A 103124-nucleotide genomic window follows, 5' to 3' on the forward strand; every position below is an offset into this window, starting at 1 on the left:
CTTATTCATTAAATTTCCTCTCACATCCCCTTTACTTCCCATCAAACTTTAAATGACTCAACATATTAATCACGAATCGGTTCATTCGTTTGTGCTAATCGTTGCGCCCCCGTATTTGCCGGACAGGCAATATCATCTGTTGCATCGTATACAAGCTTCTTACCATTCAATTTTGTAATCAATTCTTGAGGGACATACACCTGAACTTTAGTAACCGCATAACCACTTGGATAATAACGAACATAATAACCATCAGGATGAAGCGTCCAGATACCACTTGGCACGTCCGTACGAGGCTCAGCCATACCAGCTAAGATCGCATATTGTTCAAAATCAGCGTACGAATAGTTTCCTGAGGAAACGAGCTGCCGAATATTATTTTCTGCTTCAAAGATTGTCTGTACTGCCGGTGGCATCTGGTCTTTTGCCTTTTGGACAACGTCAAATGGCAAAACGCCGAGTGCACCACCTTCCAAATGTAAAATTTGTTCAGGCGTAAGCAATTTTAAGGCTGTTTCTTTCACCGGACCCGAATAATCAATAAATTTTGTCTTCGCAATGATCGTCCACAATAGCATCTGTATGTCTGATTGTGCAACTTCAGGGTGCTTCTCAGCGCTTTTCAAAATTGCAATGACCACGTCTCTCTTCTTGCCCAATGTAGGTGCATACATATATCCATCACCTTTCGAAGGCGCATAAGTACCCGCTTTCAAGCAATAGCTCTTATTGGTCATTTCAAAATGTCCAGCCTCCAATAAGTAACCATCATTGCCATTCTTTTGCAAATTTTCTAAAGGTTTATAAACAGCCGTATTTTGAAAATCGGGCATTTGCTCCCCCTTCCGATTGACATCTTCAAAACTTGTACTAATCGCTTCGGGCTCTTTTAAAAGTCTATCCAGTCCAAGTACCTTGCTTCCCTTGGAAGCAACGGCTTTGCTTGCCTTATCCAATAGCCCACCAAATTGAGCCGAGGCTCCTTGGATATTAAATAAAAAAGCAACTGCAAGTATAACGACACCCGTTATTCTATTTCTTTTCATAATTGATTTCATTTCAGCTCTTGTCTACAAAAAAGAAGCCAATTTAAATCACCAGCACAATATTTATAATTTATTAATTCATTATTTGCACACATTGCTGGATTTCAGGCTTCATTTCAAAGATCCTCTCCATCCATTGAAATTTCAGAGCATACAGGTTTGCCAAAGAAGCTAAAAAACAGTTGATTTCCCCAACATTACTCCTATCAATTTCTCCTGAAACTGATCACCGTAAATAGTTAAAAATACAATATTAAAACGTATCTTTGCAGCATGATTAATGTGTCAAATCTCTCCCTTCGTTTTGGTAAACGTGTACTATTCGAAGATGTCAATCTAAAATTCACACCTGGAAACTGTTACGGTATTATTGGCGCTAATGGAGCAGGTAAATCTACTTTCTTAAAAATTATCTCAGGGGAAGTTGATCCTTCGACAGGTTCAGTGGCATTCACGCCAGGCGAACGCATGTCTGTTTTAAGTCAGGATCACTATGCTTTCGATGAGTTTACTGTTCTTGAAACTGTCATGATGGGTAACCAAGAGCTTTACAAAATCATGAAAGAGAAAGATGCCATTTACATGAAAGAGGATTTCTCTGATGCCGACGGCGAACGCGCCGGCGAATTAGAAAGTCTTTTTGCTGAAATGGATGGATGGAATGCCGAATCTAATGCCGCAACTTTATTGAGCAGTTTGGGCATTAAAGAAGAACTACATTATAAGTTAGTTTCTGAAATTGACGGTAACCAAAAAGTCCGCGTACTCTTAGCGCAAGCATTATTTGGCAAACCAGATATTTTGATTCTCGATGAGCCTACCAATGACCTGGATATAAACACCATCGCATGGTTAGAAGATTTTTTAGCAAGCTATGAAGCAATCGTCTTAGTTGTATCCCACGACCGTCACTTCTTGGATGCTGTATGTACGCATACGGTGGATATTGATTTTGGTAAGATGACAATCTATACGGGTAACTACTCTTTCTGGTACGAATCTTCTCAATTAGCGTTAAAGCAACGTTCTGATCAAAACAAGAAAATGGAAGATAAAGTGAAAGAGCTCCAGGAATTTATCCGTCGCTTCTCTGCCAACGCTTCCAAATCCAAACAAGCTACTTCTCGTAAGAAAGCATTGGATAAGATTAATATTGACGAGATTAAACCATCCAACCGTAAATATCCTGCCATCATGTTCAATACCATGAATCGTGAACCAGGAGATCAAACACTGCAAGTCGAAGGATTAAGCAAAACGGTCAATGGCGAGGTATTCTTCAAGGATATTACCTTTATGATTAATAAAGGCGATAAAATCGCTGTTCTCGGTCCAAATTCATTAGTTACCACAGCATTTTATGATATTATAACTGGTAGAGACACCAATTTCGGTGGCGAATTCAAATGGGGAGTGACCATCACTCCTGCTGATATGCCAATTGAAAATGCTGCGTTTTTTGAAGGTAAAAATGAAAATCTAGTCGATTGGTTAAGAGATTATACAACAAACCCTGAAGCCGATGAACAATTCTTACGTGGCTTTTTAGGAAAAATGTTATTCTCTGGCGAAGAAGTTATGAAAAAAGTATCTGTACTTTCTGGGGGTGAAAAAATGCGCTGTATGTTTTCTCGCATGATGCTTCAAGGCGCCAACTTTCTCATCTTCGATGAACCGACCAATCACTTGGATCTGGAATCCATCACAGCGTTAAATAATGGCATGTCAGATTTTAAAGGGTCAATGCTGTTCACTTCACGTGACCACGAGCTGACGGAAACTGTTGCGAATAGAATTATCGAATTGACACCGAAAGGTATCATCGACAAATTGATGACTTACGATGAATACATTAATAGCGATGTGGTCAAAGCACAACGCGAAGAAATGTACAAATAAGATAATTTATCCCAATTTTATAAAGGCTCCATAATCTTTTTTATGGGGCTTTTTATTTGCTCTTCAAAACAAACCAAGTACGCCAGGTGCTCAGGAGATGTCCCATAGGCAAAAAAGCACTGAGGGGTTCAGTGCTAATCGCGATTGATATGAAAGAATTGAGAAAGTTCTTTTTTACTGAACCGTAGATTTGACAACACGCCAGCCCAACTTTAAGGAGACCGCGCAATGATCTGATAGATCCTGTCCCTGCTCGTTTTGAAAAAGTGTTTTCTGGACCTGATAATCCTTTGCTTCAAATAGTAAATGATGATCGTTGCGATAGTAAATTTTGTCAATACCCTCGCAATCCGCTGTCAGCTCCAGTGCGGTTTTCGCTTCAAAATTTGTTTGAAGCCCAGGAATTTTGCCCCTATTTCGCAAACTTACCCAGGCATCTACCAGACCCAAGTCCTGCTGAAAAGATCCGATGTTATCCAGTTCATAAGCATAATGTGCATTAAAATCACCCATGATTAAAAGAGGTTTACCCGCCGAATATTTTTTGATATAGGTTTTCAGCTGATTTATATTCTTCTGCCGGGCAACAGTTGCATTCCGATCATCATGAGCTGTTGCATGTACATTATAAACATCAATAAAAACCTCCTTAGCTAATTGGATACGAGCATATGAAAAACCTTTAGGAGTCAGGCAATCTGTACCGTTGCAATCCGCCCAGCTTATTCGCTCAAATTCAACAATAGGATATTTTGAAAGTGTACTCAGACCATCACCAAAAGGCACTCCCCCCATATTGGCAGTTCGATAGCTATGCTTATTGTTACGATAAAGAAATTTGTTGTAATTAAAGTCTTCCTGTACATTGACGATATCAAATCCATTGATCCGCTCGCCGATCGAGGTAATGCTAGAAGACCGCTCAGTCACCGCACTGGAAATCAGCTCGGGCAAACCAGCAATATTATATGTCAATAAATTAAGCTGCCCGTAATTCGCGTCCGGCAAAGCGGAATAGCTTAAGCTGCCAAGTTTAGGCTGCTGTTTGGGCTTGAGCTTAAACGCCAACATAACGCCTGCCGATGCACAAACAAATAAGAGGAGAATTTTTCGAAAACCCTTAGGTCTAATCTTTTTTTCGAACAATAGATCTATTAACATGGACTGAATATTTTGTTCAATCCAAAGCTACCGCTCCAACATTAGCTCCGTTATCATATTCAATTAATTCTACTTTTAATAATTATGCACAAATTATTAAAAACTCATAATTTATAAACACTATAATGACAAAAGGTTAATACCCGCATAGCATAAGAGTTACAACTTTCAGATATTTTTATCCAACCCCTAATAAGAATAACATGAGAAAGGTAGCATTCTTTACAGAGATACTCGTCGAGGATTTCGACGGTGCATCGCGTACAATGTTTCAGCTGATAAACCGCATTGATCAGCAAAAATTCGATTATTTTTTTATCTATGGCGGCGGCCCCACGCAATTTCGAAATTTTCATTCTTACAAGGTCCCGACATTCAAAATACCCGTCAATGATGATTATTGCCTTGCTATTCCACAGCTTATTAAAAAGAAACTCGAACTTGCCCTGGATGAATTTGCCCCGGACATGATCCACATTGCGACCCCCTCCCTTTTGGGTTTCTTTGCCTTGAATTATGCCAAACGGAGAGGAATACCTGTCCTTACGATCTATCACACACATTTCATTTCATACATTGCTTATTATTTCAAAAATATCCTACCCTTGGTTAAACCAACCGAACAATGGATGAAAAAGGCAATGAATAATTTCTATAACAAATGTGATATTGTCTACGTGCCAACCAGATCCATTCTAAGTGAACTGCGAGAGATCGGTTTACAACAGGAAGGATTAAAACTATGGCAGAGAGGAATCGACACGACCTTGTTTAACCCCTATAAAAAGGATATTTCTCACATACAGACCATCACAAAGAATGACAAACCAACAATCCTTTTTGTCAGTCGTATCGTCTGGGAAAAAAACATTAAAACGCTTATTGAAATCTATCAACAGATACAGGCACAAAACCTTGACTATAATTTCATTGTTGTTGGTGAAGGAACAGCCAAAGTAATTGCGATGCAAGAGATGCCAAAAGCCATATTTTTAGGAAAGAAAAACCATGAAGAGCTTGCGGCCCTATATGCTTCGGCAGATGCGTTTGTCTTTCCATCAGTTTCAGAAACTTATGGAAATGTCGTTGTGGAAGCATTGGCATCTGGACTTCCCTGTGTTATCGCCGATGGTGGGGGTTCCGCATCCCTGATTCAGCATGGGAAAAATGGCTTTAAATGTCAGCCTGAGAATGCCGCTGGATATGTTTACTACCTCAAAAAAATCCTTTCTGACGCGAACTTAAAGAAGAATCTTGTTGCTGCAGGACTTTCTTATGTTGCCCAATTGGACTGGAACAGGCTATCACAATCCTATTTTGATGATATTAACCGACTGATAGATAAAACACAGGAAACAGATTTGGCATGGGCAAACTAACATCCCCAAGCAAGCTCATCAAAGGCACATTTTTACTTTTGATCCTCGTATCCATTGCTATCTTTTTGGCTAAAAGCGACTTCAATGCGTTAAAAAAAGAACTCTCAGCAGTTGGTTATCGCTTTATCGTTATTTTGCTGACAACTTGTGCAGCATATTTTCTAGGTACCCTAGCCTGGTGGATATGTTTGGGTTCCGATAAAAAGAAAGTTAATCTGATTGAACTCTTTGCTATCCGTCAAATCGGTGAAACCGTTGGACTATTCAATCCCACTAGCATTATCGGCGGCGACCTGTCAAAGGCAGAATTGATCACTCGTTACAACATTCCGTTAAAAGAAGGATTAAATTCTGTTGCGATATCCCGTATTACTGCGGTCCTGTCCCAATTGACGCTCTTTTTGATCGCTATGCTGTGGATGATGTTCTCTCCTTTAAAAAGTGAAGTTATACGTTATACGGGCTCTACAATCTATTTCGTCTGTACTCTTTTGCTGGTCTTGGTTCTCTTGATGCTCTACTGGCTAATAGCCGCAAAAAGTCCTTCGCAAAATACGGCTTCGACAACAAGTTTTTGGGGAAAAGCAAAAGCTTATATGCAGACGCTACTTTGGAATGTAAAAGACTTTTACCGACATCAAAATAAGATTTTTTGGTATTCCTATTTATTGTTTGCCCTCCATTGGATTATCGGAAGTCTGGAATTTTATTATATTCTAAAATTTCTGGGTACCCCTGCCCAACCGATTCATGGATTGATACTGGATATGAGTGTCATTGTACTGAAAAGTATGGGTGCTTTCATTCCCGGCCAACTTGGTGTCGAAGAAATCGCCAACAAGCTCCTGCTCAATATGATCGGCATTACAGGGGGAACAATTTGGCTCAGTGCTTCGCTATTGCGCCGCAGCCGGCAGCTCTTCTGGGCAGGTTTAGGATTTATATTTTATCTATGCATCAAAAAGAAACCAGTTCATGTCCCTGTCTGAAATAGAAATATTATTTGTCAGCCACAAATACCCTCCACGTGTTGGAGGCATGGAAAAGCAGAGTTTTGAACTGATCAACACAGCAGCTCTTTACCTGAAAGCGCACACCTTAGTTTACGATAATAAGGAGTCGGTTTTTACGTTCTTTCTTCAGCTAAATCGTCGCATCCTGGAAAAGGTGAAAGAAAACCCAGGAATCAAGCTTATTCACTTTAACGATGGATTAATCGCATCGTTGGCCTCCTTCCACAAAGGATACCGCCATTTAAAGCGTGTGGTTACCATTCATGGCCTGGATATCGTATTTCCCTTCAGTTATTTTCAAAAAAAGGTCATACCAAGGTTTAACGCATTTGACCAGATTATTGCTGTTAGCCAAGCCACCGCAGAAGCTGCTCAGCTACGTGGCATTGATCCCTCCAAAATTATTATTATACCCAACGGTGTCGATCCGATACAGGCCTCCGCCCAAGTCACTGAAACAAACAGCGAGAGCAAGCCTTATTTTATTACATTAGGACGAGCAGTTAAACGGAAGGGGTTTTCCTGGCTTATGAAAGATGTCATACCGGCAATCCAAGGTGATTTCAAATTACTGATGGTCGGCCCCTTCGATCAAGAGCCCACATGGAAAGAACGTTTCTTGCACCTTATGCCAGCAAAGCTATATCATTTAATGACGCTATTCCTGGGTTACCCCACGGATCAACAGGCGATCCGAAAACTACTGAAAGCATATCCCGAAAAAATTCAACATCTTGGAAAAGTTCCATTTGAACAGCTCAAAAGCCTATTGACCAACGCTCAAGCCTTCTTGATGCCCAATATCGAAGTGGCGGGTGATATGGAAGGCTTTGGACTCGTCTGTTTGGAAGCCTCGACAGCAGGCACAATTGTTGTCGCGTCCGAACTGGAAGGCATCACAAGTGCAGTGACGCATAATGGCAATGGTCTGCTCCTGGCAAGCAAGAACCATAATGCCTGGGTCGAACAACTTCAAGCTATTTTAGACGATCCAGCACATTATAAAAAATTAAGTCTGCAATTTAAACAGAACACCCTAAAGCAATATAGCTGGGATATTATGGCCAGGTCCTACTGTCAGTCCTTTGTCGACCTATGCCACTAGATCTTTTACATACCTCATAAATTCGAATATAATCAGCACAGGTAAGCATTCATTCAGATAAATTTAGCTTCGTTCAAGATGAAGCACTTTCATGTAGCGAGCGGCTAAACTTTTATAAAAAATCAATTGCATTAAAACAAACGATCCCAATAAAACAAGGCTTAAAGGCGAGTAAAACGTTAGGCTGATATACAGCAGCAACAAAAACAACCGAAACATCTCAAGCGGAAAAACCCAACTTTCATGTTCCAGAAGACCACCGATACAAATGACGCTGCAGAGAATAAATACTCCGCCAACAACGAGCTGGATGAGTTGCTGATAATTACCATAAAGCAAAAAGAAAAAAAGAAGGATCATTGTCAGCATGGACTGAAAAAAGATATAACGGCTTAACCGCTGTCCATGAACCTGTGGTTTGATACCTGAAAACATCTTCTGTTCCAATTCTGTCCTGATTTCAGGCTGTATATCGTCGGGCCGACCAAATATAGTACGCATTTTGTTTTTAAATCCCTGCGCGCGTTTAAATGACAGGCCAATTTCAAATAAATAATGAAAATGCTGCCATAGGAAAGTATAGCGATGAATAGGTTTGGTAAGCCCATAGACACAAGGCTCTTCTTTCTGCTCTGGGATAAATGTTCCAAACAGTCTATCCCAAATAATTAGGATGTCACCGTAGTTCTTATCTAAATAGATTTCATTGCTACTATGATGTACGCGATGATGTGAGGGAGTTACAAATATCCGCTCAAGAACACCCAAATTACCTACGGTTTGTGTGTGTGAGAAGAATGGATATACCCCATGCACCAATAAAATTGCCGTCATCATAAAAGGAGGAAAACCCAAAAGGGGAATAAAAGCCCAAAACAGCGAACGAAATACGGCCTGAAATATGGTAATACGCGCTGCTACCGTGAAGTTGTAGTCTTCGCTCTGATGATGGACAACGTGTGCGGCCCACAATAGATTGATTTCATGACTGTAACGATGATACCAATACCAAAGAAAATCTGTAAATAGGAAAAGTATAATCCAGGTCCAAAGATTAGCTTCAATGTGAAATATAGCAAAATTTTGATACACCCAAACGAAAAAAAAGTAAAACAAGCTCACGGAAAACATATCACACATGCGCTCGACGATACCGACATTGAGATTTGAGATGGATTCATCAAAAGAATAAAAACGCTTCTGTTTTTTTAAACTATACCAGTATTCCAACAGCATCAAAACTAAAAACAAGGGAATGATAAATGCCAAAAGATTAAGCTTTTCGGTATACATACAGTCGCTATTTTTAAAAACAAAAAAATCTATCTAAGTCACAATTCTAAAAGAACCACCTTTTTCCATTCAAAAGATTGATTCCTTCAAATTCTTTATTATTAAACAATCAATTTTAAATCAGGTTTTTCAATTATTATTTTCGGTTTGCAAAACTGACATACTTTTCGATGTACAAACAGTAACCAGCGTCAAACGAACCTACCATTCAACAATAAAAAACTTCATGACTTCGCGACCACAGACCGCTAAGAAAGCAAAGGGAGATTTTTGCGGAATCAATAACAGGCAATTCAGAAAAAAAAGGAAATAAAAAAGCCCTCAAAAAGCTCAGCGCGTTTTGAGGGCTCCTGGTTAAAGGATTAACTGTCCTTTTTGAATAATTTACCTTTAGGATATGAAATCAGTCTATCGTGCTCTAGTGTACACTGGACATATCTATCTGGGTTTTTCCTTGTTTGATCATCAATACAAAAGGAACACAAATCAGAAAGACAACGCCGAGATACAGGAACACATCCATGTAGGATAGGACTGTTGCTTGTTTCATCACACTCAAGTCCAATATTTGATGCGCTTTGGCCAAAGCCTCATTAGGTGAAAAACCTTTCGCCTGAAAACTCATTTGCAATTGCTGCACCCGTTGTTGCACATCAAACTTACTTGGATCTAAATTAGCTACCAGATCAACACGGTGTTTTTGGCTATCACGGGCGATAAATGTCGTAATCAAAGCAATTCCAAATGAACCACCCAATTGACGCATCATCCCTGTAAAGGCAGCTCCCTCACCGATTGACTTCCCATGTAATGTTGATAAAGACAGCGTCATAACAGGTACAAATAGCAATCCTAGACCAACTCCACGGAGAATCAATGGCCAAAACATATGTTCCGAACCTGTATCGTTTGTCATGAGGCTATACATCCAAAAACAAAAGCCAAAAAAGATACATAGCCCTATAGCAACCATATACTTCTGAGGAACACCATTCTGGATCATCTTACCGATAAAAGGCATCATGATACCTGTCATAATCGAACTTGGTAACAAGAGCAAACCCGCATCTGTTGCCGTCCATCCCAATATCGACTGCGTATAGATTGGAATAATAAACGTCGATCCGAACAAGCCAAAACCAAGAATAAAGCTCATCACCACACCGACCTGCAAATTCTTATCTTTCAATACACGCAGGTTGACAATAGGTTTGTCATATACCAGCTCACGCCATATAAAAAACAGTAACCCAAAAACAGACAAGATCGATAAGCCTAAAATCAAGGGATCGTCAAACCAGTCATCCTGTTGCCCGTGTTCCAATACAAACTGGAGCGAACCAATGAACATGATCAAAAATATCATACCGAACCAATCCACTTCCCTAGGAGACTGCTTTTGACTGTATTTAGGACTACGTACAAAAGATAATGTCAACAAGGTCGCAATAATTCCAAGCGGCACATTGATATAAAAGATATAAGGCCATGAGAAGTTATCGATAATATATCCTCCCAACGGCGGGCCCAAGGTAGGACCGACAATGACCCCCATACCGTAAATAGCCTGGGCCATACTACGTTTTTCTTTGGGATAACTTTCCGTAATGATGGTTTGGGCTGTCACCAATAAGGCTCCCCCACCCATCCCTTGTATAAAGCGGAATGCAACAAGTTCCCACATATTGGTTGCATTACCACACAAAAATGAAGATACTGTGAATATGATAATGGAAGCCGCAAAGTAGTTTCTACGTCCAAACTGCTGCGACAGCCAGCTGGTCATCGGGATTACAATTACATTGGCAATTGCATAAGCCGTAATAACCCAGGCCACATCCGTCAATGTAGCACCCAATGAACCTTTCATATCGTTTAGGGCCACATTGACAATCGTTGTGTCCACAATTTCCAACAGTGCGCAAAGCACTGCGGTAATCGTGATAACAACACGCCGAAAACCATATTCAACCAGACTATCCTGTTGATTTAAATTTTCCATAGTTATTGAACATGCACATCTACGTCAGCATTCATGCCCGGTCTGAGCAAAGCCACATTTTCTGCTTTATTGTCTTTTGTCAATTTGATTTTTACGGGTAAACGCTGTACAGTTTTTACAAAGTTACCGGTCGCATTATCCGGAGGTAGTAAAGAGAAACGTGAACCCGTAGCTGGTGAAAAAGAATTGACTTCACCTTCAAATTCGATCGTTGGATAAGCATCCACCTTGATACCAACCTTCTGTCCCGGTTTCATTTTTTCCAATTGCGTCTCCTTAAAGTTAGCAACCACCCAAGTTTCAATATTGTCGACAATGTAGAACAAAGACTGGCCTGGATTGACCATTTGTCCGGGTTGCACTTTAATATTGGATACCTGACCATCGACAGAAGCAAGAACAGCAGTATAAGAAAGATTCAATTTAGCTGCTTCAAGCTGTGCATTCGCTCTTTTAATATTGGCTTCAGCAACAGAAGTCTGCTTAGAAGCTACTGTCGTCTTGCTGACGATTGCATTACGCTGTGATGCACTTGCATTACGTTGTTGCTGCAAAATTTCTACCTGCTTGTCCGCCTCCAGTTTAGCCGTCAAAGCTTGCTCGTACTGTTGCTTGGTGATCGATTGGTTGTTGTATAAATTTTGGTAGCGAATATAGTCATTATTTGCTTGTTTGGCACGGATACGTGCTGCGTCGATACTTCCTAAGTTGGATTGGATCGTTGCATCAGAGATCGCTACATTTGCCGAAGATGCAGATACATCAGCCTTTGAAACATCAAAGCTACTTTGTGCAGCAGCTAGTGCCGCTAATGCTTCATCCACACGGACCTGATAATCTTGGCTCTCAATAGTGAACAACGTGTCCCCTTTTTTAACCAAATCATTATCTTTTACGTAAACTTTCGAGATAAATCCACCAACACGTGGAATGATCGGACTCATGTTTTTCTCTACCTGCGCATCGTCTGTTGTTTCATGTGCCTGACCATGCATATATTTATAAGCACCGTAAGCTCCTCCGAAGATGACCAATGCTGCCAAAACAATTGTAAATTTTTTATTTGTACCTTTCTTTTCAGGTGCGTTTTCTACTGTATTTTCCATGTCTAGATTAATTGCTATTTAATGTTTAAAGACCCATTTGCTAACAGCAGGTCGTAATATTTTTCAATGGTATTTGCTTTGCTGATCGCAAGATTGATCTTGCTTTGAAGCTGCTGTACATCGGCAGTTAACAAATCGTCTGTATCGGCGATTCCATTATCGTACTTATCTTTTGTAATACGATAGTTTTCAACTGCTTGATCTACTGCCTGATGGTAGACAACATCCTGCTTTTGTGCCAGCATATAGTTTTCATTGGCCTGTTGAACCTGAACCTTCACTTTATCATTCAAGAGTTCCAGATGCTCATCGATCTCTTTGATGTGATTCTTCACCACATTGACCTCTCTCTTGTTTTTATAAAGTGAACCGATATCATAGGAAACGCCAACCCCCACCATAGCGGCATTGGTTACAGTAACCACTTTTTGCAAACCAAAAGCATTATAACCTGCAGTTGCAGAAACCTGTGGTAATGTGGATGCTTTTGTTACCTTCAACTGGTCCTCTGCAACCAACCGTTGTGACTCTAAAGACTTCACGTCTGAGCGTACAGTCTTAGCGGTTTCATACGATCCCTTCAGACCTAAATCTACCCCTGCTACTTCCCCCAAATTGATCTGATCCAATTGAGTATCCTCGTCAATCTTTAAGAAATTGGCCAATTGATAATTCAGCACCTTGATATTTTTCTGTGCTTCCTGAAGCGAAACCTGATAGTTTGATAGCTGCAGTTCTGCTTTTAATAGGTCATTACGTGCAATCAAACCATTATCCAACATCGCTTTAAAATCCGAAACACGTTGCTCGGACTGCTTGATATTCTCAGCTATCAATAAATTGGTTTGCTGCGCCTTATAAAGACTTAAATAAAGATTGACTGCACGTAGAGCCAACTGTTCTTTGCTTGCTACGGCATTATATTCCTCGGCTTTTAATACATCCTTTGCAATATCAATACCTCCTTTAATTCTGCCACCTGTATAGATTGGCATGCTCACTGAAGCCTGTCCCAACCACAATTGGTTTGCAGCGATATCTGGAGCTGAGCCCCCTTCGCCCAAAGCCAACTTTAAATTCACATTTGGTGTGGTCATAGCCATGTATTGTCCACTCAATTTTGCATCCGGAAGCTGTTTCGATTTGGCAGTTTCAACTTCGAGCTGTCTACCCAATATCTTGGTATCGGCAGACTTCGCTTCCACGCTTTGATTTGCAGCCAAGTGAATTATTTCTTCCAAAGTCATGTGCTTGTTGTCCTGTGCCAACAAACCCATGGGACTCAAAAGCAATAAAGCACTCAAATTGGCCAACTTATTTTTCATATGTCAATAAAGCTTTAATTGTTTTCTGTATAAATTCTGTTAAAGTTGTTTCTATATAATTTGCATATTCCTCATCGTTATCAATATGCAACTGATCCTGTAAAAAACAATGGTTCATCTGAAAATTCATAAAAGTGCCCATCATCATCGAATGGATTAAAATCGGGTCATAACCGGCTTTAAACACCCCTTGCTTTACCCCCTCATTAATCACAGAAGAGATCACCTCCAAATTATGCAGCTTAAGTTTTCTAAAAGCTTCAGAAATCAGCATACGCTGCTTTAAGGAACTCTCAATCGTGATGATATGATACAGTTTACGATGTGAATTCATCGATTTGATCGATCGGTCCACCATGGCGTCAATTTTGTCCAACGCATTATCAATAAGCGCCAATTCATCCACATTGATCATAAAATCAGGAACACGCCATTCAAAAAAAGTATCCAGTAGCTTGTCTTTAGAACCAAAATAATAATTGATCATCGCGACGTTTACATTCGCCTCATTGGCGATATCCCGAACGGAAGTTCCATCAAACCCTTTCGTTGCAAAAAGACGTTCAGCTGCAAGAAGGATATCAATCTGTTTCTCGTTAAATTCCATTTAAAACCCCTATCTTTTATCGATACAATCGCATATTTATAGCAAAGAAAAGATACGTTCTCGCTAAATGCGCGACAAAGTTAAACAAACGTTTAATTTAAACAAACGTTTAATTATGAATTTTATGTAAAAAAAAAACACCATTTCTGGTGTCTTTATATTTTTATGGAAATTAATTTAGTATTCGATAGACCATTTCTTTTAATATCTCCTCACTGTTAAAGTTGCTCGGCACATGGACACCCTTGGATTTTAAATCGGTCTCCTTCAGCACGTTGATCACATCAAAAGTTTTCCGTCTGTTATAGTTCCTCGCGGCAATTTCGTACTCCTTCAAAAAGAAAGGATGTACCCCAAGCTCCTTTGCCGCCACCGACTTGTCGATCAGATAATGGTATTTGAGAATTTTGGTAAAATAAGTGGCTATCTGTCCTATTACCATCACCAAGGGATTGTTTTTGGGATTGGCGACAAAATAATCGACGATCTGATAAGCTTTCAAGGCGTTACGTTTGGCTAATGCGGTATTTAATTCAAAAACATTGTAATCTTTGGATATTCCGATATTTCGCTCAACGTCTTCCATACTTATCTCTTGACTTTTGGTAACATTCAGCATCAGCTTGTCAAGTTCATTGGATACTTTGGACAGGTCATTGCCAAGATAGTCGGCAATCATCACCGTCGCTTGCGGATGAATGCGCCAGCCGGCGTCTTTCACATAGGCTCCAATCCAGGGCGCTACCTTATCGTCATATAGCTTGGCCGCGTCTACAACAAGGCCTGTTTTTTCAAAAACTTTATAGACCTTTTTGCGTTTGTCAAATTTTCCATGTTTAAAACAAAATACAAGTATGGTCGTCGGTGTGAGATGCTCCAGGTATTTGGTCAGCAGTTCTTCTGTATCCGATTTCCATTTTAGTTCCTGCGCTTCCTTTATGATAATGACCTGATAGTCGCTCAGCATGGGATATCGCTTTGCTGCATTGACAATTGTAGGCATATCAATATCTTTTCCGTAAAAAATAGATTGGTCAAACCCTTTCTGCGCATCATTCAATACAGTTGCTTCCAGCGCGTCGGCAATGGTATCGATAAAATAACTTTCCTCCCCCTGCAATAAATACACTGGTTTAAAAGACCTGTTCTTAATGTCGGATAGGATCGGATTTATATTCATACGTATTTATATTTTATTCCTTCTTCGTTTATGAGTTTGCCCTTTACTTTGTTCAGGCTTTCAGCCTGCCATCGCCCCCGCTGCTGATGCACGCTTACTGATACCTTGTTTAACCGATTTTGCATTCCTCCGCCATCCTATATAAGTAAGAAGCGAAAATACGATTTAAACGGTAAACAAGAGTGCCAGATGCTACAAAGTTACGTTTTTAAACTTGATCCAACGGTTACTATTATGCAAAGCTATTGATTTCAAACGATGAGCATCTGACCATAAAATAGTTATGATTTTACAAGCAATAAGCGCTCCGAAAGCAGCCTGAAGCTTTATTTACAGAAAATAAATACAGGCATTCTCAGAAAAAAACACCAGTTTGCATGTTTGGATGATTCGTTTTGTTTGCTAAAATTTTAGTATATTTGTGTATGTTTTCACCGACTCCACTGAACTTACCGCCATTTAAAGCTAAAATATCCAAAAAGAACAATGCGATTTATATCTTTGATGAGCTCAGAAAAAAGGACTTGGTATTAACACCGGAAGAATGGGTTAGACAGCATTGGATCAACTATTTGTCACTCAAGAAAAATTACCCTAAATCACTGATGCATATTGAAGGCGGATTGAAATTAAACAACCTTCAGAAACGGAGTGATTTATTGATTTACAACAGCAGCGGACATAAGGTTCTTTTAGCCGAGTTTAAAGCGCCACATATAAAGATCACGCAGCAAGTATTTGAGCAGATTGCGAATTACAACAGCGTTCACCGCATCCCTTACTTGTTAGTCAGCAATGGGATAAATCATTATTATTGTAAAGTTGACTTTAATACAGAGTCTTATGAATTTTTAGAAGATCTCCCCGGCTATAACGAAATTGGTTGAGGAAGATGCCCAGTCTCATTGCTGGTGGCTATCGTTAAAAAATGTAAAGTAGATGTAAAACATCTTTTCAATTTATTTGATTTTTAAAATATAGTTTTATATTAGTCCTACAGAATAGAAAAAACAAAAAGATGAATATTGATAAAAACGAATTCAGAAAATATGCAGTAAAGCATCACCGTATTGGAAGTCAACATGTTGATAGCTTCATTGCTCGTACAGAGACTAGCATTCCGACAAACCTTACGCCTTACATCGTTGAAGAACGTCAATTGAACGTTGCTCAGATGGATGTTTTTTCGCGTTTGATGATGGACCGTATCATATTTTTAGGCAGCGGTATTGATGATCAGGTAGCCAACATTATTCAGGCACAACTCTTGTTCTTACAGTCTACCGATGCACAGCGTGATATCCAGATCTACATCAATTCACCAGGTGGAAGCGTGTACGCGGGTCTAGGTATTTATGACACCATGCAATACATCACGCCAGATGTAGCAACCATTTGTACAGGTATTGCAGCATCTATGGGAGCTGTTTTATTGGTTGCTGGTGCAAAAGGCAAACGTGCAGCCTTACGTCACTCACGCGTAATGATTCACCAACCTTCTGGAGGCGCTCAAGGAGTAGCAGCCGATATGGAAATCAACTTACGTGAAATGATGAAATTGAAAGAAGAATTATACACCATTATTTCAGATCACTCTGGACAAACTTACGAATGGGTAGAAAAGTCTTCCGATCGCGATTACTGGATGCGGGCCAATGAGGCCAAAGAATTCGGTATGATTGACGAGATTTTACTTCCTAAGAAGGAGATTATTAAATAACAATGGCAAAGAATAACGATAGAGACATTCATTGTTCTTTTTGTGGGATAAGCAAAAATGAAGCCCAGATGCTGATTGCAGGCAACGGAGCGCACATCTGCGACAGATGTATCCAGCAGGCAGGCGAAATCTTAGCAGAAGAATTAAAACAACGAAAAAGTAAAACCTTACAGACTGCGCTAAAGCTGATCCGTCCCTTGGAAATTAAAACCCACTTGGATCAATATGTCATCGGTCAAGATGATGCAAAAAAAGTAATTTCTGTAGCCGTTTATAATCACTATAAGCGTTTAAATCAGAAAGTGGATAAAGACGAAATCGAAATCGAAAAATCCAATTTGATTATCGTCGGTGAAACAGGTACAGGTAAAACCTTGTTGGCAAAAACTGTTGCCAAGATATTAAATGTGCCATTCTGTATTGTAGATGCTACTGTATTGACAGAAGCAGGTTATGTAGGGGAAGACGTAGAAAGTATCTTGACGCGCTTGCTGCAGGCTGCGGATTATGATGTGGCATCCGCTGAGCGTGGTATTATCTACATCGATGAGATCGATAAAATCGCACGTAAAAGCGATAACCCTTCTATCACGAGAGATGTATCGGGTGAAGGTGTACAGCAGGCTTTATTGAAAATCCTCGAAGGTACAGTTGTCAATGTTCCACCTCAAGGTGGCCGTAAGCACCCTGATCAAAAAATGATCGCAGTCAATACAAGCAACATCCTGTTTATCTGTGGTGGGGCATTCGATGGTATTCAAAAGAAAATTGCAAACCGTTTGCGTACCCAGACAGTAGGTTATAAAATGAATGAAGACGACGAGGAAATCGACTTGAACAATCTTTACAAGTACATTACACCGCAAGATCTAAAGAACTTTGGATTGATTCCAGAGCTGATTGGCCGTCTTCCCGTTTTGACTTACTTAAATCCATTGGATAAGGAAACCTTATTGAGCATTTTGACTGAGCCAAAGAATGCTTTGGTAAAACAATATAAGAAGCTGTTTGAATACGAAGGTATTGAACTAAAGTTTGATCCTGACGTTTATACGTTTATTGTTGATAAAGCTGACGAATTTAAACTCGGAGCCAGAGGCTTGCGCAGTATCTGTGAAGCCATTATGCTGGATGCCATGTTTGAAATTCCGTCAACAAAGGAGCAAACGGGACAGAAAGCATTAGAAATCACCCTGGACTATGCGAAGAAAAAATTCGAAAAGTCCGATCTGAAAAAGCTTAAAGTCGCTTAAAAAAAATCCCGTTCGCTGAACGGGATTTTTTTTTAAAGAATTAAAAATCTTATATTACAATAATAAAATAGCCATAACGGAATGTTGACAGGAAGATAAGAGATTCGAGAAATTAAATTTAATGACTATGACAACAAAGAAAAGTGCAAAGAATACCGTAAATAGTCCGATCACCCCAGGTTTAAAAACCAAAGAAGAAATCGTGAACAACTGGCTTCCTCGTTATACAGGAAGACCTTTGGAAGAGTTTGGAGAATATATCCTTTTAACGAACTTTTCAAAATATATCCATCTGTTTTCTGAAATGCATGATAATGCTCCTATTTATGGGGAAGACAAACCGATGCAATCTGTCACTGCCGGAGGCATCACGATTATCAATTTCGGTATGGGAAGCCCTATGGCTGCAACCATTATGGATCTTCTAGCAGCAATTGCCCCAAAAGCAGTCCTATTTTTAGGTAAGACTGGTGGTATCAAGAAAAAGATTCCTGTAGGAGAATTGATCCTACCAATTGCGGCCATCCGCGGCGAGGGAACATCCAACGACTACTTTCCACCAGAAGTACCTTCATTGCCAGCCTTCGCTATGCAAAAGGCTATTTCCACCACCATTCGTGACCACCAACGTGACTACTGGACAGGAACGGTATACACAACCAACAGACGGGTTTGGGAGCATGACAAAGCTTTCAAGAAGTATTTAAAATCAATCCGCGCCATGTGTGTTGATATGGAAACAGCGACAATATTCAGCGTCGGCTTTGCCAATAAGATTCCAACAGGCGCTTTATTGCTGGTTTCAGATCAACCTATGATTCCAGAAGGCGTCAAAACTTCGGTCAGTGACGTCACTGTGACTGCAAAATATGTAGAAGCACATATCAGCATTGGTATCGATGCTTTAAAACAGCTTATCAATAATGGATTGACCGTTAAACACCTTAAATTTTAAGATATTTAAGCTACCACATCATATTTTCCTCCTAACGGAAAATATGATGTATTCCTCTCCATAAAACAATAACTATCAAACATTTAAAAATATTAAACATTATTATTGATTAATAATTGAACAACTATTAACTAATGTTTGAGATGTTAACAAATGTTAATCTTCACAATAATTAAACTATTTGACGTTTATATTGTAATATTCATATTACACAACACATATATCGTAAAAATTAATCAAGCATTGTGAAGAAAAAAACATTATCTATTTTTAAAGTATCCGTATTGATTTGTTCAGCCTTAGCCACTCAGGTAAGTTGTTCTTCAAGTTCTTCAAAAGAAAATAAAACCAATGAGAAAACCGTAGCCTTACCAGTTTATACCGTCACTAAATCCGATGCGACCACCATCAAAGACTATTTAGGGACCATAGAAGGTAAAGTGAATGTCGAAGTTCGCCCACAAGTCGAAGGATTACTGCAGGAAATTTATGTTGATGAAGGTTCTTTTGTACAAAAAGGTCAAAAGTTATTCAAAGTAGACCCCTCTACTTATCAGGAAAATCTCAATAACATGGTGGCTACCGAACAGGTTGCGAGAGCCAAACTTAAAAATGCACAGCTCGAAGTCGACCGATTGAAACCACTGGTTCAAAACGACGTTATTTCAGATGTCAGATTAGCTTCGGCCAAATCAGACTATCAGGTAGCCAAAGCAACGCTAGATCAGTCCATCGCCGCTGTACGTTCGGCTCAAATCAGTAAGGATTTTACAGTGATCACGGCACCCGTAAGCGGTTATATCGGCCGGATTCCAAAACGCATCGGAAATCTGGTCTCAAAAGGTGATAAAGAACCCCTCACCTATCTTTCGGATATTCAGGAAGTATATGTTTACTTTTCCATGAATGAATCGGATTTCCTCTATTTTTCTAAAGCACAGGCGAAAAAAGACAGTTTAGAAGGGAAAAAATACAACCAGAATCAGAAACTTGTGTTTCCCGAAGTTACGCTAGTCCTGGCAGATGGCGAAGAATATGCTAAGAAAGGGATTGTCGATGCCGTAAACGGTCAGATCAACCGTACCACCGGAGCAATCTCCTTGCGCGCAACATTTCAAAACCACGATAATATACTTCGATCCGGAAGCAGTGGTACCCTCAAAATTGCCGAAGTAAAAAAAGATGTTCTCCAAATCCCTCAAATCGCTGTTAATGAGCTGCAGGATAAAACCTTTGTCTATATACTGGATAAAAACAATAAGGCACAGAAACGAAATATCCAGCTTACGGGCAAAAGTAAAAACAACTATATCGTTTACTCAGGACTACAGGAAAACGATCGTGTTATTACCAGTGGATTTGACAAACTGACGGATGGTTCAGCAGTAACCCCGATTTTACAAAAATAATTATCGATCATTTTTTCAGGCTGCACAGCGCATGGTATACTATGCGCTGAAAGCAGTATGTTTAGAATTCTATCTCTATGCTAAAAACATTTATAAATAGGCCCGTTTTAGCCACTGTGGTGTCCATTATACTGGTTATCCTGGGTTTGGTCGGGCTAAAACTCCTTCCTGTATCACGCTTTCCAGAAATTGCACCGCCCAGTGTACTTGTTTCACTAAGTTATCCGGGAGCGAATGCCGAGACCGTAGCAAAAAGTGTTCTGCTCCCGATTGAAGAGGCTATCAATGGCGTGGAAGATATGACTTACATTAAGTCATCTGCTTCCAATTCAGGATCCGGAAGCGTATCCGTTTATTTCAAAACAGGTACCAACCCGGATATTGCCTCCGTCAATGTGCAGACACGAATTTCCAAAGCGATCAGTTCCATTCCTGCGGAAGTAAACGAAGCCGGCATCACGGTTATGCCACGGCAAACCGGCGTCATTATGACCATCAATCTCTATTCCGATCACCGGGATAGCGCCTATGATGAAACCTTTCTGCAGGCCTATGCGCAGATCAATCTGATGCGGCCTTTACTACGTGTAGATGGAGTTGCGCAGGTTTCGCGTTTAGGCGCACGGGATTATGCCATGCGGCTCTGGCTGAACCCAGAGAAACTGGCCCTTTACAACCTTGTTCCGCAAGATGTGACCAATGCCATAAAAGACCAAAATTTTGAAATTGCTCCCGGTAAATTTGGGGAAACTTCAGATGAAGCTTTCGAAACCGTGATACGTCACAAAGGGCGTTTTACTACACCTGAGGAATTCCAAGGAATTGTGATCAAAACCAATACCGACGGTTCGGTACTTTATTTAAAGGATGTGGCACGGGTAGAGTTTGGTGCGACAAACCTAAGCAGCGACAACAAGGTAAATGGACATCCGGGACTTACACTCAATCTGACACAGACCAGTGGCTCAAACGCCCATGATATTGATATTGCTGTCAGAAAAGTTCTTGAAGAACAATCAAAAACATTCCCAAAAGGTATACACTATGAGGTGACATACTCTGTACGTGATCAGATCGATGAATCGATCAATCAGGTTGAACACACGCTTTTTGAGGCTTTTATTCTGGTATTTGTTATTGTCTTTATCTTCCTTCAGGATTTTAGATCCACTTTGATTCCAGCAATTGCAATTCCGGTTTCACTGGTGGGAACCTTCTTTTTTCTGCAGCTCTTTGGATTTTCCCTCAATGTCCTGACGATGTTTGCCTTGGTGCTGGCCATCGGTATCGTAGTGGATGATGCAATCGTCGTCGTCGAGGCCATTCACGAAAAAATGCACAGTACCGGATTGAAACCCAGAGCGGCGACATTGTCGACGATGTCGGAAATTACTGGGGCGATCCTTTCCATTACCATGGTCATGGCGGCAGTATTTTTGCCTGTCGGATTTATGGAGGGACCAGCAGGTATCTTTTACCGACAGTTTGCATACACCTTGGCTACAGCGATTCTGATTTCAGCACTCAATGCCCTGACGTTGAGTCCAGCCTTATGTGCACTCCTGCTTAAAGCACCAAACCATCATGCAAATCAGAAGACCGGTAAAATAAACCAATTTAAAGATCGTTTCTTTAAAGCATTCAATACCTCTTTCGATCGGCTAACTGCCCGCTATGTCTTTATTGTAGAAATACTCATAAAAAATAAAAGAATAGCCTGGACAGGCTTACTCTTAATTACGGCACTTGGCGTTCTGTTTATGATTAAAACACCCAAAAGTTTTATTCCGACAGAAGATGATGGGTTTATCACCTACAACATAGCACTCCCTCCAGGTGCTTCACTGAGTCGGACAACTGAAGTTCTTCGCCGTGCGGACAGCATTTTAAAGAAAAGACAAGATATAAATGGGATGACCACCGTTTCCGGTTTCAATGCACTGGATGGAAGTTCAAGTCCTGCTTTTGCCGCAGGGTACATTACCCTAAAACCGCATGCGAAACGTGAACACATCAAAAATATCAATGCCTTCATGGATACCATCAGGAATGATCTATCCCAGATTAATGAAGCGACCTTTACTGTATTCCCTCGACCTACCGTGCAGGGTTTTGGAGACTTTGCTGGAATAGAAATGGTTCTTCAAGATCGGATGGGTGGTGACATTAGGGATTTTAACACCATTGCAGATACATTTATCAACCAGCTCAATACCCTGCCCGAAATACGCAGTGCCTACACGAGTTTCAAATCAAACTTCCCACAATATGAAGTAAATATCGACGCCGTCAAAGCTAAATCACTGGGCGTTGAGATCAAAGATCTCATGTCCACAATCCGATCGTACTTTGCACGTGTTCAGGCGAGTGATTTCAATAGGTTTGGTCGCCAGTATCGCGTTTATGTGCAATCAGATTTTGATTTCCGCAAAGATCCTGAATCCTTCAATTCTATTTTTGTTCGCAACAACAAGGGCGAAATGGTTCCGATCAATACGATATTAACCTTGGAAAAGACGGTAGGTCCAGAAACTATTACACGCTATAATCTGTATAATGCAATTGCTGTAAATATTACACCTGCAGAAGGCTATAGTACAGATGATGCTATGCAGGCCATCCAAAAATTGGCCGACAATAAACTTCCGGGCAATTACGGTTTTGAATGGACAGGCATGAGTTATGAAGAAAGTCAATCGGGTTCACAGACCATTTTGATTTTTGTGCTGAGCATTCTGTTCGTCTACTTTCTGCTTTCGGCCCAATACGAAAGCTATATCCTTCCCTGGGCAGTGCTATTGTCTATACCGGTTGGGCTGATCGGCGTTTTCTCCGTGATCAACCTTGTTGGACTTCAAAACAACATTTATGTTCAGGTTGGACTCATTATGCTTATTGGGCTCCTGGCCAAAAACGCGATTCTAATTGTAGAATTTGCTGTTCAGGAACGTAAAAATGGCAAGAGTATTGTCGAGGCAGCCATTAGCGGCTCCAAATTGCGGTTAAGACCAATCTTGATGACCAGCCTGGCATTTGTCGCCGGTCTCGTTCCTCTGATGTGGACGGTAGGACCATCGGCCATCGGAAACCATTCGATTAGTTTCAGCGCCGCCGGAGGCATGCTCTTTGGTGTGGCATTCGGCATCTTTATCATCCCTGTACTCTTTGTCGTATTTAAAGGTCTGGATGAAAAACTACATGATAAACTAGCTAAAGAAGAGGAAGAATAATGAAAAACATAAAAAGACACCTTTCAGGAATATGTATCATCTTAAGTCTATTGGGTATGATGAATGCGTGTAAAGTCGGCAAAGATTATGTACAGCCCAAACTCAAACTTCCAGAAAACTTTCGTGGCGATACCTTGGATTACTTCGGAGACACTGCAAGTATGGGACTAATTCATTGGAAATCTTTCTTTCATGATCCCACGTTAAAATTATTGATTGATTCTGCCCTGGCAAACAATTTTGAAATGAAAACAGCATTACTCAACTTGCAGATTTCAAACCGGGTTTTAGCACAGAATAAGGCTAATTATTTGCCTAGTATAAATGCAACGATTGCCAATGGAAACCGTACCTGGCGATCGAAGGATTTCGGTAGCGGTCCCCTGACCAAATATTATGATCACAAAGGTGAAAAAGCTCCCGAAAATATGTTTGTCTATCAGTCAATGTTTGGTTCAGATATTAACTTTAGCTGGGAAATAGATATCTGGAAGAAAATCGGAAGCAAACAAGAACAGCTTCTAGCCGAGTACCTGGATACACAGGAAGCAAAAAATGCGATACAGACCTCCATCATAACTTCGGTAGCAAAAGGTTATTTCAATCTTCTGATGCTGGATGCTAAAATAGAAGTCGCCAAACGTAACGTTCAGTTAAACGACAGTACCTTGCGCATGATCAAGCTGCAATATGAAGCCGGAGAGATTACCGCCCTGGCGATCCAGCAAACACAATCGCAGCGTCTGCTCGCGGCTTCCCTGGTGCCTGAACTTGAAAAAGAAATTGTCATCCAGGAAAATGCACTTCAGACACTCACGGGAAAATTGCCCGACAGCATCAAAAGAGGTACTTCTTACGAACATCTCTTCGCGGAGAGCAAAGACATCTCGTTAGGTTCTCCGATCGAGATCGTCCGCAATAGACCTGATATCCGCTCATCTGAATTTCAATTGATGGCGGCCAATGCCAATGCCAACATCCAGCAAGCCATGCGGTATCCATCGTTAACTGTCGGCGGTGTTTTGGGTGTCAACAGCATGCTGCCCAAAAATTGGTTCAATATCCCTGGTGCATTGCTCGGTGGTATAACTGGCAATTTAACCACGCCTATTTTTAAAAACAAAACGTTGAAAACACAGTATGAGGTAGCGAAACTGGAACGTGATAAAGCCGAAATCCAGCTACAGCAGAAAGTCGTCGAGGCTGTTGCCGAGGTCTCTAATGCAGTGGTCACAGTCGACAAACAACGGGAACAGTTATCTTTGGCAAAAGAAAGAGTCGATAATGCACATTTGGCGGTCAAGAATGCAGGCCTGCTCTTTAAAAGTGGATATGCAACTTATTTAGAGGTCATTACAGCACAAAGCAACGCCCTCAACAGTGACCTGGATCTCGTCGAGTTAAGACAGCAGCATTTAGATGCATTTGTGGATCTATACCGAGCACTCGGCGGAGGTTGGAGATAAGGATTTAAAACTTTATTTTTGCAGTATGACGCCAGAAGAATTACAACAGTATTTTCAATCCAAAGATTTGCCTGAAACGCTAGAAATACAGCAAGACATGCAAGTATTCGACGTGCAGCGTTTTTTGCGCACAAGTTTTATACACGTTGGATTATGGAAAAAAGATTTAAGCAAATGTCCATCCTGGATTAGACTTTTGAAATTCAAGGATGCTTTAGAAAATAAAGAAGAAGCCTAACTGTGTTAGGCTTCTTCTTTATTTTTATTTCTCTATGCCTTTGGAGCAAGCTGTTTCATTAATAAAGGCATCTGTTCCTTTGAAAAAATTTCCTCAGCTCCCGCATCTCGCAATTCCATCCGTTCATTTTCATCACTGCTTGATGTCAACCCAAATATTCTAATGGATGGAAATCTTTCTTTCACAATTTTTGCCGTTTCTATTCCATTTAATACAGGCATGTGCAGATCTAATATACATATTTCAGGAAGTTCATGCTCGTTTTCATGGAGGTAGTCGATTAAATCCCTGCCGTTAGAAGCACAATAAACCAAATCCAATAAATGCGATTGAGCCATAGCTCGCATCAACACATGATGAATCATCGCATCATCTGCGTAGACAACCGTACATTTATTTTTGGTATCCATTTGAAAAAGCTGTCATTTACTAATTATAAAAACAATATTATATAAATATGTAATAAAATAAAAAATACAGAAAAAAGTTAGCAATAATTATGTTATTATACAAATTTTATTTCAAAATGTTCCCTATTAACAATCCAACAAGCTTTTAGTTTGATTTACACAATAAGAACATCATAGGTAGCAAACCTTTCCGCGTCAACACCGCTAAAAAAGATTCGGTAAAGAGAAATGATGACCGATAGGATATCGCCTAAAAATCATCTTCAATAATTTCAGCCACTCTTCCTACTTGGCCGTCCGTCAACCGCACTTTAATCCCCCTCGAATGATAGGAGGATGATGTCAGCAGGTCCTTCACAATGCCTTCTGTTAGATTTCCCGTACGCTGGTCCTTTTTTAAGATTATATTCACCAACATACCTGGCTTTACATCTGCTCTATTTCTTCCATCCATGGTCAAACTTAGATAAATTGTTTTTTAAATGCAATATAAAAAACAATTTATTGTTGGAAAACCCTTCGTCTTATATTTTGGAATAGGCACAATGAAAGCAAATGAAAGTCTGTAGCGTCGATGAATGCTACAAATCGAACTTCAAGCTATTCTACACAACAGCTACATACCATAAAAAATGGTCGGAATTTCTTCCGACCATGACTGGCTTTAAGCCCTTGTTTTATGGTATGTAAGTCATCAGCATCGCGGCAGACAGACCAATTGAATTTATTTAAATAGCTTAAAAATATCGTTTCCAAAGATAAAGACCATTAAAGCCAAAAGGATGAAGAAACCGACCATTTGTGCTTTTTCCAGGAATTTCTCGCTCAATGGTTTACCTTGAATCATCTCAACCAATAAGAACAATACGTGACCGCCATCCAAAGCCGGAATAGGCAAGAGATTCATAAATGCCAATGCCATGGACAGCATCCCTACCAAAGACCAAAAACGGATCCAGTCCACTTCCGTACCAAATAAGGTAGCGATACCAATAGGGCCTGATAATGCCTTATCTGCACGCACTTCTCCTTTGAAGATTTTGCCAAATCCTTTTGCGTTATCGGTAATCACCGTAAATGCTTTCTTTGCACCGATTGGAAATGCCTCCATCAAGGTATATTTCGTTGTGAAAGATTTGATGGAATAATCACGATTAATGCCTATCCCGAGCATGGCATCTGCAGGCACATTCCCTTGCAATGAAACCTCAGCTCCTTTACGCCACACCTTAATTGCAACCGTTTTATTGATATTCGCTTTTATCTGTGCTCTAAATTGATCGAAGAAAGGCACTTGTACGTTGTTTACGGCAATAATGCTATCTCCTTTCGTAAAACCCATCTTACTTGCCACAGATCCAGGCGCTACTTCGGCAACACTTGTCGTTTTCACCCGTGGTTCGATAAACTTCTCACCTTTTTTGTCTGAGAGCGTATTCAATAAATCCGCAGGAACTTTGATATCTGTTGTAGCGCCTTCCCGTTCAACGGCAAGGGTCACTCCCCCCATCAATACTTTAGAACTAATTAGCTCCGAATAATTTTCAACACGGTGACCATCAATTGAAATTACTTTATCTCCAGCTTTCAAGCCAATGGACTCCCCAATGGATCCCGGAACAATACCATTAATCATTTGATCCATTCTGATGTCGGTATTACCCATTTTAAAGGTTAGCATCCAAAAGACAACTACACCAACAACAATATTGACGATAATACCACCCAGCATCACAATCAAACGCTGCCACGCTGGTTTTGATCTAAATTCCCATGGCTGTGGCTCCCCTTTCAGCTGTTCGGTATCCATCGATTCATCGATCATACCTGCAATCTTCACATAACCGCCCAAAGGCAACCAGCCAATACCATATTCACATCCTTTATAATTGAATTTAAATAATTTCACTCCCCATGCATCAAAGAACAGATAAAACTTTTCCACCTTGATACCAAATGCACGTGCTGCTAAGAAATGTCCTAACTCATGTAGAACAATTAAAATTGACAAGCCTAAAATCACTTGTCCGACCATAATTAAAACACCCATGTATGCTTTTTAAAATTTAATCTTTGATTATTTCCTTCGTTATTATTCTTGCGATACGATCCGTCTCCAGATAATCATCCAACGTCGGTGCCGCAATAAATTCTACTTGATCTAATGTCTGTTCAATAATATCACTCATTTCCAAAAAACCAACTTGATCTTTCAGAAAGGCCTCTACAACAACTTCATTTGCAGCATTCAGCACACAGCCTCTATTTCCCCCGGCACGTAGGCTCTCATAAGCAAGGGCCAAATTCCGGAACGTTTCCATGTCTGCTTTCTCAAAGCTAAGTGTTGGATAGTCCATGAAATTAAAACGCTCAAAACTATTTTCAAAACGTGCTGGATACGTCAATGCGTACTGGATCGGCAATTTCATATCAGGTACCCCCATTTGTGCCTTGATGGAACCATCCTGAAACTGAACCAAAGAATGGACGATAGATTGCGGATGGACAATAACATCAACCTGATTTACAGATAGATTGAAAAGCCATTTTGCTTCAATAACTTCGAGTCCTTTGTTCATCAAGGATGCCGAATCAATTGTTATTTTGGCACCCATCGACCAATTTGGATGTTTTAAAGCTTCAGCTTTGGTCACCTGCAGCAGATCAGCCCTCTTTTTACCACGAAAAGGTCCTCCTGAAGCCGTGACGTAAATTTTCTCGATCGGATTATGCTCCTCTCCAGCCAGACACTGAAAAATCGCCGAATGCTCCGAATCCACAGGAAGCATACGCACATTATATTCCTTCACCAAGGCCATAATCAATTCACCAGCCACAACCAGTGTTTCTTTATTCGCCAGGGCAATATCTTTTTTGGATTGAATGGCTTTAACCGTAGGTTTCAGTCCAGCCGATCCAACAATTGCATTCAACACCACATCAACTTCCTCGTACTGTACCACTTCGATCAGTCCGGCTTCACCAAAAAGAACGGTGATTTCCTGCCCTTGCAAAGCATCCTGTACATGGCTGTATTGAAGAGGATCTGTAACGACCACCGCCTTAGGCTTAAACTCCAAGGCCTGTTTAATCAATAATGCTGCATTGCTGCCACAGGTCAGAACGATTGCCTCAAATTTATTAGGAAAGGCTCTTATCACATCCAAGGCTTGTGTACCTATACTTCCCGTTGCCCCTAAAATGGCAATTCCTTTTTTACTCAAAACCTCTGCTATTAATTAAAATATATTATTTAAAATCTTAGGATCCTCTCCCCCGTGGTAATCCGCCATCATGGATCGGTAAGCGACCGAAACAACGATACAAGCCAGAGGTACCACCAAAAAAGAGCTCACGAGGTTCAAAATAATAAAAATTATGTAATATTCTAAATAATTAAAATACATCTGCAGTAACTGAAAAAAAGCAAATACAGCTAAAATCAATAACAGTTTAAATACATTTCCTTTTGTCAGTGCAAAACTGAAACGTAAAGATTTAAACGTTCCAGCGTGTTTATCGATAATGAAAAAGGGATAAAATGCCACTCGAATAATCAAGATGAACGTCAATATTGCCGCGACAAACACGACAAACATTGTAAAGTTGCTCATCAGCTCCACACGATTATCACCATTCTCAAATAGATAAAGGAAGGGTAAAGAAACAGCTCCTAAAATCATCAGAAGTGCTATAGAAAGCACCATAATACTTAACATAGCGCCAAAAAAGCATACAAGTTCTTTTGAACTGGGAATACATTGGATGAGTTTCTTATCATGATTCCCGTCAATCAGACTTAAAATATACTTAAATAAAGTCATGTTCAATCCGAAATACATCACCATGAAAAAAAACGCCATAAAACTACTCAATACTACGTTGAAATCACTAATCGTGGTTGCGAGATAATTAGAAAGACCAGAGGTCACGAACAGCAAAAAACAAAGTCCGGCCACGGAAAAATAATGCCTTTTCAGCAACTCCAATGACTTATTAAAAACTTCATTAACGGCAAAAGTACTTTCCTTTAGGAATTGAATCATTTTTTCTTTGAATAAACTTCTACAAAGATGCCATATTTTTTAATTTTCAACAATTTACACGCCCATAAAAATCACTTTTTTTGTCATATTTAACATAAAAAAGCAGGTCTGGGAAAATCTTTTACCAGGAATAAATGAAAACAGGCCGAAAAATAAAAATCCCCTATCCAAGTGGATAAGGGATTCTTTATTTTGACCTTAATTACGCTTATTTAAATTCTTTAGGAAGTGGTTTCTCCAATAAGTATTGGTAGTAGAAACGTGCGCGTTCATTGGAATCGTATTTACTTTTCGAACGCTCAAATCCATGTCGGCTGCCAGGATAGATCATCAGTTCAAAAGGAACACTTTTATCCGTCAATTTATCAACTAGCTGGATTGTATTCTGTAAATGTACGTTATCATCCATATCGCCATGCATAATGCGCAATACACCCTTGTAATTATTTGCATAGGTCAACACAGAGCCGGCTTTATAACCATCTGGATTATCTTGTGGTGTATCCATCCATCTTTCGGTATAATGACTGTCGTACAGGTCCCAGGAAGTTACCGGAGCACCGGCAATACCAAAATCGAATACATCAGCGGCCTTTGTCATCGCCAAACAAGTCATATAGCCACCATAGCTATGCCCTGTAATAAGTACTTTGTTTTTAGCGACCCAAGGCTGCGATTTTAACCACTTGACAATGGTTGAATAATCAATAATCTCCCAGTGACCAAGATTGCGGTGCATATAGGCAACGCCCTGTTTACCGAAATGTCCCGAAGCACGGTGGTCAGCGGATACCTGAATAATCCCCTCGCTCGCCCAATATTGGTTTCCTGTTCCTTTCCAGGTATCTTTTACCGTTCCAGCGTCAGGCCCGCCATAGATGCTAAAGATCACAGGGTACACTTTTGATTTATCGAAATTTGTAGGATAAGTAATTGTCAATGGAAGATCGAACAGCCCGTCATCAGATTTGATATGTAAGTATTCCGTCTTGCCATACGTATAGGAAGCAAAATCAGCCGCTTTACTGTCGGCTAACTGGCGCACAACTTTACCCTGATTATCCAGCAATGCATATCGATCCGGTGTACTCACATTGGAGTATTTGGTAATAAAATATTTGCCATCAGGCGATACATTGACATCGTGCGAGTATTCACCGAAAGTCAGACGTTTCATGTTTTTACCGGAATAATCGACACGGTATAGATCAAAACGTGCCGAGTTCTCTTTACGTGCAGTAAAATAGATCACCTTATTTTTTTCGTCGATCCGTTTTAATTCGGTCACCTGCCATTCACCGGAAGTGATGGGGTTCACTAAGGTTCCGTCCAATTTATAAAGGTAATAATGGGCCCAACCAGTTTTATCCGATTTTAAGATATAATATTTATTGTCCGCAAGATAGGTGATACGCTCATCGTGATCTAAATTGATCCATGAAGACTGACGCTCGTCGTAGATTTCCTTTTTCGAACCAGAATTTGGGTCCACTTGATAGAACTTCAGATTATTCTGATCCCTGTTCATCCATTGCACCATCACATTTTTACTATCAAAAGCCCAATAAGGTTGACCAAAATACTGATCGTCTTTTTCATTAAAATCAGCCCAGGTAACTTTTCCGCCATCAAGATGAACTATGCCAACTTTAACTTCCGGATTTGGGTCACCCGCTTTGGGGTATCTGGTTTCTTCCAGATAACCATGCTGACCTTTGGAAGAATAAATCGGAAACATGGGAACTTTGGTATCATCGAAACGCATGAAGGCGATTTTACGACTGTCCGGAGACCACCAAAAAGCTTTGTATTTTGTCGGACGTCCAAGAATCTCCTCATAATATACCCAAGATGACCAGCCGTTGTAAATCACATCAGTGCCATCATTTGTATACTGCTTTTCCATTCCCGAAGTCACATCGACACTGTACAGGTTACTTTTACGTGTAAAAGCAACATATTTACCGTCGGGAGATAAGGTCGGATTCTGTTCGGCGACATCAGGCGAATTGGTAAGCTTTTTCGCTACACCATCACTACTTTTTAGGAAGATATCGTTATTCTCAACATAGACAACTGTTCCTTTTTTGGCAGGAACAGTATAAACACTTCTGTTGCCCGATTTAATATTGACCTGATACAAACGACCATCGTTCACATCATTCTCCAGGTAAGCTGTCCCATCTGCCCATCCAGGATACTGATTAGTACGAACCGTCAAAGATTGCTTTTGCCCCCATGACTGCGCAAAATCCAACTTTTTCTGTGCGAAAGCAACGTCATGCACAAAAAAAACGATAGACGCACCTAAGAGTACTCTTGATACCGTATTCATTAATTTTTGGATATGTTTATTAATTATTTTGGCTAAGATAAAGAATTGTGGCAAATAACGACGATTTTGCCTGTAACAAGCTTAATTCAGATTGCGCGTTTCATACGGCTTAGCAAAGACTTAATTAAACTGGATGATTCCTGGCTAAAGTCGATCCTCGAAAAGTGCAAGCTGTATACCTTCCTTTGGAAAATCGCCTTCTTCCACAAAATTTGATATCGAAACCCCCAGCAACCTCACTTTGTTCAGCAGCTCAACCTTGCTCAACAAACTATGGGCAGTGGCGTAAATTTTGTCTTCCGAATCAAAACTATTTTCTAGGGTTATACTCCGTGTCAATTGAACAAAATCGGCATATTTAATTTTTAAGGTTAAGGTTCGCCCAGAGATTTCCTTTTTCCCGATGCGTGTCCACAACTGTTTGCAGAGCCGTTGCAAAATGGTATTTAATTCTTCAAATGCTTCTACATCCTCGCCAAAAGTATCCTCAATACCGACCGATTTACTGCTGCGATTAGGAACAACAGGACGGTCGTCGATCCCGCGTACGATACGGTAAAAAAAATGCCCGGTCTTTCCAAACCAACGTACGAGGTCCTCTTCACGCTGTTTTTTTAAATCAAGCCCAGTAAACAGTCCCAGTTCATGCATTTTTTTTGCCGTCACCTTACCTACCCCAAAAAACTTATCCACGGGCAATGACTCCATAAACTTGACAATTTTAGAAGGGCCTATAAATGTTAAGCCGTTGGGTTTGTCCATATCCGAAGCAATCTTTGCGACAAATTTATTGACGGAAACGCCAGCGGAGACGGTCAGATTCAGTTCCTCTTTAATAGCTTCTTTAATAGCTTTGGCAATAGCAATAGCCGAACCAATACCCTGTTTATCTACGGTTACATCCAGATAGGCTTCATCGAGCGAAAGCGGTTCAATCAAGTCGGTATAACGGAGAAAAATCTCCCGAATTTGATAGGAAACCTGCCGATAAACATCGAAACGCGGATAGGTAAAAATAATATGGGGACACAACTGAAGAGCCTTTCTCGAACTCATGGCAGACTTAACGCCAAATTTTCGTGCTTCGTAACTGGCTGTTGCAACCACTCCCCTTCCATCCGGTGAACCACCTACGGCAATTGCCTTCCCCCGATATTCGGGAAAATCACGCTGATCTACAGATGCATAAAATGCATCCATATCCAAATGAATAATCTTGCGATGTACCTGTTCGGGATCCATGATCCAAATTTACAAAAATTAGCATTATAGACTAAGAAAACCGAAAAATAACTAATAGAATTAGCAACAGACCATCACGTGGCAAACCGCATGCTAGCCAACCCGCTATCGACGTATAATCCATTCGTTATTATGCTGTTAATTTTTTATCTTTAGGTGAAACTATAGACGGAACAAACAATCATGTCGCCCTCTGTTAGTCTCATCAACAATAATACAAAGACTTAATATTTATGCATTATGGAAAATTTGCCAGAACAAAAAAAGAAAAGATCGGGGTTTAAAAAGTTTTTACTCTTCCTGATACTTTTTCTGCTTGTCGGAGGTGGCTCCTATGGCTACTGGAAGTATTATTATGTATTCGGTGAAGGTGTAAAGTCCGGTTATCTTAATTATGCAGTAAAAAAGGGCAATATTTTTAAAACCTACGAAGGCAAACTTATTCAGGAAGGATTTGGAAGCATCAAAACAGGCGGAATAGCCAGCAATCAATTTGAATTTTCTATTGAAGATGATTCCATATTCCGACAATTGGAGCTCAACAGCGGAAAATATTTCGATCTCCGTTACAAAGAATATCATGGAGTGCTTCCATGGCGCGGAAATACAGTCTATATTGTAGACAAAATTGTCAATATGAAATAGAAAACTCCGCTGTGCCTATCAGCGGAGTTTCAAAGATCAGTCTGAGTACCTTACTGTAGATATTTGTCTAAGTGACTAGTTCCATTCATCGATACATAGCTTTCATGAAGCATTGTTTTCGAGATAGTCTAGTTGATATGTTTATTCGGAAAGCACGTCGCGAACGATCAATTTCTCCTTAAAATAACTTTTCAAAATAGTTCCGTCACCATGCAGCGTCCAAACCTCTTTGGGATTTACCATTTTGATATATTGAAGGATATCATTCCAGTCCACATGATCTGAAATATACAATTCGATATCATTCTGTGCCTGCAGACGTTTCCAGCCGGAGGCAAATGCACGCAATACTTTAGTTGCCCTGAAATAGCTGTTAAAGGTCATTGGTGGCACCAAATAAACTTTATTCTGTTCGCCTTGTTTCATTTCTTTTCTGTTGTAGGGCTCATAGCATAATTTCTTTAGTCCGTGCTGATCGTAAAGGCGATGGTACGGCAGTATACCACTGTGCACGAGCACTTTTCTATCCGGACAATACCTGTTGATCAAATCGGTGATCCGCTGTGCCTTCCCTAGCACATATGTACCCAAGAGGATATTGCTCGCATGTCCATCAAGTTTTTTTATCTCCTCGGCAGGATCAGGGTGAATAATTTCAGGATTTGCAAATGTGCTTTCTGTAATGAGCACATCGGCTTGCTGTACTTCGATCGGCTCACAGGTATCATCAGTTTGTAATTTGTAATCACCTGTGTATAAGTACCGTACCTCCTGATATTCCATTAAAATCTGCGCTGAACCAAGAATATGGCCTGCCGGCAAAAATGTAATTTCGACAGCGCCTATTTTAAAAGGGCTATTGAACAGCTTTACTTGATACGAATCTTTGCGATTTTGTTTATAACGATACGTCATAAACAGTGAAGTTGCCTGCGTGGCGTACACATAGTCGTGTCCTGAACTGGCATGGTCGCCATGGGCATGTGATACAACATTATGTGCCACTGGGTTACTGGCATCAATAAAAAAATCACCATAACGGCAATAATAACCCGCTGGTTTTCTGACCAGGAAGTCAGCTAATATGATCGACATAGTTTTATTTTAGAAATTTTTGGTGTAAAGTCCACACCTGCGGCAATAACGGAGTGGTTCCATCATTGATGATGATGAAATCGGCCATTTTTATTTTTTCTTCATCCGTTAGCTGCTTACTGATACGCTCCATGACCTGTTCTTCGGTTACCCCATCCCGTTCCATCACCCGTTCAACACGTACGGATAAAGGGGCGGTGACCAATATGGTATAATCAAGATCTTTATAGGAACCACTTTCAAAAAGGAGAGCCGCTTCTTTGAGCGAATAACGTGCCTTTTGTTGTTCCGCCCAATCTTTGGCCGCCTGAATGACAATGGGGTGTACAATACCATTCACAAGCTCGAGTTTTTCTTTATCGGAAAATATCTGCTGCGCCAAAAAAGCGCGATCCAGCATACCATCCTTATAGGTTGCTTTACCGAAAGCAGCTATCAAATTTTCCCTGATCCGCAAATCCGTATTCATCAGTTTCTTGGCTTCATCATCGGCATTGTAAACAGGTACGGCCAAAGCTTTAAAAAGCTGACAGATAAATGTTTTACCGGATCCTATTCCACCTGTTATTCCAATCTTCATTAAAAAATCGTTATTTACGTACAAAAAAGTCCACGTTCTGCGGCACAACGCTGATTACCTTACAATAGTCGGGCACTTTAGTTAGCAAAATGGGTAGGTATTGCACCTCATTTTTCTCCCAATCGGACAAATCCACCACAGCTTCAAAATCCCGCGAGGTATAACTATTGTAATCTTTTACGGACATTAACACCGTCACGACAACTTTACTCGGACTGAGCCTCACAGAACTATAATGCTGGCCATTTTCAACCTTTACTGGTAATTCAATCACTTTTTCCGTTAGTTCGCCTACCGGCATCAATACTTCGACCGATGTGGGATAGACATTAATATTTGCTTTTTGGTTGCGGGCAAGATTTGCTACGGTCCGGACGTCGGTTTCCACTTCTTTTCCCCTAACGGTATCAGTCTCCCAGTATTCAATCGCCGAAACATCCTCATAGGGACCGGTAATCGTCACATAAGCAGGTGTAACTTTGGTATCCGCGATAACACCATAACCACGCTTAAAACCAATGTTTGCCAGAGGTTTGACAGGTACCTTGCGCTGGGTCTGTTTGGAAAAGTCAAAAAACAAGGTATCTGGACTGACAGCGACTACGCGCTGTTCATGCGGAAACTGCCGGTTGATAAAGCCCAATTGATTGGAAAAAACAATCCAGTCCTTGGTTTTTAAAGAACTCAGGTCCACCTGTACTTTCGGCGTTTCCAGAGCAGCTTTTGAAAACAAAAATTGCCACCCCGTCATTTCGAGCTTCACTTTTACTGTATCAGACTGCTGCGGGTGAAATGCCCGCTTCTCAGGAAGATTGACATATTCAATTGCTGCCTTGACGGACACAGTATATTGGTTGGAGATCGAAAACAATAACCAAGCTAACAACGAAATTCCAACACAACGCACGAAGACATTCATCTTCCGTCGTTGAGTCTTATTTATCCGAACTGCATTCGCCATGATACAAACTTAATCAATTTGAGTAAAAATCAGCGTTCTTATCTGCATTTCATCTTAAAGAAGCTAATATTTCCATTGCATTTTTCTCTTTTGTAGCCAAGGTTTTAAATATTTCCGATGCTAGCTGGACATCATCTAAATTAGCGTTTTGGCTTATACTATTAAACAATTTCGACAGAGATGTCCATAATGATGCAATCTGTACAAACTCTTGGTAAGCGAGACCTAGTTGTTCTATTCCGAGCAGATGATGGCTTTCCAGTAAAAAATCTCGATACAGGTTTCGAAACAACGCAGCTCCAGTACCTGCTTTTTCCATCAAATTTGCGGCCATTTTAAATTCACTTTCTATGTATTTACTCGTGTTGTACCATTTGATCACTTCTTCGCTCGCTCGCAGAATTCCTTTATAAGCAATATTTCGAATAGCCGGGTTTAGATATTCTTGCGCATTATTTGTAATTGTTTTAAGCCGGCTTTCTTCAGGTCAATGTCTGTCTCACAACGGCCTATTGTGTAATACAGATTTTTTGGAGGATATGGGGCCCTTTTCCGCTCTGGCTAAGGCTAAACTCTCAAGAGATGTACGTACCCTTCCACCTTGCTGTCTCGTATCCACCAAGTAGGCGTAATAATCATCATACCCATAAATGGCTACATAATGACCTGCAAAATGAAATGGATTGGTAAAATATTCCAGGTGATAGGCATCGAGTTTCAGTCCAACGGGCCGCCCAGCATCCAAGAGCTGTTTCACATTTTGCCAGGCTTTGGCTTTGGAAGGGGGTTCATGAACGCTGAGCTGAAGACCGAACTTTGAGCAAATATGCCGCGTCAGTAAATCCGTTTTGATCCTTCCGCCCAAAAATGGAAAATCCATGGTTCTCATATTCCAATAAATAAAACTAAGGCCTTCCCCCAATCCAAAAACCATCGGTTCCGAAAGCTCAATACCGATATGCGCCAATAAGGTGCCTGTTGCTGTTGTTTCGCAATGCTGTCCAACAAAGGGTTTAAAATTGTTCATAGAATTCTTTTTTCCAAAGTTAAAAGCTTAATTGACAGCTCGGTGTCAGCAGGAAAAGAGAGGCTAATCGATATTTCTTGCTATTCTGCCTTTTGTTACAAAGATATAGCTCCTTCCCTTTTTCTCTTTTTATTTTTTGGAGCGGCAAGCGAGGATCAGGTGGTAATCAAATTCGATCTTTTTACAGTGCTTGTTCAGTGCTTGTTCAGTGATCATTCAGTGCTTGCTCAGTGGAGACTGAATAAATAATGACTAACCACTGTCTAAATATAGATTAAAGATTGTGGTTAGGTATAACTTGGTATTAGGATGTTTGCATTTTAATGCTTATCTTAATTATCTGTAACATAATCAATAAATTATGGCAATCATCAAAAATGGCGTTAATGGAACCGTTTCCGGGAAAGCAGGTTCTGTTGTGTTTGTGTCTACTAAAACAGGAAATTATGTACGTTCTCTCCCTCGCGTTAAAAAACGGGAGCCCAGTCCAGAACAGCTGCTCAGTAGAACGCGTTTCAAAACTGTGAGGTCACATATCACCTTTTTAAATCCGATCATCAAGCTAGGCTATAAGGCATACAGTTATCCTAAACGGGCCTATGATGTTGCAATGTCTTATAATCTAAACCACGCAATTATGCAGGAAGGGGACAGTTTTGTGGTGGACTGGCAGAAATTTATGATTGCCAAAGGAAGTCCCAATCCCATCACTTCCTACACGATGGATTTCGATCAGGAAAACCAAATGCTTCAGGTTACCTGGGAATACGATGCTTATTTGGAAAAGAAGTTTGACACGGGGACTTATGATTCATTCTTAATCCTGTATAGTGCAGCGGATTATGGAGCTGAATATCCAATTTTTACGAACGACTCGAAAAATAACTTAATAGCTGGCAGACAAAATATTGAAATACCGAAACATAAAAAGGAAGTGACCTATGAGGTATATATCTTTTTCGTAGAGAGCTACGGTGGAGGTAATACAGACAGTTTGCACCTAGGTACGGTAAAGATTTAAAAAGTACATAAAAAAAGCCAGTTTTCTACAAAAACTGGCTTTCATTTCTTTCAAGAAAAAGCTTATGAGGCACTTTTCTCAGTAGCATTCGCAGCTTTTGAAGCATCTAAAGCGATTGCTGATTTGTCGAAACGGATTCTGACGCCTGAACCTACATCCACTAAGAAAGTCGTGTCTGATACTTCTACAATGCGTCCGTGAATACCAGCTGTTGTAACAACTTTAGAGTTTACGCCAAGTTCTTCAATATATTTTTTGTGATCTTTTTGCTTCTTCATCTGCGGTCTGATCATGAAGAAATAAAATACCACGATAATCAAAACCATTGGTAAAAAACTCATCATATTGCCACCCGCTGCTTGTAATAATACTGTGTTCATCTTCTATTGTATCGTTTAATAATTTGTTATTTTGCTAATACTTCGCCTTTCAACTGCACTGTTGTCAAACCATTGGCAGCATTCGATTGGATCGTTATGATCTTCTGCTGTTTGCCGACTTGTCCTTCGCTGTTAAAGGTAACATGGATCTCCGATTTCCCTCCCGGCAAAATAGGGCTTTTCGAAAATTCAGGTTGTGTACAACCACATGAAGCAGTCACTTTCGAGATAATGACAGGTGCATCTCCCGAATTTTTCAGCACAAAAGTGTGTTTTACCTGCGCGCCTTCCTTTACCTGACCGAAATTAAATGCAGACTCCTCAAATTCTACTTTTCCCAATTGTGCTGCCGCCTTAGAAAGACTGTCTGCAGCTGCTGTTTCAGTCGCTGTCTTCGCTCCCTCTTCTTTTCCCTTCTGTGCATTTCCACAAGAAAAGAACAATACTGCCGACAAAGCTAAAACCGAATATTTGCCAAAGTTTTTCATTCGTATAAATTATTTATCAGAGTTGATGTTAATCTCTTAAACCACGACCCGCCTTCTGGATTCTTCCCTGTTGATTCAAGTCGTTTAATATTTTATCCAAGATACCATTAATAAATGTATTACTTTTCAATGTGCTGAATACCTTAGAAATTTCAATATACTCATTTATTGTCACTTTCACAGGGATAGATGGAAAATTAACCAATTCACATATGGCCATACGCATCAATAAAGTATCCATTAATGCAATACGGTCTGACTCCCAGTTCTTCGTTTTCTCTGAGATAAGCTTCTGATATTCATTTGTATTGCGAATTGTTTTACCCAACAATGCAATGATATATTCGCTATCGTCATTCCAGTTTTGCGTAATTTCCGCAAGTTTATTTTTTCGCGGATCTTCGGAACTAAAATTCTTAAAGGTCTTCGCAATCAACGCTTGTAATACTTCTTTATCAACTGGCCAATTGATGAATTTCTCTTCGAACACCTGCTCAATAACCGGCGATTTCAAGATGATCTTTTTAAAGATATGCTTGATGATATCTTTTTCCTTACCGATCGAACGGTCTTCTTGCTGCAAATATTCCAAATAAGCCTCAGAATCCTTTAGCTGTAAAAATACGGTACGTACGATCTCCGGATCAAAGCTCCAGGAAATCTTATACTTTTTGACACCTTCTCCATATTGTGGATTTTGTCTCAATGACTCAATAAAAGTGTTTGTACTTAACTTGGTCGTTAAAGACAAGTCTTTTTCAGTAGGCAAGAACTTATTGGCTCTACCTTCTGCATCTATTAAGACATAATCGGATACCTCATCTAATAGATTCAGTGTCCACATATACATCTCATAGACTTCATCCACATTTTTTAATAGTGCTTTTTCAAATGTTTTGATGTCTTTGTCTTCCGAAAGACTGTACGCATAAAGCGTTTGCACTACTTTTACCCTCAGGTGTCTCCTGTTTAACATAGTAATTTTAAAGAACGATTTTTTATAAAATAATAAATAAGAACGATTTCGGGATGAAGACTATCTCTTGATTTTTTTAATATCCTGGATACGTTTCTCCGCGATGCGATTAGCCGCTTCAAAAGTAGATATATTCTCTTCTTTTGATTTTTTCAATACGTCTCTAGTCGCATTATAAATATTTTTGATCACAAATTCAGTGTGATCTACACCATAATTCTGAATCTCTGAGTAACAGCTGATCAATGCACCGGCGTTGATCAAGTAATCAGGCGCGTATAATATTCCTCTTTCATGAAGAATTGAACTTGTGACAAGTTCATCTTTCAATTGATTATTGGCCGAACCAGCAATAATTTTGCATTGCATTTTCTGTGCTGATTCTGGATTGACCGTACCGCCCAATGCACAGGGAGAATATACATCAAATTCGTGATCAAATACTTCACCGTAAGGGATTGGCTCCGCTTTGTATTTGGCTGCTACTTTCAACATTTTTTCTTCGGTAATGTCACTGACATAAACACGTGCATTCTCTTCGCGCAACATAGCGATCAAACGCTCACCTACGCCGCCTACACCATGTACAATAACTTTTTTACCAGCAACACTTTCCGATCCGTACAACTCCTTTAAGCAAGCTTTTATACCAAAATATACACCTTGAGCTGCGAAGATTGAAGGATCGCCAACACCGCTTCCATGAATTGCTTTTGGTAAACCCGCAACATGGTCGGTCTCTGTATAAATATGTTCTAAATCACGCTGTGTGGTACCCACGTCCAATGAAGCGATGAAATTACCATTCAACCCTTCAATAAACTGACCCAAACGGCGCAATAAAACCTCCGATTTGTCTAAACGGCTATTACCGATGATAACAGCACTTCCACCGCCTAAATTCAATCCAGTAATGGCAGATTTATAAGTAATTGCCTTGGATAAACGTAAAGCATCCTCAATAGCTTCTTCTGTCGTTTCGTATGGTAACATACGAACCCCGCCTATTGCAGGACCCAAGGTTGTATCATGGATCGCAACAATAGCTTTCAAGCCCACTAATTCATCGTTACAGAAAAATAAGTTTTGATGGCCAGACTGGCTCATCAATTCAAAAATAGAATTTTGAGATGTTGACATAAAATGTACTACTCTAATTTGTTTTAATTTTTTAAGGTACTTGATGCAAAAGTAGGAAAATTATTCGTTGTGCATAACAACTTTTTTTATCCAAGACTTAACATTTGATTTCCGAATGACAGTAAAATCACGCAAATCCTAGCGCATTTTGATGAATTAGTCCTACTTTTGTATTCGTAATATGAAGGATCTCGCCTACTTAAATAAGTACTTTTATAAATACCGCTGGAAACTGGTTCCGGGGGTTATATTTGTTATCATCTCAAACTATTTCGGAGTATTGCCGGCAAAGGTGATCCGCGAAGCATTTGACCTGGTACAGGAAAACATCTATCTATACCGTCTGTTTGATGGGTTCGACAGACAGGAACTCATCTATCAGGTATTCGGAACGAGCCTATTATTTTTCGGTTTCGTCGTGCTCCTGCTTTCGTTGCTCCGGGGTATTTTCTTATTCTTTATGCGTCAGACGATCATTTTAACTTCGCGCTATATTGAGTATGACCTCAAGAATGAGATCTACAACCACTATCAGGAATTAAATTTCGGTTTCTTCCGAAAAAATAATACTGGAGATCTCATGAGCCGTGCCACTGAGGATGTCAATCAGGTACGTAATTACCTGGGGCCAGCCATCATGTACGCCATCAATACTGTTGTCTTATCCATTATGGTCATCTACGCCATGTATAGCGTCAATGGCAGATTGGCAACTTATGCTTTAGCGCCTATCCCAGTCCTGTCGATTATTATTTTATTTGTCAATAAAATCATTAATAAACGTAGTTTAAAAATACAGAAACAACTGGCCAACCTCTCTTCTTTCGTGCAGGAAACTTTTGCTGGTATCCGTGTCATCAAGACCTATACCAGAGAACATAATAAAATGCAGGAATTCGAAAAGGAAAGTACAATTTACCGCAATACTGCCCTTGACCTCGTTAAAGTACAGGCTGTTTTCTTTCCGCTTATTCTATTGCTTATTGGTCTCAGTACAGTAATTACCATCTATATTGGTGGAATTGAAGTTGCTAAAGGAACGGTGACTGCTGGAAATATCGCTGAATTTATTATCTACGTCAACCAGTTGACCTTCCCTGCCATGTCCCTGGCTTGGGTAACTTCGTTAGTACAACGTGCTGCAGCCTCTCAAAAGCGCATCAACGAATTTCTCCAAACGGAATCGCCGATTGTTAATGGAAAGGCAACGAAAGAACTCGCTGGTGAGATCAGGGTCGATGGAATCTCATTTACTTATCCGGAAACAGGTATTCAAGCGATTAAAAATATATCTTTCCAGATTCCCGTGGGAAAAACGCTGGCTATTATCGGAAAAACAGGATCCGGAAAATCGACCTTGGCCAACCTACTTCTTCGGATGTATGATATCGATAAAGGAAGTATATATTATGATAATTTAGAAATCAAGGATCTTGATTTCAAGAGCTTACGCCAGCAAATCGGATTTGTTCCACAAGATGTTTTCTTATTTTCGGATACCATTGCCAATAATATAGGCTTTGGCTTAGATCATTTTACACAGGAACAAGTGGAACAGGCTGCTAAGGACGCTGCTGTATACGACAATATTATTGCCTTTGAAGATGGTTTTGAGACTGCCGTTGGAGAACGTGGTATTACCCTCTCTGGTGGACAAAAACAACGGGTGTCTATCGCTCGCGCCTTGATTAAGGAACCCAAAGTATTGATTTTTGACGACTGTCTTTCAGCCGTGGATACAAAAACGGAAGAAACAATTCTCCGTTCGCTAAGCCGCATCATGAAAGGCAAGACCTGTATCTTTATTGCCCACCGTATTTCGACAATCAAAAATGCAGACCATATCCTTGTGATGGATCAAGGAGAAATTGTGGAGCAGGGTACTCATAGTGAACTGATGGAGAAAAGAGGTGAATACTTTGAGCTTCATGAAAAGCAATTGCTGGAAAGTGTCGAGGGATAATTTAAATATCCCTGAATTCAGCTAAAGGATCTAAGGGATATCTCTTCTAAATTTGTCTTAAATATTTAAGTCAAACATTTTACATTAAAGGATCATGGAGAGAAGCCCTATTCAGAAGGTAACGTCAAATGACGGAAAAACAATTGCTATTATTTCTTACTTAACCATCATTGGCCTTATTGCAGCCATTGTGATGAACAACAAGGAAAAAACCGCTCTAGGGCAATTCCATATCAGACAAAGTATAGGTATTTCGGTAACGGGGCTAATCCTGGGTCTATTACGTTTTGTTCCGGGTATTGGTGGAATTGCCATTAGCATCGTCGGATTACTCCTACTGATTGCATTAGTTCTAGGATTGATGGCAGCATTTTCAGGAGAACAAAAACCACTCCCTTTTATCGGCGAAAAATACCAGGAATGGTTCAATATGATATAATAAGTATCTCCTATCATGGAGCATCTGCCCATCAAAGATGCTCCATGCTTTAGTTTATTCGGAACTGGTCACCGTAATTAACTGAACGAACCTGGTTGAATTACTGTCCTGAATGTGCCACTTTCTCTTCTTTAAAAAATACAGCAAATAACAGAAGGCAAAAACAGGAAATACCTGCAGGGATAAACCAAAGATATTCCCAAAACTGCGCAGCATAAGCTGTTTTTAGATAGTCTGAAACAACGCCAGCAACCCAAAATCCGATCAGCATCCCGACGCCATACATCGCAATGGTAATAAGCCCCTGTGCAGAAGCTTTGTATTTTTCACCAGCAATCCTATCTGTATAGATCTGGCCGACAACAAACATAAAATCATAGCAGATACCATGCAATAAAATACCGAATACAAGTAGAAAAGCTCTTTCCTGACCGTCGCCATAAGCGAAAAACAAATAGCGGAGTGCCCAGGCTGCAATCCCCAATAAAATCATCTTTTTATACCCCAAACGTCTAAAGAAAAAGGGAATCAACAACAGGCAGATGGCTTCGGAAAATTGCCCCAATGCCATTTTTGCTGTAGGATTCGGTATTCCGGCGTTGACCAAAAATGGATTGGCATTTTGATAATAGAACGAAATGGGAATACAGATCACAATTGCTGTTACAAAAAAAATCAGAAAACTCCGCTGTTTTAAAAGCTTCAATGCATCCAAACCGATTGCCTTTCCAAAATCAAACTTTTCATCTCTAAGCTTCACCTGTGGTGGTGTTTTTGGTAGGGCCAAACTAAAGAATGCTAGTAACAACGAACAAACCGCGCCCATAATAAAGCTATTATGCAGGGCACCTGCCTGTATCGATTCGGGCGCATCCCAACGGAACAAATAACTAATCACTAGTCCCGAACAGATCCAACCGATCGTTCCCCACACGCGTACCCCCGGAAAATACTTCTTCGCGTCTTCAATATGCCGGAATGCGATCCCATTAGATAAGGATAGCGAAGACATGTAAGCCATGAAATAGACAAATACATAGGGATAAAAATGTGTCGCATCCGGTGCCTGCGACATCCCGTAAAGTAGTCCAGCTCCAATGAGATGTAATGCTGAAAGTACCCGCTCAGCATTAAAATACCTGTCGGCGACAAAACCCACAAAAAAAGGAGCAAATACAGCACCAAGGGATTGTGTCGCAAAAATATTTGCGACCTCCATACCCGAGGCATTGAGCGATTTCATGAGGTATGTTCCCAAAGTTACAAACCAAGCCCCTTTGATAAAATACTCTAAAAACATCATCAAGGACAATTGCACGCGTAATACTGGTTTCATCTCTTCATTCGTGTTGGAGGTGTTTGTTTTGATTCGTTTAATCGGCTTCGCTATTGTAAGTGACTGCTCTCAAGACATGCTATCATCTTGGTAGGTTATTGACCTATTTGTGCTCAAGTATGTCTCCATTTCTTTTCTTAAGATAGATTATCCTTTCTTAAGATTCGGGCAATGCATTTCGCATAAAATTAAGCCAGTTCTTGCTGGCAATCTTTTCAAGACCCGTGTTATCATACCCTCTTTTTGACAGGATACCAAATACTTTTTGGATATCAGCAATAGTTTCCAGATCATAAGGGCATTGCTCACGGCCAAATGCTCCATCTAAATCGCTTCCCACGCCGACATGATCGACATTTCCTGCCAATTGACAAATATGATCAATATTGTTGGCCATGATTTCCATGGAGCAATTGCTTGTTTTAGGGTCGGATACCCCGCGGACCCAATTAGGTACCATCATCCAAGCATCGAGCGCTACACCGATCACCGCTTTTTTCTCCACAAGTGTCTTAATCATTTCATCGCTGAACTGCCTATTATGGTCCACAAACTTGCGGCAATTATTATGACTGGCCCAAATCGCCCCGTTATAACGTTGTACAGCATCCCAAAAAGCATCATCATTGAGGTGTGTCGCATCCAATATCATCCCCAATCGTTCCATTTCCCGTAATAAACTTATTCCCTGCTCATTAAGCTTGCCGGATGAGTCTGTTCCATTAGCATATCTACCTGGCCCGTAATGTGCTGGCCCAATAGCTCTTAAACCATAGTTATAGGCTGTTTCGAGATAGCTAATATCTACAATGGAATCGGCACCTTCCAGACTCAGCAGATATCCAATTGGCTTATCGGCATGATCGCTGCCATCCGACCAAAGAGCCAAGTGCTGGTCCAGATCAGTTTTTGAACAGATCATTTTCATTTGTCCATCGGCTTCCATTGCTTTATACCATGCAAGCTGTCCCTGTGTTTGCGCCCATGCCTGTTCAGGTGAGTACCAGCCTGGTAAAGAACTTTCGGGTTTTACGAATCGAGCGATTTGTGTAGCAACAACCAAACCAATATGACCACGACGCAATTCGTCAAAAGTGACTGTTGCCTTAGCCCGATCGGGTTTGTCATCCATGCCCTTTTCCCTACGGTTCAGTTCAGTAATCGGCAAGCGAAGATCCCGATTCCATTCCATAGCATTCATACTCAAATCCAAATGTGCATCGACCAAAAATGGCATTTCAAATTCGTACATATCAATAATGTATTTTTTTATTTCGTGCATAAACAGTCCAAATTTGATCTGCCTGCCGTTCATGGACAACTTGAAGTTCGCCATAACAGGCTACTGTCGGGCAGATATGTCGTGGTACAGCATACAGCGCATCCCCTAAGTTAAACTGTTTACTATCTGTCACCTCAACAACCAGATGTTCTTCACTCTGCATTTTTATTTCGCCAATACGCGGATCGAAAAACTTGACACGAGGCTGTGGCGATTCACATGCAACTGATTTATACCCCAGGTCCAAACAAAGGTGCTTGTGATCAACAATAGAAACGACACGCGTCAGAAGTACCGCTGCAAGCATAAAATCCTGTTCTACATAATTTTCGGCATAGCCAAAATCCCAAAATACAAAGGTTCCGGGACTGCATTCTACATCGTTACGTTCGGCATGAAAAGGGAAACTTGGCGAACCGCCAATAACTTTAGTCAAAGGTTTAGAAGTGGACACCTGCGCCATAAGGTAGGCGGTTTCGAGTATACCATATGAATGTTGGGATTGCTTTTCGCGAAGTTTATAATCTTTGTCATGAATATGACCGTCATAACCATGCACACCTACCAACTGAATACCTTCCAAAAGATGGATATCCATAACGAGACGCTCAATCCCTTCTAAAGCCACTCCTGTACGTCCCATGCCAATATTAACATCCAGATAAACAGCACTGCGTAAGCCTTTCGACAGACTCCGCTTTGAAATCTCCTGTGCTGCATCGACATGATCCACAAGACAGGAAAAATGTGTCTCCGGAAAGGCGGCTATGAGATTCAAAAAACGATCTATCTTTGGCCCTACGGGCTGGTATGCCAGCAAAACATCCTTCGCACCGATAACAGCCAATAGCTCAGCTTCCGCAATCGTTGCACACTTAAACTTTGTAATCCCCTTATCCATCATTAGCTGGCATACTTCCCGACACTTGTTCGTTTTGATATGCGGCCGCAATCGATCAGCCCGCCCATGCACAATATGTAAAGCGCGGTCTATGTTCTTGACAATGCGATCAGGGTAGACCAACAGGGCTGGCGAATCGACCTGATCGACATCATGTATATGGCACCAAGTTTCCATACAATTCCGATTAGTATAACTCAAATAATGCTTCGATTTCTACGGGAATATTATCTGGCAGCGAACCGAACCCAACAGCGCTCCGTGTTCCGATACCATTTTCTTCGCCCCAGACCGCAGCAAATAGCTCACTACATCCGTTGATTACACCCGGATGATAAAGAAAATCCGAGGTACAGTTGACCATACCCAATACTTTGATTACACGTTTGATTTTGTTCAATGACCCCAAATTGGTTTTAATGGTCGACAACATGGTTAGGCCAACTTGTCTCGCTGCAAGTTTGCCTTCCTCAGGACTGATATCACTTCCAATGCGACCGATAATTAATGCAGCATCATCTTGTACGGGACCATGACCAGAAAGATACAGGTACTTACCATCAATAACGTATGGTTTATAAACACCTTTTGGCGCCGGTGCCGGAGGTAGTGTCAAACCTAATTTTTCGAATTGTTCATCTGCGTTGTACATCTTTAACGATTTTAAAGTTTAAAATAATAGCTAATATAAAATTAATTGCAATAGCAAAACAGCAAGCAGTCCAACGATGGAAACAATCGCCTCCATGATCGACCAGGAAAAGAGCGTAGCTTTCACGCTAAGGCCAAAGTATTCCTTAAACAACCAGAATCCAGTATCATTCACATGTGAAAACATCAGACTGCCAGCACCTATTGCCAATACCATGAGATTGGGATCTACTTTTCCGCCAGTAACAATAGGCAGCAGAACACCGGCGGCTGTCAGGGCCGCTACTGTGGCCGAACCGACACAGCCCCTGATCACGGCTGTAATCAGCCAGGCTAACAATAAAGGTGAAATGGGAAGCTGCTGCAGCGTATTGGCCAGCATCAGGCTGACACCACTGTCCTCCATCACTTGTTTAAAAATTCCCGAACCGGCAATAATCAATAGAATCATGGCAATATCTTTCACTGCAGACTCATAAACTGACATCACATTGGCCATCGTGCGCCCCAATTTCAGTCCTAATAAATAGGTAGCGACGCTAATAGCGATGACCATGACAACGGTAGGATTACCGACAAACTTGATTCCCTGTTGCAGGGCTGTATTAGCGGTATTGGCGACATAAGGAAGCACTGTAAACAGAATAATGAGCAATACCGGCAATAAAGCGACAATCAAACTCACGCACACTGTCGGACGTCTGAATTCTTCTATATCTGAGCGATCTTGTTCGCGGAAAATAGATTCTTGACTTGGCTGTATATTTTTCAGGCTTCTCGCAAATATAGGTCCGCCTAAAACGATAGCAGGTATAGCAATTAAGAGTCCATAAATAAGTGTCAGTCCCATATCGGCATGAAACAAAGCGACAAGCGCAACGGGGGAAGGATGTGGCGGAATAAATCCATGCGTTACAGACAAGGCTGCCAGCATCGGTAATCCAATATAGACTGCAGGAAGTTTATACCGATAGGAAATAGAAAATATTAAAGGGACTAATAAGACAAATCCAACACCATAAAAAAGCGGTATACCAACAACAAAGCCCGTCAACATAAGACCCCATTGAAGATATTTCTCTCCCATTAAGCGGACCATTTGTTCTGCAATAATCTCAGCCGCTCCACTTTCGGCCACAATTTTCCCCAACATAGCTCCCAATACAATAATCAATGTCAGACTCCCCATAACGCCTGCCACTCCCTTTTCAACGGTACCCACGAGCGCTGAGGGAGGAATTCCTAAACAAAGTCCACTGAGCAGGGAAACTACCAAAAAAGAGAGAAAGGCATTGATCTTAAAATAAGTTATGCAAAGGATGAGCAAACAAATGCTGATTACAATGAGGATTATGGTCATTATATCACTATTAGGTTTCTCTCAATTTGAGAGCTTGTGTAAAATTTGGTCTAGTAAATCATTTTTTCATCCTGAAAGTAAGGATATTTTTCATTTTTCGCAAGGAAAACGAAAAATTAATGAAAGCAAAAAAGGTATGACTTACGCCATACCTTTTTGGTTTTCACAACCTACTACCGTGTACACACGAGATTATGCTGGTTTTTAAACTTATTTTTTAGGGATCTCTTTGAGAATTTCGAGCACAAAACTCCAAAACTTCTGCACAGAAGAAATGGAAACACGCTCGGCCGGCGAATGCGCACCTAAGATTGTCGGTCCAAAAGAAATCATATCCATTCCTGGATAGTTTGTCCCTAAGATCCCGCACTCAAGTCCGGCATGACAAGCCACTACTTCTGGGGCTTCTCCATGCTGTCTATTGTAAATCGATTTGAGAACTTCTAAAATTTCAGAATTCGGATTAGGTGCCCAACCTGGATAATTACCTGAAAAGCTGACCGTAAAACCACCCAGCTCGAATGCCGCCTGTAAAGATTGCGCTAAATCAAACTTCGAAGTTTCAACAGAAGACCTCGTTAGACATTTAATGGAGATCTTTTCACCCCCTACTTCTACTTTCGCAATATTATTGGAGGTTTCTACCAGATCTTCAAAGTCGGCACTTACACGATACACACCATTTAAAGCCGCATAAACACTGTTAATCAAATTCTCTTGCACCTGCACAGGAACTACTGTCGCGTAAGCAGCATCTGTCTGCTTCACGACTATTTCCATCGCCGGTTCTGTCGTCGCAAATTCGAGTTTAATATCCTGAGCCAATTGTGTCAGATGCGCCACAAAGCTAGTGGCTTTATCCTTAAGAATAACCACCTTTGCAACACTTTCCCTAGGGATCGCATTACGTAGACTTCCACCCAACAACGACGCAATACGCAAGCCATAGTGCTCATTGGCTCGATAAAGCAAGCGATTCATCACCTTATTGGCGTTTGCAAAGCCTTTATGAATGTCCATACCGGAGTGGCCGCCGTGCAAACCTTTCACGGTAATTTCAAAAGATAACGTATCAAAAGGACAAGGTTCCGCGGTATAAGACTGTGTAGCCGTCACGTCAATTCCCCCAGCACAACCGATATCAATTTCAGTATCATTCTCGGTATCCAGATTCAATAAGATTTCACCCGAAAGTACGCCTCCCTTTAAACCTAAAGCTCCGGTCATCCCTGTCTCTTCATCAATGGTAAACAAGGCTTCGATAGCTGGATGCACAATAACCGATGATTCCAGGATTGCCATAATCGTCGCAACCCCGAGACCATTATCTGCGCCCAAAGTGGTTCCTTCTGCTTTCACCCAGTCGCCATCTACATACATCTTAATACCTTCAGTATCGAAGTCAAATACAGTATCGTTGTTTTTTTGATGTACCATATCCAAATGTGACTGCAATACAATCGTCTTACGATCTTCCATTCCCGGAGTAGCAGATTTCTTGATGAGCACATTCCCGATCTCATCGACACTTGTTTCTAACCCGAGGGATTTTCCAAACTCTACCATAAAAGCAATCACGCGCTCCTCTTTTTTAGAAGCTCTTGGCACCGCATTTAATGCGGAGAAATTTTTCCAAATTGCTTTTGGTTCTAAGTTATCTAAACTATTTTCAATCATATCTAAAATTTTTCCTTGGCCAAAGTTACTCGATTTTTATTAGATATCCGTTGATTATTAACCTGCAATAAAACAAAAGACAAGCGCTATTCGTTCTTATGAGGGTGTAAACATGAACATAAAACTATGCATAGACCAGTACACGTTGAACGAAAAGATATTTACTTTAAACCGGATAAAAAAAGAGTTTTAGCACGTTTTTTTTCGCTAGGAGATGACCGCACTGTAAAGGTTATCAAACGTATTTTATCCCTGAACGAATCGGAGCGAAAAGAAGTATTTGGGCAGGTCCTGCGAAGCTATACGAAAAGACATCGCAGCATTGTCCATATTTTTGAACGTAATTTTGACCGGATAAGCCACTTATTGGAAAAGATTCCATTTCCAAAAGAGAAGTTGACTCAAATTGACAAGTTACTGATAGGTTCCTACTTTACCATGGAATATTCGATTGAATCGGCCGCCTTATTTAATCCCTCCATTATTGAACACCCCGATCAGACAGAATTATTTAAAGGTGAAAAACGAATTATTCTAAGTTTCAGGGCAACAGGAGAAGGCCATGTCTCGTCTATCGTTTTTCGATCGGGGACACTTGATATGGAAAACAATATACAGATCGACTATGTGGGTAATTTATTGGATAAACCCATGCAAGTCAAAAATCACCGCTATCACAAGGAGTCTTTCTTAAAGAAAATGAATGAGCTGCATGCCCAACCCACGGAAGTCAAAACAAAACTGGAAGAAAAGCTAACGGAGACATTTACTTACGAAGAACTCAAACGGTATATCGATGAAGTACGGCGGGAAAGTGAGGACAATCTTGAAAATGTGACGTTTTTACAACAGGCACTTTGGCTCGCATCATCACATTATGAAATGACTTTCTCCCTTGATACTTCCATTTCGGAACGCGTCATATTTCCTATTGCCGATACCGAAAAAAGAGGGATTGAAGATGCCCGCTTCGTCCAGTTCAAAACGGAAAAAGGTGAGAGCATCTACTATGCGACCTACACCGCTTATGACGGGTTCAGCATCCTTCCTAAATTGCTCACAACAAAGGATTTTTACCATTTCAAAGTGAAACCCATCTATGGTGAAATCGCTAATAAAGGTGCTGCATTATTTCCACGGAAAATTAACGGTCGCTATGCCATGCTCTGCCGTATTGATGGTGAGAACAACTACATCGCCTATTCCAACAACATCAATATCTGGCAGGAAACAGCCATTCGGATCCAGCAACCGGAATATCCATACGAATTCGTCCAGATTGGCAACTGTGGCTCGCCTATTGAAACACAATACGGCTGGTTGATCCTGACCCACGCCGTCGGACCAATGCGTGAATATGTTTTGGGGGCCGCTCTTTTGGATCTGGACAACCCCCATGTTGAAATCGGACGGTTGCATAGTCCATTGATGACACCCAATGATGAAGAACGGGAAGGCTATGTGCCAAACGTTATTTATTCATGCGGGGCTTTAGTCCACAATGAGCATCTCATTTTACCCTATGCGATGTCCGATTATGCATCGACCTATGCAACCATTAAGCTCGAAGATTTATTGCTGGCTATCTTGAATCCCGATCGCTATCAATAAAAGCACCATATACCACAATATAAGCTAAATAGAAACAAAGGGTGCTCTCGGCCCCTTGGTTTCTATTGATGCCATAGGATTCGAGACCATCGCAGCAGCCTTTGGTCTCTTCATCAAACAGTCCCAGCTTAAGGTCATTCTCGCCGAGAAACCAGCGGAAGGAGGCAATCATACGGGCAAAATAAACCTTCTTATTGGTCAGCCGAAAAGCCTCGCGATACATAAATACCATCGCTGTGACATCGAGTGGCTGCTGTCCAAACTTACTGATATGCTTCCCTTGTTTGGCCCATTCCTGATTTCCTACCAATGAAAGAGCCCCATTTTGCACTGTAATGCTTTCGAGAAACTTTAAGGTGGATAGCCCCAACTGTTTTACTGTCTCATCATTCAAGAAAGGGTATGCTATCAATAGCGCATAAGGCAATATCGCATTATCATAGGCCAATACCGACTCAAACCATTGCCAGTGTTCATCTGAACTAGCCTCATATTCCCTTACCAGCTTACTGATAAGTGTACGCATCAATTCTATTATGACTTCATCATTGGATTGATGATGCAAATATTCGGCAATTCCCAATACGGTGTAAGCGATTGCCCGATTGGACCGTAACTGGCTAAAATTAGGTACAGCTCTAAAAAATAGCTCATGCCCCAATTGATAGTAACTTGTCAATTTGGTCTCCCGAAGAAGCACTCCCAAAGCCCAGATCGTTCGCCCAAAAGAATCTTCGGAACCCACCTCATCCAGAAAATTATGTTGAAAATCCATAAAATTGTGAAAAAGGCCATCCTCACGCTGGTGATAATAAATATAACTCAGATAGGTCGAAATACGCCGGTCTAATCTTTTATCGGCGAAATCACGCTGAGCCAGCAAAGCCACTAAAAGGGCTCTCGCATTATCATCAAGACAATAGCCTTCTTTATAGTTAGGCAAAGAATAGGTTGCATGCTGTAAAATGCCAACTTGGTTGGTCAGCCGATCGATGTGCTTCCAGCTGAATTTGGGCATCTCATCTTTACTGAATCCTACATTTTCTTTAAGGCTGTCGTACGTGGGGATGATTTTATCTAAAATTCTCGTATACCGAAGACCGATATTTTTCCAGGTCATCTCTTTTCCGAATGCATTAGCATTGTCCCGCAATGTGGTGCGGTAATCCAAATTCGAAAAGAGGTTTTTGAGTACCTCGGCCATCTTGGCGGTATTTTTAAAGTCGACCAACACTCCCCTTCCATCAGCGAGCAATTCCCTGGCATGCCAATACGGTGTAGACACCACCGCCGCTCCGGCACCGATGGCGTAAGACAAGGTTCCACTTGTAATCTGTGCTTCATTAACATATGGCGTAACGTAAACATCGCAAGCACTTAGATACTCCACGAGATCGGCTTGACTGACAAAGGAATTAACAAATTGTACGTGGTCCTGCAACTCATAGGCTTCCACGAGACTACCTAGATATTCCCTGTATTCCTCTCCGGAATGTGCTAGAACATTGGGATGTGTTTTGCCCACCACGAGGTACAATAGGTCAGGTTCATCTTTGACGACTTCAGTCAAGGATTCGATCACCATTTCAATTCCTTTGTTACGTCCCAAAAAGCCAAATGTCAATAAGACTTTCTTTCCGGAAAGCCCTTTTTTAAGTTTTGCAAGCTCATGATCCAAATTAAATTCGGGCACTCCGTGGTGTATTAGCCTAACTTTAGTCGTATTGACCCTATAAATCGATTTGAGTAATGTAATTGCATAATTGCTCATGACAATTACAATAGAGGCGCGTTTTACAATTTCAATAAGAATAGCCTTTTCATCAACATTGGGTTTTTCAAGAATGGTGTGAAAATTGACCAGCAGAGGAATGTGCAACGCATTAATCAATGATAATATATAAATGCCGCTATTACCGCCGAAGATGCCATATTCGTGCTCCAATATGACACAGTCATAACCGTTTTCATTAATGTAATTTGCTGCTTCAATATAGGATAATTGATGATGTTGATCTATTTTAAAGACAACTTCACTGGGATAGGCATATTCCCGATCGGCAACTGCAAACACATGTTGAGTCAGTTCCTGATTATGCAAGGCTACAGCATGCAGCAAATCAGATGTAAAAGTGGCGATGCCACATTCTTTAGGCAGGTAAGTACTTATATAAGCGATCTTCATTGAAATAATAATTTTGAATATAGCCCCGAAAAGGCAGTAGCATCTATGTGCTCCATTATCTAAATGCTTTTCAAACCTAAATTGTTTGTCACAACTGTATGAATTAAATTGAATAACAACATAAACTTACTGATCGTATCAAAACATATCCCTAGAACTCCAGCGGAGGAGAAATACATTAATATTGTATATAAAGATCAATTTATCTAAGTTTGCTGCAGACAAAATAGGGACTGAATGAAATCACCAAAAGAGAAAATGATTGCCGGCCTTCCATACATTGATTCGGATGGGCAATTATTTAAGGAAAGACAATACGCCAAAGAAGAACTCAAGCGATTTAACGATTCGGAACCCAAACAAATCAAATTCAGAAAACAGATTATTCAAAAACTCTTTAAAACCACAGGCAGCCGTTTCTTTCTTGAACCTCCTTTTCGTTGCGATTACGGTTATAATATTACTATAGGTGAAAACTTTTACAGCAATTATAATTGTACGATTTTAGACTGCGCACCGGTTACTATAGGCGAGAATGTATTATTTGGCCCCAATGTAAGTCTCTTCACTGCCGGTCATCCGCTCCATTTTGAAGCAAGAAATCAAGGTTGGGAATTTGCGCAGCCGATCGTTATCGAAGATAACGTCTGGATAGGTGGGCATGTCGTTGTTAACCCCGGCGTTCGCATTGGAAAAAATGCGGTCATTGGCTCTGGATCGGTGGTAACAAAAGATATTCCTGCGGATGTGATCGCAGCTGGCAATCCTTGTCGGATCATTCGTCCTATAACAGAGACGGATCGGATCACTTACAGTGAAAATTCGTGAAATCATACACTACGCACTGACAGGTTATGATCCCCTATTTTGTACTCGACCTTAGGGAATGAGGTCATTGGCTAAAGACAAGGAATAGCTGCGCATATCTCCATTTTGTTTTCCAGCGACAAAACCATTCTTTTCCCAAAAATACTGCTGTTCGTGAGGCGCGTCCACCAGAAGATATCTGCCCTTAAATGTACGCACAAATAGCCGCGCATAGTGTAATAATGCAGTCCCTATACCCCTCAACCTGGCATGTGGAGCTACAGCAAAGAAATGGATTGCATAGCTATCGGCTGAACAAATCAGGCTAAGTACGCCGACGACGTCATTTCCATCATAAGCGGCAAAATGTGTAGCGTCAAAATCTCCATCCAACATAACTTCGCCCAATTTCCCTTCGGAGGAGAAAATCTCTTTTCTAAGCTTCCAGGTCCGCGTTGCAAACACCTGCTCAATATACCATTCCGTCATAATCCTGTGCTAATGTCATCCATACTAAAACTTTCATCCCCGGGCTATTAAAGACCTGTTCAATGTACCGAGCTATCATAATCCTGTTCTAATGCGATCAATGCGTCGGCAAGATAATTGATGGTATCGGAAGGCAGCAATGAATAGACTCCAAAGGTTTTTACCGCTATATCTGCAGCTCGCCCATGCAGAAACACCCCCATAATCAAGGCTTCCTTTGAAGAATAACCCTGTCCCAATAGGGAGCTGATAATCCCCGTCAGAATATCGCCACTACCGCCTGTTGCCATTCCTACATTGCCCGTGCTGTTGAAATACAGCTGCCCGTCCGGCATAACCATCGCACTATTAGCCCCTTTTATCAGCACGTAGAATTGATGTTCACGCGCAAAGACTTTTACCTTTTCAATCTTTTCGAAATCATTCCCCCAGCTACCTACAATACGGCTGAGCTCTTTTGGATGTGGGGTCAATATACTGTGGGCTGGAACAAATGCCCAAAGATCGGGTTCTCGGGCAAGAATATTCAAGGCATCGGCATCTAATACCAAAGGAGTATCATCGACAGCAATTATAAATACCTTTAACGCATCAATTGTATATTGATCGGTTCCCATACCGATGCCAATACCGATAGACTGGTAGCTTTTAATAAAGGGGAATTGACTAATAACGTCTTGTCCAGGATCTGTCATTATCATCGCCTCAGGAACCGCGGTCTGTAAAATGACATTGCCACCGGCAGGTACATAAGCGGAAGCTAAACCGCATCCGGCACGAAGAGCTGCTTTAAGTGCAAGCTGTACGGCGCCCATTTTCCCTTTACTTCCTCCAATAATCAAAGTATGACCAAAAGTTCCCTTGTGATCAAACTTTCTTCTTTTTCGATAGAAAGATCTAACAAGAGACTGATCGACATAAAAAATATTCGTTTCGGTTTCCGCCATTGCACGTTGACTAAGACCGATCTCCAGCACCTTAAATGCTTGCGCATAAAACTGGTTTTCAGGCAACATCAAGGCCAATTTGGGTGACTGAAAAGTATAGACCATGTCTGCCTGAACAATGGGAACTCCCTGAGGAGTCTTTTCATCCGCAAGGAGACCCGAAGGCATATCGACGGAATAAATGCTTGCACCAGATCCATTTATAGAGGAAATAATGCCTTCCCATTCCGCTGCCAGTACACGCTTTAGCCCATACCCGAACAGGCAATCCACCACAATGGCTGCCGAAGGGATATCCAGCTGATCTTCGCAGGTAATCTTCCGGATAATATGTGACGCCAATCGTTTCTGATTGGCGAGATTGTCAGCAGTGTAAGTATCTGCCTCTATCAAATAAACACTTACATGTGCCTGCTGCTGATCCAGAAGCCGGGCAAGTACCAGCCCGTCACCGCCATTGTTTCCTTTACCACAAAAAATGTAAAAGGATTCCTCCTCCAATTTTGGATACCGTTTTCTAAGTTCTTCAAAAACAGCTGTTGCTGCCCGTTCCATAAGATCCAGGCTACTGATTTTTTGATCCTTAAGGGTTTCTTGATCGATCTGATTCATCTGCTGTGCGGAAAGTACCTTCATTGCTACTATTTTTATTGAAAGTAACCATTCCCGAGGTCAAATAAAAATCTACGGAAACTTTTTGGCACGCGATAGCGATCCTTGTGGAGTATCCCATCTCCTCTCTTATGTAAGTACATGCTTTTTTTTCTGAAAATGTCTGATCTTATTGGCCAGAAAGAACCTTCAGTTTGCTTTCATTGCTATTGGTACCTGCGAAGTCATGAAGGTTTAATCACTTGTCGTTACTTCCTTCACTCCACCAGTACGTTTTAATGTCCCCCAGGTATTTAATTCACCTTTAATAGCCTTTCTCACCGACTTAAATAAAACGAAATACATCAGCTGACGCCAGAAAAAACGCTGCGGAAACAGATAAATTAAATTTTTAAGTTTTTCGCCCTCCATCTTGAAAGCAATACCTGCGAAGAAAATATCCACAAACACAAAAAGAATGTAATAGAACATCACCTGACCAAAACCATTATGCAACGAAAACAATCCTGCTATTCCCGTCCAGCTGATCCCATTCACTTCGCTTAGGGAGAAAAGACCACTTATCAGCGAGAACAGCATAAATATATCAGCCAATGGCGCAAATAAAGGAAGGATGATCTGAAAGATCAGGATATTAGGCATCCCCACCATACCAAAATAGCCATATTTAGGATTCAATAGGGTCTTCTTATTCTTCCAAAAACTCTGCAAGACACCAAAGCTCCAACGGAAACGTTGCTTGAAAAGCATTTTGACCGTATCTGGTGCTTCCGTATACGCGATTGCTTCGGATGAATTTCGTATGATATAGCCAGCTTTTAGAATGCGCATCGTCAAATCACAATCTTCGGCCAATGTATCCGTTGTAAATCCGCCAACCTCTAAAATAACGGATCGACGAAAAGCACCAATGGCCCCCGGGACTACCGATATCATATTGAGCAGATCAAAAGCTCTCCGATCCATATTCTGTGAAGTTACATACTCGATCGATTGCCAATGCGTCAATATATTGTGCACATTGCCCACTTTAACGCTTCCGGCAACAGCAGCGACAGACGATTTATTGAAATATTTCATCAATTGTTTTAGCGCATCAGCCTTGAGCTGTGTATCGGCATCAATACAGAGCACAAACTGTGCATCGGATTGCTGAATACCATAATTGAGCGCAGATGCTTTTCCGCCATTAGGTTTTGTAAAAAGCCTCACTTTGGGGTGATCACCATACATCTTACTGACCATCTCAAAAGTCTTATCGTTGGACCCATCATCTACAAAAATCAATTCATAATTCGGGTAGTCCAAATTCAATAGGCTTTTTATCGTTGCCAAAACTGTTATTTCCTCATTATAGGCAGGAATGATCACACTGACCTTATCCCGAGGGTCCAAAACCAATTGAGATTGCTCTTTTTTACTCCTTTGTTTTTGTCTGATCGCCAAATAAGCAATCATTGCAGTTCTAAAAATTGCCAATACTATCGCAACGGAGAAAACTAGATTAAGGAAAATATTACCGTAAAACAAGGTACCTAAGAACAAGCGATTGGAAGATCCACTAAATCCCGAATCGGAAGCATTTTGTACAGGCGGCATCAGCTCATCACGCTTCTTGCCCATTAAATCACCAATTGTCGCGAATTTATAACCATGGGATTTAAAGTAATGAATAATACGAGGCAGCGCTTCTATCGTAGCTTCCCGATTTCCACCAGCATCATGTAATAGGATAATATTCCCATTATCGCGCTGTTTAATGACTTCATTGTAAATTTCATCTGCAGTACGGCCCGGCAACCAGTCGTTGGGATCAATATATTCACCTATATTAATGTAATTTTCCTTTCGGCTCTGAGCAACGGGCAGAATTTCGGCCACAGTCTGGGGTTCAGCATCTGCGTTAAAAGGCGCCCGGAAAAGGATCGTACTATGGCCGGTTATACACTCAATAATCTTTCGGGTCGCATTCAACTCAAACTTAACACGGTTGGGCCCTATGGTAGACATATCGGGGTGAAAAAAAGTATGATTACCGAGTTCGTGTCCTTCTTGATATTCTCTGCGGACCAGGTCCATATTTTTTTCAGCCATCACGCCAACAAGGAAGAAAGCTCCGGGCACACGTTCTTTTTTTAAGATGTCCAATACCTGCGGTGTATAGGTAGGGTCAGGACCGTCATCAAAGGTGAGAACCACAGTATTGTCTCTTTCTCCAAAACGCTTAATGACATAATTACTCGGTGTCTTCACATATTCCTGTCCCTGTATCATCGCTGTTGATGGATCAAAAGCAAATTTAACTTCTCCTGGAGCTGGACTATTTACCAAGTCCAAAATTTCGCCGTCACCAATATATTGTATACCACCGACATTGATCTGGGTTATTTTTCCGAAGTCAACGGGATCTTTTTTCAAGTCTTCCCGATCCAATGATCTTGAAATAAATGACCATAAACGGGCGTCCTCACTTCCTAAGCGCCAGAGTGCAATACCCGCTAATCCCCAGTCATCTGCTTTGCGGATAAGATTAAAATAAGTTGCTGCGTCAGTAAAATAAACATCATGAGACATCCCTGACCCATCTTTATAGCTAAAGTTGAGATTTGCAGATTCGGGATCAAAAGTAATTTTGGCGTTGTAATTATGAGCCAAAATTACGGCGTTATCATAAGTCAAGGTCTTGCCGACACTGCCTTTTGGCCAGTCATATCCATAACATGCCAGAGCCAAAATCACCTTATCTGCATCGATCTTATTGCAAAGCTCATCGAGATTCTTTTCGACCCAAGCTTGATGTGAAATGGCACCGGCATTACTTTCAATGGAATGCTGATCATAAGCCATCAAAATAATGTAATCGTTGTACTTTTGTAGTGCAATAGGATCATAATCATCATTTTCAGGTGAAATATCCTGTGTAACGAGAAGGCCTTCTGTATGAAATATAGTATAGATATGTGCCATAAAATCGTTCAGCGGCTTGTGGTCGTCCAACTGTAAATTCTCAAAGTCAATATTTATTCCAGCAAAACCATTTCGCTTTACTTTGAGAAGAATGTCGTCTATAAAACGTTGTTGTTTATCCCGATTAAGCAAGATGGCTTTTACAGTCTGCCCGTCAAAATCGTTACCACTGAAATTGGAAATCTGCGCGATTGCTTTGCGTTTATATTGATGAATCACTTTAAGCGCAGCAGTATCGGCTTTATCGACTACTGTATCCTGATTGGGCACAGTAAAAAAGGACTCCATAGCAACCATATCCAAATGACCGATATTGCGACGTAAATCAGATAAAGACTGCTCACGCACTTCATTGGACCAAGAACTCACATAAAATCCCATATTGATTCTATTTTTGGTACCAATATGTTTTAAATGCTTTAGTTCTCGATCACGTCTAATCTTTTCCAGTTCGGATTTTACAACTGTAAACTCCTTGAATTGTTTGGATTTCTTTAATTTTGCGGTGGACTTTTCCGTTAGTGGCGTGCTGGTATTAATTATGGGAAAAGGAGGAATCTGAATCTTTCCCAATGTATACACCACACATATAACACCGATGATCAAACCGATCACTAATGCGCTGCTCATCCATGAAAAAGCGTACCAGCGCTTTTTGCTTGACGTCTGAAAAATCTGTTTTCCTGACATAATCGTATCCTGATTTACTTCGGCTAAGCTACATCAGAAAATGGTCCAAAAAGTTGGTGAATAGCTTAAAAATTTCTTAATTTTTTCAAGTGATTCATTCTTCAAATTGCATCTAAATTTAATTATATTCGTTAAAACGTAATACACTGAATTAAAATCTTTTATATGAAATCAATATACGTGCTCTTGCCCCTCTTTTCCTGTCAGGTCTTCATGGGCTGTGGGCAACCCAATGCTATCGAATCGAAAACCCAATATACAGATTCAGCCGCCACACAGCCCGTACGAACTGACGGAAGTCAATTTATTGACCCTAAAGGATTGACTGTCAAAGCACGTATTTTATTACCACAAGGCTTTAAAAGACTAAGCTACAAGGCTTGGGAATTCGGTAATTTTCTGGAAAATCTTCCATTATACCCTATCGGGCAGGAAGTACATTATTATGACGGAAAAATTAAACCACGAAATAACGTCTACAATAGTGTTGTGAAACTTGACATAGGAAAGCGCGATTTACACCAATGCGCCGATGCTGTCATGCGACTCAGGGCAGATTACTTATACCAACAAAAGCGGTATAAGGATATCAAATTTAACTTTCTTTCCGACGGTAAACCCCGCGCATATATAAGCTATGCAAAAGGAGATTATTCGTACCCAACCTATTGGAAATACCTCGAGTATATTTTTGCTTATGCAAATACTTCTTCGCTGCACGATGAACTTCCCAACGTAAAAACAACACAAGAAGTTAAAATTGGGGACACTTTTATTCAAAAAGGATCACCTATTGGTCATGCGATCATCGTAGTTGATCTCGCAAAGAATAGTGCGGGAAAAACAATTGTATTGCTCGCGCAAAGTTATATGCCTGCTCAAGAGATACAAATTTTGAATAATTGGAATAACAGCAAACTTAGCCCCTGGTACGACGTAGATCAAGATATTATTAAAACCCCGGAATGGATATTTTATCCTAAAAATCTCAAAACCTGGAAATAGTCCGCAAGGAAGAACGATACTGCTAAAATCTAACAGGCGTCGACCGGCGCAATCCGTAAAAAATAATAAAAGATATTTTTGTCTTTTATTATAAATTTCTATTTTTGTACACGATAGTCATTTGCAAATGTATGCTATCGAGACATAAAGCAGCTTATCAGCTGGAGACAAAATTTTTAGTTCCTTTATTTTGGCAAAATAAAAGACAAAAAGGTATTTAAATATTTTATTATGATTACTGAAGCACAAAAAGAGTTAATTAAGGGCACTGTACCGGTATTACAAGAACATGGAGTTGCACTAACCAGTCATTTTTACAAACGTATGTTTACGCATAACCCTGAGCTTAAACATATTTTCAATATGGGAAACCAACAAAATGCGAGACAGCAAACGGCTTTAGCTACAGCCGTTTTAGCCTATGCGGAGCATATTGAGAACCCTTCCGTTTTGTTGGCTGCAGTCAAACACATTGGACAGAAACACAGCAGTCTCCATATCCGCCCTGAGCATTACCAGATTGTAGGAAAGCACTTATTAGCTTCCATCCAGGAAGTATTAGGCAATGCCGCGACGGATGAGCTTATTGAAGCCTGGAGAGTTGCCTATTTCCAACTGGCCGACCTTATGATCGGCGTCGAAAAAGATATGTATGATCGAATGATCCAAACAGAAGGAGGCTGGACCGGCTGGAAACCATTTACGATTGTAAAAGTAGAATCAGAAACAGCCGAGATACAATCTATCTACCTCAAACCCACAGACAATGGACGACTCCCAAAACACGAGGCCGGTCAATATGTAAGTGTCCGGGTATTTCTTCCTGAATTACACCTGTATCAGCCAAGACAATATAGTCTGTCCGATGCGAGCAATGGTGAATACCTTCGCATTTCGGTGAAAAAAGAAGCTCCCGAGGGAAAACCTGCGGGCATGGTAAGCAACTATCTGCATCAATACTTTGAGGTTGGCAAACAGCTCGAACTCACAGCACCGACAGGTTCTTTTCAATTGATTGAGAGTGAAAAACCATATGTATTCGTTAGCGGTGGAGTTGGTCAGACCCCTTTAATCGCGATGTTAGAGCATTTGGTTGACAGGAATGAAGATAAAGCAATCACTTGGATCCATGGCTGTCGCAACCGTGATCTCCACGCATTTAAAGAAAGGATAAAAACACTGGAAAACCAAAATCCAAACATCACCAGCTTTTCTTTCTATGATGAAGCGCAGGATACGAATTCGGAAGTGCTATCAGGGTGGGTTGACCTGTCTAAAATCGATGCCATCCACCTTCCGCTGGAGGCCAACTACTACCTATGTGGACCATCAGGATTTATCAAAAAGCACTTTCAGTACCTAACTGATCAGGGCGTTCATACCGAGAATATTCACTTCGAAGAATTTGGCCCTGCATCTCTGCAGCTGAATTAATCAATTAGTCCACTTATCAAATAGTCATCCCTAATTTTCAATCATTGGCGGATGGCTATTTTCGATTTTGTACATTTGCAAAAAGCAAAAAGATTATGGGCATTTTTTCTAAAACATGTGAATATGGACTACGGGCAGTTTTTTTTATTGCACAAAGTTCGCAAGAAAATAAACGCGTAGGCATAAAAGAAATAGCTGAGAGCATCCATTCTCCAGAAGCTTTTCTAGGAAAGATACTGCAAAATCTCAGCCGGGCAGGTATCATTCGTTCCATGAAGGGACCCGGCGGTGGATTCTACCTCGATAGCGGAGATATGTCCACACCGCTATCGGAAGTCGTCAAAGCAATCGACGGCGAGAGCCTTTTTGTCGGATGCGGTATGGGGCTTGAATTCTGCTCTGAACAGTACCCTTGCCCGCTGCATCACGAGTTCAAAAGCATACGCAACAACCTTTTTGAAATGCTCCAAAAAACAACAGTAGGCCAGTTCAACGATGATCTAATTAAAGGCAAAATCCTATTAACTAAAAGCCATATCAACCCTCATAAAACCGGCGAGACCCCATCAAAATAAGGGGTTAAATCGACAGCTTTTTACTTTATTCCATCCTGCTTTCTTCCATTATCGATTCATCAGAAACGAGATATTACACCTTTTCCATACAAAAACAAAAACTTCATATAATAAACATAATAACACTGAAGATCATAACAATAAATAGAAATAGAATACTTAAAAATATTATTTTAAAGCATTCCGTTGCTATTTGTTCAAATGATTCAAAACACCTCTATATTCCAGTAAGTAATGCAAAGGGAACAGCTTAAGACATCATTTCGGATGCAATCTGTCAGCGGTGTATAACCCCTTGAAAATAATGTTCCTCTTTTGCATGACAGCCCCATTTTGATATCGAAACAGATATTTTCTCATCGAATTTCAGCCCGTTTTTTGGTTGGTTTCAGCGCTTTCCTTAGGGTTAAACCACCGTCAATAGGGTCATTTTAATGACCAAACTCCAACTTTATCTGTTTTAAACAACACCGAAAACAAACGGCTCTAAATAAAATTATTAATCTTTATTTTACAAATACTTACAGTTCTTATATAAACAAAAAAAACAACCTTAAAGAAGTGGTAAATAAGCCATATCCATCATAAAATTGGTATGGATATAATTTTATCCACACCAATTTTTGCGATTAGCAAACATTTTAAACAGGTTGAATTATCTGTTTATACAATGCCCCATTTGCACACTTCCGCCGTCAATCACAATTTCAGATTAGACCTTTCAAAACCCAAATCCGCCACCTCTCACCTTAAGCATCAAAAATTGGTTATGCAGACATCCGGCGTTCAAAGCCGGTCGCTTTTTTCCAGGGTTTCAAGAAAGACTTGATGCATCCAGTACGTATGAGCAGAGCATTGCGGTTCTACTGGTCCGAACGAAAACTGACAGGACAATCACTGATTTTTTTGAACTATTTTGAACACTAAAGAACAGCACAACAAGCTCCCGTTCCCAATTATTTAATTTGAGACCTTTTTAAAGCGAGATAAGACAACTTATATCGAAAGAACCTCACTTACCTTCCCCGACCTCATTAAGCCCTTATAGACGAACTAATCGAGTCGTAGATGGTAGAAGAAAAGACACTACAGGCCGCCACTTTTCATTTAACATCAATTTTAAGCGATTTAAGACAACATCTCTCAATTCCTTAAGGAATCCACACTCCTGCCGAAATAACGCTTAGACGAGCCTAAAACAGCGGTAACGAACTTTTCCTCTCACACCTCTCCCAAGCAGCCACGGCACTATAAGTGATTTAAAGCAGCGAAAATACAGTCCACAGGTACAATAAAGCCTTTAAATACAGAATTATCAGCTAGAGATGCTAAAGAAAAAGAATAGTTAAATCAAAAAAACACAAAATGAAGGATCCAAAAAGAAAACAAACTCTTTTATTATATTTAGACTTTTCCAGAAAACTATGAGCAGTACTACATCAACACTAGGATCATTTCTAACAACAGAATTAGGCAAGACAAGAAAAACCCGCAATATTATAATGGCCTTTTTCTTTGTTATATTCGCTTTTTTTTACGGATTCTTCCTTTTCACATTTTTCCAGAAATGGTCAGATAGCGACGACAGACTCACTTTTTTCTACAAGTCACTCCCTACCCTATCCTTTCTTTTTGTTTATTTAGGTTTTATATTTGGCCTTCTTATCTGGATAGTCTATATTAAATATCAAAAATTCATTCGCGCATTACAACGGTTAAACGATGCTGACCTGGAAATTTATCAACAATACACCAAGTGCTTGATCCGTATAAATGCTACTATTGCCCCTTATCTTTTCTGCGAAAATGAAATTCTGTTCTTTCCTTTCATCGGAGACAAAAACATCAGGGTGGATCAAATTCACCGTATTGAAACGAAAATCATTCGGCATTCCCGCGGGCCAAACAGCTATCGCATTTTTTTCTACAACGAATTTAACAAAATCTATCAGGTGACAACCCATCAGAAAGGTGCCTTTGATTTCCTACAGGAACAGCTTCGAAAGAAAAATAGCGATTTGATCATTGTAGCCAGAAATCGATAGACACATCAGTTCACCCAATCTCCGCTACACGACTGCCCCTGTTATTTCCCGAAGCATTAACAACAAACATACTCTGCATAATTGCCCGATTCGGCAACATCCTTAATCACACGGTTACGCTCTTCAAGGAACCGGAGCATATATCTTTTGAGAAAGAGCCATTCTGCCAATCGTCCCAATAGACCAAGCGGAGCCCTGAAATTGAACACATCACGCATGAGTACACTACCTTCTTCGAGCTCCTCGAAGATATGCTGATGATCCATGGAATGAAACACCCCCTGAATCATCCGATCTTCGAAAAAACAAGGCTTTTCCATCGCAGTTATCCGAATGGTCAATGTTTGCTTTACACCAAGATGTTTCGCCTGCCAGCGGACCTGTTGTCCTGCTTCAATCAGCCCCGCCGTAACCCCTCCAATCGCTTTTTCTCCTGTTTTCTTTGTCGAATACATATGCAAATCAATACTGCGCGCCAAGTCAAAAACAACAGACAGGGGAGCTTCTATCACAGTATCTAAAATAAGTTGCGGCATAACACTTTTATAATAAATTTGACGCTAATTTCGTAAAATTCAGGAATTTCTTTAGGATCGAGTACGAGAATTCTCTAAATTGGCTACCATATCCGAAAGACGGCTAGACAATAATCATGATAACATTACTTCGATTCGAACAATCAGATTTAACTCCAAAAATCTGAAACAACGAAAAGCTGAAGTACAAATCTCTTTAAATTCAACAGCGGGATCTCGCGACGAAACATACCCGCATCAGCGCAGCCCACAATAAGGAGACCGGTTGCTCCTCGCGCCGTTCAACAAAATGTTTATAGGATTCGGCAATCCTACGAATCCAGCTACAGATTTCAACAAAATTTTCAAAAATAAATCTATAATTATCTATCAACAATGACCTTATATTGCTATCGGAGCGCTAAAAAACAGGCCAAAGAATGCAAAAAAAAACCTTTGTTTGATTCCAACCATGATGACATCAAACAAAGGATCTTATATTAACAGCACTTCAAAGACTAAATGCTTTCTTTCCTATTAGTATTCAATCAATACTTCAGTGACCTGTGCTCCTTGTTTAGCACTTTTGAATTTAAACTTCACTTTTTGATTGAGGTTTAGTTTCTGTCCGACAAGACGATCATTGAAATAAATTGATTGCTGCGTATCATTGTCCCGAATGAATCCATAATTGGACTCTGTATTGTAGTGAACAACCTTTCCAAAAGAATAGTCATCCTGATGATTTGAGGACATGCTGGGACTTTCTCCTTCTTTCAATTTTATTGCAGGTCTATCAGAGATATTCCCATGTTCGTCAACATAAGCAAACAATTCTTCTAACGACTTCCCTTTGTCATTATTTGTTTTGTTGAATTCTTTTTTCTCAATTTTCTGTTGTTTTTTGAGTAGTTTCTTTTTTTCTCGTTCTTTTTTGTTAAATGTAATTTGGCTTTTGCTCATTCAATATGGATTAAAATAAAATGTTCCCGAAGAGGTTACGGACCTTTAGAGCTTCGTTGAAAAGATAAAAATGCGAGGTATACTAAGGAGATAATTACAAAGATAAGAAAAATTCTTCAAAAATGGAATATCTAAAGATCTTGTGCCCATAGATTTTAGGCTAGAACCAATCCGTTTCTTCGATTTTAAACAGTAAGGCAAATACTATCATCTTATTGGCTGAAAGTACTCTAGTTCGGCTTTTGGGCGCAACAAGCATTTTCGACCTTGGTCGATCTATACCCTACCCGGAAAACCAGATCGATTTCGAACACAAAAATTGAAAACTTTCATAAAACAAAAAGATCATTTGGACGTTATTTTGAGAAAAAACTATGGAAATAAGAAACATCGAAAGGGAAGACAGAGGCAATTTTATTGCAGAAGTTGAAGATAATGAAGCTGGAATTTTAGAGTATACTTGGCAAAACGATCACGAGTTTTCTATTGATCATACGGAAGTCTACGACGAATATAAGGGAATGAGCGTGGGTAAGAAGCTGGTATTGGAAGCTGTCGATTATGCACGAAGGAACGATGCCAAAATTATCCCAAATTGTCCTTATGCAAAAGGGATTTTCGACAAAACAATAGCCTTTCAAGATGTATTAGCATAAAAAAGCCGTTTTATCGAACTGATAAAACGGCTTTTTTCATAGTCTATTAGCAGGTTAAACTACAATATTGATTATTTTCCCTTTGACAAAAATAATCTTTTTGATTGCTTTCCCATCTAAATGCCGTTGTACATCAGCATGTGCTTTGATGGTATCTTCTACTGCTTTTTGATCTAAATCAAGTGCTAATGATAGATTGAATTTCATTTTACCATTGAAAGATACCGGATACGCGAATTCCGACTCAACTAAATATTCTGGTTTAAAGACAGGATATGAAGCGTACGAAAGCGTGCCCGCTTCATTTCCCAGCAGTGCCCACAGCTCTTCTGTGATATGTGGCGCATAAGGCTGGAGAATGACCACCAATTGTTCCAATATTTGTCGTTTATTGCACTTCAGATCCGTCAATTCATTGACACAGATCATAAAGGCTGATACGGAAGTATTGAAAGAAAAACGCTCAATATCTTCTTCTACCTTTTTGATAATTTTATGTAAAGCTTTAAATTCTGCTTTAGATGGATCGCCATCAGAAACATTGAAATTACCTTCAGCGTCGTGGAAAAGACGCCATACTTTACGCAAGAACTTATAAACCCCTTCAATACCATTGGTATTCCAAGGCTTAGCTTGCTCCAGAGGCCCCAAAAACATTTCATATAGACGCAATGTATCTGCCCCATAAGATTCAATAATATCATCCGGATTGACCACATTGAATTTGGATTTTGACATTTTCTCGACCTCACTGCCGCAGATATATTTACCATTTTCCAATACAAATTCAGCATTGGCAAAGTCCGGCCTGAAGTTTTTGAATTTTTCTAAATCCAACATGTCATTGGAGACGATATTAACGTCTACATGCAAGGGAATTGTTTGATAATCGTTTCTCAAACCATAGGAGACGAATTGGCTGGTACCTCTGCCCTCTTCATCAAGCACGCGGTATACAAAATTTGAACGTCCTTGAATCATTCCTTGATTAATCAACTTACGGAATGGTTCTTCCTCATTCTGGTAACCTAAATCTTTTAAAAACTTGTTCCAAAAACGCGAATATAATAGGTGCCCTGTAGCATGTTCAGAGCCTCCAATATATAAATCCACTGCTTTCCAATAATCTACAGCTTCTTTGGACGCAAAATCACCTTCATTCTTCGGATCCATATACCTAAACCAATACCACGAAGAACCTGCCCATCCTGGCATGGTGCTCAACTCATATTCGTATTGATCTTCATATTTCCAATCTTTGGCTCTACCTAAAGGAGGTTCTCCGGATTCTGTTGGCAAATATTTATCCACCTCTGGTAACAATAGCGGTAGTTCTTCCTCCTTAATTAAATAAGGTAATCCATTTTTAAAGTAAACGGGCACCGGCTCCCCCCAATAGCGCTGACGACCAAAAATAGCATCGCGCATGCGGAAGTTTATTTTCGCCTTACCCAATTTAAGCTCCTCTAATTTTGCAATTAAAGCTGGTACAGCCTCTTGATAAGTCATACCATTGATAAAATCGGAATTGATATATTTCCCATCCTTATTAGGGTCGGCTTCTTCTTCAATATTTTGTGAATCAGAAATAGGAATAATTTCTAGGTCGAAATGTTTGGCAAAAACATAGTCACGTTGATCGCCACTAGGAACAGCCATAACGGCACCTGTACCGTATCCTGCAAGGACATAATCCGCAATCCAAATTTGTACATTTTGTCCTGAAATCGGATGCTTGGCGTAGGAACCTGTAAAAGCTCCTGAAACTGTTTTTGTATCGGCCATACGATCCAATTCAGATTTTTTTGCCGTCTTCTCGATATAGGCATCAACTTCAGCTTGCTGTTCAGGAGTTGTCAATGCGGCGACCAATTCATGTTCGGGTGCCAAAACAACAAATGAAACACCAAATATAGTATCTACACGCGTTGTGAAAACTTCGATGGCCGTATCTAATTGCGGTAACGGGAATTTCACAGAGGCACCGACCGATTTTCCGATCCAGTTTCTTTGCATTTCAACTAATGGTTCTGGCCAATCAACCGTATCCAATCCGCTTAACAAGCGATCAGCATAGGCTGTAATACGCATAGACCATTGCATCATCTTCTTTTGCTCAACCGGATAACCTCCACGCTCAGAAACACCATTGATTACCTCGTCGTTTGCCAATACTGTACCTAAAGCGGCACACCAGTTTACAGTACTTTCTCGTAAATAAGCAATCCGATATTTCAGCAACTCACGTTGTTGTTTTTCTTCATCAAAAGATTTCCATTCTTCGGCGCTGAATTCTAAAACATCTTCATCAGAAACCGCTGTAATGGAAGCAGAGCCACTCGCAGCAAACCTTGCTATCAATGTTTCGATCGGTTCAGCTTTATCTGATTCTTTATTATACCAAGAATCAAACAATCTCATAAAAATCCACTGCGTCCATTTGTAATATGCGGGATCGGAAGTACGTACTTCGCGGCTCCAATCATAAGAGAATCCAATGTTATCCATTTGTTCCCGATAACGATTAATATTCACCTCGGTCGTAACAGCAGGATGCTGCCCAGTCTGAATGGCGTATTGCTCTGCAGGAAGACCAAAAGAATCATAGCCCATCGGATGCAATACATTGAAACCTTTCAAACGTTTATATCTTGAAAAGATGTCCGAAGCAATATATCCCAGGGGGTGACCAACGTGCAATCCAGCTCCGGAAGGATAAGGAAACATATCCAATACATAGTATTTTGGCTTTTGATGCGAATCAGATGTTTTATACGTTTGGTGATCCGCCCAAAACTTTTGCCACTTTTTCTCTAATGATTTGTGATTATACTCCATTTTTATTCGTAAGGAATTTTTATGACTTGCGAAATTACGATTTTAATACCGAAATGTGATAAAAGTTTTGTAGTTTGAACAATAAATTATAGTATTGAAAAGTTATTTAAACATAGATAGAAAACGAAGTTCGAATTGATTTTATCAAAGTAATTACAAGATTAATTCGAAATCTTCCAACTCAAATAGTTACTTTCGCAAATAAATTTTTGCTTATTATGTCAGAATACGAATTAAGCACACAAAAAAGAAAAACAAAATCTGTATATGTATCTACGGTTATCAGTATTGCACTTGTGCTATTGGTAACAGGTATGTTGGGATTACTCTTGGTGCACGCTAAAAATCTTTCGAAATACGTTAAAGAAAATATTGTCTTAAATGTCATCGTCAATGATGGCACTAGTGAAGGTGATGTACTGTCCTTGCAAAAAGACCTTGAGAAGGATCCGTACGTACTACGTACTGAATATATCAGCAAAGAATTAGCTGCAAAAAATTTAAAAGAAGATCTTGGTGAAGATTTCGTACAATATCTGGGGCATAACCCACTACTACCCTCTTTGGATGTTTACATGAAGGAGAATTATGCGAATACAGATAGTATCAAAACTTTTATTGAGAAGATCTCCAAAAACAATAAGATCAAAGAGGTCGTATATCAGGAATCACTGATTGACATGGTCAACAAAAACGTGCGTATTATCGGTATGATTGTTTTGGCTTTTGCTGTGATCCTACTCATCATCGCCGTAGCTTTAATCAACAATACCATCCGTCTTGCAATTTACTCACAGCGTTTTCTGATCAAAAGTATGCAACTTATTGGAGCGACTAAGAACTTTATCCGCAGACCATTTATAACTTATGGCATCATTCATGGTTTACTGGGATCTTTGATCGCGATTTTACTTCTCATTTTAACGCTTAAGTTTGGGCAGCAGCAGATACCTGAACTGGTCTTTTTACGCAACTGGTTTGAATTTGCAGTGATCTTTTTAGGCGTAATCCTAATTGGGATTCTCATTTCGGGACTCAGCACCTACTTCGCGGTGACAAAATACTTAAAGGCACAATCTAACGATTTATACAGATAAAAAATGGCTCAAATAAAGAAATCTACTGAATCAGTCAATAAAGGTTCATTTGTATTCTCCAAAGTAAATTACCAACTTTTTATAGCTAGTTTAGCTGTTGTCATTATTGGCTTTGCATTGATGTCGGGTGAAACTGATATTTATAGTTTTACCAAGATTACCTTAGCCCCTATTGTTGTTGTTCTCGGGTTTGCGATAGGATTCGCAGCAATTCTGTACCGCCCAAAAAACAAATCCAACTAAAGCATAATCTTATTTTAAACTGATGTCTATTATTGAAGCTATCATCCTTGCTATTATTGAAGGATTAACGGAGTTTTTGCCTGTTTCTTCGACAGGTCACATGATCATTGCTACTGCCTTAATGGGTATTCAACCATCAGCATTTGTCAAATTATTTACGATTGTCATCCAGCTGGGAACGATATTATCGGTTCTCGTACTATACTACAAACGTTTTTTTAAAACGCTTTCTTTTTATTACAAATTGATCATCGCAGCTATTCCAGCTTCGATCCTAGGTTTGTTGTTCAACGATTATATTGATGCACTATTAGAGAGCCCTTTAATGGTTGCAGTGATGTTAGTGGTCGGTGGTCTGGTGTTGCTTTTTGTAGACAAGTGGTTCAACAAACCAACTGTAGAAGATTCAGACAAGGTTTCCTACAAACAGGCTTTTATGATCGGTATATATCAATGTCTGGCATTGATCCCGGGCACATCAAGATCTGCAAGTACGATTATTGGCGGTATGGCCGAAAAATTAACGCGTAAAGCAGCGGCGGAATTCTCCTTTTTCCTCGCTTTGCCGATGATGTTTGGTGCTTCAGCAGTAAAACTTTTGAAGTTTTTCAAGGAGGGGAACACCTTTACTGGCGAAGAGCTTAATTTACTCATCATAGGAAATCTAATTGGTTTTGTTGTTGCGATTGTTGCCATTAAGTCCTTTATTGGCTTTTTGACCAAATATGGTTTTAAAGCATTTGGTTGGTACCGAATCATCATTGGTGTTATTATTCTCGCCCTTCTGCTTTCGGGTCATAGTTTACAAATTATCTAAAATCTTCGATGGAAAATATAGAGGTTAGTGAAAATTCCGCGAAGTTCAACTTTGCCGAAGGAGAAATGCTGTTGATTGATAAACCTTTAACATGGACAAGTTTTGACGTTGTTGGTAAAGTTAGAAACTCCATCAAACCGTTAAAATTAAAAGTCGGTCACGCGGGAACTTTAGATCCGCTTGCGACCGGCTTACTTATTGTTTGCACAGGCAAACTCACAAAAAAAATTGACAGCTACCAAGCTGAGGACAAAGAATACACTGGTTCGATCACACTGGGAGCTACAACGCCTTCTTATGATCTGGAAACAGAAATTGATGAAACCTTTGCAATCGATCATATTACGAAGGAAATGATCCTTGAAGCTGCGAAATCCTTTGAAGGAGATATTCAGCAATTTCCACCAGCCCACTCGGCTATTAAAATAAATGGCGAACGCGTGTATGAAAAAGCCCGACGAGGCGAAGAAGTTGAAATAAAATCCCGTCAAGTACGTATTAATAGCTTTCTGATTGAAAAAATCGAACTTCCCAACGTGTATTTTCGTATCTCCTGTTCAAAAGGAACCTACATCAGATCACTGGCTTATGACTTTGGAAAAGTCTTACAGAGCGGCTCTCATCTGAGTTCTTTAAGACGCACCAAAAGCGGGGATTATAAAGTCGAAAATGCATGGAATCTAGAACAACTTATCGCTGAAATAAAACGTCATAAAGAAATCATTAAATAACTTTACCACCCCATTTTATTGATTCTTTATCTTATTTTTGCAAAAACTCCTATAAATGAAAATCTACAGAAGTTTAGATGATTTCTCACCAGTTGAAAATGCAGTTGTAACCATCGGTACTTTCGATGGTGTCCATATTGGCCATCAAAAAATATTGGCGCATTTAAAAGAAGCAGCTCAAAAAATTAATGGTGAGACAATTCTGCTTACTTTTTTCCCACATCCACGGTTGATTATCAATCCGGATGATGATAGCTTACGCTTAATCAACGATATCGAAGAGAAGGTCAGTCAATTGAGTAAAGTAGGAATTGACCACTTAATTATCATTCCTTTTTCCCGTGATTTCTCCAATCAGACCCCGGAAGAATACATTAGTAATGTTCTTGTAGGCAAATTGGGTACCAAAAAGATTGTGATAGGTTATGATCACCATTTTGGAAAAGATCGTAAAGGTACTATGGGAGATTTAGAGCAGTTTGCCTCTATATTTGACTACAGCGTTGACGAAATCCCCGAACAGGATATCAACGATATTGCCGTATCTTCCACGCGAGTACGTGAAGCTCTCATCAAAGGTGATATCAGAACGGCTAATCTTTATTTGGGTTATCCGTTTGAATTGACAGGAACCGTAATCAGAGGTGACCAAATAGGGCGGACAATCGGATTTCCAACAGCGAACCTGCAGGTCCACGAACCGCATAAGCTCATACCAGCCTATGGAATATATGCTGTGGAAGTATATATCTATAATCATATCCAAAATATCACCACAGGAGAGTACAGAGAGGAAAGCCCTGTTTCTATTGCCAAAGGTATGGGTTATATCGGGACTAGGCCTACTGTAGATGGTATGAATCGTGCTATTGAAATCAGCCTATTTGATTTCGATCAGGATATTTATGGCAAGACACTACGTGTAAAATTCCTCCATTTTATCCGTCATGATGAACGGTTCGATTCACTTGAAGAGATGAAAGCTCAGATCAAAGCAGACGAAGTCGAAATCAGGAGCCTAATTGGATAACAGCATATTATTTACAACATAAAAAAGCGGGAATTCCCGCTTTTTTATGTTGTAAATAAGTAGTTTCTCTACTTGTAAAGGAAGTGTATTTACTTAAGAAGCGCTTCTATCCCCAGTCTGTAGCTATCTAGACCGAAACCACAGATCACCCCTTTACAATTCTTTGCCAGGAACGAATGATGGCGGAATTCCTCTCTTTGATGAACATTACTGATATGAACTTCAATAACAGGCGTAGTGACAGCTGCAATTGCATCGCCCAGGGCAATAGAGGTATGTGTATAAGCCCCCGCATTCAATACAATTCCGTCAAATTCAAAACCAACTTCGTGGATCTTATCGATTAATCCCCCTTCTGAATTGCTTTGAAGATAATGCAATTCCGCCGTTTCAAACAGTTCTTTCAGCTCTTCAAAATAGCTCAGGAAATCCTGGCTGCCATAAATTGATTTTTCCCTTACACCCAATAAATTCAAGTTTGGGCCATTCAGTATGAGGATTTTTTTCATTGGAATATAATTATTTTTTGTGCTGGTCCATTAACAATTCGACTACGCGCAATTATTCTGTTTAAATCTATAGTTTTTAAGTCATCCTAAGATAGCAGAGCTGCAGGAGTCGGAGATTTATACTGAGATAAAGCAAGCAATCACTCCCCTATCCTATCATTCTGCCCTAACACATGCTCGTGAAGACAAACTATATAGATGACTGCTCTAACACAGAACAGAAACCTTATAGTTTGTCTCATTTCAAGTCTAGATCAGTTTATAAAAAATTCTACAAATCGTTATAAATTGCACGGAAGCTTGAGCGAAGTCCAAATGAAACCACTCCTGACTTATTGACAACAGGCGTTTCATATTGCGCTTTTGCATATCGCTGAGTATAGCCGAGTTCTAAACGAAGATTATACTTCGGATTGAGCACATAGGCAGCCTTAGCATCTGCATAGTAGATATTATTCTTTATTCCCTGTGCAATATGGTTTCCATATAAATTTGGTATAGTTCGATAAGACTGAAATATATCCCCTCCCATATTACTTCCATCTGGCAGATCAAGTCCATTTTGGGTAAACATACCCTGCAATGAAAAATCCCATCGATCCCAAGCATAATTCACGAGGCCAACAAACTCTCTGAAGTTCGCTCCTTTCGGATGTGCCAATGGCTCTGCGTTGTTGCTATAGTTGGAATACGATTTAAAGTGTGCATATGTATAAGGTCGAGCCGTATTATATTCGGCTAAAAAGTTCAGGTTCTTGACCCCAAACATGTCATACCCTCTTACACCAAGTTGTGCCCCCCATTTATTATGCGCATATCCGTTCCCCGCAAAAAACTCTTTCGCTGTAAATTCCCCTAATAAAAACTGTCCATATGCAGTCAAATTATAAGGAAGTTTATATTTTGAAGTTAACCCCAAAAACATTTTATCTGGTGAGGTCGAATTATTACTTTCGACAGGCCGGATAAAGATAATTGGGCTCAGATAACTAAAATCGAAACCTCTTTTCCCTGCTTCATCCTGCGCAGCCCAAACAACAGATTGGAAAAAGCCTAACGACAACTTATTGGTTACATTCCAATCCAAATATTGAAAGGCGCCCCATTTCTTTCCATCTCCTAAACGTGTGTTATTTTGCCCCTCCATCGGATATGTGCCTGTTAAATCCTGTCTTGGATGCGTTGGATCATTCATGTAGGCCCAGATCGAAGTATATTGAACATTTCCAATCGTCCCCGTCAATTTCAGATGCGCATAATTTGAGGAGAAATCTGATAAAAGCATGGATCTATACCCATCCCCTATAAAGTTTTTGTCGTAAGCCAAAGTTGCCTGAATATACTTATGGGCATCATAGGTCATGCTCGCTGTCGCATACATCCAGTCCATTTTATTTTTAGACTGAAATTTCGTATTTCCCTGGCCAGGAACAACTTTATGCGCAACAATATAATCATCTAGGTATTTTGGAAATACCGCCTGACTTTCAAATGCGGAAGTATTGAATGTAAATTTATTTCCGACGTTCAATCCCACCTGAAATCCTCTGCTATTCATCCAAGTACGTCGTTTATCGCCCTGCATATCCTTTCCAATATAAAGATCAGGTAAAAAATCAGCGTAGAATGTATAATCGTCCTTTTCAACCTGTACAAGATGTTCATTAAAAATCTTGCGCATAAACCAATTGGATGAAGAAACGGGTTTATTGGATTGTATGGAATCAAACTTGGCTAACAATAAAGAGTCTTTAATGACGAATGGTTTAGCCGAAGTATGCATTCTTGTCTCCGTAGAATAAACAACATCGTTCATTTTTTGATAAAAATGATACGAGTAAGGTTGGCTCTTAATCTGGGCAAAACCTGCGAAGGAAATTCCTACTCCCATACCCACCAGTACAATTCGGAGTAAATTATTATTTTTTATTATATTAAGCCTCATAAAATTATTTCAAAAATTATTTTTTCTAGCAAAATGCATTCCTAAACGCAAATTAACCGAATAAAATTGACTTTATTCATATGTTCAGTCAATTATATCATGCTAAATCGTATTTGCTGTTCCTTTTATTCAAAAATATTTATATCTTGCATCTCACTAAATAACCTTATATAATATAAAACAGCCCTAATAAGCATGAAACGCAGAACATTTATCCAAAACGCAAGCCTGTTGACTGCAGGTGCACTTACAAGCAAATTTTCATTTGCTCAGGAACATTCTTTTCCCACTGTACGTACTGTTAAGGAGAAAAGACTTTTTTCCAGCAAGGTAATCGAAGATGCAATTGTAGAATTTCAGAAAAATGTTAAAAATAAGGAACTGGCTTGGTTATTTAACAACTGTTTCCCGAATACCTTGGATACGACTGTATTTCCCTATGTTCAAAATGGCCGTAATTACACCTATGTGATCACGGGAGATATTGATGCGATGTGGTTACGCGACAGCAGTGCTCAGGTATGGCCGTACCTCCCTTTTATGAAAAAGGATAAAAAATTGCAGGATCTTATTGTTGGTTTAATCCAAAAACAAAGCAAATGTATCAATATTGATCCCTACGCTAATGCATTTTATAATGACCCGACAAAAAAAGGCGAATGGTTCAGCGATCACACCAATATGAAACCAGGAATCCACGAACGAAAATGGGAAATCGATTCATTGTGTTATCCAATTCGGCTGGCCTATCATTACTGGAAGGAAACGAACGACAGCAGTCCATTTAATGAAGAATGGTTAGCGGCTCAACACAAGATCTATCAGACTTTCGTTGAACAGCAGCGTAAAGATAGTTTAGGCCCTTATAAATTTGAACGGACAACCTCCAGAGGATCTGACACTTTACAGGTAGATGGCTATGGGTATCCTGTAAATCCGATTGGTTTGATCTGCTCTAGTTTTCGACCTTCAGACGATTCCACTATTTTCTCATTCCTGATCCCCTCCAATTTATTTGCAATCGTTAGCCTTAGACAGTCTGCCGAAATTTTGAAGAAGGTCAAAAATGAACAGGCACTCGCAGCTCAAATGGAAGCACTGGCCAATGAAGTGGAGGCAGCGGTCAATACATATGGAATCATAGACCACCCTACATTGGGAAAAATATATGCCTTTGAAGTAGATGGATTTTCGAGTCATCTGATGATGGATGATGCAAATATTCCTAGCTTGTTGGCCCTACCTTATTTAGGAGCTGTAGATATAAATAATGAAGTTTACCAACGCACACGGAATTTTGTTCTTTCCGACAAAAACCCATTCTTTTTTAAAGGAACAGCAGCAGAAGGCATTGGTGGCCCGCACATAGGCAGGGATATGATCTGGCCGATGTCCATTATCATGCGGGCGCAGACCTCAACAAATGATGATGAGATTCGTAATTGTATTAAAACCCTGGTCAATACACATGGTGGAACCGGATTTATGCATGAATCTTTTCATAAAAACGATCCTAAAAAATTCACAAGACATTGGTTTGCTTGGACAAATACATTATTTGGCGAATTAATTTGGAAAATATATAAAGAGAAACCATCTTTGCTTCAATAAATCTGAAACTTATAACACAATGTTATAAGTGAAAGAGCTTATAACATTGTGTTATGGATAATTTATCAAAATCTGGACCAATTGGCATTTTTGACTCTGGTTATGGAGGGCTCTCCGTATTTAAGGAAATTCAACATCTTTTACCTCAATACGATTATATCTATTTAGGCGATAACGCCCGTGTTCCATACGGGACAAGATCCTTTGAGACCGTTTATAATTACACCAAACAATGTGTTTTTAAATTATTTGACCTGGGCTGTAATCTCGTTATTCTCGCATGTAATACAGCTTCAGCAAAAGCATTAAGAACCATTCAACAAAACGACCTTCCTCCGGGGAAAAAAGTTCTTGGCGTCATTAGGCCCACGACGGAAATCCTACACAATTTTACGAAAACCAACAAGATAGGTATTTTAGCTACTACCGGAACTGTAAAATCTGAATCGTATAAAATAGAAATAAACAAGTTCAATCCAGAAATTGAAGTTTTTCAGCACGATTGTCCTTTTTGGGTTCCTCTGGTAGAAAATAATGAAATCAATACAGAAGGTGCTCATTACTTTGTAGAAAAGGATTTGCGCGAGCTTCTACTACAATCAGATCAGATCGATACCATTGTGCTAGCCTGTACCCACTACCCTTTATTACTGCCCGTAATCGAAAAATATACGCCAGGTAATATAAAGATAATATCTCAGGGGCCTATTGTTGCAAATAGCTTAAAAGAATATCTCAGTAGACATCAGGAAATTGAAACAATTTGTTCCCAAAATGGTCAATTGGCCTTTTATACTACGGATGATCCGAGAGACTTTGAAAGCAAAGCAAAAATATTTTTTGGACAGCCAATAGCGGCAAGCCATATTAGTGTTTAAAAATAAAAAGCTACGATTTTTAAAACTTTTACTTCCCAATTCTCGTTATTCTGATAAAAGGGAGGTAGAATGAAAAAGAACTTTATAACCATAACATTTAATCAAGACACACAGCATTGCGAATCCAAAGAATTTTCAAGCATCCAGGAAAGTGCAGACTATTTTAAAACTTTCGAAACTTCCGCACAGCCCAATTATGTGCCGGTATGCATCTACAATTTAAACACAAACACAATTCTTGATATAAGTGATTATTATATCAACAAGGATACGGAACTCCAACAGATAGTAAAAAATTGTTTAGCAGAAAAGTAACTCTTTTGATCGTTATAAAAAATTAGCGAACCAGGCATTTCTCCTTTTTATTTCTTGGGTAATGTATATATATTATTACATGCTGGAAAATAATATTTCATTAATTTTTAATATCTTCAAGCAGATAATCAGACAACAAACAAGTCACAGATAATGAAAACCAAACTGACACTAAGCCTTTTAACTGTATCTTTAGGATTAATGGCATGTAATTCCAATCATGCGAATTCAAATTCGAGCACGGATAGCAGTGCAAATTCGGCAACTGACACCACAAGTTACCCTCCAGTAGAGACACAAAAGGCAAACACAGATTATAAACCGGCATTTGCTGGACAAACGAGAATTAATGGTGCGAAAACATCTACTCCTTTCGAAGGGAAAGTAATCGCAGAAGGATTAAAATCACCTTGGGGAATTACCGCACTGCCCGACGGTCGATTACTAATTTCTGAAAAAGAGGGTGATTTTCGTATTGCAACCGCAGACGGTAAATTAGGAGAACCGATCAAAGGTTTACCTGCAGTCAATAGTAGCGGGCAAGGGGGTCTTTTAGGATTACGTCTTGACCCAAACTTCGAATCAAATCGGATGATATATTGGGTTTTCTCGGACAATACGGCTGCGGGAACGTTGACTGCAGTTGCAAAAGGAAAGCTTTCAGCTGATGAGAAATCAATAGAAGGTGCTAAAGTGATCTATCAGGCAACTCCGGCACATAAGGGGAATCTGCATTATGGCGGACGCATCATCTTCGATAAAGAAGGAAATATTATTCTGAGTACTGGTGAAAGATCAGATCTGGTTACAAGACCATTGGCACAAGACCTGAATGCAGCATTGGGCAAGATTCTGCGCATCACTACAGAGGGGCAACCTGCGCCTGGCAATCCATTTATAGGTAAGCCAAATGTCCGTCCCGAAATTTACAGTTATGGACATCGCAATCCACAAGGACTTGTTTTACATCCAGAGACAGGTGATCTTTGGGAAACTGAATTTGGTCCGCGGGGCGGCGATGAGCTGAATAGAATACAAGCAGGCAAAAACTATGGTTGGCCAACAATTACATATGGTATAGAATATAAAGGAGATAAAGTTGGTGAAGGTATACAGCAAAAAGACGGTTTAGAACAGCCTGTTTATTATTGGGACCCTGTCCTCTCCCCTAGCGGAATTACTTTCTATACTGGACAAAATATTCCCGAATGGAAAAATAATCTTTTTATCTGTGGCCTGAGCAGCATGCACATTGCCAGAATTATACTGAAGGATAACAAAGTGGTTGGAGAAGAACGTCTATTAGGCAGTGAAGGACAACGATTTAGAGATATCACGCAAGGTAAAGATGGCGCACTATACGCTATAACGGATATTGGCAAACTCTATAAAATTGATAAAAAATAAATACCTCGATCTGAAAGCAGCCCTTCTCTAATGGGCTGCTTTTTTATTAATATTAAAATATCCTCCTATATGAACTTTTCGCTGGCCGACCACTATTTACTCAAAATATGACAAATACGGAAACTTGGCTCGATTATTGATCCTTAATAGTAAATCAATAAATTATTATATGGTAAAAAAAGAAAAAATGAAAAAATTATTAGAGATTAACCCCTTGTCATTCTATATGACCAATTGGGGATTTGTAAACAACACCACCCCGAAAAGAACGCGCAAAACCTGCCAACCTTCTCCAAAAAATTAAGCGTTCTTGCTTAACAATTCAATTTAAATTTTATAAAAATCATCTGCTGATATCCTCCATACGGATATTAAGTAAGAGATTTATTTCTTTTACTTCATCCGTATGGAAGGACTTGAAGCTATGCGAAAAAAAATGCCAATACAATTACAATAATAATACAAGCAATCATAATGTATTTATTCAATTGGCTATTTTTCTCTCCTTCGTCACTTTTATAGTGATAATCTCGTTTGTTGGGCAAATTCATAAGCTTGTTTTTATTCATGATGAAGTTACGGACTTTTTTCCATATTATTCGTGATGATAAGGCTCGCCTTTCATAATGGAAAATGCTCGATAGAGTTGCTCAGTAAAAAACAACCGAATCATTTGATGTGAAAAAGTCATCTTTGATAAAGAGATTTTTGAATCTGCTCTATCATAAATTTTTTGATCAAAACCATATGGTCCACCAATAATAAACACCATATGTTGAACACTTTGTACCATCATTTTTTCCAAATAAGCAGAAAATTCCAATGAACGATATTCTTTCCCATGTTCATCCAACAGCACCACCAAATCCTGCGGCTGTAATTGTTTCAAGATCAAAAGGGCTTCCTTATCCTTCTGTTGTTCAACAGAAAGATTTTTAACATTCTTGATGTCTGGGATCACCACAATATTAAAGTTCACATAAAACTTTAATCGCTTAATATACTTTTCAATACCTTCGATAAGATATTTGTCATCTGTTTTACCTATGCAAAGTAACGTTATTTTCATTTAAACATTTTATAAGTTATTGTTGTGAATAGCACTAGAGAAGCCAGTTTTCTAGATCCAAAAGAATGGCTCTCTTCCTATTTCCGGACATTATCAAAAGCTGTTCACAAACTTTTATCCAAGAGCTGTTACGCTAATAAATAGCGCATACATACGATTGAGCAAAGTTCTGATTTTATTTAAAATAAACACAATCAAAACGACAAAAAACATTCTCCCCATTTATTCGTTTAGTTATAAAACATTTTTTTTCCCGTACATGCTTATTAAAACATCACGTTGAAAATAGATAATAAGCTAGCTTTCATAAGCATCGCGAAGACCAATGTAGCATAGGACAATAAGTAGTTCAGTAAATCCAATAACTAGGAATAATCGACTACATTTAGCCCCATAAAAGGACGTAAAATTGTACCTGCTCATGGAAATTATAATAACATGGAAATGCAAACAAAATAAGTATACACATGAAAATAATAAAATCAATTATCCTTATCGCTTTAAGTTTAATAGCACATGAAACCTACGCTCAAACAACTGCAGCAGACAGCACCAAAACATGGGTTATCAAAGGAGAAAACACTTTTTTGATCAACCAAAGTTCATTTTCCAACTGGGCTGCAGGTGGGGTAAATTCATTTTCTGGCAACCTAACGCTCAATTACGACTTCAATTACAAGAAAGGCAAATGGTCATGGGACAACAAAGTTCTGGCAGCTTATGGGCTAACCTTTCAAAAAGAATCGGACTGGCGCAAAAATGATGACCGATTCGTATTAAACAGCTTGTTGGGCCATCAAGCCTCCCAATACTGGCTATATACATTCTTTTTAAATTTCAACACACAATTTGCTGATGGTTATGATTACACAGCTTCACCCAAAAAACGGATATCCAGATTTTTAGCCCCGGCATACCTGAGCTTCGGACCTGGTTTTGCATACAAAAGATCTGATAACCTCAGATTTAATCTTTCACCTGCTGCTGTGCGGTTTGTATTCGTAAGTGATACACTCCTTTCCACACGATATGGACTAGATCGGAATAGCAAGTCCCGCACAGAATTTGGTGCATCATTTGACGCTTATTATAAAGTAAATTTAATGGAGAATATTTCATTTGAAAATATACTAAAACTCTATTCAAACTATTTAGATAAACCTCAAAATGTAGATATTGATTACACAGCAAATCTTTTTATGAAAGTAAACAAGTTTATCACCGTAAACGCAGGTGTACAGATGATCTATGATGACAATACTGCTATCCCGATTATTAAAGACGGCGTTGAAGTTGGGAAGAGAAATTCTGCCCTACAAATCAGGCAAATTGTTGGTGCAGGTGTGACCTATAAATTTTAAAAATCACAAAAGGGAACATCAAAAAATCAACACAAAAAGCAAAGATCAAACACTGGTTGTATACAGAACCTTCATGACCTGGCAGAGACCAACAGTAATGAAAGCGAACTGGAGGTTCTTTCTAGCGAATAACATCTAAACACTTCCAAAAAAAAACCGAATTTAAATCATTCGGTTTTTTCTATTATTAGGAATACTTACGTAAAATTAATTACTAAAATGGTGCATCATCAGGCATATCGTTCATTCGGGATGGCATCGTGATACCACCACTGAAGCCACCACCACTAAAATCATCAGCAAAGTTTGGCGACGGATTCAAGGCCGAAGCAGAAAAAGTAGCCGGCGCATCACCAAATCCATCTCCTCCGCCCATACCCGAAAACTCATCTTCTAAATCCACAAACTTCACAAACTTACCCACAAAGCGAAGCGGAACAATTCCGGTCTCCCCATTACGGTGTTTTGCAATAATAACTTCACCGACTCCCGCAGTAGGACGCCCCTCTTCATCTTCTGTCAAACCATAATATTCGGGTCTATATAAGAAAAGAACCATATCCGCGTCCTGCTCAATAGAGCCAGACTCCCTCAAATCAGACAACATTGGACGCTTACTATTTCCTGGTCTTGATTCCACCGCGCGACTCAACTGCGATAATGCCAAAACAGGAATATTTAATTCCTTAGCAACAGATTTCAAAGCCCGCGAGATGCTACCGATTTCCTGCTCACGATTACCCCCACCTTTACCTTCGGCTTTTCCATGCATTAGCTGCAAGTAATCGACAATAACCATCTGAATATCGTATTGCGCCTTTAAACGTCTGCATTTCGCTCTAAATTCGAATACGTTCAAAGCTGGCGTATCGTCAATAATAATGGGCGCATCTGTTAACCGACCAATCCGCGAATGCAATTGCTGCCATTCATGATCTGCAAGATTTCCTTTTTTCAATTTTTCTTGCTCAATTTCAGTTTCACCAGCTATCAGACGATTGACAAGCTGAACGGATGACATCTCTAGAGAGAATACAGCCACTGCTTTACCATGTTCCACGGCAGCATTACGTGCAACAGAAAGTACAAATGCCGTCTTTCCCATTGCTGGACGAGCTGCAATAATAACAAGATCGGAGGGCTGCCAACCTGAGGTCATGCGGTCGAGGGCAGTTAAGCCCGACGGTACACCTGTCAAACCATCGGTACGATCACGCAGCATTTCAAGATTAGAAATCGCCTCACGCATGATATCATCCATCTTTCTGGAGTCTCTCCGCAAATTATTCTGCGCGATATCAAATAGGCTTTTTTCCGCATGATCTAAAAGATCAAAGATATCTGAAGTTTCATCATATGAACTGTTAATAATTTCCGTAGAAACTTTGATAAGCTCGCGCTGAATATATTTTTGAGAAATAATACGTGCATGATACTCAATATTCGCCGCCGAAACAACCCGATCGGTCAGCTGCGTAATGTAATAGGCACCGCCGACCATTTCTAAGGCTCCCATCCTTCTAAGTTCAGAAGTAACGGTTAAGATATCAATAGGTGAAGTTTTTTGAAAAAGACCAAAAATTGCTTCGAAGATCTTTTGATGAGATTCTTTATAAAACGATTCTGGTTTTAAAATATCAATGATTTCACTTAGTGCATTTTTTTCAAGCATCAATGCCCCGAGGACAGCTTCTTCAAGATCTACTGCCTGAGGAGGAAGTTTGCCCAAGCCGCTCACCAAATTATTTAATTTGGTACGCCGCTCACCATAATTGCCTCGTTTGTTATCCGTATTACCCGCTTCAAAATTACTGTCGTTCATCATGATATTATATCAGAAATATAGCTTTGCTATCCTTAAAATCTAGATAGGATAACAAATGTATAAAAAATAAAACTCACCTCCATAAGGAATTACAAACAGACAAATTTTACGATCAGGCCGTATCCCTCAAAAAGCTTTGAAGGACACATATTTACATTGTTAGTTTTCAACAATAGATGTTGAAAAGATGTTAAAAACTAATAATCAACATTAAAAATCAACACATTAAAAAATGTTAACAATTTAAATTATTGTGAATAAACAAAAAGCTAAAAATAAAACAATTCTGCTGACTTCAATCAAAAACAACCCATCGTTTTTATATAAAAACAAATCCCTTTTTTAGCGCAAAAAAATATTCTTATGTTGTATATTTGTAAAATGACGCACAATTCCTCCACATTAAAACCCTACAAAGACACCGATGACGGGAAGAAGAAGCAGGTAGCAGACATGTTCAACAACATTTCTCATTCCTATGATTTCTTGAATCATTTCATGTCTTTGGGAATTGATATTATATGGCGCAAAAAAGCCATCAATGCATTAAAGTCCATAAAACCGCAGCTCATGTTGGATGTGGCTACGGGAACCGGTGATTTTGCTTTGGAATCAATTAAAATATTGAATCCAAAAAAGATTATTGGTGTGGACATCTCTCAGGGAATGCTTGATGTCGCCAAGAAGAAGATTGCAAATAAAGGTTTAGAAAATCAATTTGAAGTGCAGCTTGGGGACTCCGAAAGGCTTCAGTTCGAAGACAATACTTTTGACGCTGTTACCGTGGCATTTGGTGTACGAAATTTTGAAAACCTAGAAAAGGGCTTATCAGATATCTATCGTGTGTTAAAACCCGGAGGGAAAGCTATTATTTTAGAATTTTCAAACCCGAAGAAATTCCCAATTAAGCAATTGTATAATTTTTATTTCAAATTTATCACACCCACCATTGGAAAATTCTTTTCAAAGGATTCCAGTGCGTATGAATACTTACCAGAATCTGTTGCTCAATTTCCAGATGGACAAAAATTTGTTGCCATAAACAAAAAGGCAGGTTTCAACGAAACTATAGTTAGGCCGCAAACATTCGGCATCTGTACAATCTATGTGGCTACAAAATAGCTCCCTAGAATCTAATTTTTGAGTCAACACTGATTAAATTTTAATGTCAACAAGTTACCATATATGACTAAGACAGTTTTTATCACAGGAGCAAGTTCCGGAATCGGTCAGGCTTGTGCGGAAGTTCTGGCGAAAGAAGGTTACAATCTTTTACTTTGCGCACGTAGACTAAATCGTTTAGAAAAATTAAAAGATACGCTGCTTAAGGCATACCCTACAATTCAAATACATATTTTTGAACTCGATGTTCGAGATGCCGAACAAGTTGCCAATCAAATTGATGGTCTCCCCCAAGAATGGAAGAAAATCAATATCCTAATCAACAATGCTGGATTGAGCCAGGGATTGGATCCTATTCAAGATGGCGATATTGGAGATTGGGACAGAATGATTGACACAAATATCAAGGGCCTACTCTATGTAAGTAAAGCCGTAATTCCGCTTATGGATACCGAAAGCGGCGCTCACATTGTTAATTTAGGTTCCATTGCCGGGAAAGAAGTTTATCCCAACGGAAATGTCTATTGTGCCACAAAACATGCTGTTGATGCACTAACGAAAGCCATGCGTATCGATTTGCTGCAGAAAGGCATTAAAGTTACCTCTATTGATCCTGGGATGGTTGAAACAGAATTTTCTGAAGTGCGGTTTCACGGAGATCGAGAAAGAGCTAAAAACGTTTATAATGGTGTACAGCCCCTGACAGGAAAAGACATTGCTGAGACTATCCTTTTCGTCATAACCCGACCTGCACATGTCAATATAAGTGATCTCTTAATAATGCCCACAGCACAGGCAACAGGCACGATTGTTAATCGAAAATAATTAAATATTATGTCATTAGAACTACAAATAAACCAAGACATCAAGGCGGCCATGATCGCAAAAGATACAGCAAAATTACGTGGTTTACGTGCGATTAAAGCAGCTATTCTTTTAGCAAAAACGGAAAAAGGTCATGCCGAAGACCTTAACCAAGAGGCAGAGATTAAAGTTTTACAAAAACTTGTAAAACAACGTCGCGAATCTGCTGAAATTTATAAGACTCAAAACCGTGAAGATCTTTATGCAATTGAAGTTGAGGAGGAAAAAGTTATAGAGGCTTATCTGCCAAAACAACTAAGCAAAGAAGAAGTTGAAACAATAGTCAAAGCAATTATTGTAGAAACAGGAGCTTCTTCCATTAAGGATATGGGCAAAGTGATGGGAGCGACAAATCAAAAGCTCGCTGGACAAGCTGATGGTAAAACCATCTCTGAAGTTGTTAAAAGCCTTCTAGCATAAAAAATTCAAATCGATCGAGTCAAATTGAATTGGTATCTCTTCCGAGATAGATGTGATTTAATTTGACTCTTTTTTTATTTCAACTATGGCTTTACATTGGAATCTGAAGAAATTTGACGAACTCAGCAATAAAGAATTATATCGTATTCTAAAGTTGCGAATGGAAGTTTTTGTTTTGGAACAAGAATGCCTATACCCTGAATTGGACGATAAGGATTTCGCATGTCTTCATCTTTGGGCGGAACAAGACGGCGGCATTCTAGCTTACACGAGATTAGTTCCTCCTGGACTTTCGTATCCACAAGCATCAATCGGACGGGTTATTGTTGCAGAACAGGCAAGGGGCACTGGTCTTAGCCAACAACTCATGATTACTTCGATCGAATCTATATCTAACGAATTTGGAGTCAATGACATACAGATTGGCGCGCAATTTCATTTAAAATCGTTTTATGAAAAATTAGGGTTCGAACAGATCTCTGACCCCTATCCCGATTATGGAATTCTTCATATCGATATGATTAAATCTCCTATTTAATAAATTTACTATGCAAAACTTGGTCATTGTCATAGCTGCACTATTTGGTGCATTTGCTATCATATTAGGAGCCTTTGGCGCACATGCTTTCAAAAAGATTTTATCAGCTGAAAAACTGGAATCCTTTGAAGTTGGCGTTCGATATCAAATGTATACTGCTCTTACTTTGTTAATTATTGGGTTTAACTTCTCGTTTGAACTGCAATCTGAGCGAGTTGCATTCTATCTTATCACTTCAGGGACTATTCTATTTTCCATAAGTATTTATTTTCTATCATTTGCTGAATACTGGAAAAAGAACCTAAAGTTTCTTGGACCGATTACCCCACTTGGCGGCTTGCTTATGATCGCAGGCTGGGTTGCTATTATCATTCGTTTTTTGTAGCTTTGGAATAAATACGGCAATGATGTCTGCCCTGAACCGCCCCAAAAAGCTGATGACGTCTACTTATTTAGTATAAAACAACAATTTTATATAAAGTGTAGACTTATGGCTATTGCAAATTCAAATCAGAGTAATTTTCGTTTCTTTCTTAAATGGCTAATCACCTGTAGTTCAATAGGCTTCATCGTAGGATCTATTTGTGCATTTTTTCTCTTTTCTCTTAACTGGGTAACCCTGTACCGAAATGCTCATCCATGGATAATTTATGGGCTTCCCTTCGCGGGGTTTGTCATCGCGTTGTCTTATAAGTATTGGGGCAATCTCTCAAGCAAAGGTAACAATTTACTGATCGAGGAATATCTTCATCCTCAACGCCGGATCCCACTTGTCATGGCACCTCTCGTCTTATTCGGAACTTTACTCACACATTTATTTGGAGGTTCGGCGGGTCGTGAAGGAACTGCTGTACAGATAGGTGGCGCAATTTCTGACCAGCTCAATCGCCGGTTTGATTTTGATAAGACTGAAAGGCGCGTGTTGATATCAATCGGCATAACGGCTGGTTTTGCGGCTGTGTTTGGCACTCCTTTAGCAGGAACCATATTCGGATTAGAAGTCTTGCTTATAGGCAAAAAAAGATATTTTGGTATTCTTCCTTGCTTATTTACCGCCTATCTTGCGAATTTCAGTTGCCAACTATGGAATATTTCACATACCCATTATCCAATCCAGGATGCTATTCCAATGCTTTCTTTGACCAATATTGGATTTAGTATAGTAGCAGGTATTCTATTTGGTATCGCAGCATGGCTTTTTACATTTACCAGCGATTTCTTTAGCCTCCAATTCAAGCGAATTAAATCTCCTCTGCTTAGACCTGTGATAGGCGGTATTATTTTAGTAACCATCGTTACTTTATTGCACAGTACCAACTATATTGGGCTTGGTATTCCGATGATTCAGAATGCATTTGTCAATCAGTCGAACTATTATGACTTCATCATCAAATTACTATTAACAACTTTTACCCTTTCAGCCGGGTTTAAAGGCGGAGAAGTCACCCCTCTTTTTTTTATTGGCGCGACCTTAGGAAGTGCATTAAGCACCGTTATCCCCCTTCCTATCGGTTTACTGGCAGCGATGGGCTTCGTTGCCGTATTCTCAGGTGCTACGAACACCCCATTGGCCTGCATCGTTATGGGCTATGAATTATTTGGTTTACAGCCGATTTTATTTGTAGGAATAGCTTGTATAGCCGCATTTGTATTTTCTGGAAAAAAAGGAATTTATATTGCGCAAAAAGGAGGCTTGAAAGAAAAATTATACCGCAGACTCAATCTATAAATCAACAGTGGAACATTTCTCTTCGATTGAATTAATAGTCAGACATAAAAATGCCATCTTTAACGGGCCTAAAGCGTAGGTATGCTTCAGGCTCTTTTGATAATCTTAAAATCGAATTACAGTAATTTTCCCTGCAAAAAGAATGCAGCAACTGTAAAATAAATAATCAAACCAGAAACATCTACCAGTGTCGCGACAAAAGGTGCTGATGCCGTGGCAGGATCCAATCCAAAGCGACGTAAAATAAATGGAATAAACGATCCCGACAAAGTTCCCCAGAGAACGATAAACAATAAGGAAACGGCAACAGTAAAACCAATAGCAATCCAATAAGGTCCATAATCATACAGACCAAGAAAATGCCAAGCCAATATTCGTAAAAATCCGATCGTCCCTAATATCCCACCTAAAATTAAACCAGAAGATACTTCACGTTTCATCACATACCACCAGTCCTTAAGCTTCAACTCACCGAGAGCCATCGCCCGAATAATTAAAGACGCTGCTTGCGATCCCGAATTACCGCCACTGGATATAATCAAAGGAACAAATAAAGCAAGAACCACTGCCTTCTCCAGTTCCCCTTCAAAAAAGCCCATCGCAGAAGCTGTAAGCATCTCGCTAAAAAACAAAATAATTAGCCAACCGGCCCTTTTTTGTATCAATTGTAATAAAGGGGTTTTAGTATAAGCTAGATCCAGCTCTTCCATCCCTCCAAATCGCTGAATATCTTCCGTATCACGATCTTCAATTCGATCTAGCACATCATCAAATGTCACAATTCCAACTAATACTCCTGCTTCTGTAACGATAGGCAAAGCACTACGATCATATTTTTGAAAAATCTCGAATGCCTCTTCCATGGGTGTAGAGGCTTTAATCGCCGCAAAATTATAATCTATTAAGTCAGAAATTTTGGTAGATGAATCTGATAGTAGTAATTGACCAATTTTCAAGTCATCGATCAACACGTTTTTCTCATCAACAACATATATAAAATTGAGTGTTTCAGCTTTTCTTCCAAAAACTTTAATATGTCTAAAAACATCATCAACAGTATAATAAGGACGAACCTGAACATACATTGGTGTCATAAGACGGGCTATACTGTCTTCTTTATAACCAATAAGTTCTAAAGCCATTTGCTTCTCGCGCTCATTCAAAAGATTGATAAGATATTTGATCAAATCATCAGGCAATTCCGATAATAACTCATTACGCGTATCTGGTTTTAAATTATTCAGCAATTCGGACAATTCATGCTCCGTCATTGATTTGATCAATGTGTATTGGACATCCATTTCAAAAAAAGAAAAGATCTCCAATCTATCCTCCAAAGGATAGTCCATAAATTGTTGATGTTGTTCTCCCTTACTTAAACGCGATATTTCTTCCGCGATATCGGCTGGGTGTAATGCTGAATTTTGTTCCATTGGAAGAAAATTTTAATGGATTTAGCGCAAAAGTAGCTTATTTTGTATGATTTTCAATAATCTGAAAAACTATTTTTTCTCATGGGAATTACGGCCAGCTTTTCATAAAATCGCCTACCACTACGCTGAACGGTGCATTTGACTTCCTAAGTCCATTGACTTTACAATATCTTAAAAATTAATTAATCCAGGTGCTAGCTCTACAGGTTCAAGCCCCGCTTTAAACAACCGTGCTGTTAAATCACCTTGCAGTACAATGTTCCCGTCATTTACGTGCAACCAGCTACCTTCACGCAAACCTATGACTGGCTGGGCATTAAACTGATGAAACTCCTGAATTCGCGTTTCTCTCGTCTCTCCTTTATGTGTAGAATTTGGATCTGGATCCAAATAATGTGGATTGATATTAAAAGGTAAAAAACCCAGTGCGTCAAAACTAGGCGGATAAACAATAGGCATATCATTTGTAGTTCCTATTGTTAGTCCAGTCAAATTGGACCCCGCAGATGTACCGACATATGGAATCCCCTTTGCTACTTGTACGCGCAATTGCTGTACCAAATCCAGATCATATAGCGTTTTTAAGAGTAGAAATGTATTCCCACCACCGATAAAAATAGCTTTAGCATCCTGAATAGCCTTCTTCATGTTATGAAACTCATGTAGCCCCCTAACCGTTATACCCCTATCTTTCAGCGCGTTATGCACCTTAGCCGTATAGTCATCAAACGAAATTCCCGAAGGTTGCGCGAAAGGGACAAATAGTAATTCGTCTGACTGAATAAATTCTACAAAATCTTGCTTAATATAAGCTAAAAATTCACTACCAAAGACCGTACTTGTACTTACGACCAAAAGTTTGTATGCTGGGTTAATATTCATCTTTTGTCTTTAAAACATTAAAATAAAAAAATACCTTTAACTTCGTCAATAACGAAGCCAAAGGTACATTTTTCGTTGCTTACTATTACTTATTTCTTGTCAGCAGTCTTTTTCTCCGTACCCAATCTTTTGTTTTCTTGTAGCGCCTTATGTAAAAGATATTCTATCTGCCCATTAACACTTCTAAACTCATCCGCAGCCCATTTTTCCAATGCTTTGTGCATCTGGTCATCTAAGCGTAGCATAAAGTTTTTCTTATCTGCCATTTCATTTCGTTTATTGGTACAACGTACCGGTATTTACAATTGGTGTGGCAGCTTTCTCTCCACACAGTACCACCATCAAATTGCTGACCATCGCTGCTTTTTTTTCATTGTCCAATTCTACGATATCTTTTTCAGACAGTTTTTTTAACGCCATTTCAACCATGCCTACGGCACCATCCACAATCTTTGAACGTGCAGCAACAATCGCCGCAGCTTGTTGCCTTTGAAGCATAGCACCTGCTATTTCGGAAGCATACGCTAAATGACTGATCCTCGCTTCTTTGATAATTACTCCAGCTGGAGCCAAACGATCAGATAATTCCTGTTCAAGAATATGATTTACGGTATCGCCGCCTTCACGCAAAGTGATCTCTGCCCCTTCATCTTCCAAATTATCATAAGGAAAGCTTCCAGCCAGGTGTCTTACCGCAGCTTCGCTTTGTGTGCGCACATAAGAGGTATAATTGCTTACATCATAAGCAGCCTTATAAGTATCGCCAACTTGCCATACGATAACAGCGCCAATTTCAATTGGATTCCCCATCTTATCATTTACTTTCAACGTCTGTCCTTGCAGATTATCTGAACGAAGGCTTATTTTAATTGTTGAATACAACGGATTGACAAAAAACAGACCGTTTTCTTTCACCGTACCGACATATTTTCCAAAGAAATTCAATACACGTGAATGATTTGGATTGATAATCATCAATCCTTTCAAAATAAAAAATGTAGCAATCATTAACACCACACCTAAAACAACATAAAGCGAACTTTCCTCGACACTCGCAAATGAAAATATAGCCGCGACAAATGAGACAACAGCGATCAATAAAGCTAAATAGCCTGACATTGGTTTGATTAGTTTTTCCATAATTTATTAATATATATTTGATATCATTTTAATATCATAAATATACCACAATATTTTTGATATTTCAAAGAAAATTATAAAATCACTATTTTTGATTATGTTAAAAAAATCCTTCCCGCCCCTCGTGAATTCCCAAACGAAAGTACTTATCCTTGGATCTCTACCAGGAGACAAATCATTAGAGAAAAATGAATATTATGCACATCCGCAAAATCGCTTTTGGAAAATATTTAATTCCCTATTACTTATCAGGGATACAACAAATTATGCGGAAAAGATAAACCTCCTTCTTAAAAATAACATTGGTCTTTGGGATGTCTGCGCAGAGGCCTCACGTCCCGGCAGCATGGATCTCGCAATACAGCACGAACGCCCAAATCAAATCATTGAACTACTTAAAAATTATCCATCAATTACGAAAATTGTTTTTAATGGGCAAAAGGCACACAATTTGTACCTGAAGCATTTTGACAAAAGATCGGGTATTATTTACAGATGCTTACCTAGCACAAGTCCAGCGAATGCAAAAAGTAATCTTGAAAGTCTAATTGAACATTGGCGTATTGTAATAAGTGATTAAATTAAACGAATTAGATTCGTTAATTCAGTCCTATTGCTTATTTTTGCCCTAAGATGTCAGATTTAAAATACAATCAACGAGGCGTATCCGCAGGGAAAGAGGATGTGCACAATGCGATAAAAAATATCGATAAGGGTCTGTTTCCAAAAGCATTTTGCAAAATAATACCAGATATTTTGGGTGGAGACCAGGACTGGTGTAATATTATGCATGCTGATGGTGCTGGCACCAAATCTTCATTGGCGTATATTTACTGGAAGGAAACTGGTGATATTTCAGTTTGGAAAGGTATTGCGCAAGACGCAATCATCATGAACATTGATGATCTGCTCTGTGTCGGGGCTATCGATAATATTCTTCTATCGTCTACGATTGGCAGAAATAAAAACCTTATTCCCGGAGAAGTCATTGCTGAGATCATCAATGGAACGGAGGAGATTCTGTCGGAACTTCGTGAATTGGGTATTGGCATCTACTCCACCGGGGGCGAGACTGCGGATGTTGGCGATCTTGTCCGCACAATAATTGTCGATAGTACGGTAACCTGTCGCATGAGACGTGAAGATGTTATTTCAAATCATCGCATCAAAGGTGGTAATGTAATTGTTGGATTAGCATCAAATGGAAAAGCAAATTATGAACACGCGTACAATGGAGGAATGGGATCTAATGGATTGACTTCCGCTCGTCACGATGTGTTTAACAAAAAAGTAGCGGAAAAGTATCCGGAAGCTTACGATCCAGCTGTTCCATACAATTTAGTTTTTGCAGGAAGCCAAGATCTCACTAATGAGATCGAAGTTGAAACAGGAGAACAAGTAACTGCTGGTAAATTAGTACTTTCGCCCACTCGTACGTATGCCCCTGTAATTAAGCAAATACTAGACAAGTATCGTGCACAAATTGATGGGATGGTACATTGTTCTGGTGGTGCTCAAACCAAAGTTCTACACTTCGTCGACAATGTACACGTCATCAAAGATAATCTTTTCCCAATTCCTCCCCTTTTTGAGTTGATACAAAAAGAATCCAATACGGATTGGAAGGAAATGTACAAGGTATTCAATATGGGCCATCGCATGGAATTGTACGTTCCGGAATCTATCGCTTCAGATATCATAGCTATTTCAGAATCATTTGGAATTCCAGCACAAATCATAGGCCGTGTCGAGGAAGCTCCTTCTAAGAAGGTAACGATAACCTCTCCTTTTGGTGAATTTGTCTACGAATAAAGTATTATGCCCCACATCTCTTTCTACCATATGGGATGAGGGGTATTTTTTCGATTTGGTATAAATGAAAGAAAAACTTCTTGTGGGTTGGAAAGAAACCCTAGATTTACCTGAATTGGGAATATTTGGTATAGAAGCAAAAGTTGATACCGGGGCTGCTTCTTCGGTTTTACACTGCAACTCGTACAAGATTGTTAACGAAGATGGTCAGGACTGGATTATCTGTGAACTTATCGTAAATTTTGAAACTGAAGAGACAAAAACACTAAAGTTAAAACTCTACAAAACAAAACTGGTTAAAAGTTCTTTTGGTCAAGAAGAAAAGCGATTCTATATCCGCACCACAGCAATATTATATGACCAAGTGTTTGGCATTAAGATATCCTTCAGAAACCGTTCTCAAATGACTTACCCAATGCTTTTGGGTAAAAATTTCTTGTATAAAAGATTTTTGGTTGATGTTTCCAAAGAAAATCTCTCGATGAAGACCTCAGTAAAATAAAACAAATAGCCAAGCAATTTTGTTATCTTAGCACAAAATATATTCAATATACAAACCGTGAAAATTGCCGTATTATCGACAGTAAAGAGTTTATACTCAACTCGTCGTCTCGTAGAAGCCGCACAACAAAGAGGACACGAATGCGTTGTCATCGACCACAGTAAATGTTATGTAGGTATTCAACAAGGTAAACCCAGTATCCATTACAAAGGACAGGATCTTAGTGACATTGATGCTATTATTCCGCGGATAGGAGCATCTGTAACATTTTATGGATCAGCGATCGTTAGACAATTCGAGGTCATGGATGTTATTTCCGCTAATCCCAGTCAAGCCATTACGCGATCTCGGGACAAATTGAGGTGTCTACAAATATTATCCGGCGCAGGTATCGGACTCCCGATTACAGGATTTGCACGCACGGCCTCTGATGTGGACGATCTCATTAGTATGGTAGGTGGAGCTCCTTTAGTCATTAAACTACTTGAGGGAACTCAAGGTATTGGCGTTGTGCTCGCAGAAACAAAGAAAGCTGCTTCGTCCGTTATTGAGGCGTTCTATGGCCTAGGTAATAATATTCTGATCCAAGAGTTCATCAAGGAATCAAAAGGCTCTGATATTCGTGCTTTTGTGGTTGATGGCAAAGTTGTCGGCGCCATGAAACGAACAGCAAAGGAAGGTGAGTTTAGGTCAAATATACATCGCGGTGGTACCGCTCAGGTTATTCGCTTAAGTAAAGCCGAAAGGGAAACGGCTATCGCGGCGGCTGCACAATTAGGGCTTACGGTTTGTGGTGTAGACATGATCCCTTCTGACCGCGGTCCTTTGGTACTGGAAGTAAACTCTTCTCCGGGATTGGAGGGCATCGAAAAAGCGACAAAAAAGGATATTGCCTCCGAAATTATACAGTATATTGAAAGGCAATATGAGTCAAAGCAGGCTCAGATGCCTAAAGTAGTTAAGAAAAAGAAAAAAAGAGAAAGTAAATTGTAAACATTCTCCAATCAATAATAAAGGGGGTGTTGGCAATACCCCCTTTATTATTATTTCATTTTCATCACCATATTATCGGCACCTTCTGTAGACACTTTTGCCTGACCGGATTTGTTTTTTGTAGACTTATAATGAACATGATTTTTGACACCCTCAATTTGAACAGTCTCTAGCGAACCAATATTCACCATATTTCCAGCCCCTTCAATGGTTACCGTTGTGATATCATTGCCCGTCACCGTATTCCCCTTGCCTTCAATAATCAATTTGCTCACATTGCCCCGTATCACAATCTTATTATCTGCCCCTTCTATTTGTACGGTTTCACCACCTTTGGCTTCTATAGTACGCGTATTTCCTACCCCTTCAATCGAAATCACTTTTCCCTGTTGATTAGCTATCTTAGCTATTTTTGGCGCTAAATCAGTTCCCTTTGCCATAACCATACCTCCTATCAAAAGAAGTGAAAATCCAAATGCGATCGTTCTTGTTTTCATAATTGCTTGTTTTCTAAGAACGATACAAAAATCAAACCTAATTTCAAGTCAAAAAGATTGTTAGCTATAATTTAATAAATCAATTGCTTTGAAGTGTGATCAGTGGGATAAGCGATAAAATGAGATATATCCTTGTATTGAGTTTACTCGTCTCGTAACGTCCAAAAAAAGATACAGCATCCGGTATTTGCTATAACAAAAAAAGGAGCCTAAAAGGCTCCTTTAATATCTCTAACAAATTGATAACGGATTAAAAACTCTATTTTACTGCGTCTACAACTGCTTTGAAAGCTTCTGGGTTATTTAAAGCTAAGTCAGCTAAAACCTTACGGTTCAAACCAATGTTTTTAGCATTTAATTTACCGATCAATTGGGAATAAGAAATTCCGTGTTGACGAGCTCCAGCGTTGATACGTTGAATCCATAAAGCTCTAAACTCGCGTTTTTTGGTTTTACGATCGCGGTAAGCGTATTGTAAACCTTTTTCTACTGTATTTTTAGCAATAGTATAAACTTTGCTACGTGATCCAAAGTAACCTTTTGCAAGGCCTAGGATTTTTTTGCGTCTTCTTCTAGAAGCTACTGCGTTAACCGAACGTGGCATATTTTTAAAATTAGTTTGGTAGAAGGTGCCATGTATTTCAATGAACTTACAACCCTATACCCGGTTAAAAAATTATTATTAAATAAATCGAATAAAACTTATTTACCGATAGCAAGCATACGTTTTACGTTGCCCATATCGCCATCAGATACATAACTTGTTTGTGTTAAGTTACGTTTACGTTTTGTGCTCTTTTTTGTCAAGATGTGGCTTTTGAAAGCGTTTTTTCTTGCAATTTTACCTGTTCCAGTCAATTTGAAACGTTTCTTTGCGCTGGAATTGGTTTTAACTTTTGGCATAATACTTATAAATTTTATATCAATCTGTTAGAATTCTTATTATTTTTTAGGAGCCTTTGGAGCTACTGTCAAAAACATGCGTTTACCTTCCAATTTTGGTAAAAGCTCGACTTTTCCATAATCTTCTAAGGCCTGAGCGAAGCGTAACAACAAGATTTCACCTTGATCCTTGTGTACAATAGCGCGACCTTTAAAGTGTACGTAAGCACGAACTTTCTCTCCGCTTTCAAGAAATTTAATTGCATGTTTCAATTTGAACTCAAAATCATGCTCACCAGAGTTAGGTCCGAAACGGATTTCTTTTATAACAGTCTGTTTTGCATTAGCTTTGATTTCCTTTTGTTTCTTCTTCTGTTCGTAAACAAACTTACTGTAGTCGATAATCTTACAAACCGGCGGTACAGCATTTGGCGAAATCTCCACTAAATCAAGTTCCAACTCATCAGCCAACTCTAACGCTTTGCGTGTAGGGAAAACTCCTTGTTCCACATTATCGCCTACCAAGCGTACCTCAGGTACCTTGATTAATTCATTAATGCGGTGATCTGGTTCTTTCTTTCTCATTGGTGGTCTTGGACCACCGGGTCTTTTTAATGCCAAATGTTTAAAAATTAAACGGTTATTTCCTTAATTAATATATCTCTAAATGCATCAGCAGTCATAGTTCCTAATTCCACTGAGCCATGTTTACGTACAGAAACTGTGCCATTTTCCACCTCTTTTTCCCCTACAATCAACATATAAGGAAGCTTTTTCACTTCGGCGTCTCTGATTTTTCTGCCCACTTTCTCGTCACGTAAGTCTATCAGTCCGCGAATATCGGAATTATTTAGCGAATTCAAAACATTTTGAGCATATTCTTCATATTTTTCTGACACTGGCAAGACGATAAATTGCTCAGGAGCAAGCCATAATGGAAATTGTCCGGCACAATGTTCGATCAATACAGCTACAAAACGTTCCAAAGATCCGAAAGGTGCACGATGAATCATCACAGGGCGATGTTTCATATTATCACTTCCTGTATATTCCAACTCAAAGCGCTCTGGCAAATTGTAGTCAACCTGTATAGTCCCCAGCTGCCATTTACGACCCAAAGCGTCTTTTACCATAAAATCCAGTTTCGGACCATAGAAAGCTGCTTCACCATACTCCACTACCGTTGGCAGACCTTTTTCTTCCGCGGCTTCAATAATTGCCGATTCAGCTAAAGCCCAGTTTTCGTCAGTACCGATATACTTCGTACGGTTCTCAGGATCACGCAACGATACTTGTGCTGTATAATCATTAAAGCCCAAAGCCCCAAAAACATAAAGGACTAAGTCAATTACCTTTTTGAATTCATCTTTGACCTGATCAGGACGGCAAAATAAATGCGCATCATCCTGTGTAAATCCACGCACCCTAGTCAAGCCGTGAAGCTCTCCAGATTGTTCATAACGATATACAGTACCGAACTCAGCAAACCGAACAGGCAAATCCTTATACGAACGTGGTTTTACTTTATAAATTTCGCAATGATGTGGACAATTCATTGGTTTCAACAAAAACTCTTCGCCTTCAATAGGAGTTTTTATTGGCTGAAATGAATCTGCGCCATATTTTTCATAGTGTCCCGAAGTTACATACAATTGCTTATGTCCAATATGTGGAGTAACCACCGGTTCATAACCAGAATTTAATTGTGCTTTTTGCAAAAAGTCTATTAGCTTCTGACGCAATGCAGCGCCTTTCGGCAACCAAAGAGGCAGACCGGCTCCAACTTTCTCTGAAAAAGCAAAAAGCTCAAGTTCTTTACCAAGTTTACGGTGATCACGTTTTTTAGCCTCTTCTATAAATTTCAAATATTCTGTAAGCTCCGAAGCTTTTGGGAAAGTAACCCCATAAATACGTGTCAATTGTTTACGGGACTCATCACCTCTCCAATACGCTCCTGCAACATTAGTCAATTTGATAGCTTTGATAAACCCAGTATTTGGAATATGGGGACCACGGCATAAATCTGTAAAATCTCCCTGTGTATAGAAAGTGATCTTTCCATCTTCCAGATCCTTAATCAAATCAAGTTTATACTCATCGCCTTTCTCTGTGAAATAAGCTAAAGCATCGGACTTCGAAACAGCTTTACGCTCAAATGTTTCCTTCCGTTTAGCTAGCTCCAGCATCTTATCTTCGATCGCTTTAAAATCGTCGGAAGAAAATTCACGATCACCAAAATCCACATCGTAATAAAATCCGGTTTCAATCGCAGGACCTATACCAAACTTAATTCCAGGGTACAATGTTTCTAACGCTTCGGCCAACAAGTGTGCCGAAGAATGCCAAAAAGTAGACTTACCTTTTGTATCATTCCATGTGAGTAGCTTTACAGTAGCGTCGTTTTCAATAGCACGGGCAGAGTCCCATACTTCACCATTTACTTCTGCAGCAAGCACATTTCTTGCAAGTCCCTCTGAGATCGACAACGCAATCTCGGCAGCAGTGATTCCTTTTTGATAATCTCTTACGGAACCATCCGGTAGTGTAATTTTAATCATTTACAACTATGATCATTAAATTGTTAAAAAATAGAAAACATAAAACAACATGTACAATTATGTTATCACACTCATGCTTTCAATAAAAAAATTGTGACACAAATTTAGTAAAAATTCTAATAAAATCATAGGTTGTGGGTTATTAATGGCATTACTAACCAATTTCCCCACTGTCCACATAACAGATCCCAGATTTCATAAACTATACCGCACTTTACATGTTCATTACCATTTAAAAAACGAGCAAAAATTGGACCTTACCGTTCAAAAAATATTCTCTACCCTAATGACCATATTAACAATTGATTATTATTGAATTTTAAATTAACAAGGTATTTACAGGGATATAAAAGATGTTACCTCGTTGTTAATATAGAGAATAGTATAGCCCTGGTCATATAAAGGGAATAAACCTACGCTTTTTAGCAAGAATAAGCTATAACAAAGCACTCAAACAGGTTATATGAGCCATTATAATAAATAATGACATGACTACTACTTAAAAGCCTGGATACAAATTGAGCTTCTCATTAATATTTGCTACCTTTGCAGACTGAAATTTTAACTATGTCAAATCAAGTACCAGAAGACGGAACACTATTACCCTTAATGGAAGAATTTTACACTATTCAGGGAGAGGGCTACCACACCGGGACTGCTGCTTATTTCATACGATTGGGTGGTTGCGATGTGGGCTGCCACTGGTGCGATGTAAAAGAAAGCTGGGATGCATCTATCCATCCCCTTACCACAGCAGATTCTATTATTGAAAATGCAAAGAAATATCCGGCAAAAACAGTTGTCATTACAGGGGGAGAACCTCTTATTTATAATTTAGATTACCTCACGAAGGGCCTGCATCAAGCTGGCATTAAAACATTTATAGAAACATCTGGTGCCTATCCTTTAAGTGGTGAATGGGATTGGATATGCTTATCTCCCAAAAAATTCAAAGCACCACGCAAAGATGTATTAGCTGCTGCTGGTGAACTCAAAGTTATCGTCTTCAATAAAAGTGATTTCGCTTGGGGAGAAGAATACGCACGACTCGTTGGATCAAACTGCAGATTATACCTTCAACCTGAATGGTCAAAATCTAAAGAAATGACTCCTTCTATTATCGATTATGTAAAAGAAAACCCTAAGTGGGATATTTCTCTACAAACACATAAGTTCTTGAACATTCCTTGATATTGCAAATGGAAAGGCAAGTATCAAAAAAATGCCTTCGAT

General features: G+C 39.7%; 94 protein-coding genes and 1 riboswitch. Of the genes, 44 read left to right on the forward strand and 50 right to left on the reverse strand.

The annotated features are described in order from the left end of the window. Positions 1–65 precede the first annotated feature (65 nt). Positions 66–1046, reverse strand: coding sequence for a hypothetical protein (locus B3C94_RS18670; protein WP_293906499.1), 981 nt, complete (start codon positions 1044–1046; stop codon positions 66–68). Between the two features lie 273 nt (positions 1047–1319). Here B3C94_RS18670 and B3C94_RS18675 point away from each other — a divergent pair, with 273 nt between their 5' ends. After that, entirely contained in the window at positions 1320–2945 is a 1626-nt protein-coding gene (locus tag B3C94_RS18675; protein WP_293906501.1) for an ABC-F family ATP-binding cassette domain-containing protein, read from the forward strand. Between the two features lie 174 nt (positions 2946–3119). On the opposite strand, the gene B3C94_RS18680 is transcribed toward B3C94_RS18675, so the two are convergent. Then, the gene (locus B3C94_RS18680) at positions 3120–4106 is read right to left on the reverse strand and encodes an endonuclease/exonuclease/phosphatase family protein (RefSeq protein WP_293906503.1); all 987 of its coding nucleotides are present in this window, start codon (positions 4104–4106) and stop codon (positions 3120–3122) included. A 203-nt stretch (positions 4107–4309) separates the two neighbouring features. Here B3C94_RS18680 and B3C94_RS18685 point away from each other — a divergent pair, with 203 nt between their 5' ends. Genes B3C94_RS18685 through B3C94_RS18695 form a run of 3 tightly spaced genes read left to right on the forward strand, consistent with a single transcriptional unit; the run spans position 4310 to position 7603 of the window. Next, positions 4310–5485: a glycosyltransferase family 4 protein gene (locus B3C94_RS18685; RefSeq protein WP_293906505.1), complete on the forward strand. Its 1176-nt coding sequence runs from the start codon at positions 4310–4312 to the stop codon at positions 5483–5485. After that, the gene (locus tag B3C94_RS18690) at positions 5473–6474 is read left to right on the forward strand and encodes a lysylphosphatidylglycerol synthase transmembrane domain-containing protein (RefSeq protein ID WP_293906507.1); all 1002 of its coding nucleotides are present in this window, start codon (positions 5473–5475) and stop codon (positions 6472–6474) included. The genes B3C94_RS18685 and B3C94_RS18690 overlap by 13 nt, the downstream gene beginning before the upstream one ends. After that, positions 6461–7603, forward strand: a complete 1143-nt coding sequence (locus B3C94_RS18695; RefSeq protein ID WP_293906510.1) for a glycosyltransferase family 4 protein — start codon at positions 6461–6463, stop codon at positions 7601–7603. The genes B3C94_RS18690 and B3C94_RS18695 overlap by 14 nt, the downstream gene beginning before the upstream one ends. A gap of 63 nt (positions 7604–7666) precedes the next feature. Here the strand turns inward: B3C94_RS18695 and B3C94_RS18700 are convergent, their stop codons facing one another. The 6 genes from B3C94_RS18700 to holA all read right to left on the reverse strand — a co-directional run bounded on the left by B3C94_RS18700 (position 7667) and on the right by holA (position 15116). Next, positions 7667–8896, reverse strand: a complete 1230-nt coding sequence (locus B3C94_RS18700; RefSeq protein WP_293906513.1) for a sterol desaturase family protein — start codon at positions 8894–8896, stop codon at positions 7667–7669. Between the two features lie 418 nt (positions 8897–9314). Further along, on the reverse strand, positions 9315–10898 hold the full coding sequence (locus tag B3C94_RS18705; RefSeq protein WP_293906516.1) for an MDR family MFS transporter: 1584 nt from the start codon (positions 10896–10898) through the stop codon (positions 9315–9317). A 2-nt stretch (positions 10899–10900) separates the two neighbouring features. Continuing rightward, positions 10901–12004: an HlyD family secretion protein gene (locus B3C94_RS18710; RefSeq protein WP_293906518.1), complete on the reverse strand. Its 1104-nt coding sequence runs from the start codon at positions 12002–12004 to the stop codon at positions 10901–10903. A 14-nt stretch (positions 12005–12018) separates the two neighbouring features. Then, on the reverse strand, positions 12019–13329 hold the full coding sequence (locus B3C94_RS18715) for a TolC family protein (RefSeq protein ID WP_293906520.1): 1311 nt from the start codon (positions 13327–13329) through the stop codon (positions 12019–12021). Beyond that, the gene (locus B3C94_RS18720; protein ID WP_293906522.1) at positions 13319–13936 is read right to left on the reverse strand and encodes a TetR/AcrR family transcriptional regulator; all 618 of its coding nucleotides are present in this window, start codon (positions 13934–13936) and stop codon (positions 13319–13321) included. The genes B3C94_RS18715 and B3C94_RS18720 overlap by 11 nt, the downstream gene beginning before the upstream one ends. Positions 13937–14108: 172 nt before the next feature. Continuing rightward, positions 14109–15116 (reverse strand): DNA polymerase III subunit delta, encoded by a 1008-nt coding sequence (gene holA, locus B3C94_RS18725; RefSeq protein ID WP_293906524.1) that lies wholly within the window; start codon positions 15114–15116, stop codon positions 14109–14111. Between the two features lie 425 nt (positions 15117–15541). Here holA and B3C94_RS18730 point away from each other — a divergent pair, with 425 nt between their 5' ends. From B3C94_RS18730 to B3C94_RS18765, 8 genes are all read left to right on the forward strand, one after another. After that, positions 15542–16003, forward strand: coding sequence for a type I restriction enzyme HsdR N-terminal domain-containing protein (locus B3C94_RS18730; protein WP_293906526.1), 462 nt, complete (start codon positions 15542–15544; stop codon positions 16001–16003). A 131-nt stretch (positions 16004–16134) separates the two neighbouring features. Beyond that, positions 16135–16836, forward strand: a complete 702-nt coding sequence (gene clpP / locus B3C94_RS18735; RefSeq protein WP_046674530.1) for an ATP-dependent Clp endopeptidase proteolytic subunit ClpP — start codon at positions 16135–16137, stop codon at positions 16834–16836. Positions 16837–16838: 2 nt separating this feature from the next. Continuing rightward, positions 16839–18089, forward strand: a complete 1251-nt coding sequence (clpX, locus tag B3C94_RS18740; RefSeq protein ID WP_293906529.1) for an ATP-dependent Clp protease ATP-binding subunit ClpX — start codon at positions 16839–16841, stop codon at positions 18087–18089. Positions 18090–18210: 121 nt separating this feature from the next. Beyond that, a complete protein-coding gene (locus B3C94_RS18745; RefSeq protein ID WP_046674528.1) occupies positions 18211–19044 on the forward strand; it encodes an AMP nucleosidase in 834 nt (277 codons plus the stop codon). A 245-nt stretch (positions 19045–19289) separates the two neighbouring features. Continuing rightward, on the forward strand, positions 19290–20453 hold the full coding sequence (locus tag B3C94_RS18750; RefSeq protein WP_293906531.1) for an efflux RND transporter periplasmic adaptor subunit: 1164 nt from the start codon (positions 19290–19292) through the stop codon (positions 20451–20453). A gap of 77 nt (positions 20454–20530) precedes the next feature. Then, positions 20531–23683, forward strand: coding sequence for an efflux RND transporter permease subunit (locus B3C94_RS18755; protein ID WP_293906533.1), 3153 nt, complete (start codon positions 20531–20533; stop codon positions 23681–23683). Then, the gene (locus B3C94_RS18760; RefSeq protein WP_293906535.1) at positions 23683–25149 is read left to right on the forward strand and encodes an efflux transporter outer membrane subunit; all 1467 of its coding nucleotides are present in this window, start codon (positions 23683–23685) and stop codon (positions 25147–25149) included. Before B3C94_RS18755 ends, B3C94_RS18760 begins: the two co-directional genes overlap by 1 nt. A 25-nt stretch (positions 25150–25174) precedes the next feature. After that, positions 25175–25387, forward strand: coding sequence for a DUF6965 family protein (locus B3C94_RS18765; protein ID WP_293906537.1), 213 nt, complete (start codon positions 25175–25177; stop codon positions 25385–25387). A gap of 32 nt (positions 25388–25419) precedes the next feature. Here the strand turns inward: B3C94_RS18765 and B3C94_RS18770 are convergent, their stop codons facing one another. The 7 genes from B3C94_RS18770 to dinB all read right to left on the reverse strand — a co-directional run bounded on the left by B3C94_RS18770 (position 25420) and on the right by dinB (position 33420). Continuing rightward, complete coding sequence (locus tag B3C94_RS18770; protein WP_293906539.1) at positions 25420–25797, reverse strand: response regulator; 378 nt, start codon at positions 25795–25797, stop codon at positions 25420–25422. A 250-nt stretch (positions 25798–26047) separates the two neighbouring features. Then, positions 26048–26251 carry a YwbE family protein gene (locus tag B3C94_RS18775; RefSeq protein WP_046674525.1) on the reverse strand — a complete coding sequence of 68 codons (204 nt, stop codon included), beginning with the start codon at positions 26249–26251 and terminating at the stop codon, positions 26048–26050. Between the two features lie 270 nt (positions 26252–26521). Next, positions 26522–27847: an RIP metalloprotease RseP gene (gene rseP, locus B3C94_RS18780; protein WP_293906542.1), complete on the reverse strand. Its 1326-nt coding sequence runs from the start codon at positions 27845–27847 to the stop codon at positions 26522–26524. Between the two features lie 16 nt (positions 27848–27863). Further along, positions 27864–29021: a 1-deoxy-D-xylulose-5-phosphate reductoisomerase gene (locus B3C94_RS18785; protein WP_293906544.1), complete on the reverse strand. Its 1158-nt coding sequence runs from the start codon at positions 29019–29021 to the stop codon at positions 27864–27866. A 15-nt stretch (positions 29022–29036) separates the two neighbouring features. After that, positions 29037–29843, reverse strand: a complete 807-nt coding sequence (locus B3C94_RS18790; RefSeq protein ID WP_293906546.1) for a beta-carotene 15,15'-monooxygenase — start codon at positions 29841–29843, stop codon at positions 29037–29039. A 208-nt stretch (positions 29844–30051) separates the two neighbouring features. Further along, on the reverse strand, positions 30052–32178 hold the full coding sequence (locus B3C94_RS18795; protein ID WP_293906548.1) for a S9 family peptidase: 2127 nt from the start codon (positions 32176–32178) through the stop codon (positions 30052–30054). Between the two features lie 144 nt (positions 32179–32322). Next, the gene (gene dinB / locus B3C94_RS18800; protein ID WP_293906550.1) at positions 32323–33420 is read right to left on the reverse strand and encodes a DNA polymerase IV; all 1098 of its coding nucleotides are present in this window, start codon (positions 33418–33420) and stop codon (positions 32323–32325) included. A 240-nt stretch (positions 33421–33660) separates the two neighbouring features. Here dinB and B3C94_RS18805 point away from each other — a divergent pair, with 240 nt between their 5' ends. Then, positions 33661–34065: a hypothetical protein gene (locus tag B3C94_RS18805; protein ID WP_293906552.1), complete on the forward strand. Its 405-nt coding sequence runs from the start codon at positions 33661–33663 to the stop codon at positions 34063–34065. A gap of 141 nt (positions 34066–34206) precedes the next feature. On the opposite strand, the gene B3C94_RS18810 is transcribed toward B3C94_RS18805, so the two are convergent. Genes B3C94_RS18810 through B3C94_RS18830 form a run of 5 tightly spaced genes read right to left on the reverse strand, consistent with a single transcriptional unit; the run spans position 34207 to position 37728 of the window. Further along, complete coding sequence (locus B3C94_RS18810; RefSeq protein WP_293906554.1) at positions 34207–35160, reverse strand: exonuclease; 954 nt, start codon at positions 35158–35160, stop codon at positions 34207–34209. Positions 35161–35164: 4 nt separating this feature from the next. Continuing rightward, positions 35165–35740, reverse strand: coding sequence for a dephospho-CoA kinase (coaE, locus tag B3C94_RS18815; RefSeq protein WP_293906556.1), 576 nt, complete (start codon positions 35738–35740; stop codon positions 35165–35167). 10 nt (positions 35741–35750) lie between these two features. After that, the gene (locus tag B3C94_RS18820) at positions 35751–36701 is read right to left on the reverse strand and encodes a hypothetical protein (RefSeq protein ID WP_293906558.1); all 951 of its coding nucleotides are present in this window, start codon (positions 36699–36701) and stop codon (positions 35751–35753) included. Between the two features lie 49 nt (positions 36702–36750). Further along, positions 36751–37164: a DUF4872 domain-containing protein gene (locus B3C94_RS18825; RefSeq protein ID WP_293907355.1), complete on the reverse strand. Its 414-nt coding sequence runs from the start codon at positions 37162–37164 to the stop codon at positions 36751–36753. Between the two features lie 36 nt (positions 37165–37200). Next, positions 37201–37728, reverse strand: a complete 528-nt coding sequence (locus B3C94_RS18830; RefSeq protein WP_293906560.1) for a BtrH N-terminal domain-containing protein — start codon at positions 37726–37728, stop codon at positions 37201–37203. Positions 37729–38089: 361 nt separating this feature from the next. Here B3C94_RS18830 and B3C94_RS18835 point away from each other — a divergent pair, with 361 nt between their 5' ends. Beyond that, positions 38090–38749: a DUF6266 family protein gene (locus tag B3C94_RS18835; protein WP_293906562.1), complete on the forward strand. Its 660-nt coding sequence runs from the start codon at positions 38090–38092 to the stop codon at positions 38747–38749. Positions 38750–38811: 62 nt separating this feature from the next. Here B3C94_RS18835 and yajC read toward each other — a convergent pair whose 3' ends face one another. Genes yajC through B3C94_RS18855 form a run of 4 tightly spaced genes read right to left on the reverse strand, consistent with a single transcriptional unit; the run spans position 38812 to position 41733 of the window. Then, positions 38812–39129 carry a preprotein translocase subunit YajC gene (yajC, locus tag B3C94_RS18840; protein ID WP_293906564.1) on the reverse strand — a complete coding sequence of 106 codons (318 nt, stop codon included), beginning with the start codon at positions 39127–39129 and terminating at the stop codon, positions 38812–38814. Between the two features lie 26 nt (positions 39130–39155). Next, entirely contained in the window at positions 39156–39617 is a 462-nt protein-coding gene (locus B3C94_RS18845; protein ID WP_293906566.1) for a DUF1573 domain-containing protein, read from the reverse strand. Between the two features lie 28 nt (positions 39618–39645). Then, positions 39646–40593, reverse strand: a complete 948-nt coding sequence (nusB, locus tag B3C94_RS18850) for a transcription antitermination factor NusB (protein WP_293906568.1) — start codon at positions 40591–40593, stop codon at positions 39646–39648. Positions 40594–40653: 60 nt separating this feature from the next. Continuing rightward, positions 40654–41733, reverse strand: a complete 1080-nt coding sequence (locus B3C94_RS18855; RefSeq protein ID WP_293906571.1) for a Glu/Leu/Phe/Val family dehydrogenase — start codon at positions 41731–41733, stop codon at positions 40654–40656. Positions 41734–41914: 181 nt separating this feature from the next. On the opposite strand from B3C94_RS18855, the gene B3C94_RS18860 reads away from it, so the two are divergent. Both B3C94_RS18860 and B3C94_RS18865 read left to right on the forward strand, forming a co-directional pair. Further along, complete coding sequence (locus B3C94_RS18860) at positions 41915–43696, forward strand: ABC transporter ATP-binding protein (RefSeq protein WP_293906574.1); 1782 nt, start codon at positions 41915–41917, stop codon at positions 43694–43696. Between the two features lie 94 nt (positions 43697–43790). Next, positions 43791–44135 carry a hypothetical protein gene (locus B3C94_RS18865; RefSeq protein WP_293906576.1) on the forward strand — a complete coding sequence of 115 codons (345 nt, stop codon included), beginning with the start codon at positions 43791–43793 and terminating at the stop codon, positions 44133–44135. A gap of 100 nt (positions 44136–44235) precedes the next feature. Here B3C94_RS18865 and B3C94_RS18870 read toward each other — a convergent pair whose 3' ends face one another. The 6 genes from B3C94_RS18870 to B3C94_RS18895 form a co-directional block, all read right to left on the reverse strand. Continuing rightward, on the reverse strand, positions 44236–45471 hold the full coding sequence (locus B3C94_RS18870) for an MFS transporter (RefSeq protein WP_293906578.1): 1236 nt from the start codon (positions 45469–45471) through the stop codon (positions 44236–44238). Between the two features lie 157 nt (positions 45472–45628). Further along, positions 45629–46753 carry a dipeptidase gene (locus B3C94_RS18875; RefSeq protein ID WP_293906580.1) on the reverse strand — a complete coding sequence of 375 codons (1125 nt, stop codon included), beginning with the start codon at positions 46751–46753 and terminating at the stop codon, positions 45629–45631. Beyond that, positions 46725–47831 carry a D-TA family PLP-dependent enzyme gene (locus B3C94_RS18880; protein WP_293906582.1) on the reverse strand — a complete coding sequence of 369 codons (1107 nt, stop codon included), beginning with the start codon at positions 47829–47831 and terminating at the stop codon, positions 46725–46727. The genes B3C94_RS18875 and B3C94_RS18880 overlap by 29 nt, the downstream gene beginning before the upstream one ends. A gap of 10 nt (positions 47832–47841) precedes the next feature. Continuing rightward, positions 47842–48306: a RidA family protein gene (locus B3C94_RS18885; protein WP_075993294.1), complete on the reverse strand. Its 465-nt coding sequence runs from the start codon at positions 48304–48306 to the stop codon at positions 47842–47844. A gap of 30 nt (positions 48307–48336) precedes the next feature. Beyond that, positions 48337–49665, reverse strand: coding sequence for a gluconate:H+ symporter (locus tag B3C94_RS18890; RefSeq protein ID WP_293906585.1), 1329 nt, complete (start codon positions 49663–49665; stop codon positions 48337–48339). Between the two features lie 210 nt (positions 49666–49875). After that, on the reverse strand, positions 49876–51342 hold the full coding sequence (locus B3C94_RS18895; protein ID WP_293906588.1) for an aminoacyl-histidine dipeptidase: 1467 nt from the start codon (positions 51340–51342) through the stop codon (positions 49876–49878). Positions 51343–51468: 126 nt separating this feature from the next. On the opposite strand from B3C94_RS18895, the gene B3C94_RS18900 reads away from it, so the two are divergent. Continuing rightward, on the forward strand, positions 51469–52953 hold the full coding sequence (locus B3C94_RS18900; RefSeq protein ID WP_293906590.1) for a glycoside hydrolase family 130 protein: 1485 nt from the start codon (positions 51469–51471) through the stop codon (positions 52951–52953). On the opposite strand, the gene B3C94_RS18905 is transcribed toward B3C94_RS18900, so the two are convergent. Further along, complete coding sequence (locus tag B3C94_RS18905) at positions 52925–55138, reverse strand: glycosyltransferase family 4 protein (protein ID WP_293906592.1); 2214 nt, start codon at positions 55136–55138, stop codon at positions 52925–52927. The two genes, B3C94_RS18900 and B3C94_RS18905, sit on opposite strands and share 29 nt — an antisense overlap. Before the next feature lie 237 nt (positions 55139–55375). Between B3C94_RS18905 and B3C94_RS18910 the strand changes: the two genes are divergently transcribed. Further along, entirely contained in the window at positions 55376–55966 is a 591-nt protein-coding gene (locus B3C94_RS18910) for a sugar O-acetyltransferase (protein WP_293906594.1), read from the forward strand. Between the two features lie 51 nt (positions 55967–56017). Here the strand turns inward: B3C94_RS18910 and B3C94_RS18915 are convergent, their stop codons facing one another. The 3 genes from B3C94_RS18915 to B3C94_RS18925 form a co-directional block, all read right to left on the reverse strand. Continuing rightward, positions 56018–56434: a GNAT family N-acetyltransferase gene (locus tag B3C94_RS18915; RefSeq protein WP_293906596.1), complete on the reverse strand. Its 417-nt coding sequence runs from the start codon at positions 56432–56434 to the stop codon at positions 56018–56020. A gap of 59 nt (positions 56435–56493) precedes the next feature. Continuing rightward, entirely contained in the window at positions 56494–58017 is a 1524-nt protein-coding gene (locus B3C94_RS18920; RefSeq protein WP_293906598.1) for an NAD(P)H-hydrate dehydratase, read from the reverse strand. A gap of 210 nt (positions 58018–58227) precedes the next feature. Next, positions 58228–61650, reverse strand: a complete 3423-nt coding sequence (locus tag B3C94_RS18925) for a glycosyltransferase (RefSeq protein ID WP_293906600.1) — start codon at positions 61648–61650, stop codon at positions 58228–58230. Positions 61651–61815: 165 nt separating this feature from the next. On the opposite strand from B3C94_RS18925, the gene B3C94_RS18930 reads away from it, so the two are divergent. The 4 genes from B3C94_RS18930 to B3C94_RS18945 all read left to right on the forward strand — a co-directional run bounded on the left by B3C94_RS18930 (position 61816) and on the right by B3C94_RS18945 (position 66709). Further along, complete coding sequence (locus B3C94_RS18930; protein WP_293906602.1) at positions 61816–62655, forward strand: DUF4846 domain-containing protein; 840 nt, start codon at positions 61816–61818, stop codon at positions 62653–62655. Positions 62656–62886: 231 nt separating this feature from the next. Further along, positions 62887–64089, forward strand: coding sequence for an NO-inducible flavohemoprotein (gene hmpA / locus B3C94_RS18935; RefSeq protein WP_293906604.1), 1203 nt, complete (start codon positions 62887–62889; stop codon positions 64087–64089). Between the two features lie 95 nt (positions 64090–64184). After that, on the forward strand, positions 64185–64664 hold the full coding sequence (locus tag B3C94_RS18940) for an RrF2 family transcriptional regulator (RefSeq protein WP_293906606.1): 480 nt from the start codon (positions 64185–64187) through the stop codon (positions 64662–64664). Positions 64665–66088: 1424 nt separating this feature from the next. Further along, positions 66089–66709, forward strand: coding sequence for a hypothetical protein (locus B3C94_RS18945; RefSeq protein ID WP_293906608.1), 621 nt, complete (start codon positions 66089–66091; stop codon positions 66707–66709). Between the two features lie 56 nt (positions 66710–66765). Here the strand turns inward: B3C94_RS18945 and B3C94_RS18950 are convergent, their stop codons facing one another. Both B3C94_RS18950 and B3C94_RS18955 read right to left on the reverse strand, forming a co-directional pair. Next, positions 66766–67245 carry an SRPBCC family protein gene (locus B3C94_RS18950; RefSeq protein WP_293906610.1) on the reverse strand — a complete coding sequence of 160 codons (480 nt, stop codon included), beginning with the start codon at positions 67243–67245 and terminating at the stop codon, positions 66766–66768. A 516-nt stretch (positions 67246–67761) separates the two neighbouring features. After that, complete coding sequence (locus B3C94_RS18955; RefSeq protein WP_293906612.1) at positions 67762–68187, reverse strand: cold-shock protein; 426 nt, start codon at positions 68185–68187, stop codon at positions 67762–67764. A 374-nt stretch (positions 68188–68561) separates the two neighbouring features. Here B3C94_RS18955 and B3C94_RS18960 point away from each other — a divergent pair, with 374 nt between their 5' ends. Beyond that, entirely contained in the window at positions 68562–68843 is a 282-nt protein-coding gene (locus B3C94_RS18960; protein ID WP_293906614.1) for a GNAT family N-acetyltransferase, read from the forward strand. A gap of 54 nt (positions 68844–68897) precedes the next feature. Here B3C94_RS18960 and leuS read toward each other — a convergent pair whose 3' ends face one another. After that, positions 68898–71681, reverse strand: a complete 2784-nt coding sequence (gene leuS, locus B3C94_RS18965; RefSeq protein ID WP_293906616.1) for a leucine--tRNA ligase — start codon at positions 71679–71681, stop codon at positions 68898–68900. Between the two features lie 218 nt (positions 71682–71899). Between leuS and B3C94_RS18970 the strand changes: the two genes are divergently transcribed. Genes B3C94_RS18970 through B3C94_RS18990 form a run of 5 tightly spaced genes read left to right on the forward strand, consistent with a single transcriptional unit; the run spans position 71900 to position 75599 of the window. Further along, the gene (locus tag B3C94_RS18970) at positions 71900–72778 is read left to right on the forward strand and encodes a cell division protein FtsX (RefSeq protein ID WP_293906618.1); all 879 of its coding nucleotides are present in this window, start codon (positions 71900–71902) and stop codon (positions 72776–72778) included. 3 nt (positions 72779–72781) lie between these two features. Beyond that, positions 72782–73021 (forward strand): DUF3098 domain-containing protein, encoded by a 240-nt coding sequence (locus tag B3C94_RS18975; RefSeq protein ID WP_293906620.1) that lies wholly within the window; start codon positions 72782–72784, stop codon positions 73019–73021. Positions 73022–73043: 22 nt separating this feature from the next. After that, complete coding sequence (locus B3C94_RS18980; protein ID WP_293906622.1) at positions 73044–73838, forward strand: undecaprenyl-diphosphate phosphatase; 795 nt, start codon at positions 73044–73046, stop codon at positions 73836–73838. An 8-nt stretch (positions 73839–73846) separates the two neighbouring features. Then, positions 73847–74569: a tRNA pseudouridine(55) synthase TruB gene (gene truB / locus B3C94_RS18985; RefSeq protein ID WP_293906624.1), complete on the forward strand. Its 723-nt coding sequence runs from the start codon at positions 73847–73849 to the stop codon at positions 74567–74569. Positions 74570–74624: 55 nt separating this feature from the next. Beyond that, positions 74625–75599: a bifunctional riboflavin kinase/FAD synthetase gene (locus tag B3C94_RS18990; protein WP_293906626.1), complete on the forward strand. Its 975-nt coding sequence runs from the start codon at positions 74625–74627 to the stop codon at positions 75597–75599. 89 nt (positions 75600–75688) lie between these two features. Here B3C94_RS18990 and aroQ read toward each other — a convergent pair whose 3' ends face one another. Together aroQ and B3C94_RS19000 are read right to left on the reverse strand one after the other, a co-directional pair. Beyond that, entirely contained in the window at positions 75689–76108 is a 420-nt protein-coding gene (aroQ, locus tag B3C94_RS18995; protein WP_293906628.1) for a type II 3-dehydroquinate dehydratase, read from the reverse strand. 271 nt (positions 76109–76379) lie between these two features. Then, the gene (locus tag B3C94_RS19000; RefSeq protein WP_293906630.1) at positions 76380–78053 is read right to left on the reverse strand and encodes a gliding motility protein RemB; all 1674 of its coding nucleotides are present in this window, start codon (positions 78051–78053) and stop codon (positions 76380–76382) included. Between the two features lie 195 nt (positions 78054–78248). Between B3C94_RS19000 and B3C94_RS19005 the strand changes: the two genes are divergently transcribed. The 4 genes from B3C94_RS19005 (at position 78249) to B3C94_RS19020 (ending at position 82264) form a co-directional block, all read left to right on the forward strand. Continuing rightward, positions 78249–79664: a glycoside hydrolase family 125 protein gene (locus B3C94_RS19005; RefSeq protein ID WP_293906632.1), complete on the forward strand. Its 1416-nt coding sequence runs from the start codon at positions 78249–78251 to the stop codon at positions 79662–79664. Positions 79665–79717: 53 nt separating this feature from the next. Beyond that, entirely contained in the window at positions 79718–80542 is an 825-nt protein-coding gene (murI, locus tag B3C94_RS19010) for a glutamate racemase (protein ID WP_293906634.1), read from the forward strand. Positions 80543–80611: 69 nt separating this feature from the next. After that, entirely contained in the window at positions 80612–80857 is a 246-nt protein-coding gene (locus tag B3C94_RS19015) for a hypothetical protein (RefSeq protein ID WP_293906636.1), read from the forward strand. Positions 80858–81010: 153 nt separating this feature from the next. Next, on the forward strand, positions 81011–82264 hold the full coding sequence (locus tag B3C94_RS19020) for a PQQ-dependent sugar dehydrogenase (protein WP_293906638.1): 1254 nt from the start codon (positions 81011–81013) through the stop codon (positions 82262–82264). 595 nt (positions 82265–82859) lie between these two features. Here B3C94_RS19020 and rlmH read toward each other — a convergent pair. Next, a complete protein-coding gene (gene rlmH / locus B3C94_RS19025) occupies positions 82860–83333 on the reverse strand; it encodes a 23S rRNA (pseudouridine(1915)-N(3))-methyltransferase RlmH (RefSeq protein WP_293906640.1) in 474 nt (157 codons plus the stop codon). Between the two features lie 467 nt (positions 83334–83800). Here rlmH and B3C94_RS19030 point away from each other — a divergent pair, with 467 nt between their 5' ends. Then, a complete protein-coding gene (locus B3C94_RS19030) occupies positions 83801–84694 on the forward strand; it encodes a DUF3078 domain-containing protein (protein WP_293906642.1) in 894 nt (297 codons plus the stop codon). A gap of 214 nt (positions 84695–84908) precedes the next feature. Here the strand turns inward: B3C94_RS19030 and dnaB are convergent, their stop codons facing one another. Further along, the gene (gene dnaB / locus B3C94_RS19035) at positions 84909–86516 is read right to left on the reverse strand and encodes a replicative DNA helicase (protein ID WP_293907357.1); all 1608 of its coding nucleotides are present in this window, start codon (positions 86514–86516) and stop codon (positions 84909–84911) included. 384 nt (positions 86517–86900) lie between these two features. Between dnaB and ubiE the strand changes: the two genes are divergently transcribed. From ubiE to B3C94_RS19065, 6 genes are all read left to right on the forward strand, one after another. Further along, positions 86901–87641: a bifunctional demethylmenaquinone methyltransferase/2-methoxy-6-polyprenyl-1,4-benzoquinol methylase UbiE gene (gene ubiE / locus B3C94_RS19040; protein ID WP_293907359.1), complete on the forward strand. Its 741-nt coding sequence runs from the start codon at positions 86901–86903 to the stop codon at positions 87639–87641. A 63-nt stretch (positions 87642–87704) separates the two neighbouring features. Beyond that, a complete protein-coding gene (locus B3C94_RS19045) occupies positions 87705–88466 on the forward strand; it encodes an SDR family oxidoreductase (RefSeq protein ID WP_293906644.1) in 762 nt (253 codons plus the stop codon). A 9-nt stretch (positions 88467–88475) separates the two neighbouring features. Beyond that, entirely contained in the window at positions 88476–88925 is a 450-nt protein-coding gene (locus B3C94_RS19050) for a GatB/YqeY domain-containing protein (RefSeq protein ID WP_293906646.1), read from the forward strand. An 85-nt stretch (positions 88926–89010) separates the two neighbouring features. After that, positions 89011–89463 (forward strand): GNAT family N-acetyltransferase, encoded by a 453-nt coding sequence (locus tag B3C94_RS19055; RefSeq protein WP_293906648.1) that lies wholly within the window; start codon positions 89011–89013, stop codon positions 89461–89463. 10 nt (positions 89464–89473) lie between these two features. Then, entirely contained in the window at positions 89474–89848 is a 375-nt protein-coding gene (locus B3C94_RS19060; protein WP_293906650.1) for a DUF423 domain-containing protein, read from the forward strand. 6 nt (positions 89849–89854) lie between these two features. After that, positions 89855–89917, forward strand: a riboswitch (Fluoride riboswitch). Between the two features lie 36 nt (positions 89918–89953). Next, positions 89954–91192: a voltage-gated chloride channel family protein gene (locus tag B3C94_RS19065; RefSeq protein WP_293906652.1), complete on the forward strand. Its 1239-nt coding sequence runs from the start codon at positions 89954–89956 to the stop codon at positions 91190–91192. A gap of 116 nt (positions 91193–91308) precedes the next feature. On the opposite strand, the gene mgtE is transcribed toward B3C94_RS19065, so the two are convergent. The 4 genes from mgtE to B3C94_RS19085 form a co-directional block, all read right to left on the reverse strand. Next, positions 91309–92625, reverse strand: a complete 1317-nt coding sequence (gene mgtE, locus B3C94_RS19070) for a magnesium transporter (protein ID WP_293906654.1) — start codon at positions 92623–92625, stop codon at positions 91309–91311. A gap of 171 nt (positions 92626–92796) precedes the next feature. Beyond that, positions 92797–93507: a dipeptidase PepE gene (gene pepE, locus B3C94_RS19075; RefSeq protein ID WP_293906657.1), complete on the reverse strand. Its 711-nt coding sequence runs from the start codon at positions 93505–93507 to the stop codon at positions 92797–92799. A gap of 89 nt (positions 93508–93596) precedes the next feature. Further along, positions 93597–93773 carry a TA system antitoxin ParD family protein gene (locus tag B3C94_RS19080; RefSeq protein ID WP_293906659.1) on the reverse strand — a complete coding sequence of 59 codons (177 nt, stop codon included), beginning with the start codon at positions 93771–93773 and terminating at the stop codon, positions 93597–93599. 10 nt (positions 93774–93783) lie between these two features. After that, complete coding sequence (locus tag B3C94_RS19085) at positions 93784–94647, reverse strand: SPFH domain-containing protein (protein WP_286801254.1); 864 nt, start codon at positions 94645–94647, stop codon at positions 93784–93786. 97 nt (positions 94648–94744) lie between these two features. Here B3C94_RS19085 and B3C94_RS19090 point away from each other — a divergent pair, with 97 nt between their 5' ends. The 4 genes from B3C94_RS19090 (at position 94745) to rimK (ending at position 97954) form a co-directional block, all read left to right on the forward strand. Next, positions 94745–95227, forward strand: a complete 483-nt coding sequence (locus B3C94_RS19090) for a DNA-deoxyinosine glycosylase (RefSeq protein ID WP_293906662.1) — start codon at positions 94745–94747, stop codon at positions 95225–95227. A 53-nt stretch (positions 95228–95280) separates the two neighbouring features. Then, entirely contained in the window at positions 95281–96459 is a 1179-nt protein-coding gene (locus tag B3C94_RS19095; protein WP_293906664.1) for an AIR synthase related protein, read from the forward strand. A 64-nt stretch (positions 96460–96523) separates the two neighbouring features. Beyond that, positions 96524–96961 (forward strand): ATP-dependent zinc protease, encoded by a 438-nt coding sequence (locus B3C94_RS19100; RefSeq protein ID WP_293906666.1) that lies wholly within the window; start codon positions 96524–96526, stop codon positions 96959–96961. A 57-nt stretch (positions 96962–97018) separates the two neighbouring features. Continuing rightward, positions 97019–97954, forward strand: coding sequence for a 30S ribosomal protein S6--L-glutamate ligase (gene rimK, locus B3C94_RS19105; RefSeq protein WP_293906668.1), 936 nt, complete (start codon positions 97019–97021; stop codon positions 97952–97954). A gap of 50 nt (positions 97955–98004) precedes the next feature. On the opposite strand, the gene B3C94_RS19110 is transcribed toward rimK, so the two are convergent. The 5 genes from B3C94_RS19110 to thrS form a co-directional block, all read right to left on the reverse strand. Then, on the reverse strand, positions 98005–98451 hold the full coding sequence (locus tag B3C94_RS19110; RefSeq protein WP_293906670.1) for a DUF3060 domain-containing protein: 447 nt from the start codon (positions 98449–98451) through the stop codon (positions 98005–98007). Between the two features lie 259 nt (positions 98452–98710). Then, positions 98711–99055 (reverse strand): 50S ribosomal protein L20, encoded by a 345-nt coding sequence (gene rplT / locus B3C94_RS19115; RefSeq protein WP_046674462.1) that lies wholly within the window; start codon positions 99053–99055, stop codon positions 98711–98713. Between the two features lie 98 nt (positions 99056–99153). After that, positions 99154–99354: a 50S ribosomal protein L35 gene (gene rpmI / locus B3C94_RS19120; RefSeq protein WP_002993964.1), complete on the reverse strand. Its 201-nt coding sequence runs from the start codon at positions 99352–99354 to the stop codon at positions 99154–99156. A gap of 39 nt (positions 99355–99393) precedes the next feature. Next, positions 99394–99954, reverse strand: a complete 561-nt coding sequence (gene infC / locus B3C94_RS19125) for a translation initiation factor IF-3 (protein WP_075993338.1) — start codon at positions 99952–99954, stop codon at positions 99394–99396. A gap of 11 nt (positions 99955–99965) precedes the next feature. Then, positions 99966–101891: a threonine--tRNA ligase gene (gene thrS / locus B3C94_RS19130; RefSeq protein ID WP_293906672.1), complete on the reverse strand. Its 1926-nt coding sequence runs from the start codon at positions 101889–101891 to the stop codon at positions 99966–99968. A gap of 567 nt (positions 101892–102458) precedes the next feature. Between thrS and B3C94_RS19135 the strand changes: the two genes are divergently transcribed. Then, positions 102459–103082 carry a 7-carboxy-7-deazaguanine synthase QueE gene (locus tag B3C94_RS19135; protein WP_293906674.1) on the forward strand — a complete coding sequence of 208 codons (624 nt, stop codon included), beginning with the start codon at positions 102459–102461 and terminating at the stop codon, positions 103080–103082. The last annotated feature ends 42 nt before the right edge of the window (positions 103083–103124 follow it).

This window comes from Sphingobacterium sp. UBA5670 (assembly GCF_002420705.1).
Lineage (GTDB): Bacteria > Bacteroidota > Bacteroidia > Sphingobacteriales > Sphingobacteriaceae > Sphingobacterium.

Excerpts from the sequence above, each read along its gene's own strand:
- B3C94_RS18670 (WP_293906499.1), bottom strand. The coding sequence starts at position 1,046 with ATGAAAAGAAATAGAATAACGGGTGTCGTTATACTTGCAGTTGCTTTT.
- B3C94_RS18675 (WP_293906501.1), top strand. The coding sequence starts at position 1,320 with ATGATTAATGTGTCAAATCTCTCCCTTCGTTTTGGTAAACGTGTACTA.
- B3C94_RS18680 (WP_293906503.1), bottom strand. The coding sequence starts at position 4,106 with ATGTTAATAGATCTATTGTTCGAAAAAAAGATTAGACCTAAGGGTTTT.
- B3C94_RS18685 (WP_293906505.1), top strand. The coding sequence starts at position 4,310 with ATGAGAAAGGTAGCATTCTTTACAGAGATACTCGTCGAGGATTTCGAC.
- B3C94_RS18690 (WP_293906507.1), top strand. The coding sequence starts at position 5,473 with ATGGGCAAACTAACATCCCCAAGCAAGCTCATCAAAGGCACATTTTTA.
- B3C94_RS18695 (WP_293906510.1), top strand. The coding sequence starts at position 6,461 with ATGTCCCTGTCTGAAATAGAAATATTATTTGTCAGCCACAAATACCCT.
- B3C94_RS18700 (WP_293906513.1), bottom strand. The coding sequence starts at position 8,896 with ATGTATACCGAAAAGCTTAATCTTTTGGCATTTATCATTCCCTTGTTT.
- B3C94_RS18705 (WP_293906516.1), bottom strand. The coding sequence starts at position 10,898 with ATGGAAAATTTAAATCAACAGGATAGTCTGGTTGAATATGGTTTTCGG.
- B3C94_RS18710 (WP_293906518.1), bottom strand. The coding sequence starts at position 12,004 with ATGGAAAATACAGTAGAAAACGCACCTGAAAAGAAAGGTACAAATAAA.
- B3C94_RS18715 (WP_293906520.1), bottom strand. The coding sequence starts at position 13,329 with ATGAAAAATAAGTTGGCCAATTTGAGTGCTTTATTGCTTTTGAGTCCC.
- B3C94_RS18720 (WP_293906522.1), bottom strand. The coding sequence starts at position 13,936 with ATGGAATTTAACGAGAAACAGATTGATATCCTTCTTGCAGCTGAACGT.
- holA (WP_293906524.1), bottom strand. The coding sequence starts at position 15,116 with ATGAATATAAATCCGATCCTATCCGACATTAAGAACAGGTCTTTTAAA.
- B3C94_RS18730 (WP_293906526.1), top strand. The coding sequence starts at position 15,542 with ATGTTTTCACCGACTCCACTGAACTTACCGCCATTTAAAGCTAAAATA.
- clpP (WP_046674530.1), top strand. The coding sequence starts at position 16,135 with ATGAATATTGATAAAAACGAATTCAGAAAATATGCAGTAAAGCATCAC.
- clpX (WP_293906529.1), top strand. The coding sequence starts at position 16,839 with ATGGCAAAGAATAACGATAGAGACATTCATTGTTCTTTTTGTGGGATA.
- B3C94_RS18745 (WP_046674528.1), top strand. The coding sequence starts at position 18,211 with ATGACTATGACAACAAAGAAAAGTGCAAAGAATACCGTAAATAGTCCG.
- B3C94_RS18755 (WP_293906533.1), top strand. The coding sequence starts at position 20,531 with ATGCTAAAAACATTTATAAATAGGCCCGTTTTAGCCACTGTGGTGTCC.
- B3C94_RS18760 (WP_293906535.1), top strand. The coding sequence starts at position 23,683 with ATGAAAAACATAAAAAGACACCTTTCAGGAATATGTATCATCTTAAGT.
- B3C94_RS18765 (WP_293906537.1), top strand. The coding sequence starts at position 25,175 with ATGACGCCAGAAGAATTACAACAGTATTTTCAATCCAAAGATTTGCCT.
- B3C94_RS18770 (WP_293906539.1), bottom strand. The coding sequence starts at position 25,797 with ATGGATACCAAAAATAAATGTACGGTTGTCTACGCAGATGATGCGATG.
- B3C94_RS18775 (WP_046674525.1), bottom strand. The coding sequence starts at position 26,251 with ATGGATGGAAGAAATAGAGCAGATGTAAAGCCAGGTATGTTGGTGAAT.
- rseP (WP_293906542.1), bottom strand. The coding sequence starts at position 27,847 with ATGGGTGTTTTAATTATGGTCGGACAAGTGATTTTAGGCTTGTCAATT.
- B3C94_RS18790 (WP_293906546.1), bottom strand. The coding sequence starts at position 29,843 with ATGATTCAATTCCTAAAGGAAAGTACTTTTGCCGTTAATGAAGTTTTT.
- B3C94_RS18795 (WP_293906548.1), bottom strand. The coding sequence starts at position 32,178 with ATGAATACGGTATCAAGAGTACTCTTAGGTGCGTCTATCGTTTTTTTT.
- dinB (WP_293906550.1), bottom strand. The coding sequence starts at position 33,420 with ATGGATCCCGAACAGGTACATCGCAAGATTATTCATTTGGATATGGAT.
- B3C94_RS18805 (WP_293906552.1), top strand. The coding sequence starts at position 33,661 with ATGGAAAATTTGCCAGAACAAAAAAAGAAAAGATCGGGGTTTAAAAAG.
- B3C94_RS18810 (WP_293906554.1), bottom strand. The coding sequence starts at position 35,160 with ATGTCGATCATATTAGCTGACTTCCTGGTCAGAAAACCAGCGGGTTAT.
- coaE (WP_293906556.1), bottom strand. The coding sequence starts at position 35,740 with ATGAAGATTGGAATAACAGGTGGAATAGGATCCGGTAAAACATTTATC.
- B3C94_RS18820 (WP_293906558.1), bottom strand. The coding sequence starts at position 36,701 with ATGGCGAATGCAGTTCGGATAAATAAGACTCAACGACGGAAGATGAAT.
- B3C94_RS18830 (WP_293906560.1), bottom strand. The coding sequence starts at position 37,728 with ATGAACAATTTTAAACCCTTTGTTGGACAGCATTGCGAAACAACAGCA.
- B3C94_RS18835 (WP_293906562.1), top strand. The coding sequence starts at position 38,090 with ATGGCAATCATCAAAAATGGCGTTAATGGAACCGTTTCCGGGAAAGCA.
- yajC (WP_293906564.1), bottom strand. The coding sequence starts at position 39,129 with ATGAACACAGTATTATTACAAGCAGCGGGTGGCAATATGATGAGTTTT.
- B3C94_RS18845 (WP_293906566.1), bottom strand. The coding sequence starts at position 39,617 with ATGAAAAACTTTGGCAAATATTCGGTTTTAGCTTTGTCGGCAGTATTG.
- nusB (WP_293906568.1), bottom strand. The coding sequence starts at position 40,593 with ATGTTAAACAGGAGACACCTGAGGGTAAAAGTAGTGCAAACGCTTTAT.
- B3C94_RS18855 (WP_293906571.1), bottom strand. The coding sequence starts at position 41,733 with ATGTCAACATCTCAAAATTCTATTTTTGAATTGATGAGCCAGTCTGGC.
- B3C94_RS18860 (WP_293906574.1), top strand. The coding sequence starts at position 41,915 with ATGAAGGATCTCGCCTACTTAAATAAGTACTTTTATAAATACCGCTGG.
- B3C94_RS18865 (WP_293906576.1), top strand. The coding sequence starts at position 43,791 with ATGGAGAGAAGCCCTATTCAGAAGGTAACGTCAAATGACGGAAAAACA.
- B3C94_RS18870 (WP_293906578.1), bottom strand. The coding sequence starts at position 45,471 with ATGAAACCAGTATTACGCGTGCAATTGTCCTTGATGATGTTTTTAGAG.
- B3C94_RS18875 (WP_293906580.1), bottom strand. The coding sequence starts at position 46,753 with ATGCACGAAATAAAAAAATACATTATTGATATGTACGAATTTGAAATG.
- B3C94_RS18880 (WP_293906582.1), bottom strand. The coding sequence starts at position 47,831 with ATGGAAACTTGGTGCCATATACATGATGTCGATCAGGTCGATTCGCCA.
- B3C94_RS18885 (WP_075993294.1), bottom strand. The coding sequence starts at position 48,306 with ATGTACAACGCAGATGAACAATTCGAAAAATTAGGTTTGACACTACCT.
- B3C94_RS18890 (WP_293906585.1), bottom strand. The coding sequence starts at position 49,665 with ATGACCATAATCCTCATTGTAATCAGCATTTGTTTGCTCATCCTTTGC.
- B3C94_RS18895 (WP_293906588.1), bottom strand. The coding sequence starts at position 51,342 with ATGATTGAAAATAGTTTAGATAACTTAGAACCAAAAGCAATTTGGAAA.
- B3C94_RS18900 (WP_293906590.1), top strand. The coding sequence starts at position 51,469 with ATGCATAGACCAGTACACGTTGAACGAAAAGATATTTACTTTAAACCG.
- B3C94_RS18905 (WP_293906592.1), bottom strand. The coding sequence starts at position 55,138 with ATGAAGATCGCTTATATAAGTACTTACCTGCCTAAAGAATGTGGCATC.
- B3C94_RS18910 (WP_293906594.1), top strand. The coding sequence starts at position 55,376 with ATGAAATCACCAAAAGAGAAAATGATTGCCGGCCTTCCATACATTGAT.
- B3C94_RS18915 (WP_293906596.1), bottom strand. The coding sequence starts at position 56,434 with ATGACGGAATGGTATATTGAGCAGGTGTTTGCAACGCGGACCTGGAAG.
- B3C94_RS18920 (WP_293906598.1), bottom strand. The coding sequence starts at position 58,017 with ATGAAGGTACTTTCCGCACAGCAGATGAATCAGATCGATCAAGAAACC.
- B3C94_RS18925 (WP_293906600.1), bottom strand. The coding sequence starts at position 61,650 with ATGTCAGGAAAACAGATTTTTCAGACGTCAAGCAAAAAGCGCTGGTAC.
- B3C94_RS18930 (WP_293906602.1), top strand. The coding sequence starts at position 61,816 with ATGAAATCAATATACGTGCTCTTGCCCCTCTTTTCCTGTCAGGTCTTC.
- hmpA (WP_293906604.1), top strand. The coding sequence starts at position 62,887 with ATGATTACTGAAGCACAAAAAGAGTTAATTAAGGGCACTGTACCGGTA.
- B3C94_RS18940 (WP_293906606.1), top strand. The coding sequence starts at position 64,185 with ATGGGCATTTTTTCTAAAACATGTGAATATGGACTACGGGCAGTTTTT.
- B3C94_RS18945 (WP_293906608.1), top strand. The coding sequence starts at position 66,089 with ATGAGCAGTACTACATCAACACTAGGATCATTTCTAACAACAGAATTA.
- B3C94_RS18950 (WP_293906610.1), bottom strand. The coding sequence starts at position 67,245 with ATGCCGCAACTTATTTTAGATACTGTGATAGAAGCTCCCCTGTCTGTT.
- B3C94_RS18955 (WP_293906612.1), bottom strand. The coding sequence starts at position 68,187 with ATGAGCAAAAGCCAAATTACATTTAACAAAAAAGAACGAGAAAAAAAG.
- B3C94_RS18960 (WP_293906614.1), top strand. The coding sequence starts at position 68,562 with ATGGAAATAAGAAACATCGAAAGGGAAGACAGAGGCAATTTTATTGCA.
- leuS (WP_293906616.1), bottom strand. The coding sequence starts at position 71,681 with ATGGAGTATAATCACAAATCATTAGAGAAAAAGTGGCAAAAGTTTTGG.
- B3C94_RS18970 (WP_293906618.1), top strand. The coding sequence starts at position 71,900 with ATGTCAGAATACGAATTAAGCACACAAAAAAGAAAAACAAAATCTGTA.
- B3C94_RS18975 (WP_293906620.1), top strand. The coding sequence starts at position 72,782 with ATGGCTCAAATAAAGAAATCTACTGAATCAGTCAATAAAGGTTCATTT.
- B3C94_RS18980 (WP_293906622.1), top strand. The coding sequence starts at position 73,044 with ATGTCTATTATTGAAGCTATCATCCTTGCTATTATTGAAGGATTAACG.
- truB (WP_293906624.1), top strand. The coding sequence starts at position 73,847 with ATGGAAAATATAGAGGTTAGTGAAAATTCCGCGAAGTTCAACTTTGCC.
- B3C94_RS18990 (WP_293906626.1), top strand. The coding sequence starts at position 74,625 with ATGAAAATCTACAGAAGTTTAGATGATTTCTCACCAGTTGAAAATGCA.
- aroQ (WP_293906628.1), bottom strand. The coding sequence starts at position 76,108 with ATGAAAAAAATCCTCATACTGAATGGCCCAAACTTGAATTTATTGGGT.
- B3C94_RS19000 (WP_293906630.1), bottom strand. The coding sequence starts at position 78,053 with ATGAGGCTTAATATAATAAAAAATAATAATTTACTCCGAATTGTACTG.
- B3C94_RS19005 (WP_293906632.1), top strand. The coding sequence starts at position 78,249 with ATGAAACGCAGAACATTTATCCAAAACGCAAGCCTGTTGACTGCAGGT.
- murI (WP_293906634.1), top strand. The coding sequence starts at position 79,718 with ATGGATAATTTATCAAAATCTGGACCAATTGGCATTTTTGACTCTGGT.
- B3C94_RS19015 (WP_293906636.1), top strand. The coding sequence starts at position 80,612 with ATGAAAAAGAACTTTATAACCATAACATTTAATCAAGACACACAGCAT.
- B3C94_RS19020 (WP_293906638.1), top strand. The coding sequence starts at position 81,011 with ATGAAAACCAAACTGACACTAAGCCTTTTAACTGTATCTTTAGGATTA.
- rlmH (WP_293906640.1), bottom strand. The coding sequence starts at position 83,333 with ATGAAAATAACGTTACTTTGCATAGGTAAAACAGATGACAAATATCTT.
- B3C94_RS19030 (WP_293906642.1), top strand. The coding sequence starts at position 83,801 with ATGAAAATAATAAAATCAATTATCCTTATCGCTTTAAGTTTAATAGCA.
- dnaB (WP_293907357.1), bottom strand. The coding sequence starts at position 86,516 with ATGAACGACAGTAATTTTGAAGCGGGTAATACGGATAACAAACGAGGC.
- ubiE (WP_293907359.1), top strand. The coding sequence starts at position 86,901 with ATGACGCACAATTCCTCCACATTAAAACCCTACAAAGACACCGATGAC.
- B3C94_RS19045 (WP_293906644.1), top strand. The coding sequence starts at position 87,705 with ATGACTAAGACAGTTTTTATCACAGGAGCAAGTTCCGGAATCGGTCAG.
- B3C94_RS19050 (WP_293906646.1), top strand. The coding sequence starts at position 88,476 with ATGTCATTAGAACTACAAATAAACCAAGACATCAAGGCGGCCATGATC.
- B3C94_RS19055 (WP_293906648.1), top strand. The coding sequence starts at position 89,011 with ATGGCTTTACATTGGAATCTGAAGAAATTTGACGAACTCAGCAATAAA.
- B3C94_RS19060 (WP_293906650.1), top strand. The coding sequence starts at position 89,474 with ATGCAAAACTTGGTCATTGTCATAGCTGCACTATTTGGTGCATTTGCT.
- B3C94_RS19065 (WP_293906652.1), top strand. The coding sequence starts at position 89,954 with ATGGCTATTGCAAATTCAAATCAGAGTAATTTTCGTTTCTTTCTTAAA.
- mgtE (WP_293906654.1), bottom strand. The coding sequence starts at position 92,625 with ATGGAACAAAATTCAGCATTACACCCAGCCGATATCGCGGAAGAAATA.
- pepE (WP_293906657.1), bottom strand. The coding sequence starts at position 93,507 with ATGAATATTAACCCAGCATACAAACTTTTGGTCGTAAGTACAAGTACG.
- B3C94_RS19080 (WP_293906659.1), bottom strand. The coding sequence starts at position 93,773 with ATGGCAGATAAGAAAAACTTTATGCTACGCTTAGATGACCAGATGCAC.
- B3C94_RS19085 (WP_286801254.1), bottom strand. The coding sequence starts at position 94,647 with ATGGAAAAACTAATCAAACCAATGTCAGGCTATTTAGCTTTATTGATC.
- B3C94_RS19090 (WP_293906662.1), top strand. The coding sequence starts at position 94,745 with ATGTTAAAAAAATCCTTCCCGCCCCTCGTGAATTCCCAAACGAAAGTA.
- B3C94_RS19095 (WP_293906664.1), top strand. The coding sequence starts at position 95,281 with ATGTCAGATTTAAAATACAATCAACGAGGCGTATCCGCAGGGAAAGAG.
- B3C94_RS19100 (WP_293906666.1), top strand. The coding sequence starts at position 96,524 with ATGAAAGAAAAACTTCTTGTGGGTTGGAAAGAAACCCTAGATTTACCT.
- B3C94_RS19110 (WP_293906670.1), bottom strand. The coding sequence starts at position 98,451 with ATGAAAACAAGAACGATCGCATTTGGATTTTCACTTCTTTTGATAGGA.
- rplT (WP_046674462.1), bottom strand. The coding sequence starts at position 99,055 with ATGCCACGTTCGGTTAACGCAGTAGCTTCTAGAAGAAGACGCAAAAAA.
- rpmI (WP_002993964.1), bottom strand. The coding sequence starts at position 99,354 with ATGCCAAAAGTTAAAACCAATTCCAGCGCAAAGAAACGTTTCAAATTG.
- thrS (WP_293906672.1), bottom strand. The coding sequence starts at position 101,891 with ATGATTAAAATTACACTACCGGATGGTTCCGTAAGAGATTATCAAAAA.
- B3C94_RS19135 (WP_293906674.1), top strand. The coding sequence starts at position 102,459 with ATGTCAAATCAAGTACCAGAAGACGGAACACTATTACCCTTAATGGAA.